Below are 115,343 nucleotides of genomic sequence, written 5' to 3'. Positions count from 1 at the left end.
CGTCACAGATCTCGTCCGGGCGTATCTGGAACCAGTGGCCGCTCCACTGAAGGCGCGGGCAAGCACGGGCGACCAGGGAGCCCGGCGGGCGTTGACGGAACTCCTCGACGTGGGCCGATGCCTGCGGTACCTGGCGTGGGTCGTCTCGCGGCGCACGGGGATGGGAACGCAGGCGGACGCGTTGACGCTCCTGGGGCAGCTGTGCCGGGAGGACGCGGAGGCGGACGTGCTGCTGGCGTCAGTACACCGGGCGAAGGGCAAGGAGTGGCCGCGGGTGACGATCCTGTACCCGGAACTGATGCCACTGAGTCAGGGGGACGAGGCGGAGGAGCGGGCGGTGCAGTTCGTGGCGGTGACGCGGGCGCAGCGGGTGTTGCGGTTCGCGTACGGGAAGGACGCGTGGGCGGCGCAGCAGCTGGTGATGCCGGGCGTCCTACCCGCTGGAGAAGTGGAGGAGGTCGCACCTGAACTGCCTGTCTGGGCCGAGGTGCCGGAGGGTGTTGCTCCGGCGCCCTCGCCTGTTCTGGCCCTGTCGGTGCCGCCGCCCAGCTCGGGGTGCCGGTCGATGTTGCCGGCGCTGCCGGAAGGGGGACCGCCGATGGCGACTCTGATGGATCCCCGGGGGGCGTGGCCGCTGTTCGGTGGGGGCACGCCCATGCCGGTGGGTCTCGTGCGGGAACGGCTGACGGCATTGGCGGAAGAGGACCGGACCTTGCTGCGCACGTGGGCGGCAGACGGTCTGACGCTGCTGCAGGGCGTGGAGGCGCCGTACGTGGCGGTGCACGAGGTGCACCTGGCGTTGTTCGAGCGGGCGGCGCGGCAGGCGCGGCTGGCCATTCCAGCGTTGTTCGGGACGGGGGTGCCGGTGTGCGTGTTCGAAGGGCCGCTGCTGCGTGTGCGTCTGGCGCGGAAGGTGCGGCTGAGCGGGCGGGTTCTGCGCGTGGCACTGGGGGACGTGGAATTGCGGTTCGACCGGGCAAGTGGGGAACTGCTGGATGGGGCGGAGCCACTCGCGCCCTTTATCCGGCCGGCGGAACTGGGTCGTTTGCAGGCCAGTTGAGCGTGGTCGTGCGGAGACACTTTGTGGAGTTGGGTCAGGAACATGGGGAAGAGAATTCACCTCTCGACATCGATGCTGAGTGATCCCTGTCAGTGGCCGGTTGCTTGCCTCAAGTTGGCCACGAATTGTTCCTGTTTTCCAGCGGCGACGGCCGATACAGCAGTTCGCAGGAGTTCTGCTGGAATGATGTCGCCTGTGAGGACGCGGTGTCGGATCTGGTCGTAGTCCGGCGCGCGGAGCAACTTCCGGTAGTGCAGGTCCAGTCGGCGGATCAGGCGGTCTGCTGCCCGCTCGGGCGTCAGATCCGCGAAGTCCTCTTCAAGGCTGGGTTCAGCGAGTAGAGGCTGCATGGTCGGTGCAGCTTTCGTGGGGGGTGGGGCGGGCTTATTCGGGTAGGGGTAGTCGTCGGGATGGGCGATCAGGTGCATCAGGGCCGCGGCTTTGGTTTTCCGGACGACCAGGACGCCGGAGGAGACCAGTGCGGCAAAGCGGGTGATGGTTTCTGTCAGGAAACTCTCGCCGTGTTCCCGGACGAGTTTGCGGACCATGCCGTCGGCGACGCCATACTCCCGGAATTTGCGCATGAGGGCCGGGTCGACCTTGGTGAAGTCCCGGGCGAATTCGTAGCGGACGGTTTGGTCTTTGCCGCGGCCGGAGAGGATGACGTCGGCGAGGTACCCGCGTTTGATCAGTTCTTGGTGTGGGGAGGTCAGGGCGCGGATGACCCGCCAGGCCTGACCTTCGCTGGGGATCTTGCATTGGTCGCCCCAGGCGAGGACGGGGAAGGTGAGGGTATCGACCTGCCGGTCTGGGTTTTCCGGGTCGAAGCGGGCGGCGTCGAGGACCCGGTAGAGCACGCGGGTGCGTGGGCGGGAGAGGGAGGTCATGAACTCGGAGTCGAGGGGTTTGAGGTATCCACTGCGGATGCTGGCGGTGACGTCTTCGGCGAGGCGGAGAACGATCATGGAGCGTTCGTCGAAGAGGCCGACGCCGTCGAGTGTCGTGAAGTTCAGTGACTCGATGAAGTGGAATTTCGCGTGCGTCCAGCGTTGTTTGGGGTGGTCGCGCCATCCACCGGAGACGGTGTAGTTCGCCTGGTGGAGGCGTTCGAGGCAGTCGCGCAGCAGGCCCATGTACTTGCCGGACTTGTGCCAGCCGCACAGGTGAAGCAGGGCAGTGGCGGCGACGGTGATGCGGCCGTCGTCAGGCATGCCTTCTTCGATGTAGAGGTTGATCAGGGCCGCGCTGACGTCACTGTCGAGACCGTGTGGGACGGCGTATTTGACGCCTGCTTCGCAACTGATGCGGACGATGCGGCCGCGGGACTCGTAAGTGACGCTCCATTCCTGCATGTCAACTTGGTCCAGCGCCACGATGAGGTTGAGGCGGGAGAGGTTGAGGTCGTCGTGGTGGCGCGGCTGGATCTTCAAGGTCGTGATGATGATTCTATGGGTACTTCTGGAAAAAAGAAGTAAAGATTTGAAATGATGACATCATCAGTGACGGGTATTGGATGTCGACTGGATCGCGGTTTTCTGCCTGTTTGCAATGGGTGTGTCACCGTGGATGCAATGAGTGTGTCACCGTGGTGGGTGATCAATGCGACAGGTGTGTCACCGGGCGTGTTTTGGGTGCGACAGGTGTGTCACAGGGGACGCAACGGGTGGGACACCGCCTGTGCAACGGGTGTGTCACTCGGTTGATTGGGCTTAGCAACCAGTGTGTCACTGGGGTGGCCGGCTGGATTCAATGGGTGTGTCACCGGGTGCCGTGCTTTTTTCAACAGGTGTGTCTCCGGGTGGATGGTGGTTTTCAACGGGTGTGTCACCGGGAAGCGTGGCTGTGTTGACGCGCTTATTTGTTCGGGGGTGTGGAGTTGGTTTGCGTATACGGCGGCACATACGAGAGCCTTCCTCTTCCCACCCTGCTCCAAGTATTTGTCATGACGTCCCTGCCCGTGTTGCGTGGACGCGTCCGCCTTTACGTGCCGCCAGGGTCTGGAAGGCCAGTTCGCGGAGGGTCGCCACGTCATAGTGGGTGTTGAGTAGGGCGTGGCATTGATCGTTGTTCATCGTGTGGGTGCGGGTCACCCCTAGGTTGTGGAGCAGTGCGCTGAGTTCCTCGACGCGGAGTGTTTCCAGGATCAGGTGCCCAGCAGCGAGGTCCTTGTCCTGTGGCCGAGGCCGACGCTCAAGCTTAACTACTTCATGACTGACTGGCTCCAGCACGATGAGCCCCCAGGTCTCAGGGAGTAACTGGCACACCCCTCCCAGGTGGCGCGGCGTCGTAGCGAGAACTCGCTCCGCAAAGCAGTGGTCGTACATGCGGACCTGGTGTGCCAGTCGGCTCAGACTGTCCTTCTCCGTTTTGATCTCGTACCCAATGCTGTGGCCTTCATCTGGCATCACACAGAGATCTGTCCGGCCGGAGAAGCCCTCAGCGGACAGGATGCTGATCTCCGGAATGACCCAGCTGGCTGGATGCAACGCCATGAGGGCCTGCCGGGCCGCGGTTTCATGCAGGCCTCGACCTTCCTGACTGGGTGGCCGTGCCACGCGGAAGTGGTTCACGAGGGTGCAGGGTGTTCCATCCCACTCGAATTCGGGGATGGTGACGTCGTACCAGCCACGTCTACGGTGCTTCACTGTTGCTGATCGGTAAGTCTGCCGTGCATAGGCGAGTGCTGCAGCATCACGAGTCGGAGCATCCAGTCTCACTCGCGTGTGAAACGGCCCCGGCTTCCCACACAACCAAGACTGAACAAGTGTTAGTGGCACCCCTGCGATGGTGGACGTAGGGGTGACGAAGAAGAGCAGAGACGCTTTATCACACCCTTTAGCTATATGCCGCCAGATACACTCATTCGCATGACCCACCCCCACGACCAGCTCGCCCAGCAGGTCACCCAAGCCCTCAGAGACGCCGACCCCGACACCCTCATCACCACCCTCCACCACCACCAACTCCTCCAGGGCACCCCCGCCCAACACATCAGCAACCTCAAACCCATCCTCCACGCTGCCCACCGCGACCACCTCAGCCTCCTCCGCCCCCCACCCGACTTCCACCCCTGGCTCCACACCATCCTCGCCACCAACCTCGACGGCTCAAGCGCCAAACCCAACACCCGCAACGCCCGCATCAGCACCCTCCGCGCCCTCTACAAAGCCCTGCGCCGCCTCGCCCTCCTCACCGGCGACCCCCTCATCGACTTCCAGAACGCCACCGCCGAACGCGCCGACGACCCCCTTCCCACCAGAGACGACCTCGACCGCCTCCTGAAAGTCGCCCACAAAGACCCCGCCCTCCACGCCGCCATCCTCCTCCTCTGGCACCACGCCCTCCCCAGCAGCATCCTCCTCCGCCTCAAATGGAGCGCCTTCACCCCAGACGAGGGCACCCTCCTGCGCGGTGACCTCATCACCCCCCTCACCCCCCAGACCGAAGCCGCCCTGACCCGCCTCCATCAACGCGCCGGCTACGACCCCCTCTACCCGGACACGCACGGCCGCACCGAGGACCTCCGCATGTTCCCCTACGACACCCAGGACGCCCTCCGCCTCCGCCTCCGACAGGTCACCCGCGACCACGACCTCCCCTTCATTCCCCCAGGCCAGATCCGCCGCGCTGCGTTGCGCGACCACCCCGGCACGCCCCAGACCCTCGGCTACACCCGCGACAAGGACTACCGAGAAGCCCTCCGGCACGCACAGGCCCTCGCGGACAGCAGCACGAGTCAACAGCCACAATGACCTCGCTAAAGATGCAGTGCACCCTCACCACCACCACAGTCAGGAGCCCCCTCTGCGTGCCTGGCTTCCTACCTCTCCGATGATATTTGACCTGTATTCTGGCTAGGTGTCCACGACCCTGGATCAATTCATCCCTCAGTACCTTGAACGGAAGCAATGTTTAAAGGATCTACTCTTCGAAGGTCAGCCTCTCCTTTTCGTTGGTGCCGGTGTTGGCGCGAATTTGTTTCCAGTTTGGAAGAATCTTTTAAGAGAACTGCTGGAAGAAGCCGGTATCACACTGAGCGCAGAGCAACTTCTTCTTTCTGACCCAGAAAAAGCACAAATTGTTAAGGATAAGGATCCTGCTGTCTACAAACGCGTGGTGCGGCGTCACTTTGCTTCATGGCAGCCGACACATGAAAGGGTTCTGGCCCCGCTTGAACGCTTCAATTTACGGAGCATCATCACAACGAATTACGATGACGCGCTCCTTCAGAGATTTCAATATCGTCAATTCAGTGCAATTGTAACAAACCAACTTCATGTGGCGTTGCTGGCCGACGATAACAAATATATATATCATATCCATGGCGCGATTCGTGAAAACGAGCCTCCAGAAAGCGATTTAAATATAATTTTGTCCCAAGACGAGTATGACCAATATTATAAACATACTGACGTAATTCCAGATTTCATTAAGACGGCCATTGGTCAATATCCAACAGTATTTATAGGTGTATCCTTCGGGGATAAACACGTGACAGATGTATTGCAAAAATACACTGCGCAGGAACGCCAGTTGGTTTCAAACGGCACATCTCCACCCTCTAAAGATCGATTTGCGCTCATTCCACTAGAGATAGAGAATGATGATCAACAGGGTCGCCGTATCTTGGATTTCGACTATATAGATCAAAAAGAAGAAGAATTACAAAGGCTGGGTATTATACCAGTCTGGTTTCAAAGAGGCTCGCATTACAGAGGCCTGAGTGATCTATTAGAGCAATGGGCGAAAGAAGCGGCAAGTATACATCAGGGCATTCATGAGCAGAGGCCGGTGACACCATGACAATAAGTGTTTATAAATCCATAGTATATATTGAAGAATTAATTAACAAGCCACCTCCTAAGGATTTCTTAGAAATCATTGCATTAACCCAAAACACATTTGTAGATGCCTTTTTATTTGATACCTTATCTCGCCCTGATTGGCTCATCCCACTTATCAAAAATGAGTTTTTTTCTCAAGATTCGATCAATTCACATCCCTATCGCCTATCCTATCTTCAGCGACTGCTACCTGATGCTGTAGACCAGGTGAGCGAAATTCTGAAATATCAGAAAATTACCGCCCCACAAGCACGACAGGGATTCTTAAACCTTCTGACCTCGATGCCAGCCGACTTCCTCCGAGCCCACGTAGCCATGATAGAAGAATGGGCCCTTGAAGGGTCTCTTTCTAATTACGGCTATTCAATTGAAGCATTATTCGATAAAACATTAAATGACCAGGAATTTGAGGGTTTAGACTGGTTTATACTTCGAATCTTATTAATGCCCGCCCGAACCAATAATGATGACTATCTAAAATATGAATCCAATATTGATAGCTGGCGCGTCCAACACCTCTTGGAAAAACATCGCGAAGTTCTTCAAACACGGAGTTGGTTCATTCCACTTCTCATTGAAATATTGGCACAATTCACCAGTCTACAAGAAATAACGGCATCAAGATTTAACACAAATAGACACCATCTACTTCACCGCCAATATGATAACGATGATTCGCCCTCCGAAATGTTTATAAATCTTATCCTCGATTATATATCACAATCAGTTAAAACCAATAAACCGCTTGATGATATTTGGATGCAATTACGACGTTACCCATATGATCTCTTCACGCGAATCAGGTTAATCCTACTCGCCCAGATCTCGCAACCAGCTCTCTCCTGGATACGATCAAGCCTCCTAGATCAATACGCATTTAATAATTTGGCGGAGTATCGCGATGCCGCTCATGCCCATTTTTCCCGCCTGCCGGAGTCAGATCAGCAAACCGTCTGGAAGTGGGCGCAAATGGAGGAGTCACCTCTCATTCTTGCCTACTATCAAGAACACGAGCCCCAGAACATCACTAGATTCAAAGAACGTAGTCTCTGGCGAAAACTCCAACGTCTGCAGCCTCATATTCCTGAAAACTTAAAAGTTCAATGGATTACTTTGGCAGAGCAATATGGTCAACAAGAACGTCACAGCCCGGAATTTTTCACGAAAGAAGGCAGCAGTAGCACTCTTACGCCTCAGGCCATTGCCGCGTTAAATGTGCATGATGTTCTGGAAATTCTCAAAGGTGATCCACCAAGGACGGGTGATGAGCACTTTGACCATCTTCATGATCGCGTCTCCGGCCTACGAGATGTGCTTCGTCACGATGTACAACAACGCTATGAATCCTATTTCAGCGATATACAAGCATTAAAAACTATCCCGGCAGTATACTTGTCAACAATTATATATGCCGTGCGCGCGTTGCAAAATACTCCCCAACTACCCGTTCTCAATCTCGTTGATCTATTCCATTTTGCAAATCAGCAATCACAGAATAGCCCCGTTGACGATCAGAACTGGTCTTGGTGCGTAGGCAATCTGGCTGATCTTTTTGGCGATCACCTCCTAAAAGATGATGTAATTCGAGGAAGATTTGGCCATGCCGATGAAATTCTTTCGGCGTTAGAAGAAGCTTTACTCGATCCTCATCCGCTTGCAGAAAATTCACGCGACAGAAGGACCGATACAGACGTATACACAACTTCCCTAAATGTTACACGCGGTAAAGCCATGCACGCACTCATAAGATTTATCGGGTGGATGCATGATCTTTCCATTAAGCAACAAGAGCCGCGCGCAGAGATATCGCTTGCTAAAGCAAAGCGGATTTTAATTAATCACATTGCATCAGGCGAAGAACACAGTAATGCTGTATATGCGGCTGTAGTTCCAACACTCCCATGGATTACATACACTGATCCAGCCATCGGTATGCATTTGATAGAAATACTGCTTGCTCGTAGTAACCCACAAGTCTCACGACATGCGTGGACAACACATCTGAAATGGAATCGCTATTTTAGTCAGTTCTTTACAGAAATACGCTCTCTTTACGCGGCTTACGCATGCATTGACCTGCCTGCTCCAGCAGAAGCCGTGTGGGATACCGGCAAAGAAACACAACATCTATACGCTCAGCATATAGCCATGTTTTACATTCGGGGAGACATAAACCCAGGCGAAAGAGACAGAATTCTTGAAAACTTCTTGGAATATGGCAATACTAAATCGATAGCAGAAACAGTAGATTTTTTGAGTCGTAGCCTTAAAAATACAGAAGGTGAAGTTAAATTGTACGCAGAGCGACTAAAATCTTGGTGGGAACTACTTTACCAGCACCACAGATTCCAAAAATCTTACGCAGGAGATAAAAATATAGAAGATCAATTCGCGGCAATTTTTGGCAATCCCCGAATTGATCTCAATTGGAAATTGAACCATCTCAACAATATCGCGACGCAGTCATCTTTCTCTTCACAAAGCGCCGCAAGAATTATAAATGATCTTAATAAAATGAATGATATCGAAACATTACAAGCGACAGCACTGATTTCAAAAATTATTGAAAAAACAGAAGTTGATCTGCGAATCGCGCACCTGATGAGTGAGTTCCTTGAAAAGATCACGAATCAACGCGACGAGAATATTGATCAAATTGTGAATATCATTGTTGAACGCATGATGGAAGTGGGATACATACCGGGATTCCGTAGGTATCACCGCTAGCAGAATGTAAAGCGACCCCGCCACGACTAGCAAGTAGCTGAGCCCCAAGAGCTAGCAGCAAGCGTGAAAATACTGAAAGTGGACCGTCTAGAAAGGCAGTCCACTTTGATGATGCAGTCGAACTGTCCAAAGGATCAACGCACAACCACCCCAGGCCAGCGTTCTTTGGTCCAGAAAAATGGCCCCCCGCCACTCTCAGCAGGGGGCACCCAGCGATTCAGTTATAGATTGCTCTTGAGGGTAGTAGCGACCTTGAAAGCCACCTTCTTGCCGGCGGGAATCTGGATCTTCTCGCTGGTGCCGGGCTTCACGCCCGTGCGGGCAGCGGTCGCCTTCACGCTCAGGGTGCCCAGACCGGGCAGGCCCACGCTCTGGCCACCCTTGATGGCCTCCAGGATGACCTCCAGCGCGGCACTGACCGCTTCATCACTCTGCTTCCTCGTCAGGCCAGTCTTATCCGCAACCATCTCCACGAGCTGAGTCTTGGCAACCTTGTTGCTCTCAGCTTTGGCAGCAGGCGCAGCCTTCGCAGCGAGTGTCTTAGCAGCAGGCTTCGTCGCAGGGGCTTTCGCAAACTTTTTGGTCATGGCGCGAGTTTGACCGTTCCCGCGCCCAGACGCAAGACACCCACCGAGCGATCAGGCACCACAGCACATACGACACCCACTTCATCCCAGACTCCGCTACGCACCGCACCATCTCCGCACCCAGGCACGTCACCAGTCCACGCTCCAGTGCCAGCAACGCGGCGGCCGCCGCGCCGGCACCAGGAACACGTGCCGCACCCGCCCATCCGCACCCACCACCCGTTCCCCCGTCACGTGTATCGGCACCCCCGCACAGAACCACCCCGTCACTTGCCCCACGGCCTCCTCAGCGTGTCATGGCAGATCACCGCCCACGCCATCCCCGCGTCCACCGCTGCCTGGAAGTGCGCCCGGTAGTTCGCGGCGTCCCCGCCCACCCACCGCGCCGGACGACTCTTCACGCCCCGCCGCACTAGCCACAGCACCACCTCCCGCAGTTCCGGCAGTCACGCAGATGTCACCTGCGCGCCCTGCGCCAACAACGACGCACGTATCTGAGCGTTTCCCACTACACGGGCCGTGCCAGACTGGCATCACGATGGATCTCGACACCTTTATTGCCCGCTGGGCGGCGTCCGGCGGAGCTGAGCGCGCCAATTACGGTCAGTTCCTCAGCGAACTGTGCCGTGTGCTCGGCGTGCCCGAGCCGGAACCCACCCGCACCGACGACGCCGTCAACGCCTACGTCCTGGAGCGCACCGTGTACGAGGTGCATGACGACAGCGCGCCCACGCCGCGCCGCATCGACCTGTACCGCCGGGGCAGCTTCGTCCTGGAGGCGAAGCAAGGCGTCGAGAAGGAAGCCGCCGAGGAAGAGGAAGTGCGCGTCCGGGCCAGCAAGGGCAAGAAGACCAAGAAGGGTCACGGGACGCGCGGGACCGCCGGGTGGGACACCTTCATGCGCCGCGCCCGCACGCAGGCGGAAGGGTACGTGCGCCTCCTGCCGAAAGAGGAGGGCCGCCCGCCCTTCGTGCTGGTCGTGGATGTCGGGCATGTGATCGAGGTGTACGCGGAGTTCACCCGCAGCGGCGGCGCGTATCTGCCCTTTCCGGCGGCCGGACCGCACCGCATCACCCTGGAGGACCTCCGCCGCGAGGACATCCGCGAGCGGCTGCGGGCCATCTGGCTGGACCCGCTGAGTCTCGACCCGAGCCTGCACGCGGCGCAGGTAACGCGGAAGGTGGCGGTCACCCTGGCGCAGATCAGCCGCAGCATGGAGGGTCAGTCGGATGGGGACGGGAAGGCCCTGACGCCCGAGCGGGTCAGTGCGTTCCTGATGCGGATGATCTTCACGATGTTCGCCGAGGACGTCGGCCTGATCGAACGCGCGGCCTTCCGCACGAAGCTCAAGGACCTGCGCTCCCGCCCTGAAGGTTTCGTGGCGGCTGTGCGCGACATCTGGCAGGCCATGTCCAAGGGTGGGGAGAGCATCGCCCTGAACGCTCGCCTGAAGCACTTCAACGGTGGCCTGTTCGAGAACGTCGAGGTACTGCCCGTCACCCCAGCGCAGCTGGACCTGTTCATTGAGGCGGCTGAGCACAACTGGAGCGAGGTGGAACCCAGCATCTTCGGCACGCTTGTCGAGCGGGCGCTGGACCCCACCGAGCGGCATAAGCTGGGCGCGCACTACACGCCCCGCCCGTACGTGGAGCGGCTGGTGAACCACGTCGTCCTGACGCCCCTGCGCGAGGACTGGGGCGGCGTGCAGATCGAGGTGCAGGCCGCCCTCGATCAGGCCAAGGACCCGGAGAAGGCCCGCGTGAAGGCCCGCGGGCTGGTCGAGGCGTTCCTGTCCAAACTGCTGCAGCAGCGCGTCCTGGACCCGGCGTGCGGGACGGGGAACTTCCTGTACGTCAGCATGGAGCTGATCAAGCGCCTGGAGGCGGAAGTCATCGAGACGCTCGTGGACCTGGGCGGCACGCCGCCGCTGACGGACGTGAGCCCCGAGCAGTTCCTGGGCCTTGAACTGAACCCCCGCGCGGCGCGCGTGGCGGAACTGGTGCTGTGGATCGGGTACCTGCAGCTGTACGCCCGCTCGCACGGCGGGGCGGGACCGGCCGAACCGATCCTGAAGGCGTACCGGAACATCCGGCAGACGGACGCCGTGCTGACGTACAGCAGCCGGAAGCCCCACGTCGATAAGGCGGGGGTGCCCGTGACCCGCTGGGACGGCGTGACGCTCATCAAGGACCCGGTGACGGGGCGGGAGGTGCCGGACCCGGCGGCGCGGGTGCAGGACACCGTGTACGTGAAGCCCGGCAAGCCGCTGTGGCCCCCGGCGGACTTCATCGTGGGCAACCCACCGTTCATCGGGGCGGGGCCAATGCGCGAGGCGCTGGGCGACGGGTACGTGCAGGCGCTGCGCGCCACCTACAAGCCGAAGAAGGACGTGGTCGGCGTGCCGGACAGCGCGGACTTCGTGATGTTCTGGTGGCACAAGGCGGCGGTGCAGATGGCGAGCCTGCGGCGACTGCGGCGCTTCGGGTTCGTGACGACGAACTCCATCAAGCAGACGTTCAACCGCCGCGTCATCGAGGATCACCTGACGGCCAGCGCGAAGGACGCGCACCCGCTGAGCCTGGTGTACGCGGTGCCGGACCACCCGTGGGTGGACGAGGCGGACGGCGCGGCGGTGCGGATCGCGATGACGGTCGTGGCACGCGGGAAGCGGGACGGCCTGCTGGAACGTGTCGTGGAGGAGCAGGCTGGGGAGAACGGCGAGTACGCGGTGAAGACGGCCGCGCTGGTGGGGCGCATCAACGCCGACCTGACCGTGGGCGCGGACGTGACCGCCGCGACGGCCCTGAAGGCGATGGAGGGGATCAGCAGTCCTGGAGTGAAGTTGCACGGGGCAGGCTTCATCGTGCCGGTTCAGACCGAGGCTGATCCAGCGACGGGTTTCAAGGAACCTGATGCTATCGACCTGGGCCTGGGGCGCGCGCCGGGCATCGAGGGGGTGCTGCGCGAGTACCGGAATGGGCGTGACCTGACCAGTCGCCCGCGCCCTGTCCGGGTGATCGACCTGTTCGGCCTGACCGAGGAGGAGGCCCGCACGCGCTTCCCGGAGGTCTACCAGCACGTCCGCCTGACCGTGAAGCCGGAACGGGACGCCAAGGCGCACAGTAAGGATGGAGCCGGTTACGCGCGGCTGTGGTGGTGGTTCGGTAAACCCCGACAGGAACTCCGTCCTGCCCTGGCGGGCCTGCCGCGCTTCATCGCGACGGTGGAGACGAGCAAACACCGCTTCTTCCAGTTCCTCGACGCAAGCATCCTGCCCGACAACAAGCTGATCGCCATCGCCCACGACGATGCGTACGTGCTGGGCGTACTCAGCAGCCGCACCCACATGACCTGGGCGCTCGCGCAGGGCAGCCGACTGGGCGTCGGGAACGACCCGGTGTACGTGAAGTCCCGGTGCTTTGAGACGTTCCCCTTCCCGATCCCCACGCCCGCGCAGCAGCAGGCGATCCGCGAGAAGGCCGAAGCGCTCGACGCCCTGCGCAAGGCCCGCCTCGCCGCGCACGCGCACCTGACCATGACTGACCTGTACAACGTCCTGGAGAAGCTCCGGGGCGGCGCCGAACTCACCGACCGGGAACGCCGCACCCTGCAGGACGGCACCGTGACCGTGCTGCGCGAGTACCACGATGAACTGGACGCCTTGGTGCAGGCCGCGTACGGCTGGGAAGGGCAGTTGACCGACCAGGACGTCCTCGCGCGCCTGACCGACCTGAACGCCGCCCGCGCGCAAGAGGAACGCGCCGGGACGATCCGGTACCTGCGCCCCGACTACCAGGACCCCAGGGGGACCGCGGTGGGCGACCTGGGCATGAACGTGCAGGCCCCGGCCGCGGCGGCACTGGCGAAGCCGTCGTACCCGGAGCGGCTGGCGGAACAGTCGGCAGCGGTGCGTCAGGTGCTGGTCCTGGCCGAACGGGCCCTGTCGGCGGAGCAGGTGGCGTCGGCATTCAGTGGCGTGCGCGCCGGGACGGTGGACGAACTGCTGGAGCTGCTCGTGAAGCTCGGTCAGGTGCGGCAGGTCGGCACAGACACGGTCGCGTATGCGGCGTGAGGTTGTGGCGTGCGGCAGTTCGGCAACCCTGGTGAGGCGTGCGCCCCGCTCTCACCAGATGGGATCGATGCCGGGAGGCCCTGAGTGACGGCTCTCAGGTGGGCGCTCCCGTACATCCAGTACGGTGGCGGGATCTACAGCAGCGCGGCGGATCAGGCGAAGAGCGCTGGGAAGGGCCTGTACGCGGGCACCTTCCAGAACCCGTGGGACTACCGCAAGAATCCGGGCAGTCCGCCCACGGCCGGGACAGCCCGCACGAACACCGTGCCGCCCGTCCCGGCCACGATCAGCGTCACCTACGCGAACTGCGCGGCCGTACGGGCTGCCGGGCAAGCCCCGCTGCTGCGCGGGCAGCCAGGATACGCGCCGAAGCTCGACCGGGATAACGATGGCGCCGCCCGCGAGTGATCGGGCGCGCCCCGTCACGGATCGAGTGCCCGTCCCAGCCCTGCCATCCCCGGTCCTGGCCTGGCTGATGCTGTGCGGGCTGCTGAGCGGGATCACATTCGCCCAGCAACTCATCTCCCCTCTTCCCGCAGGGTGGTGGATTTGGGCTCTGGTCCCACTCGCCGTCCTGGTGACCACGTTCCTGCTGAAGAAGACACGAGGGTCGCGCCTGTTCGCGACGAGTGTACTACTGACTCTTGGGTGGGTGTTCGGCGTGCTCCTGCGCCTGGCCGTGTGGGCCGCGTTAACCGTCATGCTGACGACTGCAACCGGATGAGGGGGACGATCCTGCTTCACTGCGTGCTGCCCAGGGCATTCAGCGGCAGCGGTCATACCCGCTGACCCAGCACTGCCCGCCCGTCGACGTGGCCGGTAAGGGGCCGTGACAACTGTAAAATACAAAAGTCGCGTTAGGAAGGCAGGTTACAATCTGAGGAATGCCCTTTGACTTCCTGACGGATGACCACCTGGCCCAGTACGGTCAGTACAAAGGTGACCCGACCGTTCAGCAGCTTCAGGACTATTTTCTGCTGACCCCGGCGCAGCTTCAGCACATTGCAACGTTGCGCTTTCCCCACACCAAACTGGGTTTCGCCATCCAGCTCTGCACCGTTCAGTTTTTAGGCACTTTTCTGACTGACCCACTGAACGTGCCCGACAGCGTTGTGCGCACCCTCGCCATTCAGCTGGGGCTGTCCAAAATGGTGGACCTGCCCCGGTATCTTGAGCGGCGCGCGACCCGGTTTACCCATCAAATCACCATCCGGCAAATGCTCGGCTACAAGGACTTCGACCAGGTCGAAGTCCTTCATCTGATGCGCTTTCTGTACTGCCACCTTTTGGTGGCGGATGAACGCCCCATCGAACTGTTTGATCGATTGACCCAGCGCTTGGTCGAACGCAAAGTGGTGTTGCCTGGCCCAACGGTGTTGGGCCGTATCGTCATCCGTGTGCGGGAACGGGTCGCTACCCATCTTCATCGCCAGTTGGCCGGCTGTCTGACCGACGTCCAGGTTGACGCTCTGGACGCCCTGCTGATTGTGCCCCCCAACCAGCGCCGCAGTCCTCTGGACGTGCTGAGAACCCCACCGACGCGGCAAACCTCGGTGGGCTTGCTCCAGTCGTTACACCGTTTGGACCAGCTCCGGGCGATTGGGGTCAGCGACGTGGCACTGCCGTTTGTGCCCGGGGCGCGACTCAAAGCGCTCAGCCGACATGGCCTCACGGCCTGGACTGGGCACCTCAGTCAGATGGCGGCGTCCCGCCGCCAGGCCACGCTCTTGGCGGTGGTGCTCCACCTGGAACGCAGCGCCACCGATGATGTGCTGGACATCTTTAATGCCGTCATGATGGAGCTGTCTCTTAGTGGAGAACGGCTGCGGCGAAAGACCCGTCTGCGGAGCCTTAAGGACCTGGATGCCGCTGCCCTCCTGCTCCGAGACGCGGTTCAGGTGCTGCTGGACCCGGACGTCCCAGCGGCCACCGTCCGAGATGTCATTTTCGCGCATCTGGGCACCGCACCGCTCAGCGGTGCGGTGCAGGCCGTCTCCGACCTCGCCAGTGGACAGGACGACACCGTCGCGGAAGCCTGGGTGGAAACCACTGCCACCATCAGCCGCTTTCTGCCCAGCCTGCTGGGCAGTCTCCGTTTTGAAGGTACCGCCGTCGCCGCCCCCACGCTGGCCGCCCTGAACTTTTTGAAAGGGGAATCAGGAAAGCGGCGCAGTTGGAAACAGGCCCCTACCGCATTTATTCCCAAATCCTGGGAAGGGGTCGTTCGTCCTGGCCGCGACGTTGACCCCCAGGCCTACCGGGTGTGTGCCGCTTATCTGCTCCACACGCTGCTGAAACGGCGCGAAATCTTTGTCCGCGTGAGTCTGCGCTACGGCGACCCCCGCGCCCAGCTGCTTCAGGGCCAAGTGTGGGAACAGTTCCGGCCAGAGATTGTGCGGAGTTTGGGCTGGTCCACTGATCCAGCAGTGGAACTCGCGGCCCTGACCGAACAACTCGACCAGGCGTATCACCGCGCGGCGGCAAGTCTACCCGGCAATTCAGCGGTTCGCCTGGAAAAACGTGACAAGGGGGCCACGCTCGTCGTGGCCCCGCTGAACGCGGTGCCCATCCCAGAAAGCCTGTTGACCCTCCAGACTCAGGTGGATGCCCGGCTCCCCGATATCGATTTGTCAGAACTTCTCCTGGAAGTCCATGCCTGCACGAGCTTCGCGTTCGAGTTTGACCACGCTGGAGAAAATCCCGCCAGGATGAGTGATTTTGCGGTGAGTCTGTGTGCGGTCCTCGTCGCGGGGGCGTGTAACATTGACCTGAAGTCGGTGGCGCAGCCCACCCATCCGGCCCTGACCCTCGCCCGATTGAATTGGGTTAAGCAGCAGTATCTGCGTGCTGATACGCTCACACGGGCCAATGCCTGCCTAGTGGCGGCGCAAGCGGCTATGCCGCTTGCCCAGGTGTGGGTGACAGGCGACACCGCGAGTGCGGATGGACTGCGGTTCAGCACGCCTCTACGCAACACCGTGGCAGCCCCCAACCGAAAATATTTCGGTGCTGGACGCGGCGTGACCTTCTACGTGTTGAATTCCGACCAGTACACCGGCCTGCATGGCCGGGTCATTCCGGGTACCCTGCGCGACAGTTTGTACATTTTGGGCGGGTTGCTGGAACAGCAAACCGTCTTGAAGCCCACCGAGGTCATGAGCGATACCGCCGGTTACAGCGACGTGGTGTTCGGCCTGTTTCATCTGCTGGGGTATCAGTTCAGCCCGCGCCTAGCCGACATTGGGGAAACCCGCTACTGGCGGTTGAACCGGCAGGCGAACTATGGCGACCTCAATGAGGTCGCCCGCTCGCACATCAACACGGGTCTGATTGCCGCGCACTGGGACGACCTGCTACGAGTGGCCGGGTCTCTGAAACAGGGGACGGTACCAGCCCCAGACATCATGCGGGTGCTGGGCAAAGGGGGCAGCCTGTCGGGGCTGGGCAAAGCCGTCGCAGAACTGGGCCGTATTGCCAAGACTCTGTACCTGCTGAACTACGTGCAGAGTGAGCCATACCGCCGCCGGATTCAGACCCAGCTCAATCGTGGCGAAGCGGTGTGGACGCTGGCCCGCAAGATTTTCCACGGGGAGAAAGGAGAACTCCGTCAGCGCTACCGAGAAGGCATGGAAGACCAACTCGGAGCACTCGGATTGGTGGTGAATGCGGTGACCTTCTGGAATACTCGGTATCTGACCGCAGCGCTGGGGTGGCTGGAAGCCATTGGGGAGGACGTGTACCCGCAAGATGTCGTGCGGCTCTCCCCGCTGAAATACGCGCACATCAACATGCTGGGGCGCTATCACTTTGAGATGGCGGACGATATCGCGGCAGGGGCCTTGCGGCCCCTGCGTGATCCCGATGCCCTTCAATCAGAGTGGCTGTTCTAACATCATGTTTTCGAGTTAGTGACTATCAGTTTGGTCCTATGGCTGTCGTTGAATTGATCTAAGAGCAACAGAAAATTTAATCAGGCCAAGTAGGACGAGACCGCCGTAAAAGAGAGCGAGCCACAACTGATCCTCGCTGACAGCCTCAAAAGTCTTGAAGGTAAAAGACACGAGGAGAACGAGAAAAACGAGGAATCGCCAGAGCATAGTCGCTACCACCTCCCTGGGTCACCAACACACCCATTCGCACACAAGTTCACCGGGTTTGCACTTATTATAGAACTCCCAGACCAATAGAGCTCATTTTCAGTGCAACTAACCGCACGGCAACATAGTGTTATATTGTAATCTATCTTACTAACGCGACTTTTGTATTTTGCAGTTGTCACGGCCCGTAAGGTCGAAACGGTGCTCACCGTTGCCTGAAATTGGGTTCACGCGAGAGTTGGAACAGAAATTCCCGCTTAGCACATCAACGTGCATGGATCTCATAGAGAAGCGGTCATCACTGTCTGTCATCAGCACTGCACTTGACTGAGACGGACTGCAGTCAAGCACCTGCAGCTATGCCGCTCCATCTCGGCTGTCATGCTGATCCCTACACATGATTCCCCCTGGTTGAACTGGATAGAGTTTGGTGGAGGGTAAGTTCAGTGTGATCCACACTGGAGGACAGAATGTCCGTACCCAAGCAGCAATTCACCGCTGAGTTCAAACAAGAAGCCGTCCGGCTGGTCCGCACGACCGGAAAGAGTTGCGCCCAGATTGCCCGTGACCTCGGCGTTCCCCCTCACTACGTTGTCCGGTGGAAGCAGCAGCAGAACACCCAGACGGCCGCCGGCCGCCGGGCGGGGCATCCCCGCCCTTTCACCACAGGAGGCTCGACTGGGGGAACTGGAGCGGGAACTGGAAATTGCACGACAGGAACGGGATATCCTGAAAAAAGCACTGGCCTGTCTTGGCCAGTATCACCCCGACGAATGCCCCTCAGGACGCGCGCTTTCAACAGGCAGAGCGCCCTGCAGCCAGCGCTGCACCTCCTGGTCGTGCTGAATGGACACGCGCTGCAACGCCGCCTCCAGTGCGTCATTCACGGCACCGCCCTCCAGCAATGCGGCCGATTCATTGCCCAGCCCTTCCGGCGCTTGCAGGAGCCAGTGGGACGGGAGCCGCTGGAAGCGGAACACGTCGCCGCCACCAGCGATATCGTCGAGGTTGAGTGGGTCGAGCCGCAGCTTCTGTAAGAAGGCCTCGTGAAAGATCAAGGTGGGCCACACCCGCGTCCAGGGCAGTGTCCCGCGAGCCCACAGGTCGTCCAAACTCTCCTCGGAGGCGCTCCACGCAAAGGTCACGTTCAGCAGGCCCACGACTTGACGGGCCACCGCCCAGCCTCGCGGAGCGCCCTGCACCGTTCGTCGCAGGGACGTGGACAGGGAGAGGCGCAGTAGCGTGTGATGTGCCAGCGGTACATGCTGCTGGTCGGAGAGCAGGCGTGCGACCTGCACGAGCGGCACGTCCTCACCCAACCGTGCCGCCCGGTGCCACCCGTCCAATTCGGCAGCTGTGCAGGACGCCGGATGCAGCGCCCAGACGTTCACGGTGTCTTCGTCAGGGACCTGACTCCAGCGCAGATTCACGTCCACGGGAGGCAGCGCCGCGTGCGTGGACGGCACCAGCAGCATGAGGGTGTAGGGAGCGCCACTCATCCGAGGTCACCTCCTGAACCCCGTGCCGTTCCGGGAGGCGCGGGCCGCCACGGCGGCCTCACCCCCACGGCCACGGGAGGGGACTGCTCGCCTGCCCCGCGCGCGCGCGAGGTCCCCCGCCACCACGCGCAGGTCCAGGTCATCGACGATCAGCCGCAGGTTCCGCAGCAGGCGCGCCACCGGCACGTCCAGTACGCCCGGCCCGCGCAGGTGCCGCAGGTACGCCCGTGCCGCCGCCTGATCCGCCTGCGGGAGGTCGGACTGCCCGGCTCCTTCCGCAGGACGCGGCCCATCGTGTCCAGGTGGAAGTGCATGGGCGCGCGGGCGTCCACGTCCGGCACGGGCGGCAGGAACCTCAGCAGCGCCTCCACCAGCGGCCACCGCGCCGCCGCCGTCACGCCCGTCACCGTTTCGGCGTGAGGGTCGCGGTGCACACCAGCACGCCGCCCGCCTTGGCCGCGCAGTTCGTCATCACCGCGTCGTACGCCGAAGCGGCGGGCGCCGCGGGCGCCTGAACCGGCGTGGCCGGGCGTGCCCCCGACCCCACCGGCACGTTCCGGATGGCCGAGCCGGACACCGTCACCACCGGGAACGTCGTCGCGGACGTGGGGAACAGAGCCGAGACCTTCACCGGCACGTTCCGGAACGTCTTGATGCTGGACGGGTACGCCGTCCAGTTCGCGTTCGCCACGCTCAGCGCCTGCGCGGGCACGTTCCGGCCGTCCACCGCCACCGCCACGAACCAGCTCGTCTGGAAGAACATGCTGCGCTCCTCCAGCGGCGTGTACAGGAAGTCGCACTTCGTGCCCTGTTCCACCCCGTAGCAGGCCTGCAGGTCGTACGCGCCGTTCGGGAACACCACCCGCTGCGCGCCCGCTACGGCGGGCAGGGTCAGGGCGGTCAGGACGATCAGGGCAGGGAGGCGCGTCATGCGCCGAGCGTACCGCCCCGGCGGGGCGCTGCGGGGCGCACATGCGCGCCACGTGATCCAGGATCGGGCCGGGCACTTCAGCAACTGCCTGCGCGGCAGCTGAGGCACGTCGAGTCTGAGCGGGGCGCTAGCCTACCCCCATGATCTCCCCGGTCTCCCTGCACTTCCAGCCGCCCGAACCCCCCGCAGACCGTGACTGGCCGCCCTTCGTGCGTCTCAATTATGGGCAGTACGAGCGGCTGTACGACTCAGGCGGCAGCGACCCCTACCCCCTGCAGTGGACAGGGTGGCTGATCCGCTACGCCCACCACGTGTTGGGGCTCCTGCACGACGGACTGGACCGCACGTCCGACGACGCCGTGCTGGCCGCCGCCACCCTGAAGGACCTCGCGGAAGAGCTGAGCGCTCAAGACGACGAGCTGGCGCGCGAGTTGCTGCTGGACGTCCAGGGGCTGCTGCTCGCCCGCCTGCGCACCTGTCAGCTCCCCACCACCCCCGACCTGTACAGCGTGACCGAAGCGGCGGCCGTCCTCGATCGGTGGGGGTCCGCTGGTGACGACGTGCACACCGAAGCCGCGCGCCTGCTCCGGGCGTACCTGGAGGACGTGCACTCGGTGCTGGGGCGCTCCCAGGTCCAGCAGATCAGGCGCACCAACGTCGTTCAGGATCAGACGCCTGCCGAGTTGCGCGAAAGCGCCATCCAGCACCTGCGCCAACTGCTGGCCGACGTGGAGACGGGCACGCTGGACCTGCGCGAGGTGAGCGTGACATGCCGGGGCACGCTGGAGACGATCACCCTGCAGGGCCGCCGCACGGTTGAAGCCGGGCAGGACAGCTGAGGGGCCGCCCGCAGGCCTGCACGCAGCAGTGCTGACAGCGGTTTTCAGAGGCATTGAGGGAAAAGACAATGCTGAAACCAGCCAGCGCAATCTTTTGGGCGGACGGCTTCCAACGCCACCCGGATCGCTTCACTGACGGTCGTTTTCGACCGTGCCTCCAGACGTCGCGTCTGCGACTTCACTTTCGAAAACATCAGTTCAATCGGACTCAAATCTGGCGAATACGGCGGTAGAAACACCAGTTGCGCGCCTGTCGCTTCAATCGACGTGCGCACCGCCGTGAGGAGGGTTTCAGCAGCCGCCGCATGGCCCGTCGCCACCCGGGCCCACGCCCGCTTGCGTCACGCTGGGCGGCGCGCCCCTGGGCGTCTCGAGCAGGGCCAGCACGTCCGCGCGCAGCAGGCGCCCACCCCGTGCGTGCGGCGCGACCTGCGCCGCCGGCAGGCCCAGCAGCAGCGCCACCTCCTCCACCGTGAGCACTTGTTCAGCGGACCGGCTCAGCTGCCAGCGGACCGCCTCGCGCAGCCACGGGGGCAGGTGGGCGGCCAGGCCGGTCACGCCCCCACCCCGCCGGGCAGGGTGTCAGAGAGGGCAGCAGGCCTGACACGCGCCGACGCCTGCCTGTCAGCGGGCTGCATAGGCACCGTCCAGCGCCTCCTGAGCCACCTCAAGTGGCGCCCATTCGCACACCTGATTGCGGCCATTGCCCTTCGCCAGATACAGCGCCCGGTCCGCACAGGCCACGAGGTGGGCCGCCGTGGCGGCCGTCCACCACGTGCCGCCGATGGAGACCGTCACGGCCAGCCGGGCGGAGCCCATCGGCCGCCGCTCCACGCTGACTCGCAGGCGCTCGGCGACCCGCAGGAGCTGTCCGGGCTGCACCTCCCGGAGAATCAGCGCGAATTCTTCCCCGCCGTAGCGGTACGCGCGGTCCCGGCCGCGCCGCTCCTGTTCGAGGAGACGGCCGAGCTCCTGCAGGATCTCGTCGCCGACGTGATGGCCGAAGGTGTCGTTCACGCGCTTGAAGTGATCCACGTCCAACAGGAGCAGTGCGTCGCCCGGTCCCAGGTCGGCGAGGTCCAGGTCGAACTGGCGGCGGTTGGCGAGCCCGGTGAGGGGGTCGGTGAAGGCCGCGGCGCGCCACTGCCCGGTGAGGCGCAGCAGGGTGAAGCGCTCGCTGAGGATGCCCCAGCCCATGAGGGCCCCGGCGACGTTCATGACCAGCAGCAGCGGGTACACCTCCAGGAACAGGCGGACGCCGTCCGGGAGAAAGAGGAGGGGGACGCCGTTGAAGGGGTCACGACACGAAACTGACACCCCTGTACGCTAAGCTTGCAATTACCTGTTGCAGAAACTTAAAAGTGCGTAGAGGACGGCAGATAGGCCAAAATTCTGGCGATCCTGCACCTTGCGATTCTCTGTTGCCATTGCCAAGCGTTGTGCAATACCAATTCGCAAGACTTGCGTGCTGTATGCATCGGAACGCGCTGGCTCGTGCAGAAACGATCGTTTTCGCAACCTTAGCGTACAGCCAGGGCTGATCCGTGTCGTGACCCCTTGAACAGGAAGATCAGGATCACACTCGGCCAGTGCCGCCAGAAGAGCGGCCCGACGGGCGGGACATACCGGCGGACGAGTGCGGCGGTGAGCACGACGCCGAGGATGCTGGGGAGGGCGACGTAGAGGCCGATGCCGCCGATCCAGGCGCGGTAGAGCAGGAGGGGGAGTTCGACGAGGAGACCGGCGAGGAGCCCGAACTGCAGGGTGACGAAGGCGATGGGAACGGCGCGTAGGTCGACGATGACGCCGGGGGCGACCTGCGCGGGGAAGAGCATGAGGATGACGGCGGAGGCGGCGAAGGCCGCGAGGCGGAGGGTGTGGTGGGGGCCGCGGGTGGCGATGGGCCAGGAGCGGAAGGTGAAGCGCAGGAGGTAGTGGAGGCTGATGAGGAGGCAGAGGTTCAGAAACAGTTCCCGGAACATGAGGGGCCTCCCGCGTGATCGTCGGTGGTGTTCACTGTACCGAGGATCGCCGCGCAGGGCACACGCATGTGCCCCGTGCGTCCGGGGGGCGCCGGGGACGCTTCACGGTCACGCCCGGGTCAGATTCAACGCCAGCAGCCGCGCGAGCACGTGCTCCTCGCTCAGGGGCCAGTCGCTGGCCGCACCGCCGCACCGATGCGCTCCGTCGTCTTGCCGAAGTGCTCCTGGCCGTGCTCCAGGCCGAGTCCACGCTTCACCGCAAGATCGCGCTTCATCTCCCCAGATCAGCCACGTTGGAATCAAAAACCCGGACGGTGGCCCTTCACGACGCTCAACTCACGCCGCAGGACGTCACAGACGTCCTGCTTCCCCTGCTGCCCGACGGGAAGCTCACCCTGATCATGGATCGCACGACGTGGCGCTCTGGCCAGACGCCGCTGAACATCCTGGTGCTGGGCGCCCTCCTCGGGGGCGCGGTGATCCCACTCGTCTGGTTGATCCTGCCCTCCCGAAGTGTCAGGTGTTGAGAGGTCGCACGACACGGGCCGTTTGGGAAAGTCCATGGTAAATTCGTTTTATAACGTATTTGATTGGCAAGACCGGAGTGTCCAGGAATCCTATGTATAACAAGAGATCCGTTTTGGAGTTTCAAGATTTCACCAATGACGAAGAGTTTCAGAATCTCTTGCGTGAACTCGTCGTACACGAACCCAACATCCGAGAAGCCGACATTTATGGGACGCGCGGATTCAAACAATACGGCATCGACATTCTTGCCATTGAATCCAACGGCGTCGGTTTTGCTATTCAAGCAAAATGTTATAAAAAATTCACCATCTCGGATCTCAATAAAACGTACGACGAGTTTAAAAAACACGTCAAATACTGGCAAAATCAGAATTTACGGACATTTGTTATTGCGATATCATGCAAGGTAGAGGATCCTAAGATATTGAAACGGGTCAACGAACTTCGCGAAGATCTTTTCAAAGCTGCCCAGATTTCTCTAATCTTCTGGCAAGCCGCCACTATTGCAGGAAAACTGAAATACCACCGTAAAATTGCCGAAAAGTACATCGACAATACCACTATTGTCGATTTGCTTTGTGGCAAGGACCCTATCGAGCAAGCTGCCTTTCTGGCCTATAAGGAACGAGACCGCCTCCAGTTGTTCAGTGCCCAGACCCAACAGTGGCGAGATGAAAGCAGCCGGCACGAATACGAACACGTGCTCCATCTCATTCGCCTCGGGCAACGGCCAAGCGCCCTCCAGACGCTGAAAGCCATCACGGAAGCCCGGGATTGGATCAGCCGCTCAAGCGCATCACAAGCAGCTTTCCTGCGCCTGACCGCACAGTTACACCTGGCCGTCGAGAAAGATGATGTTGCGGCCCGAGCCGCTGCCGAGACGGCCAACCGGCTCGATCCTGAGCACCCTGATGAGCAGGTGGCCATTCAAATCCTCGTCTCACAGGGCCACAAAGATCAGGCGCTGGCCCAAGCACTGACCTTCACCACAGACTCTGGGCGTCTTCAAGCCGCTGCGCTGCTGCTGGCCAGCGATCCTCAGCGGTCACTCGACCTGCTGAGTCAGATTCACGCCCCTGACCAGGCCGTACCAGTGGTGCGGCTGCGTGCCATTGCCCTCGCGCTCACTGGGCAGGTCGCAGAGGCCCTGACGGTGATTGAACGTCAGGCGCAGCAGGCCCCAGACCACTACCAACTGCACCTCACGTGGGCACAACTGCTGTACTTCAGCGTCCTGAGCCCCGCATTCCGAACCATTGACCGGCTGCAAACAGTCCTGCCGATTTCACAAGGCCTCCTGCAACTCAATGAACAGGGCATCGAGCGCCTCCAGACGGCTCAGGACATCAGCGCACGCCTGCTGACATTACCCAACATCGACCCCGAACTCCGGAACGACACCGCCCTGCTCCATCTCGCGACGCTCACGCAGCACCCTCAACCCGACCGGCAATTCCAGGCCACCACGTTCCTCCAGAACGAAATCAAGGCGGGCAGGCTCACCCCAGAAGAGGCGCTCTGGGCCATCCACTACCACTGGCCGCTCGATCTCCATCTGCACCTCAGCGCCCTGGAACAGTCCACCAATCCGAATGGGCCGCTGGCCGTAATGGCCTGGCACGAGCAGCAGGGTCACGCCGCCGAAGCCCTGGCCCTGCTCGAACGCCACGAAGCACGTCTGCGGCAAGCGGATCCCACCATCGTCGAACACTGGCTGCACCGCCTCCAACCGGCCCCCCCGCATCAGCCATGGCACTGTTAACCCGAGCCCTTGCCGGTAGAGAAGTGGCCGTCACGCAACTCGATGCGTTTCTGGCTGGCGAAGGAGAACTGGGTGACGCCCTGCAGGTGTTGCAGAGAAGCAATCAACCCGCGCTTCTTGACCGTGCGCCGGAGCTCATCACGCGTGTGGCGACACCAGCGGTGGTCGCACTCTGCGTGGAAACGGCAGTCAATCAGAAACAATACCTGCTGGCGGAACGTCTCTGGGTCGAGCACACCGAACTCATGGACGGCGCCGTCCTGCCTGGCCACTTACGGCGCGCGCTGTCACGCATGTGGTTTGAACTGGGCAAACTGCCGGAGGCGCTGGAGGACGCCCAACTGCTCGCCGAAGCCGAGCCGACGGCCTACCATCAGATGCACCTCATCGACCTGATGGTCAATGCCGCACTCACCGCAGACCTGCGACCCAAGTTGACGCGTCTGCTGGAGTGCGCCGATCTCACGGTGACGCAAGGATTGCGGGCCCTCCGATACGCCCAGGCCATTCAGGAGTCCCGCCTCGCCCAGCGCCTGTTGCTCGTAGCTGCACACAACATCAAAAATGACCTGGAAGTCGAGTACGTCATGCAGGCTCAGCTCATGGGTAACTTTCCCACGATGCCGGCGGTGGCCTCCAGATTTCAAACGCTGCTCGCTGAAGGTAAAACGCAACTGTTCACCCTGATTAACGTTGAGGATTTTCTTGCGCAGACTCAACTACAGAACGACGGATACAAGGTCTATGAACAGGGCGACGTCAGTCTTCACCACTTGCACAGTCAAGAGCCCGTCGAGTTTGCCTGCGCCTACCTGGAAGCCAGGCCACACCTGCCCCTCTATATCCGGCACGGTGGGCTCACCGTCTCCGTCCGGGAGGACGGCCCCCCCGAGTTACAAGGGGTCACGACCCTGGCCATGGATCTCACCTCCCTGCTCCTGGCCGCCCGGTTGAAGGTGCTGGATCTCCTTTCGCAGGAGTTTGAGATTGCGGTCGCCACAGATCACGTCCGTGACTTGACGTACATGCTGGCTGATCTGCCCAGCACATCTGACTTGAGAGCAGTACTTCAAGACCTGCTCTCCTGGATCAGGGAGCAACACGAACAGAACCGGCTCACCTACAAGCCGAGCCCAGAGGACCGGCGGCACGATCACAGTGCGGAGATTCTGGGGTTGGCCGCCCTGGTCGTGCCGGCGGCCACTGCATCCGAGCGGCTCTGCCTGGATGACCGGTGGGCTCAGCAGATGGCCCTTCAGAACCGGCGGCTGGTCACAGATCTGGTGAGCGTCCTTGACGCGTTGGTTAAACGCGGCCGGTTCAGCGAAACGGCCTACTTCCAGGCCGTACACCAGCTCCGCCGGGCAGGCATGCGGTTTCTGCCCATCACCGCGCGGGAGCTGTTGCATTGGCTGCGTGCCGCTGAAGTCCAGGATGGCCGGTTGCGAGAAACAGACGATCTGGCCCTGCTCAGGCAGTACTACGCAGGCTGCTTCGGGGCTGCCAGCCCCCTCCAACCGATCACCGTGCAGGGAACGAACGACCTCCACATCGGTGAAATGCCGTTCCTGTTGCGTTACCTGCATGAAACCAAGCAAGCGCTCAAGGACGTGTTTAAGAGTGAACGTTCACCCGTCGCTCTGGCCAACTGGATGTTTGAGCATCTGCTGATTGACATGGTGGCGGTCGGTGAGCTCCCGTGGGGTCGTCATCCTCACGGCCGGAGCGTGAATCAACTTCGGGAACTCGAATTACTTGACCTTGCTTCCTTTGATGTGACCATGACCCCTCAGAGTAAAGAAGCGTATTACAAGTGGATCAATCGCACGTTGCTTCAACCGCGTCTCACGCTCGACCCAGAGCTGCAAGACAGATTTGTCGCGATTTGGAAAGATCATTTGCTCAACCTGCTCGGACCACAGACGACAGCGATTCACCGCGCCGCTCTTGCTCATCTGGCCAATGGGACGGAAAGCTATGTTCCTGTGCTCCACGATGCAGTCGCGAGCGACGTGCAGTACATGAAATCGACTGGTCGACGGCGTATCCATCTTTGCCAGATCAATGGTCGATCTTTCGATATGGGAAAGATCTGGAATGCGTTCAATACATTACATGGCTTTCCAGGGCGAACCACACAGATCAAAGATCGGGAGGGGATGCAGTGGACGTGGTCGCTTGATGACGATGATGGCGTGTGCCTCCTGGCGGTCAATGACGAGGGCGAGGGGTTTCGGATACGCATACAGGAGATGTGGCTGGCGCTGGATACACGGAAGGAACGCGAAGCTCACCTGCCTGAGATCTTGCAAGCCCTCCCTGGCATAAGCCCGACAGACCCACGCGTGAGTGCCATGTTGCGGGCCAGACCGCTCGATGCACGACTGGATCAGCTCGCTGACCTGAAGTCGTCCATACCCGACTTCTTCTACAGTGCCCTGTTCAGCGCGTTGCAGGAAAAACCCCTCGACCGGGAATGGAACCGCAGCAATTTCCTGCCGGACGATCCACTGGTCATCTTGCAGTTTGTTGGCCTCGAAGCGCTTGTGCACGAGCCAGACAGACCCTTCCAGGACGTGATAGAGGCGGCGGCATGCAGCCTGCTCGAGCGAGACGGACCAAAGACCACCGCTGCCCGCTTTGCCGGCCTTCCCATTGCATTACCGGAGGTGATTCGCCGGGCATTCCTGCAGGACGTGTCAACTTTTGCTAATCTCCGCGATGATCTACGCCATCAACGGAAAAGTCCCTTTGGCCTGGCACACACGGTGCGCCTGCTCAAGGACTATCCTGAGCAGGAAGCGGCCAGGCTGCGCAAGCGATTGGCAGCGTCCATGCTGCAAGGCACGTACCTTCAGGACATCATCGCGTTTCACCGGGTCCTCAGGTGGACATACGAACAGATTCAGTTCCGAGCCCCTACGTGGCCTGCTCCTGCGTTCATGGCCGCCAGCTGGGTCCACACACACGAAATCTATAGTCAACTTCGGGAGATTGGCTATCCACCAGACTCCATATGGCAAATTTTTGATCACGACAGAACTTTTTTGCCTTTACGTGCGCTGCTTCATCATCCGGATGAATTGAGTGACATTTGCATGCCGTCGCACATGACTCCACTGCGGACAGTGATGCTCAATACGCTCTACGCAGCAGATGACCTGTTGGAGGAGCTGCGACACTTGTTCGCTGAGATTTTACTTGCGCCGTCAGTTGAAGGTTCAGACGTGAGACTATTGAAAAATGTGCTCATCGGAACCGAAATCAGCCTGCCCAATCATCTGAATTCCTTCCTGGGAAGGAATATTGAGCTTGCTCTTCGACATCCAGACTGGGCCGTATTCAGTCTTTTAAACAGCGAAGCTCCGAAACTAATTTTTGAGCTACAGAAAACCACTGAAGCAAAAAATCTGATGCAACCTGTGGTGCTTCACTTGACAGGTCGCCAGAAGCCTCATCCAATGAGGCACAATGAAGATTTTTGCGCATCGGTGATGGAGTTCGATATCCAGAGCTGGCAACCCGAACAGATCATGACGGGCCTCATCGGAGCAGCACAGCTGACTGCTCAAACTGAAGGGACGATCGAACCCAAACTCCTGAACGATCTGACTCTCGTGTTGAACACAACGGCGCCTGACCGCGCCCTGGCCATGCAGACCTTCGAAATCCTGGTAGCACTCATCACCCATCCGAAGTACAGAAATCAGGAACTCAGGCACCTCGCGACCCTTTTGGATCAGGTGGTGACCCCTCACGACCAGTTACGGACGGCTCTCTTTCCAGTGGTGTTGCGATTTGCGTTCGAGTGTCCTGCCGAGACAGCAAGTGTGTTTTGGCCGGTGTTGCTCCGCTGGCGCGAGTTGGGTCAGACCAGACAATTGGACTGGTGGGCTGAATTGGGAGGTGCCGAGTTCAATCAGGCCGTGTTAGAGGAATCGACCTGACCCCACGGGCACGGTGGATCAGGTCAGAGGTGCTGTGCTGCACCGCGGGCCGCTCGCCGCTCTGCGGGCGGTACGCTGGTATGTCTCAGGCTGGTGTGCGCTGATGCCAACCCGGCTGGGCCACTCACATGCCAGTGCCTGGTCATCGAACTGCACGGTCAGCGCGCCGCCGTTCTTGCGGGTTTGGAGAGCGAAGGGCTGTTACGGTTTCCGGACCGCACTGCGGATGATAAAGCGCGGCCTCGGCGGCTCCGGCTGAACGGGAAGGTCCGGCCCATGCCGGAGTCCAGCGAACGCCTGGCGGTACGGGATGGAGGACGGCATAGACCAGCGGGTGTAACTGGAGCGGGCCAGGAGGGGCGCAAGAATCACCCTGGCTTCAAATGGAAACGGAGGGAGCGCGCCGGTCAGGACATGATCGGACGCGGCCGCGAGGATCTGCATGGTCAACTCCCCATCCGTGATGACTTCCCCAATTTCCCGGGAGTCGCGTGGGGAGAAGATGTCCGACTCGAAGTACACCCCTTTCGTCCGGAACACGTCGGCCACCTCAAACACGAACTTCGTGAACGCCTCCGCGGCACCAGCAGTGTCGCCTCTCGCCAAGTGATGCTGTCCCAGCAGGCCCCAGGAGATGAAGTCACCCTGCTGCGCCGCGACCGTGAAGTACCGAACGGCTTCACTGGAGCGCCGGTACGCCCGAGCGACTTCCGAAAGCCCGGGCCACGTCCTGGGCTCTCGGTACGGCTCGTACAGCTGCTCCGAGGCGTGAAAGAGGCCCAGCCACCGCAGCGCCCGGATGATCTTGACTTCCCCCCGTGTCAAGGCTGCGGGAAGCAACTGACCGGCGGCGCGCAGCAGCAGGCGCTCCCCATGCCGGGGATCCTGACCCATCCTGCGCAGCCCATGCACGTAGTCGAAGTGCGCCCGAACCGGACGGTTCACCTGAATGTCGTCAGCCCACCGCTGACCGCCGCGCACAGAGGTAAAGCGGCGCGATCGTGACGCGCTGCCGAAGTAAAAGGAACGCTGCCTGGACGCCTCACCGAACGCCGCGTCGATGTACGACTCGTCAGGAATCCAGAAGAACTCGGCGTAGAAATGGAATTCCCACAGGAACTCGTGTATGAACTGTTCGGCCGCCCTGCAGTCTTCGAAATACTGAAACTTCTCAACGGTGTAAGGGCCCGGGGCGCCCGTCGCCGCCGAGACCTCTGCCCGGCGCCGCTCCAGGGTGGAGGTGTCCCCCACGGCTCCCCGGGTGAACCCGATCTTGCACAGACCCTCGATGGTCGCCGGGGTCCGCATGACGTACACGTACCCGCCCGGCCTGCCGGTCACGCCGGGACCGCCACCCGCGCCCCGTCCGGCAGGGTGTCGTAGAAGATCGCGTACGCCGCCTGCATGGCCGCCATCGCGCCGCCCGCCACCGCGAACGCGATCTGGTTGCCTTTGGTGACGTCTCCGCACGCGTACACGCCCGGCACGGTCGTCATCTGCTGCGCGTCCACCGTGATCCCGCTTGTCGTGACCTCGCAGCCCAGCGCCTCGGCGAGTTCCGCGCGGAGTTCCCGGCGCCCGTGGGCGTACAGCACGTCCCGGTCCACTGTCAGGCCACTCTGGAAGGTCAGGGTCACGCCGCCCCCGGCGCGGCCGTCCACGCGGACCAGGGGTTCCTCAATCAGGGTCACGCCGTGCTCCAGCAACAGGGCGCGGTGCGCCGGGGTCAGGTCTGCCGCTCCGTCGGCGCACACGAGCACGTCCCGCGTGAGCTTCTGGGGGTACAGGCCGCTCTGCACGCCGCCCACGCCACTCAGGCCCGGCAGGTGCACCGCCACCTGGCCGCCCCGCAATTCCCAGCCGTAGCAGTACGGGCAGTGGTGCACGCCCCGCCCCCACTGCTCGCGCAGGCCTGCCGGGGTGCCGGGCAGGACGTCCCGCACTCCGGTCGCCAGGATCACCTTGCGGGCCCGCACGGTCTCACCCGTCGAGAGCGTCGCGGTGAAGTCCCCGTTCCCGCCCGAGATCGCCGTGACCTCCGCCTCCATGACCGGGAAGTCGTAGGGGCGCAGGTCATCCCGCGCGGCCGCCAGGATCTCCTCCGGCGGGCGCCGGTCGCGGCTGAACACCCCACCCGCGTGCGGACTGGGCGCATTCCGGCTCGGCCCGCTGGAAATGAGGATGCCCGACTTCATGCCGCGCGCGGTATACAGGGCCGCGCTCAGGCCCGCGAAGCCCCCGCCCACGATCAGGACGTCGAGCAGGGACGTGTCAGGAACAACAGGGGCAGCGTGATCGGTCACGCTGGGCAGGATCGCACGGCGCCCGGGCCGCGTGGGCCGCAGATGCATCCGCACGGTGCCCATGAGTGCCCTCCTTCGGATGTAGGGCGTGGAGGTTGTCCTGGAAGCGGTGCGGATCGTGCCCGCTGGCTCCGCCTACATCAAGGCCGACAGTCGTTGCTGGAAGGCCACGGAGACGGGATCCACGCCTTGACGGGTCACCAGCACGGGAATGTCGGCGTCACCCCCATCGGTGTTCAGAGCCCAAATCGCCATGTCGAAGGCGTCTTGCAAGTGGCGACCTTGAGACAATGCCTGGTAAAGCGCCGCAGAGAAGATGGGGGCGTCTGCGTCCGCGACTTCACGCTTCATGCCAATGGCCGCGTCGACATGTTGAATGGCCGCGCGCGCCAGCGTTTCGGAATGACAGGACACGAAGACGGCTAGGCGTAGTCCTGGGCTGAGGCGTAAGGCTTCAACGACCAACGTATTGGCTTGAACTTCCATGTCGCCGGTTTCGCCAACGAAGCACAGGCCGTCGAGATCGCCATGACCGCTGAAGTGCAGCAGTTGCGGTCTGTTCCGGTCCAGTTGAGGCAGGAACTCCCGACCTGCAGCGGCCGGGTGCACCTGCAAGGCCAGTGCGTTTCTATGGGCTGAGCCCCACAGCGCCTCTTTGATCGCTTTCACCTCTCGTTCGACCCACAGAGGTGCATCCGGGGTATTGGCGGTCAACACCAGAAGACTGGGGGTTTCCAGGAGAGAGGTAGCTACTGCGGTGGTGCGCCGTCCCTACCCGGCGTGTTCGTTCTGGCGGGCCCTACACGTCCTCATGGCTCGTGTTGACGGGTCGTCCGACGATTGGAAGAGCACACGTGAATTAAACTTCAAATGTACACCAGCAATGAGAGCCATAATGCCTTATATGAGTAGTAAATAACACTTCATTAAAAGCCGGGTATCGAACAATTTTACTCATTTTAAAGTTTTCTAGAAATGAAAACAAAAAAATACTACCGCTCCTCGCCTCCGCGCTCTCCACCATGCTCCTGATGGCTTCATGTGGAAAAATGGCTTCGACAGGACTTCAGCCGAATGCTGATATTCAGCCATACAGTGTCGCCGGCTTAAAAGCGGGCGACTTCAGCCGCCTTCGAGTCACTATCTACGGAGCGGCAGGAGCATTCATGGGGAAAAGCTCTTCACTTCAGGTGTGTGTAACTTCAGGCTGCGTTGATCTGCCGGCCACTCCAGCCGCCCCATACCTCAGTGAGACTTACCAGTACCGGCAAGTCGTCGACGCTCTCGTACCGGCCGGCGTTATCCAAAGCATTCAGGTCAAAACTGAAAGTGGTGGCGTTCAAGTCGCGACGCAACTCGACTTGCCTCGAGGAACCCGTACGGATGTGATGGTGCGAGGGGACCAACCCTCCCTGGATACGACGTTTGTCGCTCGCACCAACTTCTCAGCAGAGCGCCCCTTCCTTGTTCACCCAGAAGGAGATGCCATTGCGTTAAGTGAGCAGGTCCATCTACAGATTCCGGCTGGGGCCGTGAAGAAAACCACACTGACGAGTGCCAACTTATTTGACCGAGGAGAAGAGTTTCCCCTTATTGACTTTTACCCAAATGTGGCCCTTGCTCGTTCAGCAACTTTAAAATTAACCAAATTACGGACACTGAATACGAATACCGCCTATCAAGCTTTCCTTAAAACCACTTCGACCGTCAGCTCGCAATCTCTGGAGGGCCAATTACTGCGCCTTAATGTCGAACCTGACAATAACGGGGCAATGATTGCCCTGCCAAGTTTAAGCATCATTACTATGAGTGAGAAGAATCCAACCGTTGTTCTAGAGGATGGAAGTAGACTGCCGCTTAATGATTTCAATCTAAACAGTTCAAGCATTCAGCAACAGGCGACCACGCAGTGTGGGCAAAATCTGGCGAACAACTTATCTGCTTACGTTAATATTCTGAATTCACAGGGCAGTTTGCGTATTACAGAATGTGAAAATATTTTTCCTTATGTCAATATTGTTGTAGTCAAAATGAACCACTCACAATCCAATACTGTAAGTGGTGCCAGCACCACCTATCAGCCTGTCATAGCCCGCAATGTCAAATTCTATCAGCCGGATGACTACTTATACGGCCTGGATTCAATCCGAGACCTTTCGGCCTCTGTCAGTGCTTTTACCGCGATTAATGGTTATACCTGGAAACTGGATCTTCTCTTCGGAAATATCGGATATCGTATTCAAGAAGGCAACGATGCCGAGCCAACAACCACGGTAATGAATAAAGGTGTAATTGAACATACGAATGAAAATGATGGTAAAGATGAAGCAATTATTAGCTTTTCTAACAATACCTCAGGTTTCTTCGCTGGAAATTATGTATTTCATTCCTTTGGCGCGCCTATTCCCAGTTCAGCGTATCGGCAGGCTGCAATCGGATCAGGCAGCACTGTAACAGTCAACTCAACCTGTAATCCTGGTGCTACCGATCAAGATATGCGCAGCGCAATTGGTTTTGGAAACAATCGTCTTGTTTTGGTTTCCAGCACGCATCGTGGCACAGGCATTATGCGCAGCGATCTTTGCGAAGTTTTTCAGGGACTCAATGCCAACAGCGGCTCCGTACTCATGGATGGAAGCAGCGCAGCCGGTTTGACCTATGGTGCGAACGGTCATCTCAACCCCGTACCAAACACAGGATCATTTGAGGACGGAATGAGGCAAATTGCATATGCCTTTGCGGTAACGAAAAAATCCTATTACCGCGATCCTCGTTAATACGCATAACTTATTGATCCCTGCGTAAATGTGTAGCATCTGTGTGTGACCGTGCCTCCCTGGCGACCCAGCCGCCTCACACGCAACCAACTGGAAGAACGACGTCTCGCCGCTCAACCTGCACTGAACGACCCCCGTCGCACGACCCGTGACCTGGCGCAGCAGTTCGGCGTTGCTGAAGTCACGATCCGGGCCTGGCGGTCCCGGATCAGACGGAACGGCGAGGACGCGCTGCGCGCGTCCCGCGCCACCGGCCGCCCCGAGAAGCTCACGGGCGCACAGCAGGACGAGATTGGCCTGATCCTGGATGGTGATGCCCGATTACACGGCTTCGAGACCAGTGGGTGGACCACGCCGAAAATCCGGCATGTGATCGGTGTGACGTACGGCATCTGGCTTGATGGCGCGCATCTGTCGCGAAAACTGAAACGCTGGGGGTTCTCGTATCAGCGGCCCGCGGTGCGGGCCGTCGAGCGCAATGAAGACGACATTGCCAGCTGGGTGCGCGTCCACCGGGACGCGCTGGGAAAAAAAAGTCCGTGAAGGTGCCACACTCGTGTTCCTGGACGAGAGTGGCTTCAGCCTGAAAACAACGAAGGTCCGCACGTGGGGGCGCTGCGGCCAGACGCCCATCATCCCGACCAAACTCCGCTGAGAGCACCTGTCCGTGATTGGTGCCATCACCACAGGTGGACAGTTTCTGCACCACACGCACCGCGGCGCGGTGCGCTCAGCGCAGGTCGTGGAGTTCCTTGGGCATGTCTTGCGCCACGTGGCGGGCGAAGTCGTCGTGGTACTGGATCGAGCCATGATCCACCGGTCAAAAGCCGTTCAGGCATTCGTGCAGCAGCACGAACGCCTGTCATTGGTCTACCTGCCGCCGTATGCGCCGGAACTGAACCCAATTGAATTGATCTGGGCGGATCTCAAGCGGGTAGGACCACAGGACAGCGTGGAGTTGAATCATGCGGCTTCAACAAACGGTTCGATCCGATAGCGGAGCAGTTCCGCGACCGTCCAGGCGTGATCCGTCACACCTGCGGCCATCCCCGGCGTTCGATCCACCCACCGACCATTCACCTGCACCCGAAGTGACCGATGTGGACGAATGAGGTTGTACGCCGCCAACACCAGGAAGAAGTGACGTTCCAGTCGCTCGCCGTCGCTCCCGGCATGCCGGGAGCGACGGACCAGTGCCGGCAACCACGTCCGGAGGGTCGCGTTCAACCGTTCCACGAATGCGGTGTTCACGGTACCCGGGCGACCTTGCGACGCTTCGATCAGGTGCAGCGCTTCGAAGAGATCACCGAATGCGATGCGTCGCTCGATTCGGTCACGGGAGGTTCGTTTCACGACCTGCACGATGTGCAACTCCGCCCAGGGCACCAACGCTGGGCGCCCACGGCGCCCAGTGTGCCGCGGCGTCCGGAACATCCTGAGAACCTGTGTTTTCCACGCGCCGTATCCATCTGTTGCCCACAGCACTGGTGATTGAAGCTGTGCAGCGCAGTGCACCTGATTCACGACCTCGGCGATCAGGGCGTGCGTTCGCTCAGCAGCCAACGCACCCCACAGGAGCAGTCGTGAGGAGACGCAGACGGCCGTTGCCAGCCACCGCACGCCCCGTTGGGTCCGACACCAGAGTTCGTCCGCCTGCACCTGCCCGAGATGCAACTGGCCCTGACAGACAAGGTGCTCGTGAACACGCTGCGCGTGTTCACCGGCTTTCCTCACCCAGTCGGCCAGTGTGCGCTCGTCGATCTTGAAGGCCATGACCACTGCTGGGATGGGGCAACCGAAGGTGAGGAGGGTCAGTACTAGTTGGACGATGTTCGGATCGGTCTTGAGTCGATAGAGCGGTGTGCCGTGCGTCGCGGTGAACGTCGTGTGGCAGCGATGACAGCGGTATCGAGCGTCGCGACGGGAATGAACGCCCACTCTGGTGGGCGACGGGCAATACGGGCATCGGGGCGTATCATCAGTGCGTCGGGAAGAGGGAGTTGGCTGCATACCACTCCATCTTCCCGATCTCGTTGCTCATCACTCCACGCTGTCCTGTGGTTCTACCCTCAAGCGGAATGTGGTGGGGAACTTCTGCGCGCTATCGGTTGCAGCGTTGAAAAAGCGATTGACAGTGGGATGGCAGCGAATCCGTCGCAGAGGGTTGCCTCTGGCCTTCATCCGGGGTACGCCCTTCACCGCGTCGTTATCGATTTAAGCAGGAATCAGTAATGCGAGGTGTCGATTGGAAGCCCAATCGACACCTCGCGCTTCATGACATTGATATGCTCATATGGGAAGAACAATTGCCAGTCTCCAATTCCAGCGAGCAATACAATAAACGCTAAAGTTAGAATAGAGGCAATCCAAATAATAAATTTGATCCAGCGCTTTGGTTGACGAAGTCGACCACGAACAAGCCAAGCAATGCCCAGAAAAAACACGGAGTAGATAAGTGCATTTCCCAGAAGCGGCATAACGTAAACCATGCTTTCGGCGGAAACTGAATCTTTGGCGTGGGTATAGCCGAAAGGAAAGCCATAAATGTTCAAAATAGGGATTTCGCCAGCAAAATCGCTGGGTCCACGAACAGTTCCAACGGCCACCCGAGAACGGACGGTGAACCAAATAGACATAACAAAACTCAGGGGAAGAAGGAGGCGTAGCCAGTCACGCAGGGGTGGATTCATAGAGGCTATTGTGAACACCAGAACTGTGTCTTGTCTGATGATTGCATCGCGACGCTGGGCGTCGTCGCCGTTTTCCAGCGACACTCAAGGGCTGTGAGAGTGTCAGGCGAATGATTGAACTGGAGCACCTGCCCACGCTGCTGAGGACATAGGTGGACCCGGAGGGTGAGGTGACGGCCAGCCTGAATCAGCATGAGGCGGCCGGGCGGGCGTCAGTGGCCCTGACCCGAACGCTGCGGCGCAGCGCCCGGCGCATCTGACCGGTGAGCCTTCCTCAGGGTGCCGACTCTGCAACACTGTCTCTCATGACGACTTCGACAGCTACCCCCGTGCCGCCCTGCCCGACCTCTGGCCGCAGTGATGGTGTCGGGCCCTGCTCAGGCTACTGAGCGCCCCGGCAGGGATACTGGGGTGGTGCACGTTCCCGCCCCCGACCTGATCACCCCCCTGCCGGGCATCGTCTCAGTGCACGCCACGGCGGACGGCGCGGTGGACGTCTGGCGGCGCGACCCGGTCACCGGTGAGGGGCGCGTGCAGCGCACCCGGCAGCGCGGCTGGATCTACGCCCGGAACGTCGATGAGCTGCTGCACCTCGGGAGCCGACTGACCGTCGCTCCTGGCCCAGCTCCAATGCACGCAGCCTTCCATGCCCAGGACCTCGCTCCGGACGGGCCGGTGGATCCCCGCGCCTACCGCTACCTCCTGAGCGGTCCCAGTCCCCGGCAACTGGAAGGGGAGATCCAGCGGGGCGCCGTCACCGCCCGCAGCCTGAAGGCGAGACCTGCTCTTGGTGACCTCAATGGGTACCTCCGAGTGGGCTACGCGGAGCAGTACCTCATCACCACCGGGCAGACGTACCACCAGGGACTGACCTTCGATCAGCCCGTCCGCCTGCAGTTCGACCTGGAAACCACGGCGCTGAGCCCCGACGAGGGCCGCCTGTTCCTGATCGCCGTGCGCGACAACCGCGGCCTGGACACCCTGCTCGAAGCCAGGCGCCCCGTGCAGGAGCCCGAGATCATCGAGGCGTTCCTGGCCCTGGTGCAGGAGCGTGACCCGGACGTCATCGAGAACCACTTCATCCACGGCTTCGACCTGCCGTTCCTGGCCGCCCGCGCCCGGCGACACGGCATTCCCTTCCGGCTCGGCCGGTCCGGAGACGGCGTGCCCTGGACGGTCGACGACGGGAGCCGCGTGCCGATGTGGGTCTGCCCCGGGCGGGAGATCCTCGACACGCTCGACGCCGTCCGCCGGTTGAATCTGCCGTCCAGTGGCCTGAAGGCCGCCGCGCGGCACTTTGGCATCGCCCCGGAAGGCCGCGTCTACCTGGAAGGGGCGGAGATCGTGAGCACCTACCGCGACCACCCGGCCCGCGTGCGGCAGTACGCGCGGCAGGACGTGCAGGAGGTGGACGATCTGGCCCGCATCGTGCTGGCCCCGAGTTTCGCGCTGGCCCGCCTGACGCCCCGCCCGTACCACCGCCTGACCCGCGCCGGGCCTGCCAAGGGCGTGCTCGAACCCATGCTGATCCGCGCATATGTCGAAGCAGGTCGGCCCTTCCCTGCGTCGGAACGGGGGCACCTCGAACCGCACAGGGGTGGGCACGTGCAATTGCACGCCGAGGGCGTCCTGCGGCACGTCGTCAAGGCGGACGTGGCGAGCATGTACCCCAGCATCATCCGCGCCGAGGGCATCGGGCCACTCCAGGACGAACTTGGCGTCTTCCACCGGATCGTGAGTGACCTGCGTATGCTGGCTAATCCGGCAGTCGCCGCTGGAGTTATCCGGCACCTCATGCTGAGGTTATCCGGCACTCTCCCCCACGGCAGACGAGCTGTGTCCATTATGAAAGGCTGACGGCTGATGGGGTCAAGTGACGCGACCTCTTCCGCAGACTTTCTCCCTTCAATTCAATCCGGTAGGCGTGATGCAGGACGCGATCCAAGATCGCGTCCGCCAGTGTCGGATCACCCAGATTGGCGTGCCAGGCCGACGTCGGAAATTGACTGGTGATGATGGTGGATGACCGCTCATAGCGGTCATCCAGAATCTCCAGGAGAATTCTTCTGCCTTCTGGCGTCGGCACATCCAGCCCCCAGTCGTCCAGAATCAGCACCTGCACCTTGGCCAGGTGAGCGAGCAACTTCAGGTACCGCCCGTCGCCTTTGGCCAGCGTCATGTCCCCAAGCAGTCGTCCTGTTTGTGCGTACAGCGCGGTAAACCCCTGGCGGCAGGCCTGGTGTGCCAGGGCACACCCAATGAACGTCTTGCCGACCCCCGTCGGGCCGGTGATGATGACACCTCTCTTTTCGGCGATCCATTGCCCGCTGTGAAGTGACCTGAACAGTTTGGCGTCGAGCCCACGTGGATGTTTGACATCCACCTCCTCCATGCTGACGTTCTGTTTCAGCCGCGCCGCCGACAGGCGGCGCTGCATGCCTTTGGTATCCCGAATCACGCGCTCGCGTTCCAACAGGAGGGTCAAGCGTTCTTCGAAGCTCAGTTCGCGGATGCTGGCCTGTTCCTGCTGTTCCTGAAGCGCCAGGGCCATGCCATCGAGTTTGAGCGTGCGGAGTTGTTGAATCACAGGGTGCAGGAGCATCAAAACCTCAATTCAACACGCGGTCCGTGTCGGGTTCGTCGAGATCGGCGAAGTACTGCGGGCCACGGAGATTGCTGTGAACCGCCACGGGCAGCACCTCAGAGGCCGCGGGCAGTTCGGCCTCGTCCAGGCGGTGCTTCAGGATGGAACGGACGCTCTGCAGGCTGTGGGCCTGCAAAAACAGGGCACGGCGGCACGCGGCTTCCAGCCGCGCGCCATATTCACGGTGCAACCGGAGAATGCCCAACACCGTGCGTTTTTGCTGTTCAGGATGCTGTTCACCATCGAAAATGGCGCAGACCAGCGCGGCGGTCTGTTCACCAATGGCTTGGGCTTGCTGGATCAAGGCATCCGCGTTCAGAGCAGCGAGCTGCCGATGATGGGTCGGCATATGTTCCGCCAATGTCGTGTGCCGCATCGTCCTGCCGTGCTCCTCTGACACCCGGTGGTGCACGGCGATCCGCTGTCCTGCCCGGTAGATTTCGATGAGCTGCGGAGTCAGGCGAACATCCACCCGCGTCCTGGCGTGCAGGTGGGGCACGCTATAGGCGTGCCCCAGGACGACGACGTGGTAATCCAGCCCCACCACAGCCTGCTTCCACTCCGCAATTTCGAACGGTTGGATGGGTAAAGGGCGGAGTAGGGGGCGATCCAGGGCTTCGAACTCACTGCGCCGACTGCCGGGTCGTTTCTGAAACGGTTGCTGATTCAGTGCCTCGACCAGCGCCCAGATCAGTGCATTCGCTTCCGACACGCTGAACAACACCCGATCACGAAGGGGCGCCAGAATCCGGCGTTCCACGATTTGCACATGCACTTCGACCAGGGCCTTGTCTTTGGGCTTACGAACCCGGGTCGGAATGATCGCGACATCGTAGTGCTGGGCAAACTCCTGATAGGTGCGGTTCAGCTCAGGTTCGTAGCGGCTGGCGTGGTGCACGCCAGCCTTGAGGTTGTCAGGAACGATGATGTCCGGGACACCGCCGAAAAACGCCAGGGCACGGACATGCGAGGCAATCCAGTCCGGAACGCTCTGCGTGCGTGTGACTTCCGCGTAGGTATAGTCACTGGCTCCCAGGGTCGCCACAAACACCTGTCCTGCACTTACTTTTCCGGTTTTTGGATCCGTGATGGGCACGGTCAGTCCGGCGTAGTCGACGAAGAGTTTTTCCCCTGCTCGGTGGGTTTGACGCATGGTCAAACCGCTCGCGGCTTTCCAGTGACGGTAGTGTTCGTTGAACGTCGCGTACTGCCAGCCATCGGGATGCTGGCGCCGATATTCTTCCCACAGGAGTTGGCGTGTAACGCCTTTGCGCCGGAGTTCTCGGTCCAGTGCAGCCCAATCGGGAATGTGCACGGCACGCTGCGCCGCCTGATCCTGTTGCTTGAACAGTTGCTGTTCAAGCTGGTGGTCATCCAGGTCAGGGGGAAGTGGCCAGGTCAGCCCGGCCTGTTTCGCTCGGATGACGTAGTCCTGAACCGTGCTGCGCGCCAGACCGACACTCTGCCCGACCTGGTGGTCGCTCAGTTTGAGGTCCAACTTCAAGCGCAAGACTTCTCTGATTTTTCGCATAGACGCTCGCTTTCTGGTCATCCTTCAGGATGACCAAGGGAGTCTCGTCTACGTGTCGGGTGCCGACATCCAGCAGAGGGTGCCGGATTCGCCCAGCGCAGGGTGCCGATTTCATCCAGCGGGACGTGCCGGATAACTCCAGCGCCGCCCGCCGGATTTCACCAGCGTACGCATGACCTGACCACCCAGCGGCTCACCCACAAGCGGGCTGCCCGCGACGCCACCCTGAGTGGCCCGCAGCGCCGGGAGCACCACGCGATGCAGGACGCCATGAAGCTCGTCGTGAACGCCGCGTACGGCTACCTCGGCGCCGGGCGGCTCGCACGGCTGGGAGACCGGGAGGCTGCCGACCGCGTCACCGCCCGGGGCCGGGCCCTGCTCCAGCAGGTGACGGGCGCCCTGGAAGCCCGGGGCGTGCAGTTGATCGAGTCGGACACGGACGGCGTGTACTTCAGCACGGGCGGGGATATCGGCGAAGCGCAGGAGAGACAACTGATCAGCGAAGTCTCGGCGGTCCTCCCGGACGGCATCACGCTGGAGTTCGACGGCCGCGCGCAGGCCATGCTGAGCCACCAGGTGAAGAATTACGTGCTGCTCCGCTACGACGGCACACTGGACCTCAGCGGCGCGTCGTTCGAGTCCAGCCGGTCCGAGCGGTACGGCACGGCCTTCCTGCGAACGGCGCTGCGGGCCCTGCTACAGGATGACGTGCCCGGCGTGCAGGCGGCGTTCGAGGACACGACGAACCGGCTGACGGCGCGTGACGTCACGAACGCGGAGGTGAGCACCCGCGTCCGGATCGGCAAGGCGCGCGCCGACTACGCGCAGACGCGCGGCCAGCGCAGGGAAGCGCACCTGGAAGCGGCGTGGCAGGCGGGCCTGGACTTCCGGGTAGGGGACCGCGTTGACCTGTACGTCCGCGCGGGGGCAGGCCTGAGCGTCCTGACCGACCCGGACGGGCGCGATTACGACGCGGGGCACTACCGCGCGGCGCTCGTGCAGAACTACGCCACTCGGCTGCGCAAGGCGCTCGACCCGGCCGACTGGGAGCAGCTGTTCAGCACTCGCGGCGCCGGACTGTTCGACCGGCCCGTCGCGGAAATGCAGGTGCAGTGGCGGCCGGTGGAGGGCGCGCTCCGGTGAACCCGGCGCGCCGGGACTACGCGGTCTGATCAGTGCGGCCGGGGAAGCGGCAGCTGTGCCAGAACGCCACGAACCGGTCGACCTGCTCCACGAACGCCGGGAAGCTCGCGCTCTTCACGAGGTACGCGCTGGCGAGCAGGTCGTAGGCCCGCCGGATGTCCTCGCGGTCACTGCTCGTCGAGAGGATCACGACCGGCAGGTGCTTCAGAGCTGGGGCGCTACGAATCTCGCGGATCACGTCGAAGCCCGACATGACGGGCATGTTCAGGTCGAGTACGACCACGTCCGGCAGGTCACGCCCGCTCGTCAGGACGGACAGGGCCTCCGGACCGTCATTGCAGACGGAGACGTGGACCCGCGCGTCGTGATCAGCGAACGCTTCGAGGGCCAGGAGTTGATCGGCGGGGTTATCATCCACCAGCAGGACGCGCAGCACATGGAGTGGGTTGGTGGTCATCACCCAGCACTGTACGCAGGCGGGTGTCGCCGGGGAAAGCACACGTGTCTTTCCCCTGATCGGGGGCCCTGGGTCATCAGGTGTCCTCCGGGCAGGGCTGCACGAACGCCACATCCAGCCAGTACATGGCGTCGTCGACACTCCGCCCGTCCGCGATCAGGTCGTCCCGCCACGCCACCCAGGCTTCAGCGCGGAGGTCCTCGTCGCAGCCCGGGCGATCGGCGAGATGCGTGCGGGATTCCTGGTCCGGACCGCTCACCGCTCCGCCCTGATCGACGCTCCACGTGGCATCCAGCAGGTCGGCCAGTTCCACGGGGCGCGCGCCGAACGAGTTTCTTCGCTCCTGACGGTCGTCAGCGTCGCCTTCATCTGGGCGTGCGTGACGGGCGAGGTCGTGGCACGTCGAACCGCTACCAAAGTAAAGAAACACGGACACCGTGCGGTGTCCGTGTTTCGATTCGGGCTTGATCATCTCCAGGATCTTCTACTGCATCCGTCCGGCATGTCCTGGCGCATCCTGAGCACACTCATGCCCCGTTTTGAAGGGTAGTCAGGTTGATTCGGCCTGGAGCACCGCCAGGAGCACTTCTGCCAGCCGCTTCAGAGCGTCAACGCGGCGATGAGAGAGGTGGGTTTTCAGGTGGTCGGCCAGCGTGTCAGCATGCAGGCGGGCAGTATCGGAGCTCGTCACAGGCTCAGATACTGCCCCTTGCTATGCCAAACTGCGTTCAGGACGCCATTTTTGGCGAAGTGCCATGTGCTGGGGAAACAGAGGCAAGGTCATGGTCACATGTGGTCGCGCCAGTTTTTTATCCGCGATATTCTGCGCCGTATGGAAGCTGCAACTGAATTTTTGAGTATTACTGCTGGTGGCGTTACGATTAGTGGTTTTGTCACTCCTACTGAACTTGCGCAAATTCAAGCGGGCGGCGAGTGTCAAGTCAGAATCCAGGGGGCGAAGAGTGGTGATATTGATTTAGGTGTCCTCGCGGCCATATTTGAGAATGGTGAGCTGTCAACTAAGTCGTCGCATCCTATGGGATGTGGCATGGATTTCTCTGAGAAAATCATTTTTTCTGACAATGATATCGAAGAAAAATAATATTTTACTTAAAGGTTACCAGATTTCAGTTTCTGGTAATAACGTCTATTTTCAGATGGAAGCAGGCAAGTCTTCTCTGTACGAGTCTCAGAACCTCAAGCACTTAGAAATCATTAAAATTCTGGATGGAACTTATGACGAGGAGGACATTCAAAATCTCATTCGGCGAAACAAAAATAAGCACGAGCTAGGTGCTTTCTTTCGCTGGCTTGATCAGAATAAAATGTTGATGCTTACCGATGAGCAAGAAAATATACATGAACGATATTACAATAATCTCAATTTCTTCGAAAGCTTTAGTACATTAAAAGATTCTTGCGGCGACTATCAAAAAATGTTGGAAGCATCCAGGGTTGTACTTGTCGGGACGGGCGGGGTTGGATCTACTGTTCTGATGAATCTTCTGGGCCTTGGTATCGGAACAATTGTTCTCATTGACTTTGACACAGTCGAGCAAAAAAATCTTAATAGGCAGTTTTTATATGAAGAATCAGATGTTGGAAAATCTAAAATAGAAGTTGCAAGCAAGAAAGCTAGGAATAATAATCCAAGCATAAATATAATTGGAATCAATAAAAAGATTAATGGTCCAGATGATTTTAAGGATGCAATTCAGAATTCCGATGTGGTAGTTTTAACGGCAGATACACCATCCGAAATCCAGATGTGGGCCAATGCGGCCTGCGTAGATTTAGGAATCACGTTGATCATTGGTGGCATGCAGGCTACGCAAGCACTCTTCTATTCCCTCGATCCTCATACAACTGGGTGTTTGGCCTGCTGGCGATCCGCTAGCGACGGACACACCACAGGCGAAATCATTCGCCCGCTCGTAATCAAGAATAGAGCGATTGGTCCAGCGGTCAGCCAGTTGGGTGGAGCCATGGCGCTAGAGGCCGTCAAATACATTACGAACATCTCTCCACCCATCTCGGGTGGAAAGGTGTGGTGCATTGATTTCGTTACAGGCGAAACAAAAATAATTTCGAAGTGGCATAAGAATGAATATTGCAGCGTATGTAAAGGCATGACGGCCCAAAATCATTCTGTGCATACTTCCAGTTCGACCCGACTCAGTGAGCAGATCTTTTTGACTGACTTTGAGTATGTCAAGCAGGATGATCATTATGTAATCAGTGCCAAAAACGGGGAAATTCGATTTGCTCTACCTGAGATTGGTCTAGCTGTACTCAATGGATTGAAATCTGGTTTAACCCCACAAGAAGTCCAAAAACATGTCTTATCGGAATTTAATGAAGAAATTGATACCTCTGACTTTCTCGAAAATCTAGAGGAGTTGGGCATGATTGAATTAGATCAGCAGAGCAAATATCATATGCAGCATAAAAAAACCTCAAGTCAAATATTTTTTGACATGATACCAGTGTCGATATTAAAACTTATATATCACCCATTTTCATGGTCGATGTACGCAGTCTGTGCGCTCATCAGTCTTTACTGCTTAGCTTTTATTCCCTATATTCGACCTCTTCCTCACCACTTAGCATTTCACTCAAGCCTAACTGTATCGGTTATCACAGCGGCGATCCTGTCCTTTGTATTTTTAATCGTTCACGAAATCAGTCATTATCTGGCAGCTCGCGCTACTGGCATCGAAGCAAGGTTCAGCTTCGGGCACAGATTTTTATTTCCTGTCGCAGAAGTTGATCTCAGCAACCTATGGTTAAAGGAGAAAAGACATAGATACTCACCCATAATGGCAGGCTTGGCAAACGACACTTGTATCCTCTTCATAGCGATTGTAATAAAGCTAATGTGGTATTTCGGTATTGGGGATATATCCGGAACTATTTATAGGATCTCGGGCCTCGTTATTCTTCTCCAGTCCATTAGTATATCATGGCAGCTTCTTATTTTTCTTCGAACGGATCTTTATCTTATAATTGTCAATATATTCAATTGCTTCAATCTCTATGAAATATCATGGATAAGACTGAAATCGGCCCTCAGGCTAATTAGTAGAGATGAATCAAAAAAATTTGAAAATGCTCATATTAACGATATCACTGCTTCGCGATGGTTCATCATCATTCTGCTGCTCGGCGTACTCTGGACCATCATTTTCTTGATTAAAATTATGATCCCAAGCTCGTTGATTATGCTGAAATGGACGATTAATACACTTCAGTCAGGATCAATCTGGTCTTTCGACTTTTGGGGGAGCCTAATCATTGCCCTTATGGCCGTTTTGCGGATGACAACACCTATTTTTATTGGTTTCAAGCTGCTTGCCGAGAGGATATCGAAAAAGCGAGTTCAAAAGCTTGCATAGATTCAAAATATAACCATGACGATAAGACGCCATTAGGTTTGAATAAACATCGGCGAGACGGAAGTGATGATGCATCATCACTTCCGTCTCGCCGATGTTTAGATTACGAGCACAGGTACCAAACGCCGTCGCCGGGGTTCAGGCAAAGAGTAACAGAGCCATTAGTGGCCTTGATCTTCTCAACTTTGACAAATTTGATTTTCATTATTTCACCTCCTCTCTCTTGTTTAGCCACATTGTAGTTGGATCCAGCCAGTTGCGCGAGCTGATGTGACCACCATCCCGGCCTAACTACCCTTCAAAACGCACAGTAAGCAGCAGAAAGTCGGCTCCTGTACGGTGTTTCTGCGATGAAAACTCCTAGGAGCCGACCACCTCACGATACCTTGCAGACCGCTTTGCGGTCTGCTTTCCCCTAACCGCCTGACAGATTTTATGAGATGAAGTGAAAACTGACGTGCCAGCCGTTCTTGAGTGCTTCCAACGAGGACGGCTGGCCGCGTTTTCTGGGCTTCGGTGGCTCGGGGTCCGGGCCGCCCCGCAATCTCAGGGTTCTGAAGAACCTCTGACCTCGACTCAGCGCGTAGCTCATCGCTTTGTGCCCAATCTTCAGGTAGCTAAATCCGCGCTGCCAGTGGGGATCGACGCGTCGTCGATCCCCACGCTCCACCACGTCCAGCCCCTCGGACACCAGCAGCAACATCGCCACCGAGATCACCATGACCAGCCGTTCCAGGCTTTTCACATCCCGCAGTGGGCTGGCCCCAAAGTTTGGACAGTTTCGAGTAGAGACTCGGCTCAAGAGCAGGGTACATCATCAGCGGTTCCTACCTGACCAGGGGAAGGTCGGACGTTCGCCTGTGCGGTGTCCTGTCCGCACAGGGGGGCGTTCGGCCGCCCCCTGGACTGTTCGGCGTACTCGTGAGGGGTTCGGTAGCCCAGCGACGAATGTGGCCGCCTCTCGTTGTAAAACGCCCGGGTCTGTGATTAGCGCCCGTCACAGGTGCCCGGCCGCCGGCCGGGCACTCTTGCCGTTACCATGCTGGGTATGGGCTCCGGGGTGACCGAGAAAGATCTCTTCGAGATCATCCGTCGCCAATCCGAGCAGATCGACCAACTGATCGCCGAGAACAAGGCCCTCAAGGCGGACATCGCCCGCCTGAAGAAGCGCATCGAAGAGCTGGAGCGGCGGGAACGCAGGTACGCTGCCCCCTTCAGTCGGGAGAAGCGGACCGCCGATCTCAAATCACCAGGACGGCGTCCTGGTGAAGGCACTTTCGCCCACAAGGCCCCACCCACGCCGGAGCAGATCAGGGCCACCGTGGAGGTCGACGCGCCCAACACCTGTCCTCGCTGTGGGTTCATGGGTCTGCTGATCTTCACCCGTCAGGACAAGGCCTGGGTCACGGAACTCGTCCCCCAGAACGCCATGCAGGTCACCGAGTACCACGTGCCCGTCATGGCGTGCCCGCAGTGTCACCACGCGGTGCGTGGTGACCATCCCGATCTGAAAGCCGATCAGGTCGGCGCGACCTCTCATCGCCTTGGGCCCGTCCTGCACGCCACCCTGCAGACCCTGCATCACGAGCTGGGCCTCCTGGTCCGCCGCATTGGTCGGGTCATGGACCTCCTCGGCGGCCTCCAGATCACGCAGAGTGCGATCACGCAAGCCGCCCAGCGGCTTGCAGTCGACGGCAGCGCCCTGGCGGCCCACGTGGACACGCTGCAGACACAGATTCAACAGGCGCCGTTCGTGCATCACGACGATACCGGCTGGCGGATCGGCGCTCAGAACGCCTGGGTGGGTACGTTCCGCAGCGCGGACACCGTGCTGTTCCGCGCGAACCTGCGGCATACGAACGTGGAAGTCCGGGAAGGCCTGGGGCACAACTTCGCCGGCGTGCTGATCAGTGACCGCTTCTCCTCGTACGACAGCCGCTTCCTGCAGGACGTCCGGCAGCAGAAGTGCCTGGCGCACCTGATCCGCAACGCGGATGAGGTCGCCGCGGTTCTCCAGCGGCAACCCGGGCGGGGAGAGCGGTACGGGCAACGGGTCGCGCAGGTGTTCCGGGATGGCATCCGACTGCACCGGGAGGTGACGACCGGGGTCTGTACGCGAGAGGAATACGCGCAGCAGGGTGAGGGACTCACCCTGCGCCTGGATGCCCTGCTGAACCGGGCACCACTGAAATCGAAGGCGAACGAGCGACTCCGACTCGGAATCCTGAAGCAGCGTGTGCTCGGTCGGTTATGGCGGTTCTTGAAGGACCCGGACATTCCACCGACGAACAACGCCGCGGAACGGAGCCTGCGGACGGTGGTGATGGCGAGGAAGGTCTCACAGTGCAGCAAGAACGCGGTGGGTGCGCAGACGTACATGCGGATCAAGTCCACCGTGGAGACGGCGCGGTTGCGCGGTCAGGACCCCGTCGCGGTCCTGACCGGCTTGATGAGCTGACCCGGTACTCGGCCTTTCGGCCGACCGCTAATCACAGACGGACGGTAGTACCAGCTGGATCTGGGAATGCCCACCAGGAGGCAAGCCCGTTCGGGCTTGACCTGGGCGGCAACGAGTTGCCTCGCTGCCGCCCGTCTCACGGCGGGCGTCACCGCTTTTTCTGGATCACGTCCTTCATGGCATCGATTTCCAGGCGTTGCTGCCCGACTATTTTCAGCAGGCGGGCGTTCTCCTTTTCAAGCTGGCGAAGCCGTTTGGCTTCGCCAGCGGTGGTGTCGCCGTACTGACGTGACCCCAATTGGTCGGCCCACTACGAATGAGACAAGATCGTCTCCAGGGAGGGGTCATGAAACACAAGCAGTACAGCGAAAACGAGATCTTCGATGTCTTGGCCCAGGTTGAGGCGGGCACCGCGGTCGGTGACGTCGCTCGGTTGTCCGGGGTCTCCAAGGCCACCATTCACCGTTGGCAGGCACGGTATGGGGGCATGACCAAGGACGACGCGAAGCGCGTCCGTCAGCTGGAAGAAGAAAATCGCCGCTTGAAGAAGTTGGTCGCGGATCTGGCGCTCGACAACAGCATCTTGAAAGAGGTGGTTGGCAGAAAGTGGTGAATCCCGACCAGTCGTCGCAGGCCCAGACGCCCGTCAAACGACGGGTCATCCGGGAAGTGCGGCAGCTGTTCGGGATCAGTGAGCGGCGAGCCTGCCGTGTCCTTGGTTTTCATCGTTCTACAGGGGGGTATGCCATCTATCTGGCATACCCCCCTCGCCCTGCTCAGTACCAGTGTCGGACGCCCTGTCCTGCCCCCTGAGGTGATCAGCCCAGCGGCGGCCGACGGCGGAGCGCGCTGTACGCCCGGTGAACAATCTCCCGCCAACTGCGCAGGACCGGCTCCTCCTCAGGCTGCATGTCCTCCAGGGCCTTCCGACCCTTGGTCAACGCGAGCCCCACCGTGGCGATGAGTGCGGCAGCCACCAAGAGCAACAACGTACCCGTGGCAATCCCGATCCCGAGCACACCAACGACGAACAGGGCAGCTTTGAGCAGCGCCAACGGGAGGGCAGACACGCCATTGGCAACGTAGAAGTGAATCGCGACGCTCGCCAGCGCGAGCAGGTAGGCGCGAACATACAGGACCACGGACCGGTGAAGCGGCTCATCCTGTGCCTTCTTCTTCAGCGCCAGCGCACACCCCCCGAGATCCCGCGCCACGCTGCGCTGCGCGCCAGCAAAATCCGGGAGCTTGTTGCCGACTGCCGCGACGGGCGCCCAGATGCGCTGCACCACCGGCAGCAGAGGCTGCACCAGCTTCCGGACAGGTTTGAGCAGGCGCGTGACGAAGTTCTGCCCCATTTTTTTCTTAGCCATTGATCTCCTCAAGCAAACGTCACCGGTGCAGCCTGGACGATGCCGCCGCACGCAGCACGCAGACCATAGCCCACCGCCCTCCGAACCCACCCGTGAGCTGCGCAACCTGACGCTGATCCGACGTTGCCGTTCCGACGCACGCCCCGAAGACGGACACTCCCCCGCTCAACTCAGCGAGCTGATCCGCGCCACCTGTGCTCTCCTGAACCGCATGTGGATTGTTCTGTGGCTCCTGAGCGTCGTCATGCTGTTCGGCGGCGTCACGCTCCTCATCCGGGCCGTGCGTCAGCGCCGCGGGCGCAAACGCACCGGGCTCCTGGCCATCCTGCTCTCCCCAGTCGTGTTCGTCATCGCCATCCTCACCGTCCCCACCGACCAGACCACACCCCGCCAGGACACCCCCGCCGCCACCCCCACCGTCACGCCACCCGTCACCGAGACCACCCCGCCCCCCACGACACCCGAACCCACCGTCCCGGACGAGACACCACCCACCACCGAGTCCCCGTTCAGTCAGGCGGCCTTCGAACGCAGCGCCCTGTTCCAGGCGAACACCCTTCAGGAGAAAGACGAGTGGGACTTGAAATCCGGGGGTCGCAACCACAGCTACCGCTTCGACCACCCCACCCTGCCCGGGGAATCGATGGGCGTCGAATTCCGTCCGGCCGCTCAGGCCTTCACGGAAGGAAGCATCCGGTGGCCCGGCGACCTGCCGGAAACAGTGCTGGACGACGGCGAGGCCCGTGCCCTGCGTGCCTTCCTGGCCTTCATCGCCCCCGACGCGGACGCCGACGCCATCGTGCAGTACGTCCGGTCCCAGGCGAACACCTCCTACGACGGCGGCTCAAGCGAGTACCCCAGGAAACGCTTCGGCCCCGTGGACGTCCTCGCCGGACGAACCGTCGAACTGATCGTCCGGGTGGAGCGGCGCCCCTGACGCCACGGGCCCCGCGCGCCCGCGCCTGACTCAACTGACGCCGGACTCACACCAGACCAGGCAGGCGCGGGCGCGACCCGGCACCCCACTCACGGCTTTCCCTTCCCGGCCTTCGGTTCGTACGCGGCTTCCACCCGGCACCCCGCGCGGCCCGCCAGGGGCAGCGCGTACACGCCCACCCCCAGCAGCGAAGCCAGGTCCGCCGCGACCTCCGCATCCAGATCCGACACGTCCAGCACCTCCCCCTGCGCGTCGAGCAGCCCCACGCCGCAGCCGCTACTCACCACCACCGACGCCGCCGCCGGGCAGCACGCCACCACCCGCGCCGCCAGGTGCCGCAGCGCCGCCTGCACCCCCGGCACGTCCGCGCGCGCCACCACCACCCGCCACCGGAACCCCTCCACCCCCCGCGATGTCATGCCCGCACCCTCCCCTGCGTAGGGGTGACCGCGCGCCGCCCCCCACCAGGACCCCAGCGGACCGCCACCCCCACGTACGCCACCCTGAGGGGCATGAGCGACCCCGGCGCGCCCATCCTCGGCACCGTCCTCCGCGCCTGGCGCACCCCCACCAGCGAAGGCTGCCAACTCCGCACCCAGGACGGCTCCCTCACCCTCTACGGCCCCCTCCCCCCCGTCACCCCCGGCTGCACCCTCCGCGCCTGGACCGAAGGCTCCACCCTCACCCGCGCCGAACGCGTCATCACCCCCTACGAACTCGCCCGCGCCTTCTACAGCCGCCTGCGTCCACCCCAGAAAACCACCGCCCTGGACCTCCTGCCCAGGCTCGGCCCAGACCCCCACCACACCGTCACCCAGAACGCCCCCAGCCTCTCTACCCGCGTCCCTGCCAGCATCGCCCAGGCCCTCACCCGCCACGCCCGCCGCGAAAGCCGCCTCTACGGCGCCCTTCAGGCCCTCGCTGATCTCGGTCTCCCCCCAGAACACACCCACGCCCTCCTCAACCAGCACGGCGCCGGCGCACCAGCCGCGTTCCGCGAGCAGCCCTACCTCGCCATCCGCCACGGCATCCCCCTGCGCGTCCTCGACCATGCCGCCCGCCTCCAGGGCCTCAGCACCTTCGACCCCCGCCGCGGCCCCGCCCTCGCGTACGAACTCACCCGCCGCGCCGCCCTCGAGTACGGCCACACCTGCCTCCCCCTGCCCGTCCTCGCCGGGGAACTCCGGGACAGTCATGCGCTCGACGATGACGAAGCCCAGCAGGCCATTGAAGACGCCCTGAACGGTCAGCTCCTCCTGGAAGACGCTCAGGCGGCCTTCCTACCCGAGCAGCACCGCGTGGAAGCCTGGCTCGCCGACGACATCGCCCGACTCATGGCCAGCACGCCCGCACGGGTGTCCGTCCCCGCCACGCCCGGACTGACAACGGAGCAGCGCGCGGCCGTGCTCCTCGCGGCGGGCACGGCCGTCAGCGTCATCACCGGCGGACCCGGCACCGGCAAGACCACCACGCTCCGCGCGCTGCTCGATGCCCTGGACGCCGCCAACCTCCGGAGCGTCCTGTGCGCCCCCACCGGGAAGGCCGCCAGCCGCATGCAACAGAGTACGGGCCGCGACGCCACCACCCTCCACCGTCTGCTCAGCTACGACGGTCACAAGTTCAGCAGCGGCATCCTCCCTGGCGACGTCTTCGTGGTCGACGAGGTCAGCATGGCGAGCAACGCCCTTCTCGGTGCACTCCTGCGCTCCGTCCGCGATGGCGCCCGTGTCATCCTCGTCGGCGACGAGGACCAGTTGCCCCCCATCGACCCCGGGCACCCGCTGGCCGCTCTCACCCGCACCGTTCCCACCGGGCGGCTCACGCAGACGCACCGCCAGGCCGCCGGGAGTCCCATCCTCACCCTCGCCTCCCAGCTCATCAGCGGGGAGAGCCCCGCCCAGACCGGCGTGCCGTTCGTGGGCGCACAATCCGCCGAGGACATCGTCCGACTCGTCCAGGCCCGTCAAGGTCAGGCACGTCCGATGATCCTCACCGCCGGACGCGCCGGCCCCCTGGGCGTGGACGCCCTGAACCTCGCCCTGCAGGCCGCCCTCAACCCCGGCGACACCCGCCTCCGCGCCGGAGATCCCATCCTCGTCACCCGGAACAACCACAACACCGGCCTGATGAACGGCATGACCGGCCTCGTCATCGGTGCGGGGAAGCAAGTCACCTGCATCATCGAGGACACCGAGCACACCTTCAGCCCAGGCGACCCCACCCTCACCCTCGCGTACGCCATGACCATCCACCGCAGCCAGGGCAGCGAGTGGCCGGACATCATCGTCACTCTCGCTCCGGAACACGAGCGCCTCCTCTCCCGGCAACTCGCGTACACGGCCGTCACCCGCGCCAAGGAAGCCCTGACCGCGTCTGGCCTGCGCGCCGCCTGGACGCACGCCGCCCACACGGGCGCCCCCCGCCGGTACAGCCAGCTCGAAACCTTCCTCAAACGCTAAGCGGTCACCCCTACGCACCGCCCCTGGATTTGCAAGAGCAGCACCCCTACCGGGTGCCCCCACACCCCCCACCCAGACGGTCACCCCCATGCATGGGACGGTACGCCCCATGACGACCGCACAGACCGTCTCCCCCTCACCCCCCACCTGGTGGGAACTGTGCTGGCTCGACGGCGCCTTCCGCGTCCGCAGCCCAGCCCCCCGCCATGACCTCTTCGATGGTGCTTGGCAGCGTCCCCTCCCCGCTGGCGTCCACCCCCTCGCCCACCACCTCGGTAACGGCGGCACCGTCCTCTGGTCCGACGGCACCCTCCTCCCCGGCGTCGGTGACCTCACCCTTCCCATCCTCTCCCGCCCCTGGCTCAGCGTCCTCAGCGCCCTCCGCAGTCCCACCGATACCGCTGCTGCCCACCGCACGCTCCGCAGCGACCTCCTCCACGTCGCCGCGTGCAGCCCCGACCCCACCTGGAGTGCGCCCCACACCGATCAGGGCCTCCACGTACAGGCGACCACCTGCGGCCCGTGGACGCTCTACCGCGTCCACGCGGGCACCCTCCGCCACCTCATCTTCCCCGAGACCATCCCCACCTGGGCCCTCGACGAACTCGAGACCCGCACCGTGCGCCTCTGGAACGAGCAGCACCCCGAGCAGAGCCCCGTCATCCTCTGGCCGCACGCCCGCCCCCTCGACGACCTCCTCACCGCCCTGCGCACCCCCCCGAACGGTGCACGCGAAGACCCCACCCGCGCCGCCACCCGCGTCACGTGGACGCTCGGTGCCCACCTCGCCTCCTCACCGTCCACCATTGACGCCGACGACGTCATCTGCCTCTGACATGCCGACCAGAACGCCCGGCTTCACCCTCATCGAGATCCTGCTCGTCATGGCCGTCCTGGGCATGCTCGCGGCCGCGCTGTTCCCCAGCGTGACCGGCGCGCGGCAGCGCCCGTACAACACGGCCGCCCTGAAGTGCGGCCGGGCCATCGTCACCTTCGAGACGACCGCGCCCCTCACGCTCGGCCGGTACGTCAGTGACCTGACCGACATGAGTCGCGACGTCAAAGCGGCCTGCCTCACGACCGGCGTGCAGGTCGCCCCAGCGAACGCCCAGGTCAGTACCCCCGACGCCACCACCACGCAGGCCGTCGCCACCACCACGAACACCTATGCCTTCCAGGTGTTCCACCCCCGTGGGAGCGGCTACTACCTCTACACCTCCCCGAGTGGCGCGGCCAGCGGTGACCGGCTCGGCCACCTCCACCGCTGGTCCCCCCAGGAGACCCCATGAACACCCGCACCCAGGGCTTCACCCTGATCGAGCTCCTCGTGGTCATCGCCATCATTGGTGTCCTCGCCGCCATCCTCCTGCCCACCTTCAGTGACGCGCAGAAGCGACCCAACGACACCGCCGCCCTGCAGTGCGGGCGGGCCATCGTCGCGTTCCAGGCCACCGCCAACCTCACCCGCGGTTCGTACGCCTCAGCGCTCACGGACATGGGCCCAGACGTGCAGGAGTCCTGCACCACGGCAGGTGTCAGCGTCGCGCTGAATAACGTCCGCGCCGACAACCCGGGCGCCGGCGTGAGTCAGGCGGTTTCTACAAGCGCCACGAATTACGCCTTCCAGGTCTTCCACCCGCGCGGCACCGGCTACTACCTCTTCAACCAGGAGAGCGCCCCCAGCACCGGTGAACGCCTCAATCGCCTCTACCGCTGGTAACCCCAGGAGACTCAACATGAACACACCCGCATCCCACCGCACGCAGGGCTTCACCCTCATAGAACTCCTTGTGGTCATCGCCATCATCGGCGTCCTCGCCGCCATCCTGCTCCCCACCTTCAGTGACGCGCAGAAAAAACCCAACGACACTGCCGCCCTCCAGTGCGGCCGGGCCATCATCACGGGCGCCGTGGCGTACCGCGCCGGGAACGGCGGCACACTCCCCGCCGCGCCCTTCTCCCCAGACGTCCTCGGCGCGGATGTCCGCGAGGCCTGCGCGGGGCAGCGCGTCATGCCGTACGCCGTGCCCACCTCCACCGCCGGGGCCGAGTACGCCATCACGAGCCTCGACAGCAAAGGCCTCCCGTCATTCTTCGTGGCGAACAGCCGGGGCAGCGGCGCGTTCGCCTCCAACAGTGACGATGCGTTCTGTGGTCCGAAGGGCTGCAAACTCTACTTCCTCCGCTGGTCCGCCTGGGGGCTCTGATGACCAATCGCACACAGGGCTTCACCCTCATCGAACTCCTCGTCGTCATCGCCATCATCGGCGTCCTCGCCGCCATCCTGCTCCCCACCTTCTCGAATGCGCAGAAGAGACCGCATGACACCGCCGCCGTCCAGTGCGGGCGGGCGATCATCACCGCGCAGACCACCCACAAGATCAGCACGGGCACCTACGCGACCTCCCCGGCCGCGCTGGGCGCTGACGTCACCGAGGCGTGCGCGGGCGTGGAAGTCCAGAGTTACGCCGCAGGATTCGTGCCCGGTACCGGCCAGGCCGGGAACGGCGCGATCGGCGCGGACACCCTCAACTACAACTTCTGGGTGTACAGCCGCCGGGGCAGCGCGTCGTACTACACCAGCACTGGCGACGGCTGGAAACTCCGCCAGTACAGCACCTACTGATGCGCCCCGACCCCCGGGTCCTGCATGACCGCCATGCGCAGCTCACCCAGGACCTCACCCGCGTCGCCCTGGAACTCGACCACCTCGCCCGCATCGCCCTCACCCACCCCACCCCCGACGTGCACGTCAACCTCCAACGCCGCCACGCGGACCTGCACACCCAGTTGCAGGACATCACCCGCGAAACGCAGCGCGTGACGCACCTCCAGTCCCAGACTCAGGAGCCCCCCATGAACCAGCACACCCAAGGTTTCACCCTGATCGAACTCCTCGTGGTGATCGCCATCATTGGCGTCCTCGCCGCCATCCTGCTCCCCACCTTTAGTGACGCGCAGAAGCGACCGTACAACGTGGCTGCCCAGCAGTGCGGCCGGGCCATCGTCGCCGCGCAGATCCCGTACCGCGCGGGCACCGGGTCTTACACCAGCGATCCAGCGCAACTGGGACCGGACGTCAAGGAAGCGTGCCAGGACGCGGGCGTGCAGGTCGGCGTGCACGCCACGTCCCCCACCGCCGCCACCTCGGCGTACCTCATGAGTGGCGCGAACGACGTCAGTTTCGCGTTCACAGCCTTCCACCCCAGAGGCACCGGCTTCTACCGGTACTGGCTGACTTCTCCCAACCCCGTGGCGAACGGCGACCGACTGAACACCCTCTTCCCGTACTGACCCATGCCCCGTCCCACGCTCTGCGTGCGGAGTCGCGCGCCTCCCGCGCTGCCCGCCGTGTCCGCCCGCACCCGTCGCGTCTCATCCCCTCGAGGTGATCCATGAAGAAGTTCCGTACTGTTCTGCTGACCCTGATTCCCACTCTCGCCTGCGTGGCCGGCGCGTACCCCGTGTACCCGCCCGCGGACGGCCTGGAGTACTCGACCGAGAGCGTCACGTTCATCACGCCGTCGGTCAGTCCGTCGTCCTACTGCCCGATCTGCCAGCCCTGATCGGTCCATGAGTTGCACGGGCACGCGCAGTGGCGCGTGCCCGTGTCGTTGGTGGGGTGCTCGGGGGCGTGTCAGGGGCCAAACAAGGAGGGCTGCGCGGTCACAGGCAGGGCACTGGCCGCCTGCTCGGGGAGCGCGGAGATCTCGCGGAATTCCAGCCCACGGTTCTCCAGTTCCAGGCGCGCGGGCGCCGTGATGGACGGCGCAGCCAGGATGCCCCGCACGGTCGCCCGATTGCCGACGGTCTGCTGCACGGACCGAACGTACCGGGCCAGTTGGGACACGGCGTGCTGGGTCGCGCGGCCGCGTTTGAGTTCGACGACCACATAGCGGCCCTGCGCGTCTTGCGCGTACAGGTCGATACCGCCGGACTCCACCATCAACTCCCGGTTCAGCACGCGCAGACCGGGCTCGATCAACTCCGGGTGATCCGCCAACGCCTGCTGCATCTGCGCTTCAGACCCCTTCAGCACGAACCCCCCAGCCTGCGCGAGTTCCAACGCGAGAGCCACCTGCGGTTCCAGGAACACCACCTGCACCAGCTCCTCCGGACTCCGCCGGGAAGCCAGCAACATACACACGTCCTCCGCGACTTCCGCTGTGATGCGGTCTGTTTTCGGTTGCCAGTTCATCGGCTTGATGCCAGTCGGGTGATGGATCTGCAGACTGCCATCCTGCTTGATCAGCACCAAGTATGTCCCCAGATCGGCCGTACTGGCTGCGCGACCCAGGTAGGTGACCTCGGCCAGCCCCGCCACCTGGATCAGACAGTCGCGGGTGCGCGTATGGCGGTTGAGGAACGCCGCGAGGTCCTGCGGGGACGGCGCTGTGAGTTGCTCGCGGATCATGGAGCCAGTTTGACGGGGACACAAGCGGCCTGCCGTGGTCCGAGGCGCATTCGACTGAAACGAAGACGCGGCCCGCACCCGACTATGGGTACTGGCCGCGTGCGGTCACGATTGAGGGTGTTCAGATGCACTCGGGGCAGATCATGCGGCCTCCTTTGGGTCGGGCAGCGCCCTGGCCGTGGGTCTGAGGGTACTGCCCGACCGAAGTCACTGCTGCCGCACATGCCTCAGACCTCTGACGGCTCACCCTCGGGGCGTGCGGCCTGCTGCCGCCGCGCTCTCTTGTGCAGCACCACCAGCGTGCCCAGCAAACCCCGCGCGTCATCCAGCGGCTCCAGCACGCTTCTCGCCTGCTCCGGATCAAGACCGCCCACCATCTCAGGCAGAGCAGCAAGTTCTTCCAGCACGGCCAGAAGGCCACCGTCCCCTTCAATCGCGACCCGCACCTGTTCCAGCAGTTCAGCGGCCGTCCGAGGGCGCAGCTCGGCCACCGGAGGCAGCACGGGCCCCGCAGGATGCTCAATGGCGAGCTCGGGCACCTGAGCGAGTGGCGGAATCGAGATCAGGTCGGCGGCAAGAGGGGGAGGTGCGCTGTTCTGCACGTCCACATCCGGTAACGCCGTTGGTTGGATAGGGTTCCCCGACGAGCGCACGGCGTTCTCAATGGTCGCCAGGATGCGTTCCCCGTACGCTTCAATCCGCTTCGGTCCCAATCCAGCGATGCCGCCAAAGTCCGCCATAGTTCGCGGGCGACGTTCAGCGAGTGCGGCCAGCGTCGCGTTCGGGAAGATGAGGTACGCCGCGTATCCCGTCTCACGGGCCAGATCCCGGCGCAGTGAACTCAGCGCCGTCGTGATCCCCTCGTCGGCGAGTGACGCCCCGAGTGCGTCGGGCTGAACTTCAGCAGGACGCGGCGTTACCTCGTCGACGTGGAGGATGTCCACGACTTCTGGCCTCCGGACCACTGGCGCCGTTGCCATCGCCACATCATCACCAGTAGGCGGCACGACGTCGAGCGGGCGCTCCATAGATCGGACGGAGTCACTGGGCCGTGCGGGCAGACCTGGGCCTGGCCGCACGCTCCGAATGGGCGTCAGACCGAACTCATGGGCCTGCACGGTACCTAGCGGGCGCGGCGCCGCCTCATGCACGCCATCCCGGATCACCTGCAAGACTTCCAGCCCGTACTGCGCCAGACGCCGCTCCCCAATGCCACGAACGGTGCCAAGGGTGTGCAGACTGCCGGGCCGCAGTTCCGCAATGGCCTTCAGGGCCGTGTCACTGAACACCACGTACGGCGGGACGCCCAGCTGCGCGGCGCGCTCAGCCCGCCACGCGCGTAACGCCAGGAATAGCGGCCGGTCCTCATCTCCGATGACGGCCTGCGCCACCCGTGCCGCGTCCCTCACCCGTTTGGGCGTCCGCACCACGAGTGTGTCCTCGCGCAGCAGCAGCGGCGCCGTGCCCGCCAGGATTGACCGGGCTTTGGCCGTGGTCGTCAGCCCGTTGTGCGGGCCCGCCGTGAGGTACCCCAGGCTGACGAGCTGGCGCAGCACGCTCCGCCACACCCGTAACCCGTGGTCCTTCCCGATACCGTACGTGGGCAGGGACCGATGCCGCCGGTTCTTGTCGTTGTCCTTGCCCATCAGGATGTCCGTGAGGTACGCCGCCCCGTACCTATTCCCGGTGCGCACGGCCGCAGACAGGGCCATCTGCGCCTCCCGGGTCATGTCCCGCACGATGGGCGGGTTCAGGCAGGTGTCGCAGTTCCCGCACGGGCCAGGGTGATCCTCCCCGAAGTACGCCAGGAGGACTTCCCGGCGGCACGCGGCCGTCTCGCAGTACGTCAGGAGCGCGTCGAGTTTTCCCGCCTCCACTCGCTTGATGTCCGGCGGGGCGTCGCTGTCGGTGAGCATCCGGCGGACGTTCACGACGTCCGCGAGGCCGTACACCATCCAGGCGGTGCTGGGCAGCCCGTCGCGTCCGGCGCGGCCGGTCTCCTGGTAGTACCCTTCCATGCTCTTGGGCAGATCAAGGTGCGCGACGAAGCGCACGTTGGGTTTGTCGATGCCCATGCCGAACGCGACGGTTGCCACCACAATCACGCCCTCGTCATTCAGGAAGCGCTCCTGCGCGCGGCTCCGCTCCTCCTGGGACAGTCCCGCATGGTAGGCCACCACCGGCAGGCCCTGCTCTTGCAGCCACTTTGCAGTGTCCTCGACGGACTTCCGGGACAAGCAGTACACGACGCCCGCATCCCCCTGGTGTTCAGCCTGAATAAAGTCCAGCAGCTGCTCTTTGGGCTGCTCCTTGGGGGCCACCCGGTACTGGATGTTCGGGCGGTCGAAACTGGAGAGGAATTCAGAGGCGTCCTCCAGGCCCAGCACGCGGCGAATATCTGCGCGGGTGCGGTCATCGGCAGTGGCCGTCAGGGCAAGGCGGGGGATGTCAGGGAACTCGCGGACCAGGACGCTGAGTTGCTGGTACTCCGGGCGGAAATCGTGACCCCACTGGGACACGCAGTGCGCCTCGTCCACGGCGAACAACGCGATCGGCGCCTGGTGGAGCAGTTCCAGGGTGCGTGGCAGCAAGAGGCGTTCCGGCGCGATGTACAGGAGGTCGAGTTGCCCATGTTGCACCGCGTGTTCTACGGCACGGGCAGCAGATGGGGCCAGGGTGGAATTCAGGTATGCCGCTCGCACGCCGAGCTGCCGCAGGGTATCCACCTGATCCTTCATGAGGGCGATCAGCGGCGAGACCACGATGCCCACGCCAGGGCGCACCAGACTGGGCACCTGATAGCACAGGCTCTTCCCGCCACCCGTGGGCATGAGGACCATGGCGTGCTGACCGCTCGCGACCGTGCGGACGATATCGCCCTGCGTCCCGCGAAAGTCGTCATATCCCCAGATCCGCTGCAGGATATCCCGCGCCTGGGTGAGCACATCCCCCGTCATCACCGCCAGTTTAGCCGATTCTGCTCAAGGCAGAATCCAACGCGGTCAGGATTCAGCGTGCCAATCAGTTTGCTCCCTTCCTCCGCCCGCGGCACTGTCTGGCAGATGCACGTGCGGGCGTGAGGAGGTGCCAGTACACTCATCAGGTGCCCCCACAACTCCTGGACTCGTCACCCATTCCCACGCCGGCTGTGCTCACCGGTCAAGTAGCCAGTCCTGCACGTCGCGAGCAATCCATCTGCCCGGAGTGCCTAGATGTTGAGCAGGCTGATCCGTGTGCGGAGTGCTGAGTCCAAAGACCGCCGTTCGTGACCGTGAAGCCACTCGTCTGATCCAGGTGGTGTTCCTCCTGGGGACTGGACAACGCGTCACCCTGAATGTTGAAGACGGCACGTGGCAGCAGCGACAGCCCGCACCGGTCCTCGCCGCCCTCTCCGAACGCTTGGCATGGAACACAGATCTCCCTTTTGAGCAGGGGCTCCACCTCTCGGCTCAGCAGGTTGGAGCAACAATCATCCACCTGGAATGGGTTGACCCTATGGAACTCCCGGCACAGCCCATGGTGGGTGTCAGCTGAGCCCTTCGGGTCCTTGCTGCTAGGCTGAACAGGGGATGGGACCTGCGCGCTCCTGTCTCTTTTTCGCTCTGAAATGCAGGCCACTATCCGGTGACGTACGTCATCCAACGGGGCTGGAACGCCGTCATCATGACCCCGTCGCTGTGCCACGAAAACCCGGTTGCTCATGTGGGCATATCGCCGGCAATCTGGCGTGGCAAACTGAGGCATGACAGTACCAATTCGTAATCGCCTGAGCCCCTACGTGGTGATTTTTGCCGTCCTGGCATGCGCAGAGGCCATCATGGCGATCCTGTGGATCGCCACGTTGGGGCTGAGCAGCGACGTATACCCCACAGTGGGATACAGCGCGATTTTCGCTGCGCTTACCGCTGTCGCGTACGTTCGAGGCGTTCCGTTTGGAGGTACCTCACTCAATGGCTGGCTCCGCGCGCGCGCGCACTACATGAGCCTGCTCGCCGCCGTCATCATCCCCGTCGCTGCTGCGATCGGCATCGCGGCAATCGGGGTGTACGGCACACTCTTGGCCATCGTGGCCGCCGGCCTGAGCATCCGCCACGGCGCTCAATAGCGCACCGTTTGCATCCAGCACCCCGTTCGCGTCTGTCACGCGAATGGGGTGTTCGTCTAGAAACCCACTGTGGGTTCATCCCGACACACCTGTGGCATTCGCGGGTGCCTCCGTATGACATGCTGCGCGGCATGTCCCCGCACGACCAGGCGAATCTGGAGCAAGTCGCCCTGCTGACCGACCACCTCATCACAACAGCAGATACCGACACCCCCGAGGACTCCGCCCCTCACCCAGCCACCGACCTCCTGGACGTCCTGATCGTAGGTGGCGGCTTCGCAGGCTTGAGTGCCGCGCTCTACACGGCGCGCGGTCTGAAGCGTGGCCTCCTGATTACGAGGGGGCCGAGCCGGAGCGCGCCCAGCCCACATGCAGGTGGAGTGTTCGCCCACGACCGGCAGAGCCCAGCGGCAATCCTGGCCGCTGCTCGGGATGACCTGCGTCCATATGACTTCCCAGTGCTCGAGGCGGAAGTCACTGCACTGACTGGACAGAACGGAAACTTCACCGCGACACTCTCGACGGGTGAGACCATGCGGGCCCGGAAGGTCATCCTGGCGACCGGGGTGAGGGATGTGCTGCCCGAGACACCTGCCGGGCTGCGGGAGCAGTGGGGGAGAGGCGTGCACCATTGCCCTTACTGCTACGGATGGGAGCTCAGGGGCGGGCAGATCGCGCTGTACATGCCAGGCTTAAGCGGCCTGGGCGGCGTCCAAACGGTGCTGTATCACCAGAAGATCACGTGGGACGTCCTGGTCTGCACTGACCGCCCGGCGGACCTCTCCGAGGAACACCGCGCGCTGCTGCACGAGCGGGGCGTGACACTCATTGAAGAACCCCTGATCCGCGTGGATGGCCGGGATGGGGGTGGGGTGATACTCACATTCGAGAGCGGCCTGACGCTGAATCGGGACGTGCTCTACGCGCACGGGCAGAGAGAGCTGCGCGCGACCCTGGCGGAGCAGATCGGCTGCGAGATCGCCCAACATGGGATCACGGTCGACGCACAGCAGATGACGACCGTACCTGGCGTCTACGCCTGCGGCGACATCACAAAGGGCAACCAGATCGCGTTTGCGGTAGCAGGCGGCGCCATGGCAGCGATGCAAGCCGCGCACGCCATCTTCTATGACACTCTGCCCGATGGGGCACGTATGGGAGTGACGGTATGAATGCCCTGCTCGCCCATGTGCCCGCCCAGCTTGTGCCTGCGGTGTGCTGGCAACTCGCCCAGCAGGGCAGGGAGGAACTGACCGTGCCGGAAGTGGCGCACTTGCTCAGCCTGACATCAGAAGTTATGCAACCCTATGCAGTGGCCGACCGGATCAGGTGTGCGGACCTCCTGGCTACCCTTCACAGCCAGCACGTTGACGAAGGGAGCGGAAGTGACGGGCTTGGGCCCTGCAGCGGATGCTGACGCCACGCAAGTGAACACACACAGGAGTGACCATGACTGACAACAGACGATATGCCAATCCAAACGGCGCACCACCCGCAACCCCACAGGAGTTGGAGCTGTACCGTGACCTTTTACAGGAGGCGCTCCGGATGTTCTACGACTGTGACCGTGACCGCGAATTGGTCCGGCGTAGGCTAGGTGAACGAATGTTGGTAGGACAAGTGCGTCAGTACCTCACGGAATGCTTTGGTCACCTCGTCCCTCGCCCGGACGTGGATGGCGAGTACAACGCGAATGGGGCAGAAGACAAGCACCTGCGTGGAGTGACGGATACACACATTAGTGATGAGATTCGAAACGAACTCTCTCGCTTTCCAGGGAACTTCAACTTTGGTGGCCCTACGGCTCAACGCGCTGCTCTCTCGGGCGTGTCACCGGATCTCATCGTGCACCGACGTAACGAGAACGATCATAATCTCTTGATCGTCGAGGCCAAGCGCGCCAGTCAGATGAGAGCGCCCGACGTCTTGTTGGATATCGCCAAGCTGATTCAGTTCACCACGAGGAATCCGGCGGATCCCGCCCTCAGGTATGCATACCAGTTGGGCGTGTTCGTTGTGTTTGACCTCGATCGTGCCTACACGTTGGCCTTCCACGATGGCGCTCTGCGGCTAGACCTTTCCAATTGGGTGCCATAGGCTCTGACGCTGCACGTTGCATCTTGTGGGGACGCGTAGATCTCCCAGAGTGTGTCGGGTGTGCCCCACCGAAGCCTGTTCGTGGAACGAGGGATGACGGACCTCGAATCACGGTGGTTGAAAAGGTACGTCCTGCACGCTATAGAAATTGGCAAGCCCACAGGAAGGTCAGGAAGGCCCCTGCAAGTCTGATTGAGGGGTGTAGCAGGGGGATAACTCACATCGGCCGATGCGGAGTTGAACTGCTGTGGGTTCTGCACATCGATTGCCAGGTGTTGGGGGCAGTGCAGCCTTGCGATTCTGTAGAAGCTCCGGGTCTCTTTTATCTGCTCTAAACGTTTTTAGGTAAGATAAGACATGCCCGCTCTTCGGACAGCCCAATGACACTTGACCACTACCGCAACGGTAGACTGGCCCAGGCCCAAACGTGGGCTAGCCTGCCCGACGACGAACTTCGCCGCCGCGCCGTTCAGGCCGCCGGCGAAAAAGACATTGGTGGCTTGATCTCCCTCACCCAGGCGTATCTCACCCACGAGGGGGCCAGCGGCCTGCTCACCAGTCCCCGCACCATCGAGGCCTACACCCTGGGCGTCCGGCAGTTCCTCGATCACGCCACTTCGAATGCCGTGAACCTCCTGCGGCCTGGTCGCCGCGACGCTTCGAGTTACGTGGCCGCGATGCTGAGCGCGGGCCGCAAGCCTGCAGGCGTACAGCTCAAAGTGGCCGCCGCGAACTGCCTGTATCGGGCGCTGCGCTGGGCGGGCGCCACCGAGGCCGATCCCTTCATGGACGTGAAGATCCCCAAGGACCGCACGCCGGGCATCGTCAAACGCCCGCCGTACCAGGAAGACGAGCTCGCGGACGTTCTCGATCACGCGGACGTGCACGTGAAGTTCCTGCTGTTCCTCACTGCACACGCGGGTCTGCGGATCAGTGAAGCGCTCGCCCTGACCTGGGAGGATCTCGACGAGGCGAACCGGCGCGTCCATGTCCGCAGCGGCAAGGGCCGCAAGGAGCGCCTGGTCGCCATGAGCACCAGTCTCGCCCGCGCCACCCGCCACTACCGCGGCCTCTACGCCCCGGGCGGCCCCGAACACACGGACGGCAAGCGCACCACGCCCCGGGACCGCGTGTTCCGGTACGCCTCACCGATGACCGCCCGGTACCACCTGGACAAGGCCTTCCAGGCCGCTGGCGTGAAGTTCCGGGGCTTCCACCCGGGCCGGAAGTACGCCGGGACGCGGCTGCTGCAACAGGTCAAGGACTTCGGGCGGGTCGCGGCGCACCTCGGACACGAGAGTATCGACACGACAAGGAAGGGCTACGCGAAACTCGCCACCGATGACCTCAAGGATGATCTGGTGGGCTGGTGACCACATCCGACACAGCCAGATCCGAGATCTCCCCAATCTCGGCACTCGACTGATTCTCACACCGACGAACCGGCTGAGGCCGCCCCGCACCAACCGCGGCCGCAACCCATTCCTGCAGTTCAGCCAGCTGCGCGGCATTGGCCAGATCGTGATGATTCACCCCACCACCTTGACACGTCACCCCTCCGCACGCTGCCACACCTGACGCACCTCACCCGGCCCGCCACCGCCACGCGGACAGGTCTACCCAAGTCGCCGTCCCTCCCACCCCCGCACGCCGCACTTCCGCCCGCGTCAACGACAACCACAGCTGCTGATATGCAGTCTCCTGCCACTCGAAATCACCCGGAACCATCAAATCACCGTCCAGCGCAGTGCCCTCTAGCAGGGAAGCGACCACTCCGGATCGCACCAGCCACGCGCTCGTCACGAGCAGCGCGGGCAGCCTCTCCGGCACGATCCCCTGCGCCCGTAACGCCTCATCCGTCTGGGCCATCAACCGCACAATGCCCAGAGGCTCGTGATGCCGGTACGCCCCCACCCGGTACCCACCCGCCCACACGTACTGCTCCAACGGCATCCCAGACAAGGCCCGCGTCACCTCCGCCGCCCAGACCACCCGCCCATCCGCATGCACCGCCCGAAGGGGCGTCCAGCGCTCCGCACCGTCCAGCAGATCAACCCCTCGCACCAGACTGCACCCAGCCGCGGCCGCCGTACTCTGCAACTCCAGGTGATCATCCGCTGTCAGGACCGCTGCCTGGACCGTGCTCCGCAGCATGCCCCGTTCCGCCGGGCTGCTCAGATCGAAGCTCCCACCACGTCCGACCGCGCGAGTGCCCTGCACGATGAACGCCTCGTGTCCCGCAGGCCCACGTAGCGTGAAGGCTGTGACCCGTCCCTCCCGCATCGAGACCTCCACTTGCTCCGTAGGTCCAGCCTCCATCACCTCCCGCATGAGGTGCCGCGCCGGATCCAGCGCGCAGGTCACCGGGGGCACGCGCCGGCGACGGAAGAAGGACGGCAAGAAGGTCATGCGCTCACCGTAGTTGCGCTCGGGGTGACGGACCGTCACCCCCACGACCCGCACACTGCCGGACATGATTCCTGCACTCCAGCAACTTCTGGTCACGCCAGACGGCGCGCTCCCCACCGCCCACGCGGTCACCCTGGCCCACACCTCCTCCACAGGGGACACCACCCGGTTCGCCGTTCTAGCCACGACGCCCGCCGCCGCGCGCCGCCTCCGGGCTCTGCTCCCCCTCATCGACGGCCTGGCGTCAACCGAACATCACCTTGTGACGCAGGGCGATGAGCACTGGCTCATCACGACCACCGGGCATGCGGGTCGCTTGCGCCCGGCCCCTCAGGGCGGTTTCGACCTCGACGACGGCTTCGGGCAGCACCTCGGGTACCTCCCCACGGCGCACTTGGACCGCGCCGTACAGCTCGCGACAGACCATCTCAACGCGGCACAGCAGGAGGCCAAATGAACCCCACGGATACGATCGTGCTCATCACACTCGTCCTGCTGGGGGCCGTCAGTGCCGCCAGCGCCTCGCGGATCGGGGGCACCCTCCCCTTCACGCTGCTCCTCCCACCCGCTGCTGTCCTCAGCGTGACCCTCCTCAGCCACCCCGCCGGGCTGCTCGTGGCAGCGGCCCTGACCGTCCTGGCCTTCACCCTCGCGTTCGCACCCCGAGCGACCGCCGTCCCCATTACTTCCCGGGATGCACTCCTGATCACCTTGACCCTTTTCATTGGCCTGGTGGGCTACGCCACGCTGCAAGGCGGCGTGCCCGCCCCCGCCTACGCCATGATCATCGGGCTCACTGCCGGGTGCCTCGGCGCCGTCCACGCCCTCAACCCCGCCCCGGAACTCGCCCTCTTCGGACGGAACAGCTGGCACACCGCACTCGCCCTGTTCACCCTGCTCACCTTCGCCATCGGCGCGACCTTCACGGAGTGGTTGGGCCTGCTCAGCGCGGCCACCCTACTCCTGATCACGTTCGGCCTACGCGCCCTCCAGGCCCGCCGGTCACCCCCAGGCGACTCACGCTGAGACCATGCACGGCTACCAGCACACCACCGTTAACCTGACCGCCACGTCCATCACGTGCGGCGCCCTGATCCTCGCGGGATACGCAGAAACTGCCCTGGCCCTCGGAGCGGGTCTCGCCTTCGGCACGCTTCTCGTTACGCCGGACCTGGACCTCCACCGCAACGACGCCAGGCGCCGCTGGGGCAAGATGCGCTTCATCTGGGCACCCTACGCCGCCCTCAGTCGCCACCGCGGCATGAGCCACACCTACCTGGCTGGGCCCACGATCCGCCTCGCGTACCTCGCCCTCTGGGCGGCCCCGCTGGTGTGGGGCGCGCAGCACTTGCAAATCACCCCTACGCTCCCCAGCTGGAATCACATGACCATCGCCGTCATCGGGTACTTCCTCGCACAGTGGCTGCACCTCCTGTGTGACGGCATCATGCCCCTGGATCGATCACACCACACGCGACGCTGAGCACGGCACAACTGCATCCAACACCGCCGAAATCACGTGCGCGGGCAGAGGCTCGCCCCGCAGGATTTCAGCGCTCTCCTGCACACTCCTCGACACCCGGTACGGCCGCGCCTCGCGCAGCGCCACATACACGTCTGCCGCTGCAATGAGCGCTGTCAAGTCCGGCAGCGAACGCAGCTGGTCCGGGTACCCCTGGCCATCCAGGCGCTCATGGTGATGCCGCACCGCATGCAGGACTGCCAGCGGCGCGTCCGGCCACCACTTCCGGATCAGACCCTCCCCCTCCACCGGATGCGCCCGCACCAGCGTCCACTCCGACGCCGACAGGGCCCGCTCCGCCCCCAGGATGTCCACCGGCACACTGATCTTCCCCACGTCGTGCAGCAGCCCAGCCACGTACGCCACTTCAGGATCAATCCCCAATGCAGGCGCCGCCCACCGCGCCAGGTGCGCCACGTCCAGGGCGTGCTCGCGCCCACAGGCCTCAAGAACGCCGCCAACGGACGGCCACAGGGTGATGTCGTGCATACCGGCAGCCTCCCCGCCGTGGGGGTGGCGCCCCACCTACCACCCACATCCCCCAGCGGGGGGGGTGACCCCGCATTCGTCACCCCCAGGACAGGCACCGTACAGCCATGCCAATCGACCAGATCACAGAGGCATCATGAGCAGCCACACGCCACCCCCAGTGGAACGCCACGCCGCCCCGTACACGGCCAGCTTCCTGCAGGCCCTCGCCCGGTACGGCCATGACACCACCGACCTCGACCACCCCCACCACTCCCCCCTCGCCCTCGCAAGGCGTGCTGGCATCCCCGAAGGCCACCTGACCGGTGCCCTGAACCTCATCCAGTTCCCCGTGGTCGAACAAGCCGCACCCGCAGAGGACGCCCCGCACGGCATGTACATCGGGACCCACCGCGGACAGGACGTCTGGGCCGCCGACGACCCCTGGGACCTCACGGCTGAGGAGTACGCGCAGGGTCTCGTCGCCTTCCGACCGCAGGCCCCCGCCACGCCACCCCCGCCCACCGCCCGCACCACTGAAGCGCCCGCGCCCGAACGGGAGCGCCCCATGCGGACCGTCATGGACGCCCTGTACCTCCTGGGCTACGGCGAGATCCGCCCTGACGAACTCACGCAGTCCAACTACCAGGAACGCCTCCTGCAGGATGGGCGCATCACCCCAGAAGAACTTGCGCAGGCCTACGCCAAGTTCACCGGGACGCCGTACATCAGTGCCCGCCGCGATCCGCCCCACCCGGACGTCCGGAACATGCTCAGCGACGCCACCATCAACCAGTACCGCATCGTGCCCCACTCCAAACGCGGCAACGTCCTCACCATCCTCGTGCAGGACCCCACCGACACGTTCTCCCTGACCGCCGTCGAGGACGAACTCCAGCACATGGAGATCGAGGTCGCCGTCGCCTCCGAACCCGACCTCGACCACCTCATCCTCACCCTGTACACCCGCGCCGCACAGGATGCCGAGCTCGAACGTGAAGCCGCCGGACGCCAACGCGACCAGGACATCGTCGACCTGGACTCCGCCGACCCGAACAGCCCCGTTGCCAAACGGATCAGCAGCGCGATCATCGAGGCGGCCAGCAACGACGCCAGCGACATCCACTTCCAGCCGGAACGCACGGGCCTGATGATCCGCGAGCGCCTCCACGGCAACCTCATCGAACGCAGCCTGGTGCCCACAAGCCTCGCCACGCAGATGATCAACCGCCTGAAGATGCTCAGCGGCATGAGTCTGGAAAGCCAGCTCCCGCAGGACAACCGCATCGCGATCCCCCTGGTCGTCAACGGCAAGGAGCAGCTGCTGCGCATGCGCGTCTCCAGCCTCCCCAGCAATCACGGTGACAGCATCGTCCTGCGCCTCCTCAAGGACAGCGGCACCCTCCCCACCCTCGACGACACCGGGTTCAGCGAGCACAACCTCGCCCTGATGCGCGAAGCGACGACCGGCTCCAATGGCCTCCTGCTCGTCACCGGTCCCACCGGCAGCGGCAAGACCACCCTCATGCACACCGTCCTCAAGGGCCTCAACACGCCCGGCCGGAAGATCAGCACCATCGAAGACCCTATCGAGTACGAGCAGCCCCGCATCGTACAGACCGAGATCCGCCGCACCGATGACCCCAGCACCTCGCTGAACTTCGCGCGAGTCCTGCGCGCCATCCTCCGCCAGGACCCGGACATCGTGTTCGTCGGCGAGATCCGCGACGAGGAAACCGCTGAAACGTCCGTGCACGCCGCCCAGACCGGTCACCTGGTCCTCTCCACCCTGCACACCAACAGCGCCCTGGCCACCATCTCCCGCCTGATCGACCTCGGCGTGCCCGCGTACGCCGTCGCCGAGACCCTGCGCGTGGTCGTCTCACAGCGCCTCGTGGGCCGCCCCTGCCCCGAATGCAGCGTGGAAGAACTCATGCCCGAGCAGTACGCCCCCACACCCGGCGCCACCATGCTGCGCGGCACGGGCCAGCAGGGCGGCCGGACCTGCCCCCTGTGCCACGGCCAGGGTGATTACAAGCTCATCCCCGTACACGAAGTCCTTCCCGTCACCCCCGACGTCCGCGCGGCCATCGCATCCCGCGATCAGGGTGCCCTCGAACTCGCCGCCACCATGGCCGGCCTGAAAACCCTTCACCAGGACGGCATGGAGAAAGTCGCGGCCCATCAGGCCAACCTCCACAGCGTCCTGACCCGCGTCAAGTGATCCCCGAGGCCACCATGATCCCAGTCACCCCCGAAAACATCAGCACCGTCCTCGACGACCTCACCCGCGCGGGCGCCTCTGACATCCAGCTCAAAACCGGCCAGCCCCCCCTGATCGCCCTGCACGGCGTCTGGACCCCGCAGACGCAGTACGCCCTCTTGACCGGCAACGATGTCACGAACCTTCACCAGAAACTCTGCCGGGACACCCGCTACCGGGACATCCCGGACAGTCAACCCTGGGACGCCGACTACCGCACGTCCACCAGCCTCAGTAACTTCCGCGTGAGTGGTGGCAAGGAGCACGGGCGGCCCTACCTCGTCCTGCGGCCCCTCCCCCGCGAGATTCCCAGCTTCAACGAACTGCGCCTCCTGGACGACGAGATGGGCGAAACGCCGCACGGCGTCGGTCACCTCACTGAAGGCTTCAAGTGGGTGATGCGCCAGAAGCGCGGCCTCATCCTTGTGACCGGGCCGACCGGGAGCGGGAAGAGCACCACGCTCGCCAGCTTCGTCGATCACGTGAACCGCACCCAGTGCCACAACATCATCACGATCGAGGACCCCATCGAGTTCGTGTTCCGCAGCAAACGCAGCCAGATCCTCCAGCGGGAAGTCGGCGTGGACACCAGCTCCTTCAGTGGCGCCCTGCGCGCCGCGCTCCGGCAGAAACCCGACATCATCCTCGTCGGCGAGATGCGGGATGCGGAAACCATCAACGCCGCCTTCCGCGCCGCGGCCACCGGGCACCTCGTACTCTCCACCCTGCACAACAACGAGAGCGCCGCCACCGTCGAACGCATCATCAACGAGTTCCCGGCCGAGGAGCAGAACCGCGCCCGGCACGCCCTCTCCGAAATTCTCGTCGGCATCTTCGCGCAGCAGCTCGTCCCCACCATCGCCGGGAAGCGGCAGGTCATCCACGAGGCCATGGTGCTGACCAGCAACCAGCGCAGCATCATCCGCCCCAACGGCGAAACGGACAACGGATACCTGCAGTCCCTCCGAGACACCCTCAAAGCCCGCAACCCGTACGGGAACCGCAGCATGGATAACGAACTCAAGCGGGCCGTGGCAGCCGGGATCATCAGCGAAGAGGTCGCCCAGGAGTACGCCATCCAGCCCGAGAAATGGAGTGCCGAATGAACGTCCTCTACTTCGACGGCACCCAGGCCCTCCTCCTGAGCCCTACGAAAACCGCCGAGCCAGGATCGATCAAGAACCTGCGCGCCATGGCCAGCAGCATCAAAGCGAAGGGCCCTACCCTCCTGGTCCTGCACGGGCAGCTCCAGCAGGAGAAGGCTCCGCCTGCCGTTCCGAAGGACAACCTCCTGCCGTTTCTGGACACGAAATTCCAGAGTTTCGTCTCCACCACTCCGGGTTCAGACACGTTATTTACCCTGCACGACCGAGCCCTGGTCGCCCAGGTCAACGCGGCCGCCCGCGGCACCGGCCTCCGCATCACCGAGGTCATCCCCTTCGCCAGCGCCGCCCTGCGAGCCGCGGGCCTCCCCGACAGCGCCGTGATCATCCACCCCCTCGACGACACGTTCGAGGTCACCGTCGCGTCCCCTGCACACCTCGTCACCCGCTCCCAGGCCCGCAACGACCGCCAGGACCTGGAGAAGGTCGCACACACGGCACTCAATCGCCCGATCGCCAACGGTGATACGCCGCACCTCATCGTGATCGGGGAACCCGCCGCTGGCCTGACACTCCCTGCCCCCATCACGGCGACGTGGCTGCCACTCGATGTGGCCCTCCGGGGCGCCAAGGTCCCTGCGCCCAAGCAGCCCGCGACGGCCGGCGGGGTCGTCGCCGCATTCTCACGCCGCCTGGATGCCGCCACCACCATCCACCCAAGTCTGTACGTCGCGCTGGCCGCCACCGCGATCATCAACGGCGGTCTGTTCGCGCTCGCGACGGCCACGAAAGGACAGAACGCCGTCCTGGAAGGACAGCGCGCCACGCTCGAACAGCAGGCCCTGGAGACCCAACGCCTCCGCGCCCGGAACGAGCAACTTGCCGCGAAAGTCACGCAGGCGCAGACCCTCATGAGCAACAAGGGTCCGCTCGCCGCCGATCTCCCCCTCATCGCGGCACGAGCCGGTTCCATCCAGGGGGCCCTCGTCCGCCTCGCGGGACCGAACTCACCCACGGAAACGGACACCCGCGCCTTCGGCACCGCCGTGGACCGCACGTACGACCTGAGCGCGGTCACCCGCAGCCCGCAGGACCTCGTCCGCGCCTACCAGGTGGGCGGCCTCAGCGTGGACGTGCGCAACATCGCCTGCAAGGCCCAGTCCTGCGATGTCACCTTCCGGACCGCACCCATTTCACAGGCGGCCACACCCACACCGCAGGCCTCACCGACGCCGAATGCAACGACATCACCCGGTGCCGTGTCGGGCGCCGCGACCGCCGGAGGCACCCCATGAACCAGAAAGCCCTCCTCCCAGCCGTCGCCGTCAGCCTCCTGGGCGTACTCGGGGTCGTGAAGGTCACCTGGCCGATGGTGCAGACCGCCCGGGCCGAGCAGACCCGCCTACGCAGCGAGATCGACCGCCTCAGTGCCGACGCAGCCGCACTCCCAGCCGAGCAGCAGAGAGAAGCCGAGCTGCGCCGCGCGGACGCTGAACTCCAGCAGAGCCTCCCTGACAGCGAGGAACTCCCTCGCGTACTGGACACCCTCCAACTGGCCGCCCAGCGCCTCGGGATCACCACAGGCAAGCTCTCCCGCACCGTGCGCGTCAGTGATGTCGCAGGCGTCACCGCCGTGGATCTGGACCTGGATATCAGCGGCACGTACGCCCGCACGCAGGCCTACGTGCAGACCATCGCCGCGCTCCCCCGCGCCTTCACCGCCCGCGGGATCAGCCTGTCGGCCGGAGACGACGGTCAGGTGACCGGCTCCCTGAAACTCACCACCTACACCCGCGACAGCACACCAGTGAAAGCGCCCCCCTCGACAACACCCACTGCCATCCCGACCGGAGGGACACCATGACGCAAGAAGACCAGCAACACCCCATCCCTCGCCCGGTCCCGGCCCGGCCTGCTCCTGCACCGGTCCGTGAATCCGCACCTGCGGCCCCGCAGCCCGTGGCCGCCCCTGCACCCACGCCCTCGGTCACCCCTGCTGCACCTGCACCTGTCCCTGCTCCTGCAGCCGCGAAAGCAGCACCACGCCCACGCCCCGCACCCAAACCAGACGTGTCGCTGCCCCCAGCACCCAGAGAATCCGTCCCATCTGTGGATCAGGAACCAGAACACCCGGAGCCCGAGTTTCAGCTACCTAGCCCTGAATCGACCCCAGCATCTGAGCCCGCGATCAGCAGCCCTCAACAGGGCGCGCCCAAGCAGCGCGGCCTGAAGAAATTCACCCGCCCCAGTCGGCCCCCAAAGGCCTCAAAGGTTTCAAAGGTTCCTCCTCAGGCCGCCTATGGGGGTTCAGGAGCGACACCCAACGCCGCGTCGAAGGGCCGCAATAAGCCCGCACCCCGCCTCTTGATCATGACGGCCGCACTCGGAGTTCTCGGCGTGATCCTTCTCGCCCGCGCGCTCCATCACGACCCGCGCCCCCCCGTCGCAACAGGAACGCTCGGCACCACCGCACCGACCGAACCTGCCAGCGCCCTGACCCCATCACCGGAGGGGAGCGGAAGCGTGGGAACGCCAGGCACCACCACAACTTCCAGGAAAACGCCTACGGCCGCAGAAATCTCGTCGGCACTCTCAGGCCACCCAACCTCAGAACCCACCAGCACCAGCGTCCCGGCGGCCACGGTGCCGTCTGCCGCCACAGACCCCAGCCGGACCGGCATCACGCCCGCCAGTGGTGAAGAGGCCGCTGAACAGCCGCCCGTGAAAGCAACACCCAGTGAGGAAGTCGCCTCGGCGCTCGTCACTCCAGATCCAGCGCTCTCCAGCTCGTTCGGTTCGGGCGCACCCAGCAGCACCGGCGCCGCACGAGCCACCGTTCAGAGTGCCGTGCAGCAATCAGCGCCCGCACCCTTCCAGACCGCCACCCCCACGGTCGTTCCCATTGACACAGCTCCAGTCGCTCCGGTTCCGATCGTGAGCGCACCCACGCCGCTGCCCGTTCAGTCGGTGAAACCGGTGCAGGTCGCACCGATCACGTACGCGCCACCCCGGTACGTGCCCCCCGCCCCTGAGCCTGTCACTCCACTGCCTGTTACCGCCCAGCCCGTCACGGTCCTGCCCGCGCCCCGCCCGCAGAGCACGGGCAGCGCCGTCGCCGTCACCGTCCTGACCCCTGCACCCAGTGAGACCGCAGCGGCCCCTGTTGCGCCCGTCACCCCCACGTCTGCATCCGTGACGTACCTCGGCTCGGTGCAATCCGAGGGCGGCCAAACCATCGCGCTGCTCACCGTCAGTGGCCGGGATGAGACGGTCGCAGCGGGGCAGGTCATCCCGGGGACCAGCGTGAAGGTTGTGACGGTCACCCCTACGCAACTCACACTCCGTGATGCAAGTGGCACGCGCACCGTGCTGCTCCAGGAGGCCGAATGAACCGCATGTTGACCCTGATGCTGGCCCTGTCCAGCGCATCCCTCACCGCGTACGCCGCCACCCCGGCGGCCGTCACCGCCACGCCCGCACTCGCGGTCACGCTCCCCAGCAACCCGAAGCTCGCCAAGACGGTCACCGTCACGCTCCCCAGTGGCGCACCACTCTCCACCGTCCTGACTGCCATCGCCAAAGCGACTGGCCTCACCCTCCTCTCCCGGGATATCCCAAGCGTGCCCGTCACCCTCTCCATCAAGGGCCTGACCGGCAAAGCTGCCCTCGAACGCCTCCTCAGCCTGTACAGCGACAAGATCGCCGCGCAACTCATCGGCGACACGCTGGTCATCGCCCCGCCAGGCGCCATCAACGCCCTGCTGACCGCGCCCAAGCCCATCCTCGTGACCGTCCCCGTGCTGCTGACGGCCGATGACGCGGCTCGCCTGGCCACCCTCACCGGGACGACCATCGTCCCCGTGGGCGAGGCGAGCATCGTCAGTGGCACGGCGGAGCAGGTCGCCCAGGTGCAGGCCCTCCTCACGACTCAGGTGAGCACACCCGCCGCTCCAGGCACCATCACCGACAGCGTGCCCATGACCCGCACGGACCCCGACCTGGCCCGCACGACCCTGGCAGCCCTGCACGACGTGAAACTCTTCGCCGCGTACGGCCGCGCGTACCTTCAGGCGCCCAGCGCCGCCGCGCTCACCGCCGCGAAGATCACCCTCGCGCAGCTGGAGAAGGACGCCCCCGACCGAACGGCCACGACCACCGATCAGGAGCCCGTTCCCCTGGCCGTGCCACCGGCCGACGTGCAGCAGCAGCGCACCATCCAGACGTCCCTCAGTGCTGACCTCGTCACCCGCATCGCCGCGAGTGTCAGCAGCACCCTGAAGCCCACACCGCTGGACGCGGGCACGTACGTCCTTCGCGGCCCCGCCGACGACCTGACGGCCTTCCAGACCGCCCTGAGTGCCGCTGAAGTGCGCGAAGCCATGCGCGTCATCGTGGTGTACCCGGACGTGTCCAGCGGGACGGACGCGACCCTGAAGGAGATCTTCCCGAACGCATCCGTCCGCGTGGTCAGCGGCGGCCTGGAAGTGCGGGCCACGCCGATCGAGCAGGTGCGTGTCAGTGCCTACCTGCAGCAGGTGCGTCTGGGCACGCCCACCCCGGTCCCGACGATGGAGGCCGTCACCCTGCGCGTTCCGCTCGCGTACGCCACGGCAGCCACCCTCGTGCAGCAGCTGGGGACCCTGTACGCGCAGGACGGCACCAAGGCGGAGGGCGGCGAGAAGGCCACGACCGGCACAGCAGCACAGGGAACTGGCAGCACAGCGTCATCTACCACCCAGGGCAGTACTCCTTCGACCAGTCAGAGCGCGGGACAGAGCGCGGGCGCCACCCTGATTGGGGGCGTGCGGGTGGTCGCGGATGACCGGACGCGAAGTGTGGTCCTCACCGGCAACCCGGACGCTGTGGCCCGCGTGAAGCGCACCATCGAGGATCTCGACGCGCGACTGCCCGATGTCCGCATGGCACTGCGCATCGAACAGATCAGCGGCAGCAACGGCTCAGACCTCGGTCTCGACTGGAAGGTCGGCGTGGGCGGCTTCAGCATCGGGCACACGGACGGTGCACTCACTGCCGGGTACTCGGCTGGACTGAGCCCCGTCACCGTGGAGGCGAAACTCCAGGCCGCCCGCACCAGCGGCCGCGCAAACACCCTGCTCGACACCTCGTTCGTCGCGCAGGACGGTCGGCCCAGTGTGTTCCGCAATGGTGGCCAGCTGCTCCTCCCGGTGACGAACACCAGCACGGGCGGCGGAACGAGCACCACCACGCAGACCCGCGAAACCTACGACTACGGCCTGAACGTCACCCTGACGCCCCGCCTGAGCCCTGACGGCCGCGTGGAACTCCAGATCCAGCTCGACCTCGGGCAGACGCCCCGCGCCGGCGTCCAGAATTCCATCCTCGTCGAGAAGCAGACCCTCACCACGATCGCCACCGTCACCCCCGGCGAGACCCTCCTCCTGGGCGGCGTCCTGTCCACCGACGACAGCGCCACGAAGAAGGGCGTGCCAATCCTCAGTGAAATCCCCGTACTCGGTGCCCTGTTCGGCAAGACCAGCGTCACGAAGGGCACCAGCGTGCTCCTGATCAGCCTGCAGGCCGCCGACCGGTCCGACACGCGCGGCCCGGCTGTCCCCACGGTGACCCCAGGCGCGGGCGTCACGCAGATCAAGATCCCCGGCCGTTAAATCGTCACCCCTACTGCACGCACACTGCTCCCAGCGAGGTATCCCATGAAGAAGTTACTCACCGTTGTCCTGACCGCCCTCCTCAGCTCCGCCAGCCTCAGCGCCGCACAGACGGCCGTCAATGCCGTGGTGACCGCGCCCGGCGCCCAGCCGATGGTCATGCCCCTGAACGTGCAGCTCCTGCCGTACGGAACTGTGACCATTGCCAACGGCACGTATTTCATCCCGAATTACGAGGGGACCGGCATCAGCATCTACATCCAGAGCCCGCAAACCATCCGCGTGGCCACCCTGGAGGAGACCGTGCGGTACCAGGCAGAGTGGATGCGCATCACCCAGGCGATCTCGTCCGGGCGCTCCACCACGCCCGCCGCAGCGCCCCAGGCCGCCTCCGTCCCGGTCATGCCGCAGGCTACCCCCCAGGCCCAGACCTTCCCCACCAGCCCAGCCGCCGCCATCAGTGTCCCGGGCACGGCAGTGCCGACCCTGGCCTCTGCCATGCCCGTAGCCTCGGCACCCGCCATGAACTGGACGGCACCCAGCACGGCAGCAGTGAGTAGTACCCCCGCGCCAACGCTGGCGAACTTCCCCACTGCGGCAGCTCCCCTCCAGCAACCCGCCGCACCAGCACCTACCACCTTCCCTTCGGCGAACAACCTGTTCCAGCAGGCGGCGTTCCCGACCGCTCCCAGTGCGTTCCCGGCCGCTGCCACCGCCTTCACGCCAACTACGACGGCTCCGCAAGTGGCCTCTGCACCCGCCACGGCAGTCCCCAGCGTGGCACCGCAGGTACAGCAGGCCCAGTACACCCCCACCACGACGCTCGTCCCCGAGTACCTGCGCGTGAACTTCCGCGGGCGCGGCACCAACGTCACCTACTCACTCAGCAACACCAGCAGCAGCCAGGCCATGCAGATCGACCCCGCCTCCCTGCGCGCCTACCAGAACGGCCAGCCCGTCGAAGCGCAGCTCGCGCAGCGGGACAGCAGCGGTGGCACGAACGGCGTCCTCATGCCCCGCGCGATGCTGGTCGGCACGATCTCCGTCCTCACGCGGTCCGCCGCGCCCATCACGATCACCTGGCAGGCGAAGGACACGCAGGGCCGCGTCTACCCCATCGCCTACGCATGGATGCCCGAATGAGACGCCCTGTGACCGCGCTGGCCACCACCGCCCGCCCTGTGTGCGTCGATTGGCTGCTCGGGGCCGCCCTGATCGGGATGGCTTGGCTCATCCCAGCTGCGAGCTCACTGGCCGCATGAGGACCTGGAATTACAAGGGCTTCGACGCCCGCGGCGCAGAACGCAAGGGCAAGATCGTCGCCGCGACGGAGGAGGAAGCCCAGAGGATGGTGACCGGCATGGGCGTGCAGGTCACCAGCATCACCCGCAACCAGGACATCACCATGCCCTGGGAGAACCGCCCCCCCAGCCTGAAGGACCGGGCCATGTTCACGCAGCAGTTCGCGCAGCTCCTCGGGTCGGGCAGTGTCGCGCAGAGCGAAGCCTTGGGCGTGGCGGCCCGGACCACCACCAACCGGCAGCTTCGCGCGGCCATCGAGAGTGTCCGCAAGGAAGTCGACGAAGGTCATCCCCTCGACGAAGTGGTCGCTCGCAAGCAGTACGCCCACGCATTCGACCCGGTGTTCGTCGCCTTCATCAAAATGGGGGCTGAAGGCGGCAGCATCGCCCCAAGCCTGAAAGAGCTCAGCGAGATGTACAAGTGGCAGCTGCGGATCGCGGGCATGGTCAAGAAAGGCCTGACCCTCCCCGCCATCATCATGGCCGCGTGCTTCATCGTGACGTACTTCATCATGGCCAAGGTTGTCCCCACGTTCATGGGCATCCTGGACGGCCTGAAGGCGGAATTGCCTCCGCTGACCAAGGTCGTGAAGTCGATCAGTGAGCTCGCTTCGAACCCACTGGTCACACTGGGTGTCGTGGGGGTGATCGTGGGGATCGTGCTGCTCTTCCGGTGGTACCGCAGCACCCCAGATGGTCACTACCGGATTGACGAGTGGATCCTGCGGTTACCGTTGGTCGGGCCGATGACCAGGACGTTCATTCTCGCCCGCGTCAGCCGCGGCCTCTCCGTGATGCTGAAGAACAGCATCCCCCTCGATGACGCCCTCTCCATCACCGCACAGCTCGCCGCGAACGACGTGTACCAGAAGCACTTCCGGGAAATGCGCGCACAGGCCATTGATGGACTGCCCATGTTCCCCGTCATGGCCGGCCATCCCAAACAATTCCCTGAGCAGTACTGGCTGCAATTCCGCGCAGCCGAGGACAAGTCCAAACTCAAGGAAACACTGAACTACCTTGGGGAGATGTACAACGACGAGGTGACGACCCAGGTCGAAGGCCTGACGACCGCCATTGAACCGATCCTGATCGTTTTCCTGGGCGGTGTGGTGGGGGTCATCGTTGTGTCCGTGTTCCTCCCGATGACGACCATGATGAACAGTATCGGCTCTGGCTCCTGAACTCTTTTCAACTACAATCTGAACCAAGCTTAGAGCCCCTTAGAAAAAGGGGCTCTAAGCTGCTTTAATGAATTCATTTATCGCATGACGATGTCGAGCTAAGAATTATCCCAAAAATGGTAAGGTGATGATTTGCCATAAGAAAAATGCGAATATAAAAAAGGCTTTTGAATATATCGACTTGGAAAATGCGAAGCCAATGCAAGAGAAAAGCACAGCGAATCCGGGAACAGGCATAATTATATATGCTGTTAAAAAAAATAAAATTAGAAGTATTTCTCTAATAATCGACCATTTATAAGACAGTGGAGCAATAAAAGCAAATGCAATTGTGATTTCTATAAATTGAGTAATTGCAGTGAATACTGCCGCCGGGCGGTCAACGCTGAATCTCCCAACCAGGTTTACAGTTTGAGTCGTATCTTGCGCCAATAGCTGACTAATATTGTTAATATTTATTGATAGGCTATGTCTATCCAAACCTGTAAATGGGCTTGTGGTTATTCCCATAGGCACGGTTGTGATCATAAAGTATTTCATCGCATCGCCATCGGCAAATTCTGGTGACATTAATTTCCAAATAGCCGCAAAAAGGAACACACAGCCAATCAGATATTGCCCCGCCTTACCGACAAAGTTCAATCTATCCTTAGAAAAAAACGATAGGAAAATAGCAATAATCCAATATAGTACAAGAAATGCATGGCCTCCAAGAGACCACCAGTCAATAATCGACGGTATCAATACAAGCAATAAAACTACAAACCAGAATAATTCTCTATCGAGAACACTTCTAAATATCACGGCGAATATAAATATACAACCGTATATCATTTCAATTTGTTTATTTAATCCGGTGAATGTCAACAAAGTGAAAAGGGTCATGAGGCAGATTGTCTGCCATGTATCCACAGTCTTAAGTAAACTTTCTATGGTAGATTTTTTACCGACAAGGCTCAACTGTAACTGACTCCTTTAATGAATTGGTAACTGTGTACATTTTGTCGTCAAATGATATTTCTCTAAAATCCACTCGAACTGCTTTCAATTCTGGATATTTAAATCTAATCTCTGAATTACACGCTATCTGCTCCCCATAATTAATGAGATTACGTCGAGAAGCTCGAATCATAATTGTCTCATTCGCCCGCCTCATAGCCTGCGGCGCCTCCGCGCGCTGCCAATCACCATACTGATCACGGACGAAAATGAACACACGACGACCCCGCTGATCACTCATCGTCGAATACATACCGAAGCCTCCACCTCGCCATGCACTCACAGTCTCGTGATGCCAACGCCAAACATGGGCAGACGCAACCAGCGTCAAGATGACGGCTGGTACGGTCGCCAGCATGTGGTCAAGACGGCTTAAATTCGGCATACGACGCTATAGTTTAAGCCATGTCCACCCCGCTCGAAGACCTGGATGCCAGGGCACAAGCGCTCATGGCTGATTACCGGGCGCTGATCGAGGTGTCCGTTGATCAATCGAACCTGCCCTCCTGGTTCGCCACCTGGAGCCAGCTCAAAATGCGTGTCCAAACGCTCTGGATCGAGCAAATCGTCGGTCAATATCAGCGCCCGGGCGACGAAGCCACCGACGCTCTACACAAGCGCTACACGCAACACTGGTTACCTGAACTCGAGAAGCTCGACGGCGTCCTGAACGAACTGGCCAACCAGATCGGTCTAGAATCTGTCAACCCTGCCGTCTCCGCATTGATCGCCAGTGGGCCCGCACCCTCACCCCGCATGGCCGAACTGGAGCAGGAATTCAGGCGACTGACGAAGCAATACCAAGATGTCGTAAGCCAACACCACGTTATGTTTGCGGGCAAGATGCTGACGATGGCGGACGCTGAGCGCATCCTGCGCGAAAGCCAAGACCGCAACGAACGTGAGGCCGTCTGGAACGCTGTCAAGGCTGTTGAAATGGCCTCTGCGTCAGGACTTGACGACCTCTTCGCGAAGATACTCAGCGTACGCCGGGCAATGGCAGCGGAGGCAGGCCAAGCCAACTACGCCAGTTACAGTTGGTTAGACCGCAATGACACCATTGCAGGCACGGAGGAACTGCTTCGGACGATCAGTGAGGTCTTCCATCCTGTCGATGTTTCCCTCCATACACACCGAGCGCAGGCCTTAGGCGTCCCCACACTGCGACCGTGGGATCTGCAGGTCGCACTTGTTGAGCCCAAATCATTCGATCTTCCTCTCGATCAATATGTACCTACGGCAATCCAAGTCCTGAACAGCCTGGATACCCGATTCGGGGAAGTTGTTCACCAGATCCAACAGTATGAAGGGTTCGATCTAGCGCCCAGACCTGGGAAGCCAAACGGCAATATCTGCGCTCATTTTATGGCCACCGGTCGTTCAGTACTGGTCTGTAATTTTACCGGCGGCGTCAATCTCTTCCGGGGTTTTTTGCACGAACTGGGTCACGCTATACATAATCACACCATATCAAGCAATCCAGATCATGTTTTCTGGGATTTTATGAATTTCTGGGAAGTTCAGGAATTCTATGCATTCGTATTCACCTATATAGGCCTGTTAGAGTTCTTTGAGCTTCACAATATCGCAGAAGATGAGCGGACCTGGTATCTACGTTCCACGGCTGAGCGCATCATGGAACGCTTCCGCGATGTTGAGGAGAGAACTCGACTGGAGCTCTGGATCTATCAGCAGGAGCAACAGCCGACTGCCGAGGAGATCGATGCGGAGTTCCTCCGGTTGGTCCAGACCTCAGGCGTGGATTGGAGCGGATTCGAGGACATTCTGAAGAAAGGTTGGCAGAAGCCCCATACCTTCCGTTTTGCTTTCTACAACGTGGATTTTGCGATTGCGATGATCGCAGCGCTCCAATTCGTGCACGCGTTCAACCAGGACCGAAATGCGGCTCTTGAACGCCTGAAGTCCAGTATGCTGTTAGGCGCGACCACAGGGAGTAAACGGATTTTCGCCGAGGCTGGTATTGCGTACCCATTTCAGAAGGAACAGCTAGCTTTGGCCCGAACAGTTCTCGCAGAATGGTTGACATAGGGGATTATTATGTTTAAGAAAATCGCCGCCTATTTGCTGGTTTTAGGACTTGGTGTATGTTCCGCATTTGCGATTGCAGCAGACGGTCATACACTCGCTTCGGATGACAGCAATGTGAAATGCTGTGCTTCCTACACCACCGATTCCAATTAGCCTTCTGCGTTAACTTAAGTTGACGGTCAACTACACATAGGAGTCATTATGTTTAAGAAGATTGCTGCTTACTTACTTGTTGCTGGCATGGCTTTAGGTGCGGCTTTTGCATATGCCGCAGACGGAAAGAGCTTCACGACCAGTGGAGCCACAGGTGGTGGGAACTGCTGCGGCTCGCTCACTACTGATCACGATTAAAACACAATCAATAACATCGGGAAGAGGTACTGAATGGACGTCCACGGAATTGACCTTGGATCATCTCAAATTTTTCAAGATTGGTTCTTGGAACAACTGGAAGATTCAATCCCCCCCGAAAAAATAGTTGAAGCGCTCGAAGCCCTCGGAACAACTGAGGCGTACATTCGGGCGCTCATTGTCTCGTATTGGCGCACCACCCCGCAAATGGAGCGGCTCATTAAACATGGCCTATCCATGAATGATGCGGTTGCCAATGAGACAGCCAAGGGATTTGCTGTTTATCGGCGCTCAATCAAAATTTTACAAGAAGGTGGGCCTCAAATGCATGTCCGGGTTGCGGAAATGCGAGGAGCTCTTGATTTTGCGCTGGACCGTCTAAGCAAATTACCCATGAGCGATTTAGTCATGGAAGCTCAGATCGGCATTTATATTCCTCTCTCCGTGCTCGCCCTGAATGAGCAGGATTTTGATCAAGCGATTCGATTTGCATCGCAAGCATTATTTATTGCAGAGGAAATGAGTGCCGCAGTATCCACAGCACGGGCACGGGCAATCTTGATATCCTGTCATTCTACCGCGGGACATGTAGAAACCACGGCCGCCCTCGTACAGGACGACCGGAAGAAAGGCTTCCGGTACTCCTGGCGCTACACAGAACTGGTCCTTGCAAACAGTCTCTATATCCTTGGAAATTATGTTGAGGCTGAAAGTATCTTAACCAGTTTGGCAGAGCGCACGGACGGCGCCTACCAGGTCCGAGCACACTCGATGATGCAGCGCAATGCCGCCCTTTGGGGCATCGGTGGCCTCACTGGTGAAGTGCCACCCACTGCACTGGGTGAAGAGCCGTTCGGTTGGATCACTGAAGCAATGCGGGCCCTGATGATGGCCACCGCAACACCTCGCGAGGGAAAAGAGGCAGAGGAGCGAGCGGCCCACTTTGCGACAGCTCTCCACATCTGTGAGCAATCAGACGACGATGGCCTACGAATTTATCAATGGCAACATGTGTTCGCCAAATGGGTACGCGCAACTGCGTACCTAGGACGCGGTGAGTTTTCATCAGCGGCTGGCGTGCTGGAACGCCTGGATGCCCTACCTGATGAGATGTTCGATGTGCGTGTGCTCTCTCTCGGCGCCGGGCTCGAGCTCGCGTTGAGTTGGGCCGCGCCAGAAGATTTCTCCGTCGCGAAATTTGAATCCAAATTGCGTAAGGTCTTTGCTGAGGCTGAGAAAATTCGCTATGCCAGCGCGCCTGGACTAGCGAAACTGCTGCAGCGCTGGCATCCCACAGCAGCGGCCTATCTCGCATTGATGCCTGACCCTATTACCGCGTGTGCGTTTGCCGTTCGGAATGTCATGAAAGTCGGACAGCAGAATCTTGTCTTTGATGACGTGACGCTGCCACCGGTCTATGCCTGTGACCTGGTGCTCCGAGCGCTGGACTTCGACCTCCGCAGGGACTTTTCATTCATTCAGAGCGACCTGGGAGGAAGTCGCCGAAAGAAGAAAGACCTTCTGCAGCAAGTTGGCGAGGTCACCCTCTGGCGTCAACCTGTCTCCGCAGTTCGAATTGCATACGGACTGCTCTCACACCGGAACGACGTCTACCACTTCCGGGCACGTTCTATCTTGGCGACTTATGGGATTCGGCCGACGACGACCGCGATCTATCCCATGATGGGAACGCTAGAAGCGGTGGAGCGGGCGACCCGCGACTTACTGGAGGGCAATCTGACGCCCAAAGGACTGACGAGAAAGATGCTCGAAGCTCAGTAAGCAATGCAGCTAGTCATGATCTGACTTACAACACACAATTCCCCAACTCATCATTTTCACATGAAGTATTCGGCTGCCTGTCAGCCGATTACTTCATCTCCCCATTAGTATCCGGACATGCAACATCGCACGGGGATCTTGGGGGCGCCGGTCGTGATCCATCGGTCCGTCACGGCAACGGCATGCCACATGCTCACGCGTGGCGCCATACGGGTCACAGCGGTCCTTTGGATGGACGTATGACGCCCGCACACCAGATCACTCCTCTGTATCGCCAAGAGTTTGGACCCTGCACGGGGTTGTTGACCGTCCCGGGTTCACCCCGCATGCCTGTAGCCGCAGGCGTAAAGGCCGCAGCCCTCGCCTTCACATGCCGCCTGTACACCGACATCGGTACACTGCATCTCATCCGCAGCCGAGATTCGCTTGCGACGGGATTCCTAGCCATTCATCCACGGCTCTCCCCGCACCACGCCACCCCCGCTGTCACCGTCCAAGCCTGCGGGCAAATTCAGTTTGATGGGGTGTACCTGCATCACGCGCTCCAGCCTTTCCTTGAGCTGGAGATTCAGCATGTGGTGTCCCTCCACCTAGAGCAGTTACGTGCCCTCCCCCTGCCAGAAGGCCTGCTCAGCGTAAGTGATCAGGCTGTTCGCATGGCCGTCGGCACGGGCGAAGCGTGTGTCCGCGATGCAGATAACTACCTGACAGTCTCCTGGGAGTCGGGCCGGCAGAACTATCGCTGGGCTACGTTTCAGGACAACACATCCACGTTGAACTTACGACCTGTGATCACGTGTACACGGCAGAACCAGACGGCATGACGTGACTTCGATCAGGAGCTCACCGCGGCTTATCAGCAGCAGGATCATCTGACACCCATCGCTATCGGATTAGCTGCACTGCACATTCACCAGGCCGACATTCAGATCGCAACACGCGATCACCACCGGCACTGGACGGAATTTACAGTGCAGCACGTACGAAACGCCCTCTCGATCTGAGGTTCAGACCATGACCAGTACTTCACACATCGTCCTCTTCTCTGGTCCGCATCTTTCTAACGCCAACCACACTCTGTACAACGCGCCGGATCGACCGCACTCCAGCCTGCCTGTCACACGCATCCTGACGCCTGTTGGTCTGGTCTACCTTCTCCCTGACGCGCACGCCCTTGCGTGCGGATTCGTAGCAGTACTGCCGGAACTCTCCGATCATCACGCTACGCCAGACCTCACAGTGCATCCATGTGGTCGCGTAGAGCTCGATGGTGTTTTTCTCGTTCCACATCTCGTGCCATACCTCGAGGAACAGTTGCGCCAAGCGCTACTGCCGCATCTAGCGACCTTTCGGGTCATGGATACGCCAACCGGTTTCCTGAACATCCGCTCGCAGGCCCTCAGAATCCGTGTGGGAAGCGGTGAAGTATTGATCCGCGACGAGGGCGGATACCTAGCCGCCTACTGGCGTAAAGACGAGTCGGAAGTCAGTTGGGCGGTCTTCCCGGGGCATTCAACCTTCAATGCAGCCCGTCATTTAGGCACTGAGGCGGATCGAGAGGCTCTCATCGCATTCAACTCGGCGTTGCTCACTGCAGATCAGACAGACACCAATGTCCCGTGCAGAGTCATGCTTCAGGCACTGCGCCAGCATACGCATGACCTGGAGACCGCGAACGAAGTTCACCGTAAGCACTGGGCGAACTACGCCTTGAGTCATGTCCGCGAAGCACTTTCCGTCTGAGCTGCTGGGGACCCTGTCTCAGCAATCGCATGTAGGGCCGTCCTCAGCACCTGACACTTCGGGAATTTGACGTGTGGGTGGGCGGAAAAGACGTTTTGAGCAGCTCAAAGCAGCCCCAGAAGGCCTCCCCGCCCCACCGCACCGCCTGACTCAGCACCTGCCACCCCATTCGCACCTGGCTGACCACCGCCCGTCCCCGATTGTCCTGCCGCGGTGGGCTCTCCTGCCCCGTCTGCGCACCCACCCGGGCCATCCACGCCAGTGCGACACACAGCAGTCCGAACAGCCGCGAGATCCGCTCAGGGGCCGTCATGTGGGTCGCCTCCAGGTTCAGCCCGCGGCCCTTCAACGACGAGAACGCGGACTCGATGCCCCAGCGGTGCGTATGCTGGCTAATCCGGCAGTCGCCGCTGGAGTTATCCGGCACCTCATGCTGAGGTTATCCGGCACTCTCCCCCACGGCAGACGAGCTGTGTCCATTATGAAAGGCTGACGGCTGATGGGGTCAAGTGACGCGACCTCTTCCGCAGACTTTCTCCCTTCAATTCAATCCGGTAGGCGTGATGCAGGACGCGATCCAAGATCGCGTCCGCCAGTGTCGGATCACCCAGATTGGCGTGCCAGGCCGACGTCGGAAATTGACTGGTGATGATGGTGGATGACCGCTCATAGCGGTCATCCAGAATCTCCAGGAGAATTCTTCTGCCTTCTGGCGTCGGCACATCCAGCCCCCAGTCGTCCAGAATCAGCACCTGCACCTTGGCCAGGTGAGCGAGCAACTTCAGGTACCGCCCGTCGCCTTTGGCCAGCGTCATGTCCCCAAGCAGTCGTCCTGTTTGTGCGTACAGCGCGGTAAACCCCTGGCGGCAGGCCTGGTGTGCCAGGGCACACCCAATGAACGTCTTGCCGACCCCCGTCGGGCCGGTGATGATGACACCTCTCTTTTCGGCGATCCATTGCCCGCTGTGAAGTGACCTGAACAGTTTGGCGTCGAGCCCACGTGGATGTTTGACATCCACCTCCTCCATGCTGACGTTCTGTTTCAGCCGCGCCGCCGACAGGCGGCGCGGCATGCCTTTGGTATCCCGAATGACGCGCTCGCGTTCCAACAGGAGGGTCAAGCGTTCTTCGAAGCTCAGTTCGCGGATGCTGGCCTGTTCCTGCTGTTCCTGAAGCGCCAGGGCCATGCCATCGAGTTTGAGCGTGCGGAGTTGTTGAATCACAGGGTGCAGGAGCATCAAAACCTCAATTCAACACGCGGTCCGTGTCGGGTTCGTCGAGATCGGCGAAGTACTGCGGGCCACGGAGATTGCTGTGAACAAGAGTTTCCACGCGAGAGAGAACAGCGACCAGAACGAAGGCCCAAGAGGCAGGGGCTTGAAATTCCCCGGTCTCATGGGCCTTGATGCGAAGTGACTATGCCTCGCATCCCTAGCCTACCGCACAGCATCATCACCGCCCAGCTGAACCGGGTCACCAGCCTCAGTGGCCTCGTCCCCTACAGCACCCTGCGGAAAAGTGCCATCTCCAAAGAGATGGCACGGGACTCCTTCGCATCGACAGAAGACCTCCAGCGTCGAGCCAGGAACGCGCCTTCCGGCGCGTTCCTGGCCATCGATTTCGTCATGGTGCCCCACGCCGGACGGACGATGGAAGGCGTGAACTACCACTACAGCGGTCAGGCTCAGACCCGTCTGGGCCATCAGTTCACCTCCGCGGCCCTGGTCAGGTTCGGTGAAGATCCAGTTCCGTTGCTCGAGCGCTTCAAGGTTTCCCAGCCCCTTGAGACGACCTGTTACCCGTACCGCACCGCCACGCAGGAAATGATCCACGTCGTTCAGGATTGCCTCGCGGCGGGCGTCCCCATGGCGGGTCTGCTGCTGGATGGAGAGTTCGGGCGGGACGCGGCCGTGACCTTCAGTCGCGAGCATCAGATTCCGGTCTTGATCCGTGCCAAAGCCAATATGACCGTGCAGTTCGAGGGTGAGTCCCTCACCCTCGGTGCGCTGAGCCGGCAGTTCCCTCCGGAACGCTGTCACCTGTACGCGGAGTTCGGGTGGCGCGTCCGTCGATTGCCGGTTGCCCGTGAGGTCGGTGGGTTCGATGTCCTGATCGTGTGGCGCAAGGTGCACGGGGAGTGGACACGGTTTTTCCTGTTCAGCACGTTTGGTGGTGACGTCACGGTTCGCTCACTGCTGCGGGCCTGGAAGGCCCGCTGGGGAATCGAGGTGATCCACCGGTTCTTCAAGCAGAATCTGGGGCTGGGACGCTGTCATTGCCGGACGATCCAGGCGCAGGAGAACTGGGTGTGGTGCGTGGTGGAAGCCTTTCACGCAGTGCTACGGGTGCGTCGGGAAGGACCGGGCATGACGTGGCGAGCCGCACAACGGCAGGCAGCTCAGAATGCCGAACAGTACGTCCTGACCGGCCTTGAGCAGGACGGACCCCTGCTTGACGCCGCGTGACACGACATCAGCAGGGAAGTGGAAACTCTTGCTGTGAACCGCCACGGGCAGCACCTCAGAGGCCGCGGGCAGTTCGGCCTCGTCCAGGCGGTGCTTCAGGATGGAACGGACGCTCTGCAGGCTGTGGGCCTGCAAAAATAGGGCACGGCGGCACGCGGCTTCCAGCCGCGCGCCATATTCACGGTGCAACCGGAGAATGCCCAACACCGTGCGTTTTTGCTGTTCAGGATGCTGTTCACCATCGAAAATGGCGCAGACCAGCGCGGCGGTCTGTTCACCAATGGCTTGGGCTTGCTGGATCAAGGCATCCGCGTTCAGAGCAGCGAGCTGCCGATGATGGGTCGGCATATGTTCCGCCGTCTGTGATTAGCGGTCGGTCGAAAGGTCAAGCGCCCAGTTAGCGCATCAAGCCGGTCAGGACCACGACAGGGTCCTGACCGCGCAACCGCGCGGTCTCCACGGTGGACTTGATCCGCATGTACGTCTGCGCACCCACCGCATTTTTGCTGCACTGCGAGACCTTCCTCGCCATCACCACTGTCCGCAGGGCACGTTCCGCGGCGTTGTTCGTCGGTGGAATGTCCGGGTCCTTCAGGAACCGCCACAACCGCTCGAGCACGCTCTGCTTCAGGATGCCCAGTCGGAGTCGCTCGTTCGCTTTCGACTTCAGCGGTGCCCGGTTCAGCAGGGCGTCCAGACGCAGGGTGAGTTCCTCACCCTGCTGCGCGTACTCCTCTCGCGTACAGACCCCAGTCGTCACGTCCTGGTGCAATCGGATGCCGTCCCGGAACACCTGCGCGACCCGTTGCCCGTACAGCTCTCCCCGCCCGGGTCGCCGCTGGAGACCAGCGGCGACCTCATCTGCGTTGCGGATCAGGTGCGCCAGGCACTTCTGCTGCCGGACGTCCTGCAGGAAGCGGCTGTCGTACGAGGAGAAACGGTCACTGATCAGCACGCCGGCGAAGTTCTGCCCCAGACCTTCCCGGACTTCCACGTTCGTGTGACGCAGGTTCGCGCGGAACAGCACGGTGTCGGCGCTGCGGAAGGCGCCTACCCAGGCGTTCTGGGCGCCGATCCGCCAGCCGGTGTCGTCGTGATGCACGTAGGGCGCCTGCTGGATCTGTGTCTGCAGTGCGTCGACGTGGGCCGCCAGGGCGCTTCCGTCGGCCGCAAGCCGCTGGGCGGCTTGCGTGATCGCACCCTGCGTGATCTGGAGGCCGCCGAGGAGGTCCATGACCCGACCGATTCGGCGGACCGGCAGGCCTAGCTCGTGATGCAGGGTCTGCAGGGTGGCGTGCAGGACGGGGCCGAGTCGATGGGCAGTCGCACCGACCTGATCGGCTTTCAGGTCGGGATGGTCACCACGCACTGCGTGGTGACACTGCGGGCACTCCATGACGGGCACGTGGTACTCGGTGACCTGCATGGCGTTCTGGGGGACGAGTTCCGTGACCCAGGCCTTGTCCTGACGGGTGAAGATCAGCAGGCCCGTGAACCCACAGCGAGGACAGGTGTTGGGCGTGTCGACCTCCACGGTGGCCGTGATCTGCTGTGGCGTGGGTGAGGCCTTGTGGGCGAAGGTACCTTCACCAGGACGGCGTCCTGGTGATTTGGGATCGGCGGTGCGCTTCTCCCGACTGAAGGGGGCGGCGTACTTGCGTTCCCGCCGTTCGAGTTCCTTGATGCGCTTCTTCAGGCGGGCGATTTCCGCTTTGAGGGCCTTGTTCTCGGCGATCAGTTGGTCGATCTGCTCAGACTGACGACGCATGATCTCGAAGAGATCCTTCTCAGTCGCCCCAGTGCCCATGGACAGCATGGTAACGGCAGAAGTGCCCGGCTTCCGGCCGGGCACTCGAAAGCGCGCTAATCACAGACGTTCCGCCAATGTCGTGTGCCGCATCGTCCTGCCGTGCTCCTCTGACACCCGGTGGTGCACGGCGATCCGCTGTCCTGCCCGGTAGATTTCGATGAGCTGCGGAGTCAGGCGAACATCCACCCGCGTCCTGGCGTGCAGGTGGGGCACGCTATAGGCGTGCCCCAGGACGACGACGTGGTAATCCAGCCCCACCACAGCCTGCTTCCACTCCGCAATTTCGAACGGTTGGATGGGTAAAGGGCGGAGTAGGGGGCGATCCAGGGCTTCGAACTCACTGCGCCGACTGCCGGGTCGTTTCTGAAACGGTTGCTGATTCAGTGCCTCGACCAGCGCCCAGATCAGTGCATTCGCTTCCGACACGCTGAACAACACCCGATCACGAAGGGGCGCCAGAATCCGGCGTTCCACGATTTGCACATGCACTTCGACCAGGGCCTTGTCTTTGGGCTTACGAACCCGGGTCGGAATGATCGCGACATCGTAGTGCTGGGCAAACTCCTGATAGGTGCGGTTCAGCTCAGGTTCGTAGCGGCTGGCGTGGTGCACGCCAGCCTTGAGGTTGTCAGGAACGATGATGTCCGGGACACCGCCGAAAAACGCCAGGGCACGGACATGCGAGGCAATCCAGTCCGGAACGCTCTGCGTGCGTGTGACTTCCGCGTAGGTATAGTTACTGGCTCCCAGGGTCGCCACAAACACCTGTCCTGCACTTACTTTTCCGGTTTTTGGATCCGTGATGGGCACGATCAGTCCGGCGTAGTCGACGAAGAGTTTTTCCCCTGCTCGGTGGGTTTGACGCATGGTCAAACCGCTCGCGGCTTTCCAGTGACGGTAGTGTTCGTTGAACGTCGCGTACTGCCAGCCATCGGGATGCTGGCGCCGATATTCTTCCCACAGGAGTTGGCGTGTAACGCCTTTGCGCCGGAGTTCTCGGTCCAGTGCAGCCCAATCGGGAATGTGCACGGCACGCTGCGCCGCCTGATCCTGTTGCTTGAACAGTTGCTGTTCAAGCTGGTGGTCATCCAGGTCAGGGGGAAGTGGCCAGGTCAGCCCGGCCTGTTTCGCTCGGATGACGTAGTCCTGAACCGTGCTGCGCGCCAGACCGACACTCTGCCCGACCTGGTGGTCGCTCAGTTTGAGGTCCAACTTCAAGCGCAAGACTTCTCTGATTTTTCGCATAGACGCTCGCTTTCTGGTCATCCTGAAGGATGACCAAGGGAGTCTCGTCTACGTGTCGGGTGCCGACATCCAGCAGAGGGTGCCGGATTCGCCCAGCGCAGGGTGCCGATTTCATCCAGCGGGACGTGCCGGATAACTCCAGCGCCGCCCGCCGGATTTCACCAGCGTACGCAAGCGGAGACGATACATGCTCAATACGTCCAGGACGGGTAAATCAGAGGCGACGATCACCCTGTCCCCCGCGGGGGACAGGGTGATGACCACGTGCATCCACCCGCCATACACCCAGGTGCGCTCGAACAGCGTGCGGACTTCACCCGGTTGCAGTGTGGTGAACAGGTCCCGAGCGAGCTCATCCTCGACACGGGTGTTCTCCCGAATGCGCAGACACTGCCGGATGCGCTTCCAGCGCAGGGACGTGCACCACTCCTGCCCCACGAACTCCCGGTCCGCGATGAGCACGGCCCAGCGTCTGGCGGGCAGGACCTTGAGCAGACGGGCGACCAGGAGGATCCGGGCCCCGGTGCTGCTGTTCCCCTGGTGTGGAAGGATCGACCACACCAGCGGGATGACGGCGCCCCCGAGGATGGCCCCCAGGACCAGGATGTTCAGCGGGGTCTGGCCGTAGTGCCACGTCGTCCGGTCCATGATCTAGCGTGAGCTTGCCGTCGGGGAGCAGGGGAAGCAGGACGTCACAGACGTCCTGCGGGGTGAGCTGAGCATCGTGGAAGACGCGGGCCACGGTGCGGGTCTTGGATTCGAGACTGGCGTCCCGAGGCAAATGGAGCGCGATCTTGCGGTGCCGGGTGGACTCCGCCTGAAGCAGTGCCAGGAGCACTTCGGCCAGACGCCTCAGGGCATCAAGGCGGCGATGAGGCAGGTGGGCTTTGAGGTGGGCAGCCAGCGTGTCAGCATGCAGGCGGGCGGTATCGCGGATTGTCACAGACCCAGATACCGCCCTTTGTCATGCCGCACTGCGTCCAGGACGCCATTCAACCTGAAGTGTCAGGTGCTGAGGCGCTCGCCATCAGGATCACACTTCTTTTGCGTCGCCATCCAGAAACACGAGGGAGGCACAGTTCTCAGGGTGGGCCCGAAGGTGCACCCCAACAAACGCCTCCCAGTTCTCAAAGATGGTGATACTGCCGAAGGCGGAGCGCCAACACACCACGACCTGCCCCGTGTGAAAGATCACACCATCCAAGACGTGGCCCGTCCCGCTGACGCCCGTCGCATCCGCTTGGCGGATCAAGGAAAATCTCTGCGGAGCATTCATTTGGACCGCCGCCCGCCGTTCAATCGCAGGGCTGGATAATACCTGGCACCGTTGAGGTCGTAGACGACTAGTTCAGCGTCGGCTTTCTCAATGAGGTTCCGCCCCGCCTCAATCGCGAGTGGCGCCGGCGACGCCTGGAATAGATGGATTCGTTCGACGTTCGGGAATTGCTCACCAATCAATTTCAGGATGTAGCGGTATTCCGTCGCAAACAATTCGAGCTGGCTCCGGTATTTCAGGAAGTCGGTACTCGTTGACCGGGCTTGAATCTCAAAACGGGCATGTGGGACACCAAGGCTCCTTGTTACCAAGTCGGGATTGACTTTCCGTGATACGGAAACCACCAGGGCCACATCGGTCAGGGTGACATCTACCTCCTCAGGCTTAAACAAGTTGAACTCGTCGGCGATGCCAGGCTCTCCGTCATCCCAACACCAAGGGTTATTCGGCTTTTTTCGGTGCTTTTGGAATAGGTCAGCCGGCAAGCGGCTCCCTAACTTGAAGCCCAGGAGGGTCAGCAGGGGAATAGGTGCCAGGGCGAACACAGAAACATGCGCCGAGCTTTGCCGAACCTTTCTGATGATGTCCTTGACGCCTTCATTGATACTGGCACTGGCCTCTTGCCAATAGGCATCCCAGTCTTCTCCCAACGTCAGGTGATTGAGATCGACTGTCACGCCATCGTCACTGCCGGGCCACCGCGGATGAATGGCCTTGCGGATCTCGTTGAGATCAATGTGGCTCTCCTTCCCAGCGATGCGCCCTTGGATGACCATCAGAGCCGTCTTCTGATCATCAAGAGCGGCAGTCGCATCACGGACGCGCTTCTCATGCGCCTGCTTGTATTCCTGCAGGACCGCTTCGGTGTACTGGTCGACATAATCGTGGTTATCAATCAAGCTGCCATGCGCCTTGCAGGTGAGCATAAGGTTTGCAGGATCCTTGATCAGGAGAGGCGACCGGACGGCGTCACCGCGAGGGCCGTTTGCGGCCGCCGCGACAATGTGCGCAATGATGGCTCCGTTGTGTCGTTGACCCGTCAGATCGTCATTTAACAGAGGCTTATTGCAGCCGCCGAATTGGCAGCGGCCTGCTGCCCGACCCCACACCTCGTTCTGCACCTTTGGTGGTAATGGCGTACGCCCCCCCGTTTTCTTCTGTTCCAGAACTTCCGTGACGGCGGGCGTGACGGGTTGATCAGTTGCTTGTTTCTTCTTGGGTGCCATGCTGGCCTCCTGTGGGCATCTCAACCAACAAAGGGAACGTTGTCTGACCCTTCTGCCCGAACCACACGCGCGTGCGTTGGGTGCCGACGATGATGAACACCAAACCCGGCCCGCGGAAGTCGGTCTCCCGAAGCGCCGCCTTCCAGCTGCGCCGATCCAGCTTGGACGGAGTCGGTACAGCCTCTGGGTGCGTGTGCCACTCTCCGACGTATGTGCGCGTGTGGCCGCTTAGGGTCCACTGCATGCTCAGGAGCACCTGATGCGCCGCCTGATCCCGGTGGTAACGGTAGCGGCTGCGCTGGTCTTCCGGTTGTGGCGTAGTGTGCCGGTCGAGGATGATGCCTGGCGTTGCCTCAGGATGGTGGCCGATCAGCATGCCGCCAGCCTCTGTGGCGTCCGGCTGATGCTGCACGAAGCCCCACAGCGCGTTCAGAACGGCAGCCGTGACCGTGACGGTGCCGCCTGTCGGTAAGGGCAATTCCAGATTCATGCGTCTCCACAGATTGGGCAGGTGACCTGAGCAAACCCCTCGCCGACATTCAGGTGCCGCCGCTTTCTTACTGCCCGTGCGCTGAGTGTGACATGGGCCGCGCGGAGAGCGGCGCGGGCGCCCTTCCAAGAGCGCAGCAAAGACAGCCCCTCCGCTCCGGTGAGGATGGCCACCGCCTGACGCGCAGTGAACTCAGCCGTCCGGATGGCGTCCAGATCCGTAAAGGGTGTAAAGGCCGTGCCGCAGCCCAGTGCATCCCGACCGACATCCTGCCCCGGCGCAATGAACGATCCGGCATTCCACATGGGCGCGGCCGGGTCGCTGTACAGGCACCGGGGGCAGCCAGGTTGATCGGCGTACACCGTGGCGGTGTGCCCCCCGAGACCCAACGCGTCTAGCCAGGAGAGCAACGCGGGGGGATGCGGCCCGGCCCTCAGGAGGTCGGCGAGGCTGAGGTGATGGGTGGCACTCCCGGTCGCGTCAACGATCAGGTCGAAGTCGCCGAGATGGACTTCACGCCCGATGACCTGCGTCGTCCGCCCCTGCACGGGCGTCACCTGGAGATACGGGTAGCGTTCCCGCAGGGCCAGCGCCATCGCCTCCACCTTGGGCTTTCCCACGAAGCGCCGTCCCAGCGCGTGACGGAACGTGTTGTCCAGAGTGAAGGTATCCAGGTCAACCAGGGTCAGCGCGCCGATCCCAGCGGCTGCCAGCATGAATGCAAGGTGTCCGCCCAGCGCGCCGCACCCGAGCAGCAACACGCGTCGGTTGCTGAGCTGGTCATTGCTGCCACCACGCTGCATCACGTACGCCCGGTCAAGGCGCCGCACGGACTGCATGGTCAGGCGGGTGTGGGTCAGCCTCGAAGCAGGCAGGAGGGCGTGCGCAGCACGCATGCCACTGAGGCGCACGGCCACGGCGGCGTACCGTCCAGGCCCAGTGCCTGTCGGCCGGGGAATACCCAGGATGATCAGATCCTGTGGGGACTGTCGCTGCATCAGCAGCGCGTCCAGTGCAGTCAGTGTGTCAGGTAGGAGGTGGCGCCTCACCACGTCCCGCAGACTGGCCACTGTCCAGGGGTGCCCGGGCGCAGGGGGCAGCAGGGACGGACCAGCCTGGAGAGGGATGTAGAGCGCCGTGGCCGTGGGCGGTACCAACCGATCCGGGGCAAGTTGATCGAACTGCCGAGCTGCGGCAGGATCATCGGCAACTGCAATGATGTCCAACTGGCTGGCTGACACCGGCGCTTTTGAAGTCCGCTTGCTCAGCTGATGCGCGGTGCGGCGATCAGCCTTCCGCCAGGCGTGCACAGGTCTCAGGCGGTCGTCAGGCGTGAAGTACATCGGGAGGAGCGGCACCTGTTTCCTGGCTGGGAGAGCGTGACTCCAGTGACTGGCGAACTCGTCTAGGATTCCGCTGTTGTCAGGTGATGTCCGCGCATCGCTGAGGGTGGTGGTGGCCAGGCCCAGGCAGGCGGTGAGGAGATCCACAGGGCGGTGGGGGTCGAACAGCACGTCGCGGGACGCGGTGAAGCACACGTTCCCATCGCTTTCCAGGTGCCCGGTAACCTGCCCGTCGAGATCGTCCCCAGTAGCCGCCACCTGAACGAACGGCAGGTCGTGCGGGAAGGCCGATGTGACACCCACCCGCACGTACACGTCCCACCCCAGAATGGTCAGCTGCCCTTCGACGTAGGCGACCACATCGTGGTTCGTCGCCCACGTCAGGTGACGGGTGGCGCGCTTGACCTGGGCGTCCCGCAAGGCGCCAGTGGCGGCAAACTCGTCCAGGGCGGCCAGAACTTGAGCAGTGGGTTGCGCCACGCTCACCCGGAGGTGTGGGAGGGCACAATCACTGGCGGGTGCTTCTTGGACCCTTCGGTGGTGCCGTCCGTGTCGTCTCCTTCGGGAAAGTCCGGACCGAACTGACGGCGCATTGCGGCGCACGCGTCCTTGGTGGAACTTGCGGAGCCAGCAGTTTCCAGGTCAGCCAGGAGGGACTTGAGGAAGCCTTCGAGCTTGCCCATGTTGCTGTTGTTGATGCGCTCGAAGACGTCCTTGTATGGGGTGAAGGGGAGCTTCACCACAAGTCGGCGGCCTGAAGCCTCATCCTTCGAACTCCACACGCCATCCCTGAAGTTGGCGAGCAGCTGACGAACGAACAGTTCCGTGGCGAGCCGATCGTTCGCGGTCTGATTGAAGGTGTCGATCTGGGGGCGGAACCAGGTCAGGCCGGCCACCGTGAGTCCGACCCCCACGGGTGCAGCGTGGCTGGTCGCGCTTTTGTACTTACGGTCGCGCCAGCGCTTCAGGGCACGCAACACGCGCCGGAACTGACGGCGCTGCTCTTTGTCTGGAAACGTCTGCTTGATGAGGTCAGCGAGTTTGCTGGGGTGGTTGTCCTGCCACTCCTGCACGGCTGCATGCTCCTTGCCCCAGGACAGCGGCAATTCACCGCTGGTCTTCTTGTCAGGGTGGGCATAGACGGCGAGGTCGACATGGTACCCGACCTGGTACATCACAGTCACGCAGGGCGTTTTGATGCGGATGTCCTTCGTATGACCGTCCAGAGCGTCGCGAACCCACCGCTTGAGTTTGACCGGGTCATCGGCGTGGTCTTTGGGATCTTCAGCGAAGACGATGCCGACGTCAATGTCGTAGTCGTTGCTACTACCTTCGGGCTTGACCCCGGTTTTCAGGCTGTAGCTGCCCTGATTGAAGTGCGTAAACGTGGGTACGGCTTCCCCGCGCGCCTTGAAATCGCGTTCGAGGCCGATCCGCAGAGCGTCGACGATGGCCGTCCGCTTCTGGCGCAGAATCTCTTCCTCACCACTGAGTTTGATCGTGTTGACGAACGTTTCAAAGTGTCGTTGGATGTCAGCCATGGTGATCTCCTTCCCGCTGCTCGGGTTAGGGGTTGACTCAGGAGCGGTGAGGCAGGCGCACAGGTATTGAACGAGTCGCGCCGCTGTGAGTAATCTCACATCAGTCTATCAGCGTCAATCTGTTTTAAGCGAAATTTAACCTTAATATTCGTGATTTGCCATGCGTAGCGCTGAATGCCTAGTCCCATCAGCATTGCGTCACAGCGCGCAGAATTGGGCGGAGGTCACACACAGTGCACGTATCGGGCTTCGAGTGTTTACCGACAGGTTTGGACCGAGATGCTTCTACACGCCCCGTTGATAAGTGTCAGAGAAGCGGCCTGGTGCGCAGCGCTGATGAGCTGTGTTTTTTGATGCAGACCATGCCCATTGGAGAGACCCTAGCGACAGATGAAGCCGCTTTCCATTCGATTAATATTGCCGTCTGTGATTAGCGGTCGGTCGAAAGGTCAAGCGCCCAGTTAGCGCATCAAGCCGGTCAGGACCACGACAGGGTCCTGACCGCGCAACCGCGCGGTCTCCACGGTGGACTTGATCCGCATGTACGTCTGCGCACCCACCGCATTTTTGCTGCACTGCGAGACCTTCCTCGCCATCACCACTGTCCGCAGGGCACGTTCCGCGGCGTTGTTCGTCGGTGGAATGTCCGGGTCCTTCAGGAACCGCCACAACCGCTCGAGCACGCTCTGCTTCAGGATGCCCAGTCGGAGTCGCTCGTTCGCTTTCGACTTCAGCGGTGCCCGGTTCAGCAGGGCGTCCAGACGCAGGGTGAGTTCCTCACCCTGCTGCGCGTACTCCTCTCGCGTACAGACCCCAGTCGTCACGTCCTGGTGCAATCGGATGCCGTCCCGGAACACCTGCGCGACCCGTTGCCCGTACAGCTCTCCCCGCCCGGGTCGCCGCTGGAGACCAGCGGCGACCTCATCTGCGTTGCGGATCAGGTGCGCCAGGCACTTCTGCTGCCGGACGTCCTGCAGGAAGCGGCTGTCGTACGAGGAGAAACGGTCACTGATCAGCACGCCGGCGAAGTTCTGCCCCAGACCTTCCCGGACTTCCACGTTCGTGTGACGCAGGTTCGCGCGGAACAGCACGGTGTCGGCGCTGCGGAAGGCGCCTACCCAGGCGTTCTGGGCGCCGATCCGCCAGCCGGTGTCGTCGTGATGCACGTAGGGCGCCTGCTGGATCTGTGTCTGCAGTGCGTCGACGTGGGCCGCCAGGGCGCTTCCGTCGGCCGCAAGCCGCTGGGCGGCTTGCGTGATCGCACCCTGCGTGATCTGGAGGCCGCCGAGGAGGTCCATGACCCGACCGATTCGGCGGACCGGCAGGCCTAGCTCGTGATGCAGGGTCTGCAGGGTGGCGTGCAGGACGGGGCCGAGTCGATGGGCAGTCGCACCGACCTGATCGGCTTTCAGGTCGGGATGGTCACCACGCACTGCGTGGTGACACTGCGGGCACTCCATGACGGGCACGTGGTACTCGGTGACCTGCATGGCGTTCTGGGGGACGAGTTCCGTGACCCAGGCCTTGTCCTGACGGGTGAAGATCAGCAGGCCCGTGAACCCACAGCGAGGACAGGTGTTGGGCGTGTCGACCTCCACGGTGGCCGTGATCTGCTGTGGCGTGGGTGAGGCCTTGTGGGCGAAGGTACCTTCACCAGGACGGCGTCCTGGTGATTTGGGATCGGCGGTGCGCTTCTCCCGACTGAAGGGGGCGGCGTACTTGCGTTCCCGCCGTTCGAGTTCCTTGATGCGCTTCTTCAGGCGGGCGATTTCCGCTTTGAGGGCCTTGTTCTCGGCGATCAGTTGGTCGATCTGCTCAGACTGACGACGCATGATCTCGAAGAGATCCTTCTCAGTCGCCCCAGTGCCCATGGACAGCATGGTAACGGCAGAAGTGCCCGGCTTCCGGCCGGGCACTCGAAAGCGCGCTAATCACAGACATATTGCCATCTAGCGCAGTTTGCGTGTGGGGTATTTGTTCCGAATGTTGGCGGAGAAGTACGTACCGTGCGACGACGCGCTCATCAAGTCTTGATGAACTGCAGCAGGGACGCCCGCATAGCTATACAGACTGCCATTCTGGAAAGCGACTTCCAAAGTCTGCGTAAGAGCGTCATAGCCAACAGAAGCGAGATTGCTTGATGAAACGGGGACGTGGTGCATCGAGATCCTCCTGAAAGTGAATAACCTGTCTGTTCAATTTCAATGACCGAAGGGCAACGCTCTAACCTCGGCACGTGCCCCGTACTGACACGTCACTCCAAGCCGTAGTCGTTGCTACCCAGCCCATTGGGCGTGCTGCCAGTCGCGGGCGGGGTGGGGGGCGGTATCGTGGGTTCCGCCTGAGCCACGCCCCATGACGCGACCACCAGGCCGAACAGCAGCCTCAACACAGACATGAATTTCATCCCGCCGAAGCTATGAAGGCATCGGTCGAACATCGGAAAAGGCGTCCAGTGCAGCGTTCAAGACTCTTCGAGCAGGGCCAGTACGAGCAACTCGTCACCGATCTGCAGGGTCAGGCACACCTGACGACCAGTGAACGGCGTCTGCTGGGTGTCAGTGCACTGCGGTTGGGGCGGTTCCAGCAGGCCGAACCTGAGCTGCTGCGCGCCCATCTGACCGGTGACCGGGAAGCCACCGTGGAATACGGCAATCTCCTGCGCGCCACGGGCCGGTGGGGGGAAGCCCAGGCACACTTCGCTGAATACGCCAATCAAATGGACGGTGAGCTCCAGTGGCGGCTGGAACGCTGGTGGGGTGTGACCGAGTTTCAGCAGGGCGCGACTGAGTCAGGTCTCCGGCGCGTGGAGCGGGCGATGCACGGCTACCTGGCCCTCGGGGACGAAGCTGGGGCGGTCCGAGTAACGGTGTCGCTGGCCCGGATGCTCGTCACAAGCGGGCAGGTGGCGCGCGCCACCCGGCTCTACCGCGCGGTGCTGCTCAACCTGCCGGCGGCTCCCAACCCCTTGCCGCGGCTGACCGCCTTGCAGGGCTGGCTCGATCTGCTCGTGGCTGTGGGGGAGGCCCACGACATCGGGGACGCGCTGGAAGAAGCCAGGGCTTTGCTGGACACCACGTCCTCCCAGCGCGCCAAAGGGCACCTGATGACCAGCATGGCCATGCTGCACGCCCGGCGGGGCGAGTGGCGGCAGTACGGCCAGGTGCTCACGACCCTGCAGGGGATGACCGACGCTCTGGAGGATGTGGAGATCGCCCGGTGGCTGGCGCCCAGACTCGCGGAATACCACGGGCGGCAGGGGCGCTTCGCGCAGGGGTATGCAGCGCTGTACCTGTGGGTGACCCCGCCTGGTCAGTCACTGCCACCCGCCGTGCTGCTGGCCCGGGGCATTCTGGCTTGGCGGGAAGGCCAGCCGCTGCAGGCCGCGCGGGACCTGACCCAGGCGACGGAAGGGTCCACGGCGCAAGGCCAGCCGGTCTGGGCCGCGCGGGCGAAACTCCATCACGCGCACGCCCTGTACCTCAGCCGCTCCGCTGACTTTCCAGCCCAATTGCAGGCGGCCGCCGAAGATTTCGCCCGATTGCAGATGCTGCCGGCGTTCACGGCGGACCTGGAGGATGTGGCCGAGAGCCTGCACGCCGGCGCACTCGATCCAGCGCTCCGCTCGGCGCTCTCTGGTCTGCTCGGGAACGCCGCTGGCCTGCGGGGCGTGCCAGTGCAGGGCCTGGACGGGCCCCTGACGCGCCTGGACATCTCCACCCTGGGGACCGAGCAGGTCACCGTGGAAGGCGAGGCTGTGCCACTGAGCCCAGGGGCCGTAGCCCTTCTGGCGTGCCTGGTGCTGCGGCCAGGCCAGACCCGGCAGGACTTTCAGCTGGTGTTATACCCGGACAAATTCCCCAATGCTGCGGCCAGTGCCATCAAGACCCATCTGGCGGAAGCGCGGCGGCACATCGGGGAGGACGTAATTATCACTGACGGGCCGTACCACGCGCGGCGCTACCAGATCGGTGCGGGCTATGCCGTGCGCCTGGACCTCCTGGAATGGCGCGCGGCCCTGATCGCGCAGAATCTGTCTCGGGCACTGAGCCTCTATCAGGGCCCCTTTCTGCCTGGCCTGGACGGCAGCGAATGGGCTGAAGGGCTCAGGTTCGAAACTCGTGCGGGGCTGGCTTTGCTGGCGCAACAGGTGGCGCAGGCGTGGCTGGAGGCGGGAGAGCCCCTGCGGGCGATCGCCACGTGCGAACAGTGCCTGTTGGTCGAACCAAACGTGGTAGAGCTGCATGAGGTGCGTCTCCAGGCAGCCCGGCGCCTGGGTGATCCCCGCCGCATCCGGCAGTACGAGGCCGAATGGCAGGCGCTGCTGTAAGCTGAGGGTGAAGCGGTGGTACAGCCAGAGAGGATCCCCATTACAGCGAGGGCAAACCAGTCGCTGAGAAGCTCCTGCTCCTTCAGCTCCATGTTACCCCAACAACTTGCCACCACCCGTATGACGGTGACAGGTCCGAGGATCTCGAGACCAAGCTGCATGGCGTACAGAAACACAGCCTTCAAGGCTATTCTCGGACTCACATCCGTCCAGCGGATATCGCCGGTTGCTCCCTCGCACTGCTGCGCCACACCACGGACATCGTGCAGCCAGGCGACGCGGGCGCGCAGGTCATCCTCAGCCTGCGGCGTCGGGGTGTGTGTCATCAGCCGGTCAGCCGCCTGGCCAAGCACGGCGAACGGGTCCACGCCGTCATGCAAGTCAGTCACCATGGTCAGGTCCGTCCTGTGTCATCTGGGCAGGCGGGACATTCACGCCGTTGCGCTGGTCACAGCGTCACTACACGTTCAAGACCTCTGGCCCGCTGAAGGGCCTCAGTGACACTGCGCCACGGCAGAGGTGCGTCACGATCTCCTGGAACTCGGACCTGTCCTCTGCAGTCACAAAAAAATGTGCCATGTAATCCGTGCAGTGCCGGGGGCCCCCCAGGCGGGAACCGACCGCAATGCGCAGGGATTCACGCTTGATATTCGGGTGCCCCGAGAAGGATTGGATGTTCGTCACTTCAAACCCTGGCCGCGCCAGCAGGCCGACGTAACCTGCTGTTCCAGCGCGAAGGGGCAGCCGAGGATAAGTCATGGTGTCAGGCGCCACACAACTGACCCGAACATGCTCGCTGAACAAATTGATGCCGTACAGATGCTGAACAGGCCATTCAATCCCGCCGCCGCCAGGACGTGCGGCAATTTCACAGAACACCAGTTCATCGCGTGGCGTATGAAACAGTTCCAAGTGACAGACGCCCGTTTCGAACTCGAAGGCCTGAACGATCTCCTGGGCGATCTGCCGCACCCGCTCCTGGAGACCCGCATCAGTGACAATAAAGCTGCCTCCAAAGTAATCGTCCTGGTACCGACCTGGTGGGGTGACGTATTGACTGACAGAACAGAACTGGATCTGCCCCGCCAAAGCAATAAAGTCGCAATGCAACATATGACCGTCAATAAATTCTTCGACCTGCCACGCACCATCAGAGAAATGCCCTTTATCCAGGGCGAGGACCTGTGCTGGGGTATCGAGGATCTGCAGCCCCATGCTCCCAACACCCGCTGTGGGCTTCAGGACGATGCGGCCAAACTGGGCTTGAAAGTCCACGATGTCCTGCAAGGCATGCACCCGGGTGTAGGCCGGCGTGCGAACAGCTGTGAGCGTCAGCCGTTCTTTCATGCGCACCTTATCCCGCATTCTTTCGATAACGTCCGGCGAGGCCCCAGGCAATCCAAACTGGGCACGCAGCAGCGCAGCCCATAAAACCACCTTCTCCGTGGTGCCAACCACACTGGTGATCCCGTAGGTCGTGATGAGGTAGGCGGACAATGCGCGAATGACGTCTTCATCGAAATAGTCGAAGGCCGCAATCGAAGCAAACTGATGGGCGTGACGCGCTGCCCCCTCGCGATCTGTGGTGATGAGATGGACCGCGAACTCTGCGGGCGGAAGGCACAACAAACCGTTGTCCATCAGCAGGTCAATTGAGCGGTTATGGAGCAACAGGACAGAAGGGGGTGTCATGCGTGAGGCCGCCAGGGCTGAACGGGCTGACCTGCCTGGCGCATTCGAAGAAAACTCAATTTGGACAGGTGTGTCAATTCGGCCGTAACGCCACCATCATGCAAGAGTTGAAGGAGATGATTGGAGAGGTGAGCGAGATCAGCCTCCACTTGGGGTGCCTGCGACTCATACCCGTAATGAATGCGGGACCGAATGTATTCGATCTCCACCTGTTTGAGACAATCATCGCCAGCATAGACTTCGTCAAAGCCAACAGAAAAAATATGCCCGCTGGTAAGGAATTCGACATTGAAATCGAACTTCCAGCGATCAAACCGGCCACGATATTCGAAACTCGAATCGGGAAACCTCGTGTCCAAATACGTGCCCAGGTGTGTATCGCGGCTGAGCAATTCGACGAAGCGTTCACTCCGATGCAGACCATCTTCCAGAAAACCTTTTTCCTTCACCATGAGCTGCCCATCTGGCAGGAGGGTAAAGGCCACGTACCCAGTCCCCTGACCTTCGGAAAAGCGTTCAAAAAGATCGACCTGGCGCAAATACGTCTGCCATTCGGACAGAAATTCCAGGTGTAATGCTGGATGGCCGAAGTCAGGCGCCAGACCGAAAAATGTGCGGGCAAGTTGAAAGGCAGAATGGGGAGACTGAACCTGGATTTTTTGCTCCAACTCGACGCCTTTGTGATACACCAGATGGCGACCGTTATGGCTGACGATACTGTGCTTGACAGGTGAGGAGAAGGCGCACATGCGCTCGAGCAACTCGCGTTGAGAAAAGCCCTCTGAAATCCAGGTGTCCGCCAGGACAAACAGAAGCTCGTCCTTGTTTTGCATAGACAGGAGAAACAAGCGGTATTCGCCGGTCGAGGCCGCTGGAACATCAATCAAGCCGACGAGACTGAGGTCGCTCTCGTTCTCCGTGAAAGAGTCATTGCGCCGGGACCAGCCCAGGTCCTCATATGACAGTGCGGCCTGCACCACGTTATTGTCCTGATCGACTCCGAAAAATCCGTCAAGCGCATGGCCTGAGCGCGGGGCATACCGGGCCGTATGAGTCTTTGGCCAGGTTCGCGTTGAGCGGCTCAGGACGAGTGATTCGGTGGGCTTCCTCCCCCGTTGGAACAGCGACTGAATGGGCGCCACGATGCCATAGGTACCGGCGGGGATGTTTAAAGTCTTTGCAGTCATGGTTACCTCAGGTTGAACGTGATGTGGGCACAGGGTGGGGGTGTGCCGAGTGATCGACTGCCATAGAAAACTGAATGCTTCGAGCCCCCAGTTGAGCGTGGTGAAACGCCTCCTCTGGGGTCGGGCCACTGGCGACCACCAGACCACTGCGATCTTTTGAACTTCTGACCTGAGTGAGGACGTCACCTGGATGTACGAACGCCCGCCGTTCCAGAATCGGCAGCTCTGGGGGGAGAGGCACCAATGAAATGCTGAGCACCCGGCCTGGAGGTGGCGTCAGGAAGATGACGCACGCGGCACCAAGACACTGGAGCTCAGGCGGAGGATCAACAGTCCGCCCAGCCGCCAGACGCAGCCCCATCCGGATAAGGTCAACACCCGTGGCCTGGGTGACCAGCGCCGTGATCTTGTCACCACCAACGCGGTCGTGCGATTCGATGATGGTGACGCGGCCTTCATGCCACATCACTTCAGTGTGACTTGGCCCAGTCACCAGGCCTATAGCGGTCAGAAACTCACGGACCGCAGCGGCAATGCCCTGCAGCGCGTCCGGCGACATGCGCCGCGGCGGAATGCAGTGGCCCACTTCGACAAAGTGCTCGTTCACCACCTTTTCGGTCACGGCAACAATGTGGTGTTTGCCGTTGATCGTGAGGGCCTCTACACTGAATTCCAAGCCCTGGAGAAAAGGTTCTGCCAGAAAGCGGATGCCTTGGCCCAGCGCATTGATGAGCGGCGCAGGAACGTCGTCGCCCGGATCCAGCGCGTAGATGTGGACACTCCCAGTGCCCGTGACAGGTTTAACGATCACCCGGCCCTGAAGGGCAGCGCGGTGAGCCTGCAAAGCAGACAGATGCGTCACCTCATGGGCAGCGACCGACAGATGGTGGCACCCCCTGTCATGGAGATGTGCCCGCATCAGCGCCTTATCTTTAAGACGTTGTACTGCCTCCAGAGGTGTGCCCGGAAGCCCACACCTCTCCCGCAGAGCAGCGGCCAAGAGCACACCTGACTCCATAAACGAGAGAACCGCACCGATAGGGTATTGGTTGAGCACGGCCGCTAGACCATCCAGATTCTCCAGCGCATCGTCAACCGTTAAACAAACCTGGGCTTGAGTCAGGCCATACGACGTCCACTGGTTTTGCTTCCGCAGAAGAATGACATTGAGCTCTTCACTCAAAGCAGTCTTCAAAATGTTGTCGCTGGCATGCACGAGCACCACCCAGCTGATCTCTGATTTGCTCATTTCCCTCTCCTGAACCGATGAGGTCGTGCACCGGCGCCTCCGCACCTGCACTTATTAGGATGTTTTGGTCCACATGTTCTGTCGCTCGCCCGAGGCGCCGAACTGCCAGACAATCACCGCCAGAATGCACATCAGCGCGACGAACTGCGTTTGAGACACACCAAGAGTGTAGGTCCCCAGGGCTGCCAAAAGAATGCCTGAAATGGGCACAGCACCCGATATAAACATGCGAATAATCGAGTTGACTCGTCCTTGAAGTTCGCTTGGAATGGTGCTCTGCCGATACGCGATCGTGATGACATTACTCGCTGAGGTTGCAAAACTAATCACCACAAAGCCGAGCACAAACATGAGCGGGTGTGGAACGGTCAGGCATAGAGCGCCAACGCCAGCCAATGCCAGCCAGACCGTAATCCGCTGTGTTGTTCCGAGGCGAGGAAAGATCTTTCGGGTCAGCCCACTGCCAGCCAGCCCAGCGCACGCCCCTACACTCAGCGCCAGGCTGGCCTGGGCCACTGGGATCTGCATGCTGTGGGTCAGTGTGGTGAGCAGCAGGACCTCCAGCGCGCCAATGCCCAGATTGGACAGGGACATGGCGGTGGTCAGGCGACGGATTTCTGGACTGCCTTTGAAGTAGCGAAAGCCTTCCTTCAGATCTTGCGCGAGACTGGTCCGTCTCACTTCGCTTTTTTGGGTGGCAGGCAGGATGAACGCAATGCCCAGCGCGGCCACCAGAAAGCTGACGGCATCAGCATAAATAGCGGCGGGCGCACCGATCGAGAGGACAATCGAGATCGCAACGAGCGGCCCCACGACTTTGACAGCATCCGTCAGCGCGACAAATCGCCCTATGGCCGCTTCAATCTGCTCTTGCGGCGTCCAGAGTGGGATCAGCTTGTAGAAGTTGAGCAGGCTTGAGCATACCCCCCCCACCCCTGAGATCATCAGCAGGAGTAAGACGATGCTTGGTTGGCCCTTCAGAAGCGGAATGGCCCCAATGGCGACGGCCTGTATGAGCTGAGCAGCAACGTAGACGGTTCTTAAAGGATACCGATCAACGACAGCGCCAATAAAGGGGGAAATGACGTAGGGGAGACCACGTGCCGCTGCCGCGAGAATGGCATAAGCCGGTTGCCCCGTCTCCGCTAGGACCAGGAGAGGCATGGCGACATACAACAGCTGATCGCCCAGCCGCGAGACAGCCGACAGGAGAAGTAAGGGGCGCAGCGGTTTGGGGATCAAAAGAACTCCTTCATTCCAGAGCGTCGTGGCGAAGCTGGCAATGCCAGCTTCGCCACCCTGGGTTCACGATGGCACAAGCACTTGTCCGGTCGGGTGGGCTTCCTCAGATGGGCGCCTCTGCACCCCAGGGCCCGGAGACAACCGGTGGGCATTTAGGTGAAGCAGCAAGGACACGTGGGCGCCTGCCCGCAGTGCCAGGCTCGTGATGGTCTCTTCTGCCAGACCGGATGAAGGCCCATTCTGACCGGCAATCAAAATGTGGCAGGCGGCAGCTGGGTGAGGGGTCAGCTGCTGCCCGGGGGTGGCGACGCAGGATTCGACTGGAGCTGTTAGGTCCCTGATGTTGTCGGAGTGATACCCCGTCGCAAAGACGATAAAATCGACGTTGAGCACGCGTCGACCACCAATCTGCCTGTCCTGCAGCGTCACAGTCAGCAGGCACGACTCCTCATCGATGGCCAGAATTTCGCAGTGGGAATGTCGGTGCAAGCGTTGGCGACCAAGGATGCGATCGTCATAGTCACGTCGGGCCAACTCATTGAGCAGCCGGACGTCAGCGACACCGTAGTTTGAGTTTGACAGCTCGGCCCGGACCTGCCCTCGCCACGCCTGATCTGCCTGGTGGAAACGTTGCTCACTTTCCCACGTGTAAAAGCCGTTGACATACGGATTGGCATCAACCGCGCGGAACAGCTGGCCCCGAGAGATGGCGTGCAACTCGAGATCTGGACAGGCGTCTTGCAATGTCAGGAGTGCTTCAACTGCACTTTGGCCACTGCCGACCACCGCCACCCGGGGCGCCGGGTGTTTGCGGATGTGCGCAAGTGCCGTGCTGAAGTGCGAGGTGTGCCACACCTGCTCCCCGCCAGCGACTTGCAAGTGTTCAGGAACAAAGGGCGTTTTTCCTGCCGCGAGGTAAATATTCCGCGTGTACTCGATGGAGCGGCGGCCCTGGGGGTCTTGATAGGTGACCTGGAGGACTTCTCCGTGCTCAGGCAGGCACACCTTGTCAAGATTGGTGACTTCGGCAGAGTAACGCACGTTGGGGGCGAGCTTGTTCAACACCCAACTGAGATACTGTGCATATTCGAATCTCGATGGCGTGTAATCGTTCAGATTGGCTGCCTGCTGAAGACGGCCCTGGTCATGTAAAAAGCTAATATACGTAAACGCACTTTGGGGATTACGCAGTGTCACCAGATCCTTCAGGTAAGACATCTGAATCATGCTGTAGGCCGTTCTCATGCCCGCATGCCACGAAAAGGAAGCGCCCCGCTCCAAATGCAGCATCTTCCAACCAGCCAATTCAGACTGCTCAGCGCACGCGATCAGGAAGGAGAGCTGGGCGGGACCAAGGCCGATCCCGATCAGGTCATAAATGACAATCTCTTTAGGCGAAGGATGCGGCGTCATGTGCCTCCATCAGTCCGTTCATCGGACGAATTCCTATAAGCGCAAAGTGCTTGAAGACTGCAGCAGCCACCGCATCTGCATCTTTGTCATCTACGGCCACATCGCAGCGATCAATGTCGCGGATCAGATTGTTGATTTCGTACTTGAGACGATCCTGAAAGTGAATGAAACTCTGCGTGCAGGCCCCATCAAACGACTCGTGGCCGGAGAACCGCTGTCCTCGCCGGAGCAGGGAAATTTCTGGGCTGACGTGCAAATACACAATGGCGTCGGGCAATGGCAAGAGATGGCGGAGACTGCCCATGATATCAACACGCTCATTGAAGAGGATCTCTTTGGCGAATGATTTAAAGTAGTACGAGTCAACGATGACATCCTGTCCAGCATCAAGTTTAGGCCGGATAACATGTTCATAGAGCGCCACATAGAATTTGATGAAGTCCAACGCTCGTGTGACTGGTTGAAGTTGTCGGCGGATTTCTGACGAGTCACTGTGCAGGGCCCAGCCATACACCTGGGCGAGGGCGGGGTCTGCCTGCATGGCGCGCCAGTCCACCGTGCAGTAACCGCTTGATTTCAGAGTACGTAACAACGTACTTTTCCCGGCCCCATCGCCACCCAAGACAACAATAAATTTTCCACCGTTTGGCGTCATATCTGGCCTCTCGCCTGCGTCGCCAGGCGCTCTGCACGGGCACGGCGCTCAGCGCTTTTAAACGTCACTTTGCCGGCATCGGTCGGGTCAATGTGCCGGAGCATTCGGGGCAGCGCACGGCACATGCCCATTGGCAATCCAAGCGCTTCCATGAGCTGTGTACTGGCAATCGGACCGTCCAGTCGTCGCAAGTACCACGCGACCCGGTCCACCGCCCGGTATGGGATCTCCTCATACACATCTGACCGGACGTGACCCGGGCTTCCCAGGGTCAGCGGACCCGGTGCCATGATCTGCATGAGGTAGCCACGCCGGTGCATCAACGTGCGCGTGGAGACGGAGGTCCCCACCTGTTTGCAGGGTTCGCAGTGAACCGTCAGGCGCAAGCGCACCGCGCCGAAGACCAGTTCACTGCCAGAGGCGAGGGCGTGAAGATCAATATCCTGGAGGACCAGATCTTCTTTCAAAACCCCAGGCTCCAATCCCAGTTGATGGAGGGTATGGAGGTCTGTGGCCAGCACCTGCCGCACAGGGGACGTCGGAAAATGGCCCTGGATGCCCGCCAAGGTCAGGATGAGCTGTTCTGTGCGCCGCCCAGGGTGCCCATGTGCCGCCCGGTGGTAGAGAGCGTGAATTTTCATTCGTGGCGACGCGGCAGAACAAAAGTCGTTTTTGCTGCACTGAAGATATTTGGTTTGTGACCAAGGAGTCGCGCTGTATGTGTATGCGAAAGATCCCAGTACTGTTGAAACTGCTCCCGACTCAGGCCCCGCATGTTCATATCGGCGAGATGTATAACATTCTCTGGCGCTTTTTTCATGACCGCGCTGTACTTCGGGCGGGGTTTAATCCGCAGGGTCAAGGCGGTATAGGGCGCGCGTCGGTGACCGGCATGTCGGCATGCGTCGCAAATCCAGTGACCCATGAGGTCAACGGGCCGATGCGGGCCCGAATGCCAAGGCAGAGGAGGTTGTCGTGACTCACCTCGTCTTCGACGAAGAGGAATTCACTCGCTCGTATCATGCCAATCAGCACACGTAAGTCTCTCACTGAAGTCACTGTTGGAAACACCAGGGTTAACGTCGAGACATTTTTTTGCGCTCAGTGCCTCTGCAATACTCCGATCAATTTCCAAAATACTCGGTTTCCACACAATGGTTTGCCGCCAGCGAAAAAAGTCTGGCCGACGGGCCGCAACAGCGGCGAAAATACACCCGGCCTTGCCACGGGCAAAAAACTGCCACATTTCCTTCTCAACAAGCTCCTGTGTGGGCAAACTCGATGTCAGCATTTAACTCCTTTCCATAGTTAACGTTGTGCTGTCGGCAGACGACAAGCACGCGGCGGCATACGGGGCCCAAGCCGTGTCGAGTCGACACGACGAAATGAGATCGTGATGTTGGATGAGCGACCCTGAACCGGGGCGCGCACAACCATAGAGCAGCCCTCGTGCTTTGTCATGCACATGTGAGCAGCACATCGGGTGCTGGGGGCCAGGCCCCAGTGGCCATAGGCATGAGGCCCTGTGCGCAGAAGCAGCCTATGGCGGTGGGCATGGGCGGAGTCGGCGCACAGATCGTGCAAGGCGTTCGTGTGGCTGCCGCCGCACACACTCCTGGCTGGCCGGATACGCGGTGGTGAAGCAGGCCCCTCAATTGTCATCCGCAGGTCAGCAGCATGGACACGTGCCCTGTCTGACTCAGCCTGGTGTCTTCTGCCTTGAGCCTGTGCTCCTCTCCAGGTGGAGCTCGGGGCGCCTCCGTTTCTGCACATGGGCTGGCCCCAAATTTTGGACAGTTTCGAGTAGAGACTCGGCTCAAGAGCAGGGTACATCATCAGCGGTTCCTGCCTGACCAGGGGAAGGTCGGACGTTCGCCTGTGCGGTGTTCTGTCCGCACAGGGGGGCGTTCGGCCGCCCCCTGGACTGTTCGGCATGCTCGTGAGGGGTTCGGTAGCCCAGCGACGAATGTGGCCGCCTCTCGTTGTAAAACGCCTGGTAGCCATCCAGCACCACCTGGGCGTGCCGCGCGAGTACAGCACCTCCAGATTCAGGCATTCCTCCGCAGCCGAGAGTGAAAACTCTCGGCGTAGCCGTTTTGCCAGGGCTTCCCCGGCTCAATGAACCGGGTGCCGACCGCATTCACAGCCAACCAGATGCCCAGGTCACGAGCCATAAACTCTGGCCCGTTGTCACTCCGGATGAATCTGGGTGCACCACGCGCCGCGATGACGTCCTGAAGCACGTCCTTCACATCCAGGGATGTGAAGGACGCCGCCACCGCAGCGCCAGGGATTCACGGGTGAACTCGTCGGTCAGCGTCAGGATCTTCAGCGTTGTCCCCCCGAACGTCTGGTCGAACAGGAAGTCATACGTCCACACGTGATCGGGAACTCAGCCTGCATGGGAACACTCGCCCCAGTGCGGATCTTCTTCCGGCGCCTGGTCGTGACCGTCAGGTGCTCCTCGCGCCAGATGCGCCGGACCTTCTTCCGGTTGATGCGATGTCCCTCCTGGACGAGCAGCGCGTGAATGAACCGGTACCCGCGTCGAGGATGCACAAGGGCCAGTTCGCGAATGCGCTGCCGGAGATCCCCATCGTGACGCGGCTTCGGACGGTAGTACCAGGTGGATCTGGGAATGCCCACCAGGAGGCAAGCCCGTTCGGGCTTGACTGGGCGGCAACGAGTTGCCTCGCTGCCGCCCGTCTCTCGGCGGGCGTCACCGCTTTTTCTGGATCACGTCCTTCATCGCATCGATTTCCAGGCGTTGCTGCCCGACTATTTTCAGCAGGCGGGCGTTCTCTTTCTCGAGTTGGCGAAGCCGCTTGGCTTCGCCAACAGTGGTGTCGCCGTACTTCTTCTTCCAGGCGTAAAAGGACGCCGGACTGCAGCCGAAGTCACGGCACAGGTCCTCGACTGGCTTCTCACCCTTTTTGGCGTCCTGGAGCAGCTTGATGATCTGATCTTCGCTGAACTGCCGGTTTTTCATAGGGGCCTCGCTTCCCAGCCTACGGCTGGCGGGGGCGAGCCTGACTCTCTACTTCATCCCGTCCAGTTTTCGGGGGGCAGACCACACACATCTGTAGAACCGCGCGGCGCTCAGCCAGTACAGTGCAGCCATCCCCCATGACCCTGGCCACTCCCGCTGCTGCCTCCCAGGGCGTCCTCCTCCGCGCCGTGGCCGCCGCCACAAACCCCGGCGCGCCGAAGGCGAGTACGAGACCAGCCTCAGCCGCGGGGTCACCACCCTGATCGCCGATCAGGTCACCCTGGCCCAGCAGCTCCAGGCCTGGGACGCCATGCGTCAGAACCTGACGGGCAGCGCGGCCCCACAGGCGGACCCCGCCGCCCACGGCCGCGGTCGAAGCGCAGGCGCTCCGGGACCTGCAGGCGGCACTCCCAACCGGCTGGACCCTGGAAACCAGCATCATCCTGGCGCGTGGCGGCGACGCGGACGCCCTGCTCATCACCGGCAATGGTGAACGGTTTGCCCTGGACGTGAAGGCCCGCACCGACGAGATGGACCTCAGTGCCCCGAAGGGGGACCGGGCCAAGAGCTGGGCGGAGATTTACGAGCAGGTCACCCTGGCTGCCCGGCAACTTCAGGCCCAGGGCGTGGTGTGGCAACCCCGCACGAAAGACACCGCCTTCACACCCGTGGGTGACCTCTGGGCCGCGCGGGGGGACGCCAGGGCGCTGGTGGGCGCCCTGCAGGAGCGCACCACACCTCAGGCCGCTGCGTCCACCCCACACGAGGTGCTGGAGGTGTCCCCAACCGCGACATTGGAGGACATCAAAGCGGCCTACCGCCGACTGGCCAAGCAGTATCACCCCGACGGGTCGCCAGCCTGGGGCCAGAGTTCCGGCTGCTGGCCGAACAGCGGATGAAGCAGATCAATGCCGCGTATGAAGCCCTGACGGGGCGCTGAAGACTGCCTTGCACGTCAAGGACCACAGCAGTTCGCGTCGGCGACCTAACTTACCCAACTGGCTTCTGACACACGGCCTGACGGGCACCACAGGCGGACCGCCTGAAAGACTTTACGCCGGAGGGTCAGTCCCCAGCGACCTCGGCACCGACTTGCCCTGCCAGCGCTTTGGGCACGTCAGTGTGTAAAAGCTCATCGTGGCGCCCAAGGCCAGGAGGGACAGCGCGCCGTAGCCCAGAGGAATTACCATGCCCCTATACCCCAACGCCAGCACATCGTGTGGCGCCCTTCGGATTTCCTCACGCCAGCTCAAGCGGTAGACCACCGTGGTCGGCGCCAACGCCAGGGTGATCAGCCCGAGGATGACCAGCACCAGCCAGCGCACAAATTGAACGTTGTTCTGTTCACTGCCCACAGGTTGTCTCCTGGCTGGGCTGGAGTGAGTCTGCGAGTACCGGGCCCCGTTACGGGGGACTTGGTCTTCATGCGCACTGCCACAAGCGCCTGGCCGCCACGATATCCACGGTCGGCGCGTTCTGCAAATCTCCGTTGTTCGTCTCGCGCTGCAGCACGAGACGGCTGACGTGCAGCACAGAATGTCACGCGGCTCCCGCCATTCAAATACGACCATATCCATAAAAATTTCCAGTGTTGGTTAAGAGGTTAGCCGAGAACATGTCGGGCAGGCCCTGTGCACTTGGTTAAATCGGCTCGTCCTCTGTACCGGACATCTTCAGGTTGAGGCTGTGCTGGACGCAAAATTCCTGAACGTATGATCGGTCGCGAATCGGCACAACAAACGGCGGTGTTTTGGGTGTGTGACCATCCCAGAACCCGCCGATCTCCAGCGTACTGAACTCACCCGCCATTTCAAAGCCTGCGTGCCCTTCCTGCGCCACGACACGCTGCAGCGTGTCGTGGACGTGATCTTCGCGATGGTGACCGCGAGGAGCGTGAACCAGAGTGACCTGTGCGCCCACCTGCCTGGGGCAAGCTCCCTCGACGCGAAGAAACGCCGGGTGGAACGAGGGTGCCGGGATCCCCAGCTGACTGGACCGGTGTTCCTGGCCTTCCTGCTGGCCCTGCTGCCCCCTGGGAAACTGCTGCTCAGCATGGACCGGACGACCTGGGAGCGTGGCGAGTCGCCCCTGAACCTCCTGGTCCTCGGCGTCGTGTTGCACGGGTACACGGTGCCGCTCGTCTGGACCGCTCTCGATCACGACGGCAACAGCGGCACGGTCCGGCGCATCCAATTGGTCTCACGACTCCTGAAGGCCCTTCCAGCGGGCCGCTGGAAGGGCCTGGTCGCTGACCGGGAATTCATCGGCGGGGAGTGGTTCCGGTTCCTGAGACGCAAGGGCATCAAACGGGCCATCCGCATCCGGAAGAACGCTGTCGTGGACGAGCTGCGCGTGGACACGTGGTTTGGAGATCTGCAGGTCGGGGAGGTGCGGTGCCTCGCCGAGCGGGCCAACGTCTACGGTGAGGTGATGCAGGTCGTGGCCACCAGGTCCCCCGCGGGGGACCTGGTGGCCATTGCCACGGATTTCAGCGTGTGGGACACCTGCATGCTGTACCGGGCTCGCTGGTCGGTGGAGTGCACGTTCGCGAGCCTCAAGGTCCGCGGGTTCGATGTGGAGCGGACCGGCATCACCCACCCGGACCGGCTGGAACGTCTGTTCGGGCTGGTCGTCCTGGCCTGGATCAGCTGCCTCCGGGTCGGCGTGTGGCTCCAGGCGCAGGTTCCGGTCAAGGTGAAGGCTAATGGCCGCC

The 115,343-nt window shown here is 61.9% G+C and carries 96 protein-coding genes and 8 pseudogenes (1 of these 104 running past the window's edge); 55 read left to right on the top strand and 49 right to left on the bottom strand.

Features of this window, described 5'->3' with window-relative positions:
• On the top strand, positions 1-1,060 hold the 3' end of the coding sequence (locus BXU09_RS17790) for a UvrD-helicase domain-containing protein (protein ID WP_240501491.1). Its footprint begins 1,745 nt before the window's first position; only the last 1,060 of its 2,805 coding nucleotides appear in the window; its start codon lies off the left edge, out of view; the stop codon is at positions 1,058-1,060.
• 89 nt (positions 1,061-1,149) lie between these two features.
• On the opposite strand, the gene BXU09_RS17785 is transcribed toward BXU09_RS17790, so the two are convergent.
• Both BXU09_RS17785 and BXU09_RS17780 read right to left on the bottom strand, forming a co-directional pair.
• Entirely contained in the window at positions 1,150-2,490 is a 1,341-nt protein-coding gene (locus BXU09_RS17785) for a replication initiator protein A (protein WP_078305672.1), read from the bottom strand.
• 510 nt (positions 2,491-3,000) lie between these two features.
• Positions 3,001-3,630 carry a sce7726 family protein gene (locus BXU09_RS17780; protein ID WP_144012352.1) on the bottom strand — a complete coding sequence of 210 codons (630 nt, stop codon included), beginning with the start codon at positions 3,628-3,630 and terminating at the stop codon, positions 3,001-3,003.
• 297 nt (positions 3,631-3,927) lie between these two features.
• On the opposite strand from BXU09_RS17780, the gene BXU09_RS17775 reads away from it, so the two are divergent.
• The 3 genes from BXU09_RS17775 to BXU09_RS20550 all read left to right on the top strand — a co-directional run bounded on the left by BXU09_RS17775 (position 3,928) and on the right by BXU09_RS20550 (position 8,631).
• Entirely contained in the window at positions 3,928-4,812 is an 885-nt protein-coding gene (locus BXU09_RS17775) for a hypothetical protein (protein WP_078305670.1), read from the top strand.
• 106 nt (positions 4,813-4,918) lie between these two features.
• The gene (locus BXU09_RS17770) at positions 4,919-5,863 is read left to right on the top strand and encodes an SIR2 family protein (RefSeq protein ID WP_078305669.1); all 945 of its coding nucleotides are present in this window, start codon (positions 4,919-4,921) and stop codon (positions 5,861-5,863) included.
• Complete coding sequence (locus BXU09_RS20550) at positions 5,860-8,631, top strand: hypothetical protein (RefSeq protein WP_144012351.1); 2,772 nt, start codon at positions 5,860-5,862, stop codon at positions 8,629-8,631. Before BXU09_RS17770 ends, BXU09_RS20550 begins: the two co-directional genes overlap by 4 nt.
• A 221-nt stretch (positions 8,632-8,852) precedes the next feature.
• Here the strand turns inward: BXU09_RS20550 and BXU09_RS17765 are convergent, their stop codons facing one another.
• On the bottom strand, positions 8,853-9,218 hold the full coding sequence (locus BXU09_RS17765) for an HU family DNA-binding protein (protein WP_078305668.1): 366 nt from the start codon (positions 9,216-9,218) through the stop codon (positions 8,853-8,855).
• Between the two features lie 538 nt (positions 9,219-9,756).
• Between BXU09_RS17765 and BXU09_RS17760 the strand changes: the two genes are divergently transcribed.
• From BXU09_RS17760 to BXU09_RS17745, 3 genes are all read left to right on the top strand, one after another.
• Positions 9,757-13,290 (top strand): DNA methyltransferase, encoded by a 3,534-nt coding sequence (locus BXU09_RS17760; RefSeq protein WP_078305667.1) that lies wholly within the window; start codon positions 9,757-9,759, stop codon positions 13,288-13,290.
• A gap of 84 nt (positions 13,291-13,374) precedes the next feature.
• Complete coding sequence (locus BXU09_RS17755; protein ID WP_078305666.1) at positions 13,375-13,698, top strand: excalibur calcium-binding domain-containing protein; 324 nt, start codon at positions 13,375-13,377, stop codon at positions 13,696-13,698.
• A gap of 476 nt (positions 13,699-14,174) precedes the next feature.
• Complete coding sequence (locus BXU09_RS17745; protein ID WP_078305664.1) at positions 14,175-17,180, top strand: Tn3 family transposase; 3,006 nt, start codon at positions 14,175-14,177, stop codon at positions 17,178-17,180.
• 968 nt (positions 17,181-18,148) lie between these two features.
• On the opposite strand, the gene BXU09_RS21720 is transcribed toward BXU09_RS17745, so the two are convergent.
• Positions 18,149-18,862: a hypothetical protein gene (locus BXU09_RS21720; protein WP_240501490.1), complete on the bottom strand. Its 714-nt coding sequence runs from the start codon at positions 18,860-18,862 to the stop codon at positions 18,149-18,151.
• Between BXU09_RS21720 and BXU09_RS20540 the strand changes: the two genes are divergently transcribed.
• The gene (locus BXU09_RS20540) at positions 18,839-19,306 is read left to right on the top strand and encodes a hypothetical protein (RefSeq protein ID WP_144012350.1); all 468 of its coding nucleotides are present in this window, start codon (positions 18,839-18,841) and stop codon (positions 19,304-19,306) included. The two genes, BXU09_RS21720 and BXU09_RS20540, sit on opposite strands and share 24 nt — an antisense overlap.
• Here the strand turns inward: BXU09_RS20540 and BXU09_RS17730 are convergent.
• The gene (locus BXU09_RS17730; RefSeq protein WP_078305661.1) at positions 19,290-19,817 is read right to left on the bottom strand and encodes a hypothetical protein; all 528 of its coding nucleotides are present in this window, start codon (positions 19,815-19,817) and stop codon (positions 19,290-19,292) included. The two genes, BXU09_RS20540 and BXU09_RS17730, sit on opposite strands and share 17 nt — an antisense overlap.
• A gap of 140 nt (positions 19,818-19,957) precedes the next feature.
• On the opposite strand from BXU09_RS17730, the gene BXU09_RS17725 reads away from it, so the two are divergent.
• Positions 19,958-20,656, top strand: a complete 699-nt coding sequence (locus BXU09_RS17725; protein ID WP_078305660.1) for a hypothetical protein — start codon at positions 19,958-19,960, stop codon at positions 20,654-20,656.
• A gap of 44 nt (positions 20,657-20,700) precedes the next feature.
• Here BXU09_RS17725 and BXU09_RS22140 read toward each other — a convergent pair.
• From BXU09_RS22140 to BXU09_RS17705, 4 genes and pseudogenes are all read right to left on the bottom strand, one after another.
• Positions 20,701-20,934 (bottom strand): annotated as a pseudogene (locus tag BXU09_RS22140) (transposase); the annotation flags it as partial.
• Positions 20,935-20,947: 13 nt separating this feature from the next.
• Positions 20,948-21,214: a hypothetical protein gene (locus BXU09_RS17715; RefSeq protein ID WP_078305658.1), complete on the bottom strand. Its 267-nt coding sequence runs from the start codon at positions 21,212-21,214 to the stop codon at positions 20,948-20,950.
• Positions 21,215-21,280: 66 nt separating this feature from the next.
• Positions 21,281-21,973, bottom strand: a complete 693-nt coding sequence (locus tag BXU09_RS17710; protein ID WP_144012348.1) for a GGDEF domain-containing protein — start codon at positions 21,971-21,973, stop codon at positions 21,281-21,283.
• Positions 21,974-22,176: 203 nt separating this feature from the next.
• Positions 22,177-22,638, bottom strand: coding sequence for a LytS/YhcK type 5TM receptor domain-containing protein (locus BXU09_RS17705; RefSeq protein ID WP_078305656.1), 462 nt, complete (start codon positions 22,636-22,638; stop codon positions 22,177-22,179).
• A 218-nt stretch (positions 22,639-22,856) separates the two neighbouring features.
• Here BXU09_RS17705 and BXU09_RS17700 point away from each other — a divergent pair.
• From BXU09_RS17700 to BXU09_RS17680, 3 genes and pseudogenes are all read left to right on the top strand, one after another.
• A pseudogene (locus tag BXU09_RS17700) lies at positions 22,857-23,144 on the top strand (IS4 family transposase); the annotation flags it as partial.
• A 113-nt stretch (positions 23,145-23,257) separates the two neighbouring features.
• Positions 23,258-24,928 carry a hypothetical protein gene (locus BXU09_RS20535; protein ID WP_144012347.1) on the top strand — a complete coding sequence of 557 codons (1,671 nt, stop codon included), beginning with the start codon at positions 23,258-23,260 and terminating at the stop codon, positions 24,926-24,928.
• A gap of 23 nt (positions 24,929-24,951) precedes the next feature.
• The gene (locus BXU09_RS17680) at positions 24,952-28,875 is read left to right on the top strand and encodes a hypothetical protein (RefSeq protein ID WP_168174672.1); all 3,924 of its coding nucleotides are present in this window, start codon (positions 24,952-24,954) and stop codon (positions 28,873-28,875) included.
• Between the two features lie 201 nt (positions 28,876-29,076).
• Here the strand turns inward: BXU09_RS17680 and BXU09_RS17675 are convergent, their stop codons facing one another.
• From BXU09_RS17675 to BXU09_RS17665, 3 genes are all read right to left on the bottom strand, one after another.
• Positions 29,077-30,216 (bottom strand): GIY-YIG nuclease family protein, encoded by a 1,140-nt coding sequence (locus BXU09_RS17675; protein ID WP_078305651.1) that lies wholly within the window; start codon positions 30,214-30,216, stop codon positions 29,077-29,079.
• The gene (locus tag BXU09_RS17670; protein ID WP_240501488.1) at positions 30,213-31,178 is read right to left on the bottom strand and encodes an NAD(P)/FAD-dependent oxidoreductase; all 966 of its coding nucleotides are present in this window, start codon (positions 31,176-31,178) and stop codon (positions 30,213-30,215) included. The genes BXU09_RS17675 and BXU09_RS17670 overlap by 4 nt, the downstream gene beginning before the upstream one ends.
• Before the next feature lie 135 nt (positions 31,179-31,313).
• Complete coding sequence (locus BXU09_RS17665) at positions 31,314-31,892, bottom strand: CHAT domain-containing protein (RefSeq protein WP_240501486.1); 579 nt, start codon at positions 31,890-31,892, stop codon at positions 31,314-31,316.
• A 308-nt stretch (positions 31,893-32,200) separates the two neighbouring features.
• On the opposite strand from BXU09_RS17665, the gene BXU09_RS20530 reads away from it, so the two are divergent.
• From BXU09_RS20530 to BXU09_RS21225, 3 genes are all read left to right on the top strand, one after another.
• Complete coding sequence (locus tag BXU09_RS20530; RefSeq protein ID WP_144012345.1) at positions 32,201-33,955, top strand: hypothetical protein; 1,755 nt, start codon at positions 32,201-32,203, stop codon at positions 33,953-33,955.
• Between the two features lie 45 nt (positions 33,956-34,000).
• Positions 34,001-34,498, top strand: a complete 498-nt coding sequence (locus BXU09_RS17660) for a winged helix-turn-helix domain-containing protein (RefSeq protein WP_205684183.1) — start codon at positions 34,001-34,003, stop codon at positions 34,496-34,498.
• Positions 34,499-34,622: 124 nt separating this feature from the next.
• Positions 34,623-34,952, top strand: a complete 330-nt coding sequence (locus BXU09_RS21225; protein WP_205684182.1) for a transposase — start codon at positions 34,623-34,625, stop codon at positions 34,950-34,952.
• On the opposite strand, the gene BXU09_RS17655 is transcribed toward BXU09_RS21225, so the two are convergent.
• On the bottom strand, positions 34,919-35,728 hold the full coding sequence (locus BXU09_RS17655; protein WP_144012344.1) for a transposase: 810 nt from the start codon (positions 35,726-35,728) through the stop codon (positions 34,919-34,921). The two genes, BXU09_RS21225 and BXU09_RS17655, sit on opposite strands and share 34 nt — an antisense overlap.
• Positions 35,729-36,180: 452 nt before the next feature.
• On the bottom strand, positions 36,181-36,645 hold the full coding sequence (locus BXU09_RS20520) for a hypothetical protein (RefSeq protein ID WP_144012343.1): 465 nt from the start codon (positions 36,643-36,645) through the stop codon (positions 36,181-36,183).
• 414 nt (positions 36,646-37,059) lie between these two features.
• Here BXU09_RS20520 and BXU09_RS17650 point away from each other — a divergent pair, with 414 nt between their 5' ends.
• The gene (locus tag BXU09_RS17650) at positions 37,060-38,502 is read left to right on the top strand and encodes a ribonuclease H-like domain-containing protein (RefSeq protein ID WP_240501484.1); all 1,443 of its coding nucleotides are present in this window, start codon (positions 37,060-37,062) and stop codon (positions 38,500-38,502) included.
• Here BXU09_RS17650 and istB (BXU09_RS17645) read toward each other — a convergent pair.
• On the bottom strand, positions 38,489-39,247 hold the full coding sequence (istB, locus tag BXU09_RS17645) for an IS21-like element helper ATPase IstB (protein WP_058979396.1): 759 nt from the start codon (positions 39,245-39,247) through the stop codon (positions 38,489-38,491). The genes BXU09_RS17650 and istB (BXU09_RS17645) overlap by 14 nt on opposite strands.
• Positions 39,248-39,254: 7 nt before the next feature.
• Positions 39,255-40,820, bottom strand: a complete 1,566-nt coding sequence (gene istA / locus BXU09_RS17640) for an IS21 family transposase (RefSeq protein WP_119673501.1) — start codon at positions 40,818-40,820, stop codon at positions 39,255-39,257.
• 102 nt (positions 40,821-40,922) lie between these two features.
• Between istA (BXU09_RS17640) and BXU09_RS17635 the strand changes: the two genes are divergently transcribed.
• The gene (locus tag BXU09_RS17635) at positions 40,923-41,963 is read left to right on the top strand and encodes a DNA polymerase domain-containing protein (RefSeq protein ID WP_168174671.1); all 1,041 of its coding nucleotides are present in this window, start codon (positions 40,923-40,925) and stop codon (positions 41,961-41,963) included.
• Positions 41,964-41,979: 16 nt separating this feature from the next.
• Here the strand turns inward: BXU09_RS17635 and BXU09_RS17630 are convergent, their stop codons facing one another.
• Positions 41,980-42,420 (bottom strand): response regulator, encoded by a 441-nt coding sequence (locus BXU09_RS17630; protein WP_078305645.1) that lies wholly within the window; start codon positions 42,418-42,420, stop codon positions 41,980-41,982.
• Positions 42,421-42,739: 319 nt separating this feature from the next.
• On the opposite strand from BXU09_RS17630, the pseudogene BXU09_RS17620 reads away from it, so the two are divergent.
• From BXU09_RS17620 to BXU09_RS17615, 3 genes and pseudogenes are all read left to right on the top strand, one after another.
• Positions 42,740-42,970: pseudogene (locus BXU09_RS17620) on the top strand (IS4 family transposase); the annotation flags it as partial.
• Positions 42,971-43,177: 207 nt separating this feature from the next.
• Positions 43,178-43,522, top strand: a complete 345-nt coding sequence (locus BXU09_RS21070) for a hypothetical protein (RefSeq protein ID WP_168174670.1) — start codon at positions 43,178-43,180, stop codon at positions 43,520-43,522.
• Positions 43,464-45,815, top strand: coding sequence for a ThiF family adenylyltransferase (locus tag BXU09_RS17615; RefSeq protein WP_168174669.1), 2,352 nt, complete (start codon positions 43,464-43,466; stop codon positions 45,813-45,815). Before BXU09_RS21070 ends, BXU09_RS17615 begins: the two co-directional genes overlap by 59 nt.
• Positions 45,816-46,248: 433 nt before the next feature.
• On the opposite strand, the gene BXU09_RS17610 is transcribed toward BXU09_RS17615, so the two are convergent.
• Both BXU09_RS17610 and BXU09_RS20510 read right to left on the bottom strand, forming a co-directional pair.
• Complete coding sequence (locus BXU09_RS17610; protein ID WP_078305643.1) at positions 46,249-46,560, bottom strand: hypothetical protein; 312 nt, start codon at positions 46,558-46,560, stop codon at positions 46,249-46,251.
• Positions 46,561-46,613: 53 nt separating this feature from the next.
• Positions 46,614-46,794: pseudogene (locus BXU09_RS20510) on the bottom strand (integrase core domain-containing protein); the annotation flags it as partial.
• 69 nt (positions 46,795-46,863) lie between these two features.
• Between BXU09_RS20510 and BXU09_RS17605 the strand changes: the two are divergent.
• Positions 46,864-48,273, top strand: a complete 1,410-nt coding sequence (locus BXU09_RS17605) for an IS66 family transposase (protein WP_240501482.1) — start codon at positions 46,864-46,866, stop codon at positions 48,271-48,273.
• Between the two features lie 148 nt (positions 48,274-48,421).
• On the opposite strand, the gene BXU09_RS21065 is transcribed toward BXU09_RS17605, so the two are convergent.
• Positions 48,422-48,571 carry a hypothetical protein gene (locus tag BXU09_RS21065; RefSeq protein WP_168174668.1) on the bottom strand — a complete coding sequence of 50 codons (150 nt, stop codon included), beginning with the start codon at positions 48,569-48,571 and terminating at the stop codon, positions 48,422-48,424.
• Between the two features lie 48 nt (positions 48,572-48,619).
• On the opposite strand from BXU09_RS21065, the gene BXU09_RS17600 reads away from it, so the two are divergent.
• Positions 48,620-48,886, top strand: coding sequence for a transposase (locus BXU09_RS17600; protein WP_168174667.1), 267 nt, complete (start codon positions 48,620-48,622; stop codon positions 48,884-48,886).
• Between the two features lie 205 nt (positions 48,887-49,091).
• Here the strand turns inward: BXU09_RS17600 and BXU09_RS17595 are convergent, their stop codons facing one another.
• Positions 49,092-49,643, bottom strand: a complete 552-nt coding sequence (locus BXU09_RS17595) for a hypothetical protein (RefSeq protein ID WP_144012341.1) — start codon at positions 49,641-49,643, stop codon at positions 49,092-49,094.
• Between the two features lie 211 nt (positions 49,644-49,854).
• Between BXU09_RS17595 and BXU09_RS21220 the strand changes: the two genes are divergently transcribed.
• Complete coding sequence (locus BXU09_RS21220; protein ID WP_078305639.1) at positions 49,855-50,580, top strand: DUF308 domain-containing protein; 726 nt, start codon at positions 49,855-49,857, stop codon at positions 50,578-50,580.
• Positions 50,581-50,669: 89 nt separating this feature from the next.
• Here the strand turns inward: BXU09_RS21220 and BXU09_RS21060 are convergent, their stop codons facing one another.
• Positions 50,670-50,999 carry a hypothetical protein gene (locus BXU09_RS21060; RefSeq protein ID WP_168174658.1) on the bottom strand — a complete coding sequence of 110 codons (330 nt, stop codon included), beginning with the start codon at positions 50,997-50,999 and terminating at the stop codon, positions 50,670-50,672.
• A gap of 93 nt (positions 51,000-51,092) precedes the next feature.
• Between BXU09_RS21060 and BXU09_RS17580 the strand changes: the two genes are divergently transcribed.
• The 8 genes from BXU09_RS17580 (at position 51,093) to BXU09_RS21045 (ending at position 56,605) form a co-directional block, all read left to right on the top strand.
• A complete protein-coding gene (locus tag BXU09_RS17580) occupies positions 51,093-53,039 on the top strand; it encodes an AAA family ATPase (RefSeq protein WP_078305637.1) in 1,947 nt (648 codons plus the stop codon).
• A gap of 109 nt (positions 53,040-53,148) precedes the next feature.
• Entirely contained in the window at positions 53,149-53,874 is a 726-nt protein-coding gene (locus tag BXU09_RS21055; RefSeq protein ID WP_078305636.1) for a hypothetical protein, read from the top strand.
• Between the two features lies 1 nt (position 53,875).
• Positions 53,876-54,328: a prepilin-type N-terminal cleavage/methylation domain-containing protein gene (locus BXU09_RS22025; protein WP_078305635.1), complete on the top strand. Its 453-nt coding sequence runs from the start codon at positions 53,876-53,878 to the stop codon at positions 54,326-54,328.
• The gene (locus BXU09_RS22020) at positions 54,325-54,759 is read left to right on the top strand and encodes a prepilin-type N-terminal cleavage/methylation domain-containing protein (RefSeq protein ID WP_078305634.1); all 435 of its coding nucleotides are present in this window, start codon (positions 54,325-54,327) and stop codon (positions 54,757-54,759) included. Before BXU09_RS22025 ends, BXU09_RS22020 begins: the two co-directional genes overlap by 4 nt.
• A gap of 16 nt (positions 54,760-54,775) precedes the next feature.
• Positions 54,776-55,246 carry a type II secretion system protein gene (locus tag BXU09_RS22015; RefSeq protein WP_078305633.1) on the top strand — a complete coding sequence of 157 codons (471 nt, stop codon included), beginning with the start codon at positions 54,776-54,778 and terminating at the stop codon, positions 55,244-55,246.
• On the top strand, positions 55,246-55,665 hold the full coding sequence (locus tag BXU09_RS17555; protein WP_078305632.1) for a type II secretion system protein: 420 nt from the start codon (positions 55,246-55,248) through the stop codon (positions 55,663-55,665). The genes BXU09_RS22015 and BXU09_RS17555 overlap by 1 nt, the downstream gene beginning before the upstream one ends.
• Positions 55,665-56,333, top strand: coding sequence for a prepilin-type N-terminal cleavage/methylation domain-containing protein (locus tag BXU09_RS17550; protein WP_346417601.1), 669 nt, complete (start codon positions 55,665-55,667; stop codon positions 56,331-56,333). The genes BXU09_RS17555 and BXU09_RS17550 overlap by 1 nt, the downstream gene beginning before the upstream one ends.
• Before the next feature lie 101 nt (positions 56,334-56,434).
• Positions 56,435-56,605: a hypothetical protein gene (locus tag BXU09_RS21045; protein WP_168174666.1), complete on the top strand. Its 171-nt coding sequence runs from the start codon at positions 56,435-56,437 to the stop codon at positions 56,603-56,605.
• A gap of 71 nt (positions 56,606-56,676) precedes the next feature.
• Here the strand turns inward: BXU09_RS21045 and nucS are convergent, their stop codons facing one another.
• Together nucS and recQ are read right to left on the bottom strand one after the other, a co-directional pair.
• Entirely contained in the window at positions 56,677-57,453 is a 777-nt protein-coding gene (nucS, locus tag BXU09_RS17545; protein ID WP_078305631.1) for an endonuclease NucS, read from the bottom strand.
• A gap of 227 nt (positions 57,454-57,680) precedes the next feature.
• Entirely contained in the window at positions 57,681-60,410 is a 2,730-nt protein-coding gene (gene recQ / locus BXU09_RS17540; RefSeq protein ID WP_144012339.1) for a DNA helicase RecQ, read from the bottom strand.
• 785 nt (positions 60,411-61,195) lie between these two features.
• Between recQ and BXU09_RS17530 the strand changes: the two genes are divergently transcribed.
• The 4 genes from BXU09_RS17530 to BXU09_RS17510 all read left to right on the top strand — a co-directional run bounded on the left by BXU09_RS17530 (position 61,196) and on the right by BXU09_RS17510 (position 65,028).
• Positions 61,196-61,558 (top strand): hypothetical protein, encoded by a 363-nt coding sequence (locus tag BXU09_RS17530; RefSeq protein WP_144012338.1) that lies wholly within the window; start codon positions 61,196-61,198, stop codon positions 61,556-61,558.
• Between the two features lie 131 nt (positions 61,559-61,689).
• Complete coding sequence (locus BXU09_RS17525; RefSeq protein WP_078305770.1) at positions 61,690-62,730, top strand: NAD(P)/FAD-dependent oxidoreductase; 1,041 nt, start codon at positions 61,690-61,692, stop codon at positions 62,728-62,730.
• Between the two features lie 277 nt (positions 62,731-63,007).
• Positions 63,008-63,655 carry a hypothetical protein gene (locus tag BXU09_RS20485; RefSeq protein ID WP_144012337.1) on the top strand — a complete coding sequence of 216 codons (648 nt, stop codon included), beginning with the start codon at positions 63,008-63,010 and terminating at the stop codon, positions 63,653-63,655.
• A 500-nt stretch (positions 63,656-64,155) separates the two neighbouring features.
• Complete coding sequence (locus BXU09_RS17510) at positions 64,156-65,028, top strand: site-specific integrase (RefSeq protein ID WP_346417600.1); 873 nt, start codon at positions 64,156-64,158, stop codon at positions 65,026-65,028.
• A gap of 211 nt (positions 65,029-65,239) precedes the next feature.
• On the opposite strand, the gene BXU09_RS17505 is transcribed toward BXU09_RS17510, so the two are convergent.
• Entirely contained in the window at positions 65,240-66,130 is an 891-nt protein-coding gene (locus BXU09_RS17505) for a hypothetical protein (RefSeq protein ID WP_078305625.1), read from the bottom strand.
• Here BXU09_RS17505 and BXU09_RS17500 point away from each other — a divergent pair.
• The 3 genes from BXU09_RS17500 to BXU09_RS17490 are packed head-to-tail and all read left to right on the top strand — an operon-like array spanning position 66,129 to position 67,547.
• Positions 66,129-66,521, top strand: coding sequence for a hypothetical protein (locus BXU09_RS17500; RefSeq protein WP_078305624.1), 393 nt, complete (start codon positions 66,129-66,131; stop codon positions 66,519-66,521). The genes BXU09_RS17505 and BXU09_RS17500 overlap by 2 nt on opposite strands.
• Positions 66,518-67,090: a hypothetical protein gene (locus BXU09_RS17495; RefSeq protein ID WP_078305623.1), complete on the top strand. Its 573-nt coding sequence runs from the start codon at positions 66,518-66,520 to the stop codon at positions 67,088-67,090. Before BXU09_RS17500 ends, BXU09_RS17495 begins: the two co-directional genes overlap by 4 nt.
• A gap of 4 nt (positions 67,091-67,094) precedes the next feature.
• Positions 67,095-67,547: a DUF2227 family putative metal-binding protein gene (locus tag BXU09_RS17490; protein WP_078305622.1), complete on the top strand. Its 453-nt coding sequence runs from the start codon at positions 67,095-67,097 to the stop codon at positions 67,545-67,547.
• Here the strand turns inward: BXU09_RS17490 and BXU09_RS17485 are convergent.
• Positions 67,527-68,075 carry an HD domain-containing protein gene (locus BXU09_RS17485; protein WP_078305621.1) on the bottom strand — a complete coding sequence of 183 codons (549 nt, stop codon included), beginning with the start codon at positions 68,073-68,075 and terminating at the stop codon, positions 67,527-67,529. The two genes, BXU09_RS17490 and BXU09_RS17485, sit on opposite strands and share 21 nt — an antisense overlap.
• Positions 68,076-68,211: 136 nt before the next feature.
• Between BXU09_RS17485 and BXU09_RS17480 the strand changes: the two genes are divergently transcribed.
• From BXU09_RS17480 to BXU09_RS17435, 8 genes are all read left to right on the top strand, one after another.
• Entirely contained in the window at positions 68,212-70,278 is a 2,067-nt protein-coding gene (locus BXU09_RS17480) for a GspE/PulE family protein (RefSeq protein WP_078305620.1), read from the top strand.
• A 14-nt stretch (positions 70,279-70,292) separates the two neighbouring features.
• Positions 70,293-71,423, top strand: coding sequence for a PilT/PilU family type 4a pilus ATPase (locus tag BXU09_RS17475; protein ID WP_078305769.1), 1,131 nt, complete (start codon positions 70,293-70,295; stop codon positions 71,421-71,423).
• A complete protein-coding gene (locus tag BXU09_RS17470; RefSeq protein ID WP_078305619.1) occupies positions 71,420-72,715 on the top strand; it encodes a hypothetical protein in 1,296 nt (431 codons plus the stop codon). Before BXU09_RS17475 ends, BXU09_RS17470 begins: the two co-directional genes overlap by 4 nt.
• Positions 72,712-73,284: a type 4a pilus biogenesis protein PilO gene (pilO, locus tag BXU09_RS17465; RefSeq protein ID WP_078305618.1), complete on the top strand. Its 573-nt coding sequence runs from the start codon at positions 72,712-72,714 to the stop codon at positions 73,282-73,284. The genes BXU09_RS17470 and pilO overlap by 4 nt, the downstream gene beginning before the upstream one ends.
• Before the next feature lie 1,070 nt (positions 73,285-74,354).
• Complete coding sequence (locus tag BXU09_RS17460; RefSeq protein ID WP_078305617.1) at positions 74,355-74,810, top strand: hypothetical protein; 456 nt, start codon at positions 74,355-74,357, stop codon at positions 74,808-74,810.
• On the top strand, positions 74,807-77,068 hold the full coding sequence (locus BXU09_RS17455; RefSeq protein WP_078305616.1) for a secretin N-terminal domain-containing protein: 2,262 nt from the start codon (positions 74,807-74,809) through the stop codon (positions 77,066-77,068). The genes BXU09_RS17460 and BXU09_RS17455 overlap by 4 nt, the downstream gene beginning before the upstream one ends.
• A gap of 45 nt (positions 77,069-77,113) precedes the next feature.
• Complete coding sequence (locus BXU09_RS20480; RefSeq protein WP_144012336.1) at positions 77,114-78,211, top strand: hypothetical protein; 1,098 nt, start codon at positions 77,114-77,116, stop codon at positions 78,209-78,211.
• Positions 78,212-78,326: 115 nt separating this feature from the next.
• Positions 78,327-79,553: a type II secretion system F family protein gene (locus BXU09_RS17435; RefSeq protein WP_078305612.1), complete on the top strand. Its 1,227-nt coding sequence runs from the start codon at positions 78,327-78,329 to the stop codon at positions 79,551-79,553.
• A gap of 105 nt (positions 79,554-79,658) precedes the next feature.
• Here the strand turns inward: BXU09_RS17435 and BXU09_RS20475 are convergent, their stop codons facing one another.
• Positions 79,659-80,438 carry a hypothetical protein gene (locus BXU09_RS20475; protein WP_144012335.1) on the bottom strand — a complete coding sequence of 260 codons (780 nt, stop codon included), beginning with the start codon at positions 80,436-80,438 and terminating at the stop codon, positions 79,659-79,661.
• A gap of 519 nt (positions 80,439-80,957) precedes the next feature.
• Here BXU09_RS20475 and BXU09_RS17430 point away from each other — a divergent pair.
• From BXU09_RS17430 to BXU09_RS20460, 4 genes are all read left to right on the top strand, one after another.
• Positions 80,958-82,601 carry a M3 family metallopeptidase gene (locus BXU09_RS17430; protein WP_078305611.1) on the top strand — a complete coding sequence of 548 codons (1,644 nt, stop codon included), beginning with the start codon at positions 80,958-80,960 and terminating at the stop codon, positions 82,599-82,601.
• 384 nt (positions 82,602-82,985) lie between these two features.
• Entirely contained in the window at positions 82,986-84,734 is a 1,749-nt protein-coding gene (locus tag BXU09_RS20470) for a hypothetical protein (RefSeq protein ID WP_144012334.1), read from the top strand.
• Between the two features lie 239 nt (positions 84,735-84,973).
• On the top strand, positions 84,974-85,558 hold the full coding sequence (locus BXU09_RS20465) for a hypothetical protein (protein WP_144012333.1): 585 nt from the start codon (positions 84,974-84,976) through the stop codon (positions 85,556-85,558).
• A gap of 190 nt (positions 85,559-85,748) precedes the next feature.
• Positions 85,749-86,477 (top strand): hypothetical protein, encoded by a 729-nt coding sequence (locus BXU09_RS20460; RefSeq protein WP_144012332.1) that lies wholly within the window; start codon positions 85,749-85,751, stop codon positions 86,475-86,477.
• Between the two features lie 43 nt (positions 86,478-86,520).
• On the opposite strand, the pseudogene BXU09_RS21690 reads toward BXU09_RS20460, so the two are convergent.
• A pseudogene (locus BXU09_RS21690) lies at positions 86,521-86,856 on the bottom strand (IS4 family transposase); the annotation flags it as partial.
• Between the two features lie 100 nt (positions 86,857-86,956).
• A complete protein-coding gene (gene istB / locus BXU09_RS17410; RefSeq protein ID WP_078305607.1) occupies positions 86,957-87,715 on the bottom strand; it encodes an IS21-like element helper ATPase IstB in 759 nt (252 codons plus the stop codon).
• A gap of 180 nt (positions 87,716-87,895) precedes the next feature.
• On the opposite strand from istB (BXU09_RS17410), the gene BXU09_RS17405 reads away from it, so the two are divergent.
• Positions 87,896-88,942 (top strand): transposase, encoded by a 1,047-nt coding sequence (locus BXU09_RS17405; RefSeq protein ID WP_078305606.1) that lies wholly within the window; start codon positions 87,896-87,898, stop codon positions 88,940-88,942.
• 78 nt (positions 88,943-89,020) lie between these two features.
• Here BXU09_RS17405 and BXU09_RS21685 read toward each other — a convergent pair.
• Positions 89,021-89,176: pseudogene (locus tag BXU09_RS21685) on the bottom strand (IS21 family transposase); the annotation flags it as partial.
• Here BXU09_RS21685 and BXU09_RS21040 point away from each other — a divergent pair.
• Positions 89,171-89,308, top strand: a complete 138-nt coding sequence (locus tag BXU09_RS21040) for a hypothetical protein (protein WP_168174665.1) — start codon at positions 89,171-89,173, stop codon at positions 89,306-89,308. The pseudogene BXU09_RS21685 and the gene BXU09_RS21040 sit on opposite strands and share 6 nt — an antisense overlap.
• Before the next feature lie 31 nt (positions 89,309-89,339).
• Here BXU09_RS21040 and BXU09_RS17400 read toward each other — a convergent pair whose 3' ends face one another.
• The 9 genes and pseudogenes from BXU09_RS17400 to BXU09_RS22135 all read right to left on the bottom strand — a co-directional run bounded on the left by BXU09_RS17400 (position 89,340) and on the right by BXU09_RS22135 (position 100,035).
• Positions 89,340-90,749, bottom strand: coding sequence for an IS66 family transposase (locus BXU09_RS17400; RefSeq protein ID WP_240501480.1), 1,410 nt, complete (start codon positions 90,747-90,749; stop codon positions 89,340-89,342).
• A 60-nt stretch (positions 90,750-90,809) separates the two neighbouring features.
• Positions 90,810-91,970: an IS21 family transposase gene (gene istA, locus BXU09_RS17395; protein ID WP_168174664.1), complete on the bottom strand. Its 1,161-nt coding sequence runs from the start codon at positions 91,968-91,970 to the stop codon at positions 90,810-90,812.
• A gap of 219 nt (positions 91,971-92,189) precedes the next feature.
• Positions 92,190-92,835, bottom strand: a pseudogene (locus BXU09_RS17390) (IS4 family transposase); the annotation flags it as partial.
• 434 nt (positions 92,836-93,269) lie between these two features.
• The gene (locus BXU09_RS17380; RefSeq protein WP_144012331.1) at positions 93,270-94,499 is read right to left on the bottom strand and encodes an SAVED domain-containing protein; all 1,230 of its coding nucleotides are present in this window, start codon (positions 94,497-94,499) and stop codon (positions 93,270-93,272) included.
• Positions 94,471-94,989: a Mov34/MPN/PAD-1 family protein gene (locus BXU09_RS17375; RefSeq protein WP_078305602.1), complete on the bottom strand. Its 519-nt coding sequence runs from the start codon at positions 94,987-94,989 to the stop codon at positions 94,471-94,473. The genes BXU09_RS17380 and BXU09_RS17375 overlap by 29 nt, the downstream gene beginning before the upstream one ends.
• Positions 94,986-96,812 carry a ThiF family adenylyltransferase gene (locus BXU09_RS17370; RefSeq protein WP_078305601.1) on the bottom strand — a complete coding sequence of 609 codons (1,827 nt, stop codon included), beginning with the start codon at positions 96,810-96,812 and terminating at the stop codon, positions 94,986-94,988. The genes BXU09_RS17375 and BXU09_RS17370 overlap by 4 nt, the downstream gene beginning before the upstream one ends.
• A gap of 2 nt (positions 96,813-96,814) precedes the next feature.
• A complete protein-coding gene (locus BXU09_RS17365) occupies positions 96,815-97,873 on the bottom strand; it encodes a nucleotidyltransferase (protein WP_078305600.1) in 1,059 nt (352 codons plus the stop codon).
• A 461-nt stretch (positions 97,874-98,334) separates the two neighbouring features.
• On the bottom strand, positions 98,335-99,744 hold the full coding sequence (locus tag BXU09_RS17360) for an IS66 family transposase (protein ID WP_240501480.1): 1,410 nt from the start codon (positions 99,742-99,744) through the stop codon (positions 98,335-98,337).
• Between the two features lie 78 nt (positions 99,745-99,822).
• Positions 99,823-100,035: a KTSC domain-containing protein gene (locus BXU09_RS22135; RefSeq protein ID WP_078305598.1), complete on the bottom strand. Its 213-nt coding sequence runs from the start codon at positions 100,033-100,035 to the stop codon at positions 99,823-99,825.
• A gap of 257 nt (positions 100,036-100,292) precedes the next feature.
• On the opposite strand from BXU09_RS22135, the gene BXU09_RS17340 reads away from it, so the two are divergent.
• On the top strand, positions 100,293-102,203 hold the full coding sequence (locus tag BXU09_RS17340) for a hypothetical protein (RefSeq protein WP_144012330.1): 1,911 nt from the start codon (positions 100,293-100,295) through the stop codon (positions 102,201-102,203).
• Between the two features lie 459 nt (positions 102,204-102,662).
• Here the strand turns inward: BXU09_RS17340 and BXU09_RS17335 are convergent, their stop codons facing one another.
• From BXU09_RS17335 to BXU09_RS17295, 9 genes and pseudogenes are all read right to left on the bottom strand, one after another.
• Positions 102,663-103,895, bottom strand: a complete 1,233-nt coding sequence (locus BXU09_RS17335) for an ATP-grasp domain-containing protein (protein ID WP_078305594.1) — start codon at positions 103,893-103,895, stop codon at positions 102,663-102,665.
• Positions 103,892-105,082, bottom strand: coding sequence for a hypothetical protein (locus BXU09_RS17330; RefSeq protein WP_144012329.1), 1,191 nt, complete (start codon positions 105,080-105,082; stop codon positions 103,892-103,894). The genes BXU09_RS17335 and BXU09_RS17330 overlap by 4 nt, the downstream gene beginning before the upstream one ends.
• Before the next feature lie 7 nt (positions 105,083-105,089).
• Positions 105,090-106,331, bottom strand: a complete 1,242-nt coding sequence (locus BXU09_RS17325) for an ATP-grasp domain-containing protein (protein WP_078305592.1) — start codon at positions 106,329-106,331, stop codon at positions 105,090-105,092.
• A 54-nt stretch (positions 106,332-106,385) separates the two neighbouring features.
• The gene (locus BXU09_RS17320) at positions 106,386-107,573 is read right to left on the bottom strand and encodes an MFS transporter (RefSeq protein ID WP_168174663.1); all 1,188 of its coding nucleotides are present in this window, start codon (positions 107,571-107,573) and stop codon (positions 106,386-106,388) included.
• Positions 107,574-107,636: 63 nt separating this feature from the next.
• Entirely contained in the window at positions 107,637-108,986 is a 1,350-nt protein-coding gene (locus BXU09_RS17315) for a SidA/IucD/PvdA family monooxygenase (protein ID WP_078305590.1), read from the bottom strand.
• Positions 108,964-109,641 carry a hypothetical protein gene (locus BXU09_RS17310; protein WP_078305589.1) on the bottom strand — a complete coding sequence of 226 codons (678 nt, stop codon included), beginning with the start codon at positions 109,639-109,641 and terminating at the stop codon, positions 108,964-108,966. The genes BXU09_RS17315 and BXU09_RS17310 overlap by 23 nt, the downstream gene beginning before the upstream one ends.
• The gene (locus BXU09_RS17305) at positions 109,638-110,207 is read right to left on the bottom strand and encodes an MOSC domain-containing protein (RefSeq protein WP_168174662.1); all 570 of its coding nucleotides are present in this window, start codon (positions 110,205-110,207) and stop codon (positions 109,638-109,640) included. The genes BXU09_RS17310 and BXU09_RS17305 overlap by 4 nt, the downstream gene beginning before the upstream one ends.
• Positions 110,208-111,556: 1,349 nt before the next feature.
• A pseudogene (locus BXU09_RS22010) lies at positions 111,557-111,781 on the bottom strand (integrase core domain-containing protein); the annotation flags it as partial.
• 579 nt (positions 111,782-112,360) lie between these two features.
• A complete protein-coding gene (locus tag BXU09_RS17295) occupies positions 112,361-112,630 on the bottom strand; it encodes a transposase (protein WP_078305587.1) in 270 nt (89 codons plus the stop codon).
• Between the two features lie 509 nt (positions 112,631-113,139).
• Here BXU09_RS17295 and BXU09_RS17285 point away from each other — a divergent pair.
• On the top strand, positions 113,140-113,529 hold the full coding sequence (locus BXU09_RS17285; protein WP_078305585.1) for a J domain-containing protein: 390 nt from the start codon (positions 113,140-113,142) through the stop codon (positions 113,527-113,529).
• A 153-nt stretch (positions 113,530-113,682) separates the two neighbouring features.
• Here the strand turns inward: BXU09_RS17285 and BXU09_RS17280 are convergent, their stop codons facing one another.
• On the bottom strand, positions 113,683-113,985 hold the full coding sequence (locus tag BXU09_RS17280) for a hypothetical protein (RefSeq protein WP_078305584.1): 303 nt from the start codon (positions 113,983-113,985) through the stop codon (positions 113,683-113,685).
• Positions 113,986-114,505: 520 nt separating this feature from the next.
• Between BXU09_RS17280 and BXU09_RS17275 the strand changes: the two genes are divergently transcribed.
• Positions 114,506-115,343, top strand: an 838-nt coding sequence (locus tag BXU09_RS17275; RefSeq protein WP_078305768.1) for a transposase, incomplete at its 3' end; no start/stop codon positions are given.

This window comes from Deinococcus sp. LM3 (assembly GCF_002017875.1).
Classification (GTDB): domain Bacteria; phylum Deinococcota; class Deinococci; order Deinococcales; family Deinococcaceae; genus Deinococcus.
This window is presented reverse-complemented; position numbering and strand designations above follow the sequence as displayed.

What these genes read in the sequence shown, in the direction of transcription:
- BXU09_RS17600 (WP_168174667.1), top strand. Translation starts at nt 48,620, where the DNA reads ATGAAACACAAGCAGTACAGCGAAAACGAGATCTTCGATGTCTTGGCC.
- BXU09_RS20460 (WP_144012332.1), top strand. Translation starts at nt 85,749, where the DNA reads ATGACCAGTACTTCACACATCGTCCTCTTCTCTGGTCCGCATCTTTCT.
- BXU09_RS17725 (WP_078305660.1), top strand. Translation starts at nt 19,958, where the DNA reads ATGATCTCCCCGGTCTCCCTGCACTTCCAGCCGCCCGAACCCCCCGCA.
- BXU09_RS22025 (WP_078305635.1), top strand. Translation starts at nt 53,876, where the DNA reads ATGCCGACCAGAACGCCCGGCTTCACCCTCATCGAGATCCTGCTCGTC.
- BXU09_RS20480 (WP_144012336.1), top strand. Translation starts at nt 77,114, where the DNA reads ATGAAGAAGTTACTCACCGTTGTCCTGACCGCCCTCCTCAGCTCCGCC.
- BXU09_RS17360 (WP_240501480.1), bottom strand. Translation starts at nt 99,744, where the DNA reads ATGGGCACTGGGGCGACTGAGAAGGATCTCTTCGAGATCATGCGTCGT.
- BXU09_RS17315 (WP_078305590.1), bottom strand. Translation starts at nt 108,986, where the DNA reads ATGACGCCGCATCCTTCGCCTAAAGAGATTGTCATTTATGACCTGATC.
- BXU09_RS20520 (WP_144012343.1), bottom strand. Translation starts at nt 36,645, where the DNA reads ATGAATCCACCCCTGCGTGACTGGCTACGCCTCCTTCTTCCCCTGAGT.
- BXU09_RS17765 (WP_078305668.1), bottom strand. Translation starts at nt 9,218, where the DNA reads ATGACCAAAAAGTTTGCGAAAGCCCCTGCGACGAAGCCTGCTGCTAAG.
- BXU09_RS17475 (WP_078305769.1), top strand. Translation starts at nt 70,293, where the DNA reads ATGATCCCAGTCACCCCCGAAAACATCAGCACCGTCCTCGACGACCTC.
- BXU09_RS21220 (WP_078305639.1), top strand. Translation starts at nt 49,855, where the DNA reads ATGTGGATTGTTCTGTGGCTCCTGAGCGTCGTCATGCTGTTCGGCGGC.
- BXU09_RS17655 (WP_144012344.1), bottom strand. Translation starts at nt 35,728, where the DNA reads ATGGCCTTCAAGATCGACGAGCGCACACTGGCCGACTGGGTGAGGAAA.
- BXU09_RS20485 (WP_144012337.1), top strand. Translation starts at nt 63,008, where the DNA reads ATGACTGACAACAGACGATATGCCAATCCAAACGGCGCACCACCCGCA.
- BXU09_RS17435 (WP_078305612.1), top strand. Translation starts at nt 78,327, where the DNA reads ATGAGGACCTGGAATTACAAGGGCTTCGACGCCCGCGGCGCAGAACGC.
- BXU09_RS17470 (WP_078305619.1), top strand. Translation starts at nt 71,420, where the DNA reads ATGAACGTCCTCTACTTCGACGGCACCCAGGCCCTCCTCCTGAGCCCT.
- BXU09_RS17340 (WP_144012330.1), top strand. Translation starts at nt 100,293, where the DNA reads ATGAAGGCATCGGTCGAACATCGGAAAAGGCGTCCAGTGCAGCGTTCA.
- BXU09_RS17555 (WP_078305632.1), top strand. Translation starts at nt 55,246, where the DNA reads ATGACCAATCGCACACAGGGCTTCACCCTCATCGAACTCCTCGTCGTC.
- BXU09_RS17525 (WP_078305770.1), top strand. Translation starts at nt 61,690, where the DNA reads ATGTCCCCGCACGACCAGGCGAATCTGGAGCAAGTCGCCCTGCTGACC.
- istA (WP_119673501.1), bottom strand. Translation starts at nt 40,820, where the DNA reads ATGCGAAAAATCAGAGAAGTCTTGCGCTTGAAGTTGGACCTCAAACTG.
- BXU09_RS22135 (WP_078305598.1), bottom strand. Translation starts at nt 100,035, where the DNA reads ATGCACCACGTCCCCGTTTCATCAAGCAATCTCGCTTCTGTTGGCTAT.
- BXU09_RS20535 (WP_144012347.1), top strand. Translation starts at nt 23,258, where the DNA reads ATGTATAACAAGAGATCCGTTTTGGAGTTTCAAGATTTCACCAATGAC.
- BXU09_RS17730 (WP_078305661.1), bottom strand. Translation starts at nt 19,817, where the DNA reads ATGACGCGCCTCCCTGCCCTGATCGTCCTGACCGCCCTGACCCTGCCC.
- BXU09_RS17430 (WP_078305611.1), top strand. Translation starts at nt 80,958, where the DNA reads ATGTCCACCCCGCTCGAAGACCTGGATGCCAGGGCACAAGCGCTCATG.
- BXU09_RS17490 (WP_078305622.1), top strand. Translation starts at nt 67,095, where the DNA reads ATGCACGGCTACCAGCACACCACCGTTAACCTGACCGCCACGTCCATC.
- BXU09_RS17505 (WP_078305625.1), bottom strand. Translation starts at nt 66,130, where the DNA reads ATGTCCGGCAGTGTGCGGGTCGTGGGGGTGACGGTCCGTCACCCCGAG.
- BXU09_RS20550 (WP_144012351.1), top strand. Translation starts at nt 5,860, where the DNA reads ATGACAATAAGTGTTTATAAATCCATAGTATATATTGAAGAATTAATT.
- BXU09_RS17775 (WP_078305670.1), top strand. Translation starts at nt 3,928, where the DNA reads ATGACCCACCCCCACGACCAGCTCGCCCAGCAGGTCACCCAAGCCCTC.
- BXU09_RS17400 (WP_240501480.1), bottom strand. Translation starts at nt 90,749, where the DNA reads ATGGGCACTGGGGCGACTGAGAAGGATCTCTTCGAGATCATGCGTCGT.
- recQ (WP_144012339.1), bottom strand. Translation starts at nt 60,410, where the DNA reads ATGACGGGGGATGTGCTCACCCAGGCGCGGGATATCCTGCAGCGGATC.
- BXU09_RS17455 (WP_078305616.1), top strand. Translation starts at nt 74,807, where the DNA reads ATGAACCGCATGTTGACCCTGATGCTGGCCCTGTCCAGCGCATCCCTC.
- BXU09_RS22020 (WP_078305634.1), top strand. Translation starts at nt 54,325, where the DNA reads ATGAACACCCGCACCCAGGGCTTCACCCTGATCGAGCTCCTCGTGGTC.
- BXU09_RS21060 (WP_168174658.1), bottom strand. Translation starts at nt 50,999, where the DNA reads ATGACATCGCGGGGGGTGGAGGGGTTCCGGTGGCGGGTGGTGGTGGCG.
- BXU09_RS17605 (WP_240501482.1), top strand. Translation starts at nt 46,864, where the DNA reads ATGGGCTCCGGGGTGACCGAGAAAGATCTCTTCGAGATCATCCGTCGC.
- BXU09_RS17630 (WP_078305645.1), bottom strand. Translation starts at nt 42,420, where the DNA reads ATGACCACCAACCCACTCCATGTGCTGCGCGTCCTGCTGGTGGATGAT.
- BXU09_RS17325 (WP_078305592.1), bottom strand. Translation starts at nt 106,331, where the DNA reads ATGAGCAAATCAGAGATCAGCTGGGTGGTGCTCGTGCATGCCAGCGAC.
- BXU09_RS17310 (WP_078305589.1), bottom strand. Translation starts at nt 109,641, where the DNA reads ATGACGCCAAACGGTGGAAAATTTATTGTTGTCTTGGGTGGCGATGGG.
- BXU09_RS17760 (WP_078305667.1), top strand. Translation starts at nt 9,757, where the DNA reads ATGGATCTCGACACCTTTATTGCCCGCTGGGCGGCGTCCGGCGGAGCT.
- BXU09_RS21045 (WP_168174666.1), top strand. Translation starts at nt 56,435, where the DNA reads ATGAAGAAGTTCCGTACTGTTCTGCTGACCCTGATTCCCACTCTCGCC.
- BXU09_RS17530 (WP_144012338.1), top strand. Translation starts at nt 61,196, where the DNA reads ATGACAGTACCAATTCGTAATCGCCTGAGCCCCTACGTGGTGATTTTT.
- BXU09_RS20530 (WP_144012345.1), top strand. Translation starts at nt 32,201, where the DNA reads ATGCTCCTGATGGCTTCATGTGGAAAAATGGCTTCGACAGGACTTCAG.
- BXU09_RS17295 (WP_078305587.1), bottom strand. Translation starts at nt 112,630, where the DNA reads ATGAAAAACCGGCAGTTCAGCGAAGATCAGATCATCAAGCTGCTCCAG.
- BXU09_RS17705 (WP_078305656.1), bottom strand. Translation starts at nt 22,638, where the DNA reads ATGTTCCGGGAACTGTTTCTGAACCTCTGCCTCCTCATCAGCCTCCAC.
- BXU09_RS21055 (WP_078305636.1), top strand. Translation starts at nt 53,149, where the DNA reads ATGACGACCGCACAGACCGTCTCCCCCTCACCCCCCACCTGGTGGGAA.
- BXU09_RS17405 (WP_078305606.1), top strand. Translation starts at nt 87,896, where the DNA reads ATGCCTCGCATCCCTAGCCTACCGCACAGCATCATCACCGCCCAGCTG.
- BXU09_RS20470 (WP_144012334.1), top strand. Translation starts at nt 82,986, where the DNA reads ATGGACGTCCACGGAATTGACCTTGGATCATCTCAAATTTTTCAAGAT.
- BXU09_RS20475 (WP_144012335.1), bottom strand. Translation starts at nt 80,438, where the DNA reads ATGACCCTTTTCACTTTGTTGACATTCACCGGATTAAATAAACAAATT.
- BXU09_RS17485 (WP_078305621.1), bottom strand. Translation starts at nt 68,075, where the DNA reads ATGCACGACATCACCCTGTGGCCGTCCGTTGGCGGCGTTCTTGAGGCC.
- BXU09_RS17330 (WP_144012329.1), bottom strand. Translation starts at nt 105,082, where the DNA reads ATGACTGCAAAGACTTTAAACATCCCCGCCGGTACCTATGGCATCGTG.
- BXU09_RS20465 (WP_144012333.1), top strand. Translation starts at nt 84,974, where the DNA reads ATGACGCCCGCACACCAGATCACTCCTCTGTATCGCCAAGAGTTTGGA.
- BXU09_RS17495 (WP_078305623.1), top strand. Translation starts at nt 66,518, where the DNA reads ATGAACCCCACGGATACGATCGTGCTCATCACACTCGTCCTGCTGGGG.
- BXU09_RS17380 (WP_144012331.1), bottom strand. Translation starts at nt 94,499, where the DNA reads ATGGCACCCAAGAAGAAACAAGCAACTGATCAACCCGTCACGCCCGCC.
- BXU09_RS17500 (WP_078305624.1), top strand. Translation starts at nt 66,129, where the DNA reads ATGATTCCTGCACTCCAGCAACTTCTGGTCACGCCAGACGGCGCGCTC.
- istB (WP_058979396.1), bottom strand. Translation starts at nt 39,247, where the DNA reads ATGCTCCTGCACCCTGTGATTCAACAACTCCGCACGCTCAAACTCGAT.
- BXU09_RS21720 (WP_240501490.1), bottom strand. Translation starts at nt 18,862, where the DNA reads ATGCTGCTGGTGCCGTCCACGCACGCGGCGCTGCCTCCCGTGGACGTG.
- BXU09_RS17580 (WP_078305637.1), top strand. Translation starts at nt 51,093, where the DNA reads ATGAGCGACCCCGGCGCGCCCATCCTCGGCACCGTCCTCCGCGCCTGG.
- BXU09_RS17375 (WP_078305602.1), bottom strand. Translation starts at nt 94,989, where the DNA reads ATGAATCTGGAATTGCCCTTACCGACAGGCGGCACCGTCACGGTCACG.
- BXU09_RS17745 (WP_078305664.1), top strand. Translation starts at nt 14,175, where the DNA reads ATGCCCTTTGACTTCCTGACGGATGACCACCTGGCCCAGTACGGTCAG.
- BXU09_RS17335 (WP_078305594.1), bottom strand. Translation starts at nt 103,895, where the DNA reads ATGACACCCCCTTCTGTCCTGTTGCTCCATAACCGCTCAATTGACCTG.
- BXU09_RS21040 (WP_168174665.1), top strand. Translation starts at nt 89,171, where the DNA reads ATGCTGTTCACCATCGAAAATGGCGCAGACCAGCGCGGCGGTCTGTTC.
- BXU09_RS17595 (WP_144012341.1), bottom strand. Translation starts at nt 49,643, where the DNA reads ATGGCTAAGAAAAAAATGGGGCAGAACTTCGTCACGCGCCTGCTCAAA.
- nucS (WP_078305631.1), bottom strand. Translation starts at nt 57,453, where the DNA reads ATGATCCGCGAGCAACTCACAGCGCCGTCCCCGCAGGACCTCGCGGCG.
- BXU09_RS17550 (WP_346417601.1), top strand. Translation starts at nt 55,665, where the DNA reads ATGCGCCCCGACCCCCGGGTCCTGCATGACCGCCATGCGCAGCTCACC.
- pilO (WP_078305618.1), top strand. Translation starts at nt 72,712, where the DNA reads ATGAACCAGAAAGCCCTCCTCCCAGCCGTCGCCGTCAGCCTCCTGGGC.
- BXU09_RS22015 (WP_078305633.1), top strand. Translation starts at nt 54,776, where the DNA reads ATGAACACACCCGCATCCCACCGCACGCAGGGCTTCACCCTCATAGAA.
- istB (WP_078305607.1), bottom strand. Translation starts at nt 87,715, where the DNA reads ATGCTCCTGCACCCTGTGATTCAACAACTCCGCACGCTCAAACTCGAT.
- BXU09_RS17365 (WP_078305600.1), bottom strand. Translation starts at nt 97,873, where the DNA reads ATGGCTGACATCCAACGACACTTTGAAACGTTCGTCAACACGATCAAA.
- BXU09_RS17480 (WP_078305620.1), top strand. Translation starts at nt 68,212, where the DNA reads ATGAGCAGCCACACGCCACCCCCAGTGGAACGCCACGCCGCCCCGTAC.